The 100,616-nt window shown below is 52.3% G+C and carries 100 protein-coding genes, 2 tRNA genes and 1 riboswitch; of the genes, 79 read left to right on the top strand and 23 right to left on the bottom strand.

Going from position 1 to position 100,616, the window contains the following annotated elements; all coding sequences use genetic code 11:
- Positions 1-279 precede the first annotated feature (279 nt).
- Positions 280-355: transfer RNA gene (locus tag ACO0K9_RS23360), tRNA-Val, on the top strand.
- Positions 356-387: 32 nt separating this feature from the next.
- Positions 388-464: transfer RNA gene (locus ACO0K9_RS23355), tRNA-Asp, on the top strand.
- 306 nt (positions 465-770) lie between these two features.
- Here ACO0K9_RS23355 and ACO0K9_RS23350 read toward each other — a convergent pair.
- Positions 771-1,679, bottom strand: coding sequence for a recombination-associated protein RdgC (locus tag ACO0K9_RS23350; RefSeq protein ID WP_422988943.1), 909 nt, complete (start codon positions 1,677-1,679; stop codon positions 771-773).
- Between the two features lie 196 nt (positions 1,680-1,875).
- Between ACO0K9_RS23350 and ACO0K9_RS23345 the strand changes: the two genes are divergently transcribed.
- The 8 genes from ACO0K9_RS23345 (at position 1,876) to ACO0K9_RS23310 (ending at position 10,847) form a co-directional block, all read left to right on the top strand.
- Positions 1,876-2,406 carry a DUF6622 family protein gene (locus ACO0K9_RS23345; protein ID WP_422988941.1) on the top strand — a complete coding sequence of 177 codons (531 nt, stop codon included), beginning with the start codon at positions 1,876-1,878 and terminating at the stop codon, positions 2,404-2,406.
- A 152-nt stretch (positions 2,407-2,558) separates the two neighbouring features.
- Positions 2,559-4,271: an arginine--tRNA ligase gene (argS, locus tag ACO0K9_RS23340; RefSeq protein WP_422988939.1), complete on the top strand. Its 1,713-nt coding sequence runs from the start codon at positions 2,559-2,561 to the stop codon at positions 4,269-4,271.
- 118 nt (positions 4,272-4,389) lie between these two features.
- Positions 4,390-5,031, top strand: a complete 642-nt coding sequence (locus tag ACO0K9_RS23335) for an SPOR domain-containing protein (protein WP_422988937.1) — start codon at positions 4,390-4,392, stop codon at positions 5,029-5,031.
- A gap of 18 nt (positions 5,032-5,049) precedes the next feature.
- Positions 5,050-5,817, top strand: a complete 768-nt coding sequence (locus ACO0K9_RS23330; protein ID WP_422988935.1) for a thiol:disulfide interchange protein DsbA/DsbL — start codon at positions 5,050-5,052, stop codon at positions 5,815-5,817.
- A 43-nt stretch (positions 5,818-5,860) separates the two neighbouring features.
- Positions 5,861-6,640, top strand: coding sequence for an SDR family oxidoreductase (locus ACO0K9_RS23325; RefSeq protein ID WP_422988933.1), 780 nt, complete (start codon positions 5,861-5,863; stop codon positions 6,638-6,640).
- Between the two features lie 22 nt (positions 6,641-6,662).
- On the top strand, positions 6,663-7,451 hold the full coding sequence (locus ACO0K9_RS23320) for a helical backbone metal receptor (protein ID WP_422988949.1): 789 nt from the start codon (positions 6,663-6,665) through the stop codon (positions 7,449-7,451).
- 225 nt (positions 7,452-7,676) lie between these two features.
- Positions 7,677-10,085, top strand: coding sequence for a TonB-dependent receptor plug domain-containing protein (locus tag ACO0K9_RS23315; protein ID WP_422988931.1), 2,409 nt, complete (start codon positions 7,677-7,679; stop codon positions 10,083-10,085).
- Between the two features lie 222 nt (positions 10,086-10,307).
- Positions 10,308-10,847, top strand: coding sequence for a carboxymuconolactone decarboxylase family protein (locus ACO0K9_RS23310; protein WP_422988929.1), 540 nt, complete (start codon positions 10,308-10,310; stop codon positions 10,845-10,847).
- Position 10,848: 1 nt separating this feature from the next.
- On the opposite strand, the gene ACO0K9_RS23305 is transcribed toward ACO0K9_RS23310, so the two are convergent.
- Together ACO0K9_RS23305 and ACO0K9_RS23300 are read right to left on the bottom strand one after the other, a co-directional pair.
- The gene (locus ACO0K9_RS23305) at positions 10,849-11,742 is read right to left on the bottom strand and encodes a DMT family transporter (RefSeq protein WP_422988927.1); all 894 of its coding nucleotides are present in this window, start codon (positions 11,740-11,742) and stop codon (positions 10,849-10,851) included.
- A gap of 77 nt (positions 11,743-11,819) precedes the next feature.
- Positions 11,820-12,965, bottom strand: a complete 1,146-nt coding sequence (locus tag ACO0K9_RS23300) for an aspartate-semialdehyde dehydrogenase (RefSeq protein WP_422988925.1) — start codon at positions 12,963-12,965, stop codon at positions 11,820-11,822.
- Positions 12,966-13,460: 495 nt separating this feature from the next.
- Between ACO0K9_RS23300 and ACO0K9_RS23295 the strand changes: the two genes are divergently transcribed.
- The 8 genes from ACO0K9_RS23295 (at position 13,461) to ACO0K9_RS23260 (ending at position 19,330) form a co-directional block, all read left to right on the top strand.
- Positions 13,461-14,306 (top strand): hypothetical protein, encoded by an 846-nt coding sequence (locus ACO0K9_RS23295; RefSeq protein WP_422988923.1) that lies wholly within the window; start codon positions 13,461-13,463, stop codon positions 14,304-14,306.
- Between the two features lie 225 nt (positions 14,307-14,531).
- Positions 14,532-15,788, top strand: coding sequence for a diguanylate cyclase domain-containing protein (locus tag ACO0K9_RS23290; protein ID WP_422988920.1), 1,257 nt, complete (start codon positions 14,532-14,534; stop codon positions 15,786-15,788).
- Between the two features lie 170 nt (positions 15,789-15,958).
- Positions 15,959-16,780, top strand: a complete 822-nt coding sequence (locus ACO0K9_RS23285) for a glutaminyl-peptide cyclotransferase (protein WP_422988918.1) — start codon at positions 15,959-15,961, stop codon at positions 16,778-16,780.
- 21 nt (positions 16,781-16,801) lie between these two features.
- Positions 16,802-17,353: a 2OG-Fe(II) oxygenase gene (locus tag ACO0K9_RS23280; protein ID WP_422988916.1), complete on the top strand. Its 552-nt coding sequence runs from the start codon at positions 16,802-16,804 to the stop codon at positions 17,351-17,353.
- Complete coding sequence (locus ACO0K9_RS23275; RefSeq protein ID WP_422988914.1) at positions 17,343-17,867, top strand: hypothetical protein; 525 nt, start codon at positions 17,343-17,345, stop codon at positions 17,865-17,867. Before ACO0K9_RS23280 ends, ACO0K9_RS23275 begins: the two co-directional genes overlap by 11 nt.
- A 134-nt stretch (positions 17,868-18,001) precedes the next feature.
- Positions 18,002-18,424 carry a VOC family protein gene (locus ACO0K9_RS23270; protein WP_422988912.1) on the top strand — a complete coding sequence of 141 codons (423 nt, stop codon included), beginning with the start codon at positions 18,002-18,004 and terminating at the stop codon, positions 18,422-18,424.
- A 71-nt stretch (positions 18,425-18,495) separates the two neighbouring features.
- Positions 18,496-18,843, top strand: coding sequence for a GFA family protein (locus tag ACO0K9_RS23265; protein WP_422988910.1), 348 nt, complete (start codon positions 18,496-18,498; stop codon positions 18,841-18,843).
- A 13-nt stretch (positions 18,844-18,856) separates the two neighbouring features.
- Positions 18,857-19,330, top strand: coding sequence for a nuclear transport factor 2 family protein (locus tag ACO0K9_RS23260; RefSeq protein WP_422988908.1), 474 nt, complete (start codon positions 18,857-18,859; stop codon positions 19,328-19,330).
- A gap of 36 nt (positions 19,331-19,366) precedes the next feature.
- Here the strand turns inward: ACO0K9_RS23260 and ACO0K9_RS23255 are convergent, their stop codons facing one another.
- A complete protein-coding gene (locus ACO0K9_RS23255) occupies positions 19,367-20,440 on the bottom strand; it encodes an MBL fold metallo-hydrolase (protein WP_422988906.1) in 1,074 nt (357 codons plus the stop codon).
- Positions 20,441-20,637: 197 nt separating this feature from the next.
- On the opposite strand from ACO0K9_RS23255, the gene ACO0K9_RS23250 reads away from it, so the two are divergent.
- The 32 genes from ACO0K9_RS23250 to ACO0K9_RS23095 all read left to right on the top strand — a co-directional run bounded on the left by ACO0K9_RS23250 (position 20,638) and on the right by ACO0K9_RS23095 (position 54,691).
- Positions 20,638-21,033 carry a MerR family transcriptional regulator gene (locus ACO0K9_RS23250; protein ID WP_422988904.1) on the top strand — a complete coding sequence of 132 codons (396 nt, stop codon included), beginning with the start codon at positions 20,638-20,640 and terminating at the stop codon, positions 21,031-21,033.
- 79 nt (positions 21,034-21,112) lie between these two features.
- Positions 21,113-21,427 carry a hypothetical protein gene (locus tag ACO0K9_RS23245; protein ID WP_422988902.1) on the top strand — a complete coding sequence of 105 codons (315 nt, stop codon included), beginning with the start codon at positions 21,113-21,115 and terminating at the stop codon, positions 21,425-21,427.
- A 119-nt stretch (positions 21,428-21,546) separates the two neighbouring features.
- The gene (locus ACO0K9_RS23240; protein ID WP_422988900.1) at positions 21,547-22,017 is read left to right on the top strand and encodes a PaaI family thioesterase; all 471 of its coding nucleotides are present in this window, start codon (positions 21,547-21,549) and stop codon (positions 22,015-22,017) included.
- 267 nt (positions 22,018-22,284) lie between these two features.
- On the top strand, positions 22,285-23,469 hold the full coding sequence (locus tag ACO0K9_RS23235; protein WP_422988898.1) for an isovaleryl-CoA dehydrogenase: 1,185 nt from the start codon (positions 22,285-22,287) through the stop codon (positions 23,467-23,469).
- Positions 23,470-23,495: 26 nt separating this feature from the next.
- Positions 23,496-24,431 (top strand): pyridoxal-phosphate dependent enzyme, encoded by a 936-nt coding sequence (locus ACO0K9_RS23230; protein ID WP_422988896.1) that lies wholly within the window; start codon positions 23,496-23,498, stop codon positions 24,429-24,431.
- Between the two features lie 13 nt (positions 24,432-24,444).
- Entirely contained in the window at positions 24,445-26,226 is a 1,782-nt protein-coding gene (aceK, locus tag ACO0K9_RS23225) for a bifunctional isocitrate dehydrogenase kinase/phosphatase (protein ID WP_422988894.1), read from the top strand.
- Between the two features lie 81 nt (positions 26,227-26,307).
- Positions 26,308-27,489, top strand: a complete 1,182-nt coding sequence (locus tag ACO0K9_RS23220) for an acetyl-CoA C-acetyltransferase (RefSeq protein ID WP_422988892.1) — start codon at positions 26,308-26,310, stop codon at positions 27,487-27,489.
- A 154-nt stretch (positions 27,490-27,643) separates the two neighbouring features.
- Complete coding sequence (locus ACO0K9_RS23215) at positions 27,644-28,312, top strand: SDR family oxidoreductase (RefSeq protein ID WP_422988890.1); 669 nt, start codon at positions 27,644-27,646, stop codon at positions 28,310-28,312.
- 73 nt (positions 28,313-28,385) lie between these two features.
- Positions 28,386-29,519 (top strand): acyl-CoA dehydrogenase family protein, encoded by a 1,134-nt coding sequence (locus ACO0K9_RS23210; protein WP_422988888.1) that lies wholly within the window; start codon positions 28,386-28,388, stop codon positions 29,517-29,519.
- An 89-nt stretch (positions 29,520-29,608) separates the two neighbouring features.
- Positions 29,609-30,004, top strand: a complete 396-nt coding sequence (locus tag ACO0K9_RS23205; protein WP_422988886.1) for a rhodanese-like domain-containing protein — start codon at positions 29,609-29,611, stop codon at positions 30,002-30,004.
- A 2-nt stretch (positions 30,005-30,006) separates the two neighbouring features.
- Positions 30,007-30,390: a YchJ family protein gene (locus ACO0K9_RS23200; protein WP_422988884.1), complete on the top strand. Its 384-nt coding sequence runs from the start codon at positions 30,007-30,009 to the stop codon at positions 30,388-30,390.
- 8 nt (positions 30,391-30,398) lie between these two features.
- Entirely contained in the window at positions 30,399-32,021 is a 1,623-nt protein-coding gene (locus ACO0K9_RS23195; RefSeq protein ID WP_422988882.1) for a carboxyl transferase domain-containing protein, read from the top strand.
- Positions 32,022-32,036: 15 nt separating this feature from the next.
- Positions 32,037-32,510: a hypothetical protein gene (locus ACO0K9_RS23190; protein ID WP_422988880.1), complete on the top strand. Its 474-nt coding sequence runs from the start codon at positions 32,037-32,039 to the stop codon at positions 32,508-32,510.
- A gap of 270 nt (positions 32,511-32,780) precedes the next feature.
- Positions 32,781-33,632, top strand: coding sequence for an alpha/beta hydrolase family protein (locus ACO0K9_RS23185; protein WP_422988878.1), 852 nt, complete (start codon positions 32,781-32,783; stop codon positions 33,630-33,632).
- A 40-nt stretch (positions 33,633-33,672) separates the two neighbouring features.
- Positions 33,673-34,176 (top strand): hypothetical protein, encoded by a 504-nt coding sequence (locus ACO0K9_RS23180; RefSeq protein ID WP_422988876.1) that lies wholly within the window; start codon positions 33,673-33,675, stop codon positions 34,174-34,176.
- A gap of 150 nt (positions 34,177-34,326) precedes the next feature.
- Positions 34,327-34,887, top strand: coding sequence for a hypothetical protein (locus ACO0K9_RS23175; protein ID WP_422988874.1), 561 nt, complete (start codon positions 34,327-34,329; stop codon positions 34,885-34,887).
- 4 nt (positions 34,888-34,891) lie between these two features.
- Positions 34,892-36,550 (top strand): S1C family serine protease, encoded by a 1,659-nt coding sequence (locus ACO0K9_RS23170; RefSeq protein WP_422988872.1) that lies wholly within the window; start codon positions 34,892-34,894, stop codon positions 36,548-36,550.
- A gap of 34 nt (positions 36,551-36,584) precedes the next feature.
- Positions 36,585-37,364 carry an enoyl-CoA hydratase/isomerase family protein gene (locus ACO0K9_RS23165; RefSeq protein WP_422988870.1) on the top strand — a complete coding sequence of 260 codons (780 nt, stop codon included), beginning with the start codon at positions 36,585-36,587 and terminating at the stop codon, positions 37,362-37,364.
- A 36-nt stretch (positions 37,365-37,400) separates the two neighbouring features.
- The gene (locus ACO0K9_RS23160; protein ID WP_422988868.1) at positions 37,401-37,928 is read left to right on the top strand and encodes a DUF1569 domain-containing protein; all 528 of its coding nucleotides are present in this window, start codon (positions 37,401-37,403) and stop codon (positions 37,926-37,928) included.
- Positions 37,929-37,978: 50 nt separating this feature from the next.
- Complete coding sequence (bioA, locus tag ACO0K9_RS23155) at positions 37,979-39,316, top strand: adenosylmethionine--8-amino-7-oxononanoate transaminase (RefSeq protein ID WP_422988947.1); 1,338 nt, start codon at positions 37,979-37,981, stop codon at positions 39,314-39,316.
- Positions 39,313-40,599, top strand: a complete 1,287-nt coding sequence (gene bioF, locus ACO0K9_RS23150; RefSeq protein WP_422988866.1) for an 8-amino-7-oxononanoate synthase — start codon at positions 39,313-39,315, stop codon at positions 40,597-40,599. Before bioA ends, bioF begins: the two co-directional genes overlap by 4 nt.
- Complete coding sequence (gene bioD, locus ACO0K9_RS23145) at positions 40,599-41,306, top strand: dethiobiotin synthase (RefSeq protein WP_422988864.1); 708 nt, start codon at positions 40,599-40,601, stop codon at positions 41,304-41,306. The genes bioF and bioD overlap by 1 nt, the downstream gene beginning before the upstream one ends.
- Positions 41,307-41,317: 11 nt before the next feature.
- Positions 41,318-42,346 carry a biotin synthase BioB gene (bioB, locus tag ACO0K9_RS23140; RefSeq protein WP_422988862.1) on the top strand — a complete coding sequence of 343 codons (1,029 nt, stop codon included), beginning with the start codon at positions 41,318-41,320 and terminating at the stop codon, positions 42,344-42,346.
- Between the two features lie 156 nt (positions 42,347-42,502).
- Positions 42,503-44,515 (top strand): acetyl/propionyl/methylcrotonyl-CoA carboxylase subunit alpha, encoded by a 2,013-nt coding sequence (locus ACO0K9_RS23135; protein WP_422988860.1) that lies wholly within the window; start codon positions 42,503-42,505, stop codon positions 44,513-44,515.
- 255 nt (positions 44,516-44,770) lie between these two features.
- Positions 44,771-45,499 carry a pyridoxine 5'-phosphate synthase gene (locus ACO0K9_RS23130; protein WP_422988858.1) on the top strand — a complete coding sequence of 243 codons (729 nt, stop codon included), beginning with the start codon at positions 44,771-44,773 and terminating at the stop codon, positions 45,497-45,499.
- 188 nt (positions 45,500-45,687) lie between these two features.
- Positions 45,688-45,772, top strand: a riboswitch (cyclic di-GMP riboswitch).
- 39 nt (positions 45,773-45,811) lie between these two features.
- On the top strand, positions 45,812-46,750 hold the full coding sequence (locus tag ACO0K9_RS23125; protein WP_422988856.1) for a response regulator: 939 nt from the start codon (positions 45,812-45,814) through the stop codon (positions 46,748-46,750).
- Positions 46,751-46,823: 73 nt separating this feature from the next.
- On the top strand, positions 46,824-47,189 hold the full coding sequence (locus ACO0K9_RS23120; RefSeq protein WP_422988854.1) for a response regulator: 366 nt from the start codon (positions 46,824-46,826) through the stop codon (positions 47,187-47,189).
- Positions 47,190-47,209: 20 nt separating this feature from the next.
- A complete protein-coding gene (locus ACO0K9_RS23115; RefSeq protein WP_422988852.1) occupies positions 47,210-47,755 on the top strand; it encodes a chemotaxis protein CheW in 546 nt (181 codons plus the stop codon).
- Between the two features lie 113 nt (positions 47,756-47,868).
- Entirely contained in the window at positions 47,869-49,674 is a 1,806-nt protein-coding gene (locus ACO0K9_RS23110; protein ID WP_422988850.1) for a methyl-accepting chemotaxis protein, read from the top strand.
- A gap of 84 nt (positions 49,675-49,758) precedes the next feature.
- Positions 49,759-53,769 carry a hybrid sensor histidine kinase/response regulator gene (locus ACO0K9_RS23105; protein WP_422988848.1) on the top strand — a complete coding sequence of 1,337 codons (4,011 nt, stop codon included), beginning with the start codon at positions 49,759-49,761 and terminating at the stop codon, positions 53,767-53,769.
- A gap of 23 nt (positions 53,770-53,792) precedes the next feature.
- The gene (locus ACO0K9_RS23100; RefSeq protein WP_422988846.1) at positions 53,793-54,251 is read left to right on the top strand and encodes a chemotaxis protein CheW; all 459 of its coding nucleotides are present in this window, start codon (positions 53,793-53,795) and stop codon (positions 54,249-54,251) included.
- 2 nt (positions 54,252-54,253) lie between these two features.
- A complete protein-coding gene (locus tag ACO0K9_RS23095) occupies positions 54,254-54,691 on the top strand; it encodes a chemotaxis protein CheW (protein WP_422988845.1) in 438 nt (145 codons plus the stop codon).
- A 6-nt stretch (positions 54,692-54,697) separates the two neighbouring features.
- Here ACO0K9_RS23095 and ACO0K9_RS23090 read toward each other — a convergent pair whose 3' ends face one another.
- Both ACO0K9_RS23090 and ACO0K9_RS23085 read right to left on the bottom strand, forming a co-directional pair.
- Positions 54,698-56,041, bottom strand: coding sequence for a sigma-54-dependent transcriptional regulator (locus ACO0K9_RS23090; RefSeq protein WP_422988843.1), 1,344 nt, complete (start codon positions 56,039-56,041; stop codon positions 54,698-54,700).
- Positions 56,038-57,927, bottom strand: coding sequence for an ATP-binding protein (locus tag ACO0K9_RS23085; RefSeq protein WP_422988841.1), 1,890 nt, complete (start codon positions 57,925-57,927; stop codon positions 56,038-56,040). Before ACO0K9_RS23085 ends, ACO0K9_RS23090 begins: the two co-directional genes overlap by 4 nt.
- A 225-nt stretch (positions 57,928-58,152) precedes the next feature.
- Here ACO0K9_RS23085 and ACO0K9_RS23080 point away from each other — a divergent pair, with 225 nt between their 5' ends.
- The 4 genes from ACO0K9_RS23080 to ACO0K9_RS23065 all read left to right on the top strand — a co-directional run bounded on the left by ACO0K9_RS23080 (position 58,153) and on the right by ACO0K9_RS23065 (position 61,352).
- Positions 58,153-58,686, top strand: coding sequence for a hypothetical protein (locus ACO0K9_RS23080; RefSeq protein WP_422988839.1), 534 nt, complete (start codon positions 58,153-58,155; stop codon positions 58,684-58,686).
- 14 nt (positions 58,687-58,700) lie between these two features.
- On the top strand, positions 58,701-59,615 hold the full coding sequence (locus ACO0K9_RS23075; protein ID WP_422988837.1) for a fatty acid desaturase family protein: 915 nt from the start codon (positions 58,701-58,703) through the stop codon (positions 59,613-59,615).
- A 160-nt stretch (positions 59,616-59,775) separates the two neighbouring features.
- On the top strand, positions 59,776-60,690 hold the full coding sequence (locus ACO0K9_RS23070; protein ID WP_422988835.1) for a hydroxymethylglutaryl-CoA lyase: 915 nt from the start codon (positions 59,776-59,778) through the stop codon (positions 60,688-60,690).
- A gap of 152 nt (positions 60,691-60,842) precedes the next feature.
- Complete coding sequence (locus tag ACO0K9_RS23065) at positions 60,843-61,352, top strand: DUF1269 domain-containing protein (protein WP_422988833.1); 510 nt, start codon at positions 60,843-60,845, stop codon at positions 61,350-61,352.
- 59 nt (positions 61,353-61,411) lie between these two features.
- Here ACO0K9_RS23065 and ACO0K9_RS23060 read toward each other — a convergent pair whose 3' ends face one another.
- The 3 genes from ACO0K9_RS23060 to egtD are packed head-to-tail and all read right to left on the bottom strand — an operon-like array spanning position 61,412 to position 63,907.
- Positions 61,412-61,702 carry a DUF427 domain-containing protein gene (locus ACO0K9_RS23060; protein ID WP_422988831.1) on the bottom strand — a complete coding sequence of 97 codons (291 nt, stop codon included), beginning with the start codon at positions 61,700-61,702 and terminating at the stop codon, positions 61,412-61,414.
- A gap of 5 nt (positions 61,703-61,707) precedes the next feature.
- Complete coding sequence (gene egtB / locus ACO0K9_RS23055; protein ID WP_422988829.1) at positions 61,708-62,919, bottom strand: ergothioneine biosynthesis protein EgtB; 1,212 nt, start codon at positions 62,917-62,919, stop codon at positions 61,708-61,710.
- 19 nt (positions 62,920-62,938) lie between these two features.
- Positions 62,939-63,907, bottom strand: a complete 969-nt coding sequence (gene egtD / locus ACO0K9_RS23050; protein ID WP_422988827.1) for an L-histidine N(alpha)-methyltransferase — start codon at positions 63,905-63,907, stop codon at positions 62,939-62,941.
- Between the two features lie 1,077 nt (positions 63,908-64,984).
- Between egtD and ACO0K9_RS23045 the strand changes: the two genes are divergently transcribed.
- From ACO0K9_RS23045 to ACO0K9_RS23035, 3 genes are all read left to right on the top strand, one after another.
- Entirely contained in the window at positions 64,985-65,284 is a 300-nt protein-coding gene (locus ACO0K9_RS23045) for a hypothetical protein (protein WP_422988825.1), read from the top strand.
- Between the two features lie 81 nt (positions 65,285-65,365).
- Positions 65,366-67,555 (top strand): TonB-dependent receptor plug domain-containing protein, encoded by a 2,190-nt coding sequence (locus tag ACO0K9_RS23040; protein ID WP_422988823.1) that lies wholly within the window; start codon positions 65,366-65,368, stop codon positions 67,553-67,555.
- A gap of 9 nt (positions 67,556-67,564) precedes the next feature.
- Positions 67,565-67,972 (top strand): glutaredoxin family protein, encoded by a 408-nt coding sequence (locus tag ACO0K9_RS23035; protein WP_422988821.1) that lies wholly within the window; start codon positions 67,565-67,567, stop codon positions 67,970-67,972.
- Between the two features lie 41 nt (positions 67,973-68,013).
- On the opposite strand, the gene ACO0K9_RS23030 is transcribed toward ACO0K9_RS23035, so the two are convergent.
- Together ACO0K9_RS23030 and gstA are read right to left on the bottom strand one after the other, a co-directional pair.
- Positions 68,014-68,391 (bottom strand): nuclear transport factor 2 family protein, encoded by a 378-nt coding sequence (locus ACO0K9_RS23030; RefSeq protein ID WP_422988819.1) that lies wholly within the window; start codon positions 68,389-68,391, stop codon positions 68,014-68,016.
- An 80-nt stretch (positions 68,392-68,471) separates the two neighbouring features.
- A complete protein-coding gene (gene gstA, locus ACO0K9_RS23025) occupies positions 68,472-69,077 on the bottom strand; it encodes a glutathione transferase GstA (protein ID WP_422988817.1) in 606 nt (201 codons plus the stop codon).
- Positions 69,078-69,203: 126 nt separating this feature from the next.
- Between gstA and ACO0K9_RS23020 the strand changes: the two genes are divergently transcribed.
- On the top strand, positions 69,204-70,118 hold the full coding sequence (locus ACO0K9_RS23020) for a LysR family transcriptional regulator (RefSeq protein ID WP_422988815.1): 915 nt from the start codon (positions 69,204-69,206) through the stop codon (positions 70,116-70,118).
- A gap of 51 nt (positions 70,119-70,169) precedes the next feature.
- Here the strand turns inward: ACO0K9_RS23020 and ACO0K9_RS23015 are convergent, their stop codons facing one another.
- Positions 70,170-70,913: an alpha/beta fold hydrolase gene (locus ACO0K9_RS23015; RefSeq protein ID WP_422988813.1), complete on the bottom strand. Its 744-nt coding sequence runs from the start codon at positions 70,911-70,913 to the stop codon at positions 70,170-70,172.
- Positions 70,910-71,920, bottom strand: coding sequence for a M14 family zinc carboxypeptidase (locus tag ACO0K9_RS23010; protein WP_422988811.1), 1,011 nt, complete (start codon positions 71,918-71,920; stop codon positions 70,910-70,912). Before ACO0K9_RS23010 ends, ACO0K9_RS23015 begins: the two co-directional genes overlap by 4 nt.
- Before the next feature lie 221 nt (positions 71,921-72,141).
- On the opposite strand from ACO0K9_RS23010, the gene ACO0K9_RS23005 reads away from it, so the two are divergent.
- From ACO0K9_RS23005 to ACO0K9_RS22970, 8 genes are all read left to right on the top strand, one after another.
- Entirely contained in the window at positions 72,142-73,317 is a 1,176-nt protein-coding gene (locus ACO0K9_RS23005; protein WP_422988809.1) for an aminotransferase class V-fold PLP-dependent enzyme, read from the top strand.
- Positions 73,318-73,385: 68 nt separating this feature from the next.
- Positions 73,386-73,946, top strand: coding sequence for a helix-turn-helix domain-containing protein (locus tag ACO0K9_RS23000; RefSeq protein ID WP_422988807.1), 561 nt, complete (start codon positions 73,386-73,388; stop codon positions 73,944-73,946).
- A 3-nt stretch (positions 73,947-73,949) separates the two neighbouring features.
- Positions 73,950-74,477 carry a GNAT family N-acetyltransferase gene (locus ACO0K9_RS22995; RefSeq protein ID WP_422988805.1) on the top strand — a complete coding sequence of 176 codons (528 nt, stop codon included), beginning with the start codon at positions 73,950-73,952 and terminating at the stop codon, positions 74,475-74,477.
- Positions 74,478-74,491: 14 nt separating this feature from the next.
- A complete protein-coding gene (locus ACO0K9_RS22990; RefSeq protein ID WP_422988803.1) occupies positions 74,492-75,220 on the top strand; it encodes a metallophosphoesterase family protein in 729 nt (242 codons plus the stop codon).
- A 1-nt stretch (position 75,221) separates the two neighbouring features.
- The gene (locus ACO0K9_RS22985; protein ID WP_422988801.1) at positions 75,222-75,770 is read left to right on the top strand and encodes a cysteine hydrolase family protein; all 549 of its coding nucleotides are present in this window, start codon (positions 75,222-75,224) and stop codon (positions 75,768-75,770) included.
- Between the two features lie 190 nt (positions 75,771-75,960).
- The gene (locus tag ACO0K9_RS22980) at positions 75,961-76,752 is read left to right on the top strand and encodes a TIGR00266 family protein (protein WP_422988945.1); all 792 of its coding nucleotides are present in this window, start codon (positions 75,961-75,963) and stop codon (positions 76,750-76,752) included.
- A 535-nt stretch (positions 76,753-77,287) separates the two neighbouring features.
- Positions 77,288-77,470: a CsbD family protein gene (locus ACO0K9_RS22975; RefSeq protein WP_422988799.1), complete on the top strand. Its 183-nt coding sequence runs from the start codon at positions 77,288-77,290 to the stop codon at positions 77,468-77,470.
- A 151-nt stretch (positions 77,471-77,621) separates the two neighbouring features.
- Positions 77,622-78,824: an AI-2E family transporter gene (locus ACO0K9_RS22970; RefSeq protein ID WP_422988797.1), complete on the top strand. Its 1,203-nt coding sequence runs from the start codon at positions 77,622-77,624 to the stop codon at positions 78,822-78,824.
- Between the two features lie 110 nt (positions 78,825-78,934).
- Here ACO0K9_RS22970 and ACO0K9_RS22965 read toward each other — a convergent pair whose 3' ends face one another.
- The gene (locus tag ACO0K9_RS22965; protein ID WP_422988795.1) at positions 78,935-79,393 is read right to left on the bottom strand and encodes a glycine zipper 2TM domain-containing protein; all 459 of its coding nucleotides are present in this window, start codon (positions 79,391-79,393) and stop codon (positions 78,935-78,937) included.
- A 345-nt stretch (positions 79,394-79,738) separates the two neighbouring features.
- On the opposite strand from ACO0K9_RS22965, the gene ACO0K9_RS22960 reads away from it, so the two are divergent.
- On the top strand, positions 79,739-80,572 hold the full coding sequence (locus ACO0K9_RS22960; RefSeq protein WP_422988793.1) for a Crp/Fnr family transcriptional regulator: 834 nt from the start codon (positions 79,739-79,741) through the stop codon (positions 80,570-80,572).
- 71 nt (positions 80,573-80,643) lie between these two features.
- Here ACO0K9_RS22960 and ACO0K9_RS22955 read toward each other — a convergent pair whose 3' ends face one another.
- On the bottom strand, positions 80,644-82,008 hold the full coding sequence (locus tag ACO0K9_RS22955) for a CHASE3 domain-containing protein (protein WP_422988791.1): 1,365 nt from the start codon (positions 82,006-82,008) through the stop codon (positions 80,644-80,646).
- A gap of 340 nt (positions 82,009-82,348) precedes the next feature.
- Here ACO0K9_RS22955 and ACO0K9_RS22950 point away from each other — a divergent pair, with 340 nt between their 5' ends.
- Complete coding sequence (locus ACO0K9_RS22950; RefSeq protein WP_422988789.1) at positions 82,349-82,729, top strand: response regulator; 381 nt, start codon at positions 82,349-82,351, stop codon at positions 82,727-82,729.
- 54 nt (positions 82,730-82,783) lie between these two features.
- Here the strand turns inward: ACO0K9_RS22950 and ACO0K9_RS22945 are convergent, their stop codons facing one another.
- The 3 genes from ACO0K9_RS22945 to ACO0K9_RS22935 form a co-directional block, all read right to left on the bottom strand.
- The gene (locus ACO0K9_RS22945) at positions 82,784-83,416 is read right to left on the bottom strand and encodes a response regulator (protein WP_422988787.1); all 633 of its coding nucleotides are present in this window, start codon (positions 83,414-83,416) and stop codon (positions 82,784-82,786) included.
- Between the two features lie 297 nt (positions 83,417-83,713).
- A complete protein-coding gene (locus tag ACO0K9_RS22940) occupies positions 83,714-83,917 on the bottom strand; it encodes a hypothetical protein (RefSeq protein ID WP_422988785.1) in 204 nt (67 codons plus the stop codon).
- A 42-nt stretch (positions 83,918-83,959) separates the two neighbouring features.
- Positions 83,960-84,175 (bottom strand): hypothetical protein, encoded by a 216-nt coding sequence (locus tag ACO0K9_RS22935; protein ID WP_422988783.1) that lies wholly within the window; start codon positions 84,173-84,175, stop codon positions 83,960-83,962.
- A 449-nt stretch (positions 84,176-84,624) separates the two neighbouring features.
- Here ACO0K9_RS22935 and ACO0K9_RS22930 point away from each other — a divergent pair, with 449 nt between their 5' ends.
- Positions 84,625-84,846: a hypothetical protein gene (locus tag ACO0K9_RS22930; protein ID WP_422988781.1), complete on the top strand. Its 222-nt coding sequence runs from the start codon at positions 84,625-84,627 to the stop codon at positions 84,844-84,846.
- A 58-nt stretch (positions 84,847-84,904) separates the two neighbouring features.
- On the opposite strand, the gene ACO0K9_RS22925 is transcribed toward ACO0K9_RS22930, so the two are convergent.
- Both ACO0K9_RS22925 and gshA read right to left on the bottom strand, forming a co-directional pair.
- Positions 84,905-85,513, bottom strand: a complete 609-nt coding sequence (locus tag ACO0K9_RS22925) for a TMEM175 family protein (protein ID WP_422988779.1) — start codon at positions 85,511-85,513, stop codon at positions 84,905-84,907.
- Between the two features lie 108 nt (positions 85,514-85,621).
- The gene (gene gshA, locus ACO0K9_RS22920) at positions 85,622-87,250 is read right to left on the bottom strand and encodes a glutamate--cysteine ligase (RefSeq protein ID WP_422988777.1); all 1,629 of its coding nucleotides are present in this window, start codon (positions 87,248-87,250) and stop codon (positions 85,622-85,624) included.
- A 277-nt stretch (positions 87,251-87,527) separates the two neighbouring features.
- Between gshA and ACO0K9_RS22915 the strand changes: the two genes are divergently transcribed.
- Entirely contained in the window at positions 87,528-89,675 is a 2,148-nt protein-coding gene (locus tag ACO0K9_RS22915; protein WP_422988775.1) for a S9 family peptidase, read from the top strand.
- 61 nt (positions 89,676-89,736) lie between these two features.
- On the top strand, positions 89,737-90,129 hold the full coding sequence (locus ACO0K9_RS22910) for a VOC family protein (RefSeq protein WP_422988773.1): 393 nt from the start codon (positions 89,737-89,739) through the stop codon (positions 90,127-90,129).
- Between the two features lie 127 nt (positions 90,130-90,256).
- On the opposite strand, the gene ACO0K9_RS22905 is transcribed toward ACO0K9_RS22910, so the two are convergent.
- Positions 90,257-91,009 carry a substrate-binding periplasmic protein gene (locus ACO0K9_RS22905; RefSeq protein ID WP_422988771.1) on the bottom strand — a complete coding sequence of 251 codons (753 nt, stop codon included), beginning with the start codon at positions 91,007-91,009 and terminating at the stop codon, positions 90,257-90,259.
- A gap of 360 nt (positions 91,010-91,369) precedes the next feature.
- Between ACO0K9_RS22905 and ACO0K9_RS22900 the strand changes: the two genes are divergently transcribed.
- The 7 genes from ACO0K9_RS22900 to ACO0K9_RS22870 all read left to right on the top strand — a co-directional run bounded on the left by ACO0K9_RS22900 (position 91,370) and on the right by ACO0K9_RS22870 (position 98,028).
- Positions 91,370-91,882, top strand: a complete 513-nt coding sequence (locus ACO0K9_RS22900) for a DUF1269 domain-containing protein (protein WP_422988769.1) — start codon at positions 91,370-91,372, stop codon at positions 91,880-91,882.
- 162 nt (positions 91,883-92,044) lie between these two features.
- Entirely contained in the window at positions 92,045-92,779 is a 735-nt protein-coding gene (locus tag ACO0K9_RS22895; RefSeq protein WP_422988768.1) for an ABC transporter ATP-binding protein, read from the top strand.
- Positions 92,779-94,332 carry a putative ABC transporter permease subunit gene (locus ACO0K9_RS22890; RefSeq protein ID WP_422988766.1) on the top strand — a complete coding sequence of 518 codons (1,554 nt, stop codon included), beginning with the start codon at positions 92,779-92,781 and terminating at the stop codon, positions 94,330-94,332. Before ACO0K9_RS22895 ends, ACO0K9_RS22890 begins: the two co-directional genes overlap by 1 nt.
- Positions 94,333-94,376: 44 nt before the next feature.
- Entirely contained in the window at positions 94,377-95,618 is a 1,242-nt protein-coding gene (locus tag ACO0K9_RS22885; protein WP_422988764.1) for an efflux RND transporter periplasmic adaptor subunit, read from the top strand.
- The gene (locus ACO0K9_RS22880) at positions 95,618-96,373 is read left to right on the top strand and encodes an ABC transporter ATP-binding protein (RefSeq protein ID WP_422988762.1); all 756 of its coding nucleotides are present in this window, start codon (positions 95,618-95,620) and stop codon (positions 96,371-96,373) included. The genes ACO0K9_RS22885 and ACO0K9_RS22880 overlap by 1 nt, the downstream gene beginning before the upstream one ends.
- The gene (locus ACO0K9_RS22875) at positions 96,370-97,593 is read left to right on the top strand and encodes an ABC transporter permease (protein ID WP_422988760.1); all 1,224 of its coding nucleotides are present in this window, start codon (positions 96,370-96,372) and stop codon (positions 97,591-97,593) included. The genes ACO0K9_RS22880 and ACO0K9_RS22875 overlap by 4 nt, the downstream gene beginning before the upstream one ends.
- A gap of 15 nt (positions 97,594-97,608) precedes the next feature.
- Positions 97,609-98,028, top strand: a complete 420-nt coding sequence (locus ACO0K9_RS22870; protein ID WP_422988758.1) for a YccF domain-containing protein — start codon at positions 97,609-97,611, stop codon at positions 98,026-98,028.
- A gap of 68 nt (positions 98,029-98,096) precedes the next feature.
- On the opposite strand, the gene ACO0K9_RS22865 is transcribed toward ACO0K9_RS22870, so the two are convergent.
- Positions 98,097-98,753 carry a thiol:disulfide interchange protein DsbA/DsbL gene (locus ACO0K9_RS22865; RefSeq protein ID WP_422988756.1) on the bottom strand — a complete coding sequence of 219 codons (657 nt, stop codon included), beginning with the start codon at positions 98,751-98,753 and terminating at the stop codon, positions 98,097-98,099.
- 334 nt (positions 98,754-99,087) lie between these two features.
- Here ACO0K9_RS22865 and ACO0K9_RS22860 point away from each other — a divergent pair, with 334 nt between their 5' ends.
- Positions 99,088-99,591: a hypothetical protein gene (locus ACO0K9_RS22860; protein ID WP_422988754.1), complete on the top strand. Its 504-nt coding sequence runs from the start codon at positions 99,088-99,090 to the stop codon at positions 99,589-99,591.
- Positions 99,592-99,702: 111 nt separating this feature from the next.
- Here ACO0K9_RS22860 and ACO0K9_RS22855 read toward each other — a convergent pair.
- On the bottom strand, positions 99,703-100,616 hold a 914-nt coding region (locus tag ACO0K9_RS22855; protein WP_422988752.1), incomplete at its 5' end, for an IS4 family transposase.

Here is a 100,616-nt window from a genome sequence, read left to right as displayed (position 1 = left end):
CCATCCCGAACAGGACCGTGAAACGATTACGCGCCAATGATAGTGCTGCAACCAGTGTGAAAGTAGGTTATCGTCAGGCTTGTATCCAGAAACCCCCGCTAGAGCAATTTAGCGGGGGTTTCGCTTTTAAGTGAGAATAGTCGATTTTGTAGGTGGTTTCGCAGATTTTAGTGAAATAGCCAGGAAAAAGACTAGACAAGAAGCCAGATTCTGCAGTATAATTTCGCTTCTGTTGATGTGGTGACACACATTAATGTTTATCTGACTAGGCAAGAATATGGGTGCTTAGCTCAGTTGGTAGAGCGGCGCCCTTACAAGGCGTAGGTCGGGAGTTCGAGCCTCTCAGCACCCACCACAGATAAACAGCAGCAACGGTTAAGTAGTTTCGGAGTGGTAGTTCAGTTGGTTAGAATACCGGCCTGTCACGCCGGGGGTCGCGGGTTCGAGCCCCGTCCGCTCCGCCAGTTATAAAGAAAAAAGACAAGCGATGCTTGTCTTTTTTTTCGTCCGTATTTTCCTGTGCTTCAAATTCTGTATTTCAAATCTGCCGTCTAAGCATGTAGTGCAATTTTCTCAGTGCTACTCTGTGGTAGCAGGGATGTCGAACGGCATGCCGTTCGCCTGCGTAACGAAGGCTGCTTGCAAGCAGCCCTTTCTTCCTCTGGCCTCGGTGCAGAGAGGTGTTAAGGTGTGTCATTAATCCTGCGCGCAAAGCAAAACCCCCACCCAATTACTTGAGTGGGGGTTTCCAGGATAAAGCTATCAGCACATCAAGCAGCTAGCGCGCCTTCCATTTCTCCATCCAGCGCGAACACTACGTCATCCAGCAAGCGGGCTAGTTCCGCTGTCATCAGCACAAAGTCGGCATCAAAGCGTTCTTCTTCATTGCTGCCCTTATCCTTGCTTTCATCCAGCACATCCAGCGGTTTGATGCGCTTGATAGTCAGGGTATCGGTCAGGACGAAGCTGATCTTGTCATCCCAGGTCAATGCCAGTTTGGTGCACTGTTTACCGGCACTGATATGTTTTTGTATATCGTCCGGTTCCAGTGTGTACCTGACATAGCGTACCGTGGCCTTGTCTTCGGTGGACGACTTCAGTTCGGTGTCCTGGTCTATGGTGAAACCTTTGGGGGCTTCATTGCCGGCCAGCCAGCCGGTCATCGCGGCTTGTGGTGAAGCTTTGGTACGCAAGCCTTCCAAAGGCAGTTTGTCGCAGCACTTCAGCAAGAGTTTGATGACTTCATCGGCCTTGGATGGGCTGGAGGCATCGATCACCAGCCAGCGGTTCACCGGGTCTATCCAAACATTGGTATTGCGCTTGACGCCAAAGGCGCGCGGCAATAATTCTTCGGTAATGCGTTCTTTCAAGTCTTTCATGGCCTTGCGGCCAGGCGCAAAGCCTTGTTCTTCTTCGATTTCCAGCGCACGCGCCTTGGTCACCTGGTTAATCACGCTGGAAGGTAGTAATTTTTTTTCTGTTGCCAGTGAAATCAGGAATTGCTGATTAACACAATGAACCAGCTGATCGTTATTGCGCGGTGACGCCCAGCCCTGGCTTTGCATCTCATTCGATGCACATTGTGAAAAGGCGACGCGTGACAATTGGGTGTGTAACTCCTCGGCAGTGATCTTCCAGGGAGCAGTTAGACGAAAAACTTGTAGATTCTTGAACCACATAGCGTATCCAGACGAAGAAAACCTAGCATTCTACACGCCTGAGTCCACACACTCACGACCAAAAATCCCCCTTTCGCGGCAAGAAGCAACTGTTCGTCGCTTTCTGGCATACAGCCAGAACCAGCTTTGCAATACTTCTTCCATCGCAGCAAAACAAACACCCGAAACGACACTGACCGCACTCAAGGAGATCATCATGTTGAACCAAATCATCAGCAACACACCAATCTATGTATGGGCAATTCTGGGTTTTCTGGCATTTCGTGGCATCAAGTCCAGCGTGGACAGGGAATTGAAAGTCAGGGCTATCGTCATCATCCCTGTCATTATGTTGGCTTTGTCGGTCCAGGGTATCTGGTCCGGTTTCGGCGCCGATCCTGTAGTACTGGCAGCATGGCTGGCTACCATGTTGCTTGGTGCGGCGATTTCCTGGAGTCTGGTCAGTGACAAGAATGTACGTATCCTGGCAGACAAAGGCACCGTATTCTACCGTGGTAGCTGGGCACCGCTGATCATGATGATGGCTATTTTTGTCATGAAATACATCGTTAATGTGGCTTTGCATGTGAATCCGGCTTTGCACACGAATATGCTGTTCGCTGTCATCAGCACTGCCTTGTTTGGTTTGTTTAACGGTTTGTTCCTGGGCAAAATGCTGCGTGTTCTGATCCTGTACAAACAAGCAATGTCGGTCAATTCCCTATTTACCAGCTCTGCCGCAGTATAAAAAGCAATCGGATAGCAGGCGGCGTAGTAGTAATTCGTAACAAGAAGATGCAAGATTAGCCGGTAGCATCTCGGACAGGGGCAGGGGTAGACAGTATAATGTCCCCTGTCCTTATTTTATTTATTGTCAAAATACAATAAAAATTGCGTGCCATGCTAGCCGAACAAAAACAAGAATTACTGAAACTATTCCAGAATGCGGTTGAACCTCTGTTGGTTGGTTCTGAACTTAATCCGACCATCTTGCTGGAACGTCCACGCGATCCTTCCCACGGGGATGCGGCTTGCAATATTGCCATGCAAATTGCCAAGCCCTTGCGCAAGAACCCGCGTGAGCTGGCACAGGCTATCGTCGCCGCAGTAGAGGCACAACATCATCCTCTTGTTGCCAGTGTGGAAATCGCTGGTCCGGGCTTTATTAATGTCCGCATTGCGACGTCGGCCAAACAGGCAGTCGTCAAGACTGTCTTGCAGCAGGCAGCCGATTTTGGCAAAAGCCAGCGCGGTGCCGGTGAAAAAGTAATAGTGGAATTTGTATCCGCCAATCCTACAGGTCCATTGCATGTAGGGCATGGCCGCCAGGGTGCATTGGGCGATGCTCTGGCTGCCCTGCTGCATGCCCAGGGTTATGCCGTCAGCCGCGAGTTTTACTATAACGATGCAGGTGTACAGATAGCTAATCTGGCCTTGTCGGTGCAAGCGCGCGCCAAGGGCTTTGCTCCCGGTGATGCTGGTTGGCCCGAGTCGGCCTATAACGGTGACTATATTGCCGATATCGCAAAAGACTTCCTGGCGAAACAGACCGTTTCTGCCGGTGACTGCGCGCCGGTCACGGCCAGTGGTGATGTGGAAGATGTTGAATCGATACGCCATTTCAGCGTAACTTACCTGCGTCGTGAGCAGGATGCCGATTTGCTGGCCTTTGGCGTCAAATTCGATAATTATTATCTTGAGACTTCGCTCTACAAAGAAAACAAGGTCGAGACGACAGTGGCTGCCCTGACGGCTGCTGGCAAGACCTATGAACTGGATGGTGCCCTGTGGTTGCGCACCACCGATTATGGCGACGATAAAGACCGCGTCATGAAAAAGTCGGACGGTACCTATACCTACTTCGTACCGGACGTGGCTTACCATGTCACCAAATGGGAACGGGGTTACCGCAAGGCCATCAATATCATGGGCAGTGACCATCATGGCACCACCGCCCGCGTGCGTGGCGGCTTGCAGGCTTTGAATGTCGGCATACCGCAAGGCTACCCTGACTACATCCTGCACAAGATGGTCACCGTCATGAAGGACGGTGCCGAAGTCAAGATTTCCAAACGTGCTGGTTCTTATGTCACCGTGCGTGACCTGATCGAATGGTCGGGTGGCGGTGATGAGCAGCGTGGCCGCGATGCCGTACGTTTCTTCCTGATTTCGCGCAAGGCCGATACCGAATTTGTGTTTGACGTTGATGTTGCCCTGGCACGCTCGGATGAAAACCCAGTGTATTACGTACAGTATGCGCATGCGCGTATCTGCTCTGTATTGGCGCAATATGCGACAGAAGAAGCGGCTTTTGCGCCGCTCGCCAATGTCGATCTGTCACCATTGACAGCACCGCGCGAAGCCAGCCTGCTGGCCAAGCTGGCAGAATATCCGGAAGCGCTGGAAAAGGCTCTGGATGAACTTGGTCCGCACCAGATCGCGTTTTACCTGCGCGACCTGGCAGCTGAATTGCATAGCTATTACAATGCTGAGCGGGTTCTGGTGGACGATGAAGCGACCAAACTGGCCAGGTTGGCGTTAATGCTGGCAACACGCCAGGTATTGCGCAACGGGCTGGCCCTGATCGGCGTTTCAGCACCCAACAAGATGTAATCACCCAGCTATACTAAGAGGCTGTTGCAAAATTAAGATGGCTGGGCACCCCCGACTACGCAACAACGCCAGATTAATTTTGCAATAGCCTCTAAGCTAACAAACACGTCGGAGACGCATGAAAGCATATCGTAACGCCTCAGTACTGAAGCATGGCCAGCGCGGCAATACCCTGACTGGCATCATCGTCGGATTGGTCATTGGTCTGGCCATCGCTGTCGGGGTGGCCATGGTGATTACCAAGTCATCTACGCCATTCACCAACAAAGGTGGCAAATCGGACAAGGCTGACCTGCCCCTGGCGCAACTGCAAGATCCGAACAAGCCTTTGTATGGCAACAAGGATGCAGTGAAAGAAGCCGCCAAGGACCTTGTCAAAGACCCCAATGCACCAGCCAAGCCTGCCGATGCCGCCGTGCCACCGCCAGTCAAGCCCGCCGACATCAAGCCAGAAGTGAAAACTGCGGCTGAAAAAGCTGCAGACAAGGCAGCGGATGCAGCCAAAGCCGATGGCAGCGATGAAAAATATATTTACTTTTTGCAGGTTGGTGCGTTTAAGGAACAGGCAGCAGCCGAAAACAGCCGGGCCAAACTGGCTTTGATCGGTTTCGAGGCACGCATAGTAGAAAAAACATCGGATAGCGGCACCATGTATCACGTACGCATAGGACCATTTGCCCAGCAAGAAACAATGAACCGTATGCGCGCTCGCCTGTCTGAGAATAGTGTCGATGTTGCCGTGGTACGTACCGTGAGATAAACCTGTAAAGGAAATATGATGTCAGTGTTGAACCGAGTTTTTCGTTGTGTGTTGCTGCTTGCCGGCATGAGTCTGATGGCGACTGCGGGTGCTTCCCCCACCATGCCACAAGCCAGTGTTGAATATCAGTTGCTCAAGCGCCCACAGCCGACTGAGACGGGCAAGAAAATTGAAGTCATCGAATTTTTCGGTTACTTTTGCCCGCACTGCAATGCGCTGGAACCCCTGATGGCTGAATGGGTAAAAAAGCAAGGTGACAATATTGTCTTCAAACGCGTCCATGTGAATTTCCATGGACTGGTTCCGCAGCAAAAACTGTATTTCACCATGGAAGCCATGGGTAAGGCGGACGAATACCATATGAAGGCTTTCAATGCCTTCCACATTGACCACAACCGCCTGCAAAGCGATGCCGAAGTCATGGAGTTTGTGAACAAATCCGGTCTCGACAAGCAAAAATTTGCCGATATCTATAGTTCCTTTTCCATTCAGAGCAAGTTGAACCGGGCGGCCCAGCTGGCGGACGCTTATCAGGCAGATAGCGTGCCCTTCATTGCGATTGATGGTCGCTATACCACTTCGCCGGTGATGTCGGTAACCAGGATGCCACGGGTGACGGAAGAAGAACAAAACCGTTCAGTCTTGCAGGTGATGGATTTTCTGATTACGAAAATCCAGAAAGAAAGAAATGCTCCGGCCGCCGCCGCGGTTTCGGCACCAACTGCCCCTGCATCAGCATCAGCAGTGGCAGCAGCCCCGGCAAAAGCCCCCGCCAAGAAAAAATAAATAACAGAATCCGCCGTGCTGGCGGATTTTTTCATTGGACGCCATGAAAACTGTCTTTATTACCGGTGCATCATCCGGCATAGGTGCTGCCCTGGCACTTACCTATGCGCAGCAAGGGGCGACCCTGGCTTTGGTCGCCAGGCGCGGCGAAGCGCTGGAAGAATTGCGTCAAAGTTTGCCGGACCCGGGCCGCCACCATATTTATGCTGTGGATGTGACAGACCATGCCGCCCTGGCGAAAGCCGCGACAGATTTCATGCAGGCGGTGGGGCAGGTGAATGTGGTGATTGCCAATGCCGGCATCTCAGTCGGCACCCTCAGTGAATATGCAGAAGACACCCAGGTATTTGACCGTGTCTTGCAAACCAATCTGATGGCGACGGTGGCAACATTTTCTCCATTCATCGGTGCCATGAAAAATTACGCCAGGCAGACCGACTGTCGCCTGGTCGGCATAGGTAGTGTGGCTGGCATACGTGGCTTGCCAGGAGCGGGTGCTTACTCGGCATCCAAGGCTGCCGTCATCAGCTATTGTGAATCCCTGCGGGTAGAACTACGGGACAGCGGCATACGTGTGGTCACCATTGCACCTGGTTATATCGATACCCCAATGACACGCGACAATCCCTATCCCATGCCTTTCCTGATGCCGGTACAGGCATTTTCGCAAGCAGCGGTAGCCGCAATCGATCGTGCTGATTCTTACCGCATCATTCCCTGGCAAATGGGCGTGGTCGCCAAACTATTGCGCATCTTGCCCAACTGGCTGTATGACGCTGTTTTTGCCAAAGCACGCCGCAAGCCGCGTGCAGCCGGTGACTGATAGCGTGCAACAGCCTGCTTTGCTGGTGGATGCCATTGGTACCATCCATACGCCCTGTACGACGCCGCCACGTATCGTCAGCCTGGTGCCATCGATTACCGAATTGCTGTGTGACCTGGGCTTGTCATCCAGCTTGGTCGGACGCACCGGTTTTTGCATCCATCCGAAAGAATTACTGACATCCATTCCCAAGATAGGCGGCACCAAGGATGTGAATATCGACAAGATACGCAAGCTGGCCCCCACACATCTGATCGTCAATATCGATGAAAACGAAAAGCCGACGGTGGATGCCCTGGCCGAATTCGTGCCGCATATTGTCGTCACCCATCCACTGACACCGCGTGACAATCTGGCGTTATATCAGTTGCTGGGCAATATCTTTGCGGCACAGACCCGGGCGCTGCAACTGTGCCAGCGTTTTGAAGAGGCGTATGCGGCACTGCCTGTGTTATCGGCTTGGTCTGAACAGACTGCTAGACGCCGGGTGGTGTATTGTATCTGGCAAGACCCGTGGATGACGGTTGGCCCTGCCACCTATATCTCAGCCATGCTGGCTTTGATAGGCTGGCAAACCTGGACACCACCGCACAGCACCGCGCGTTACCCGGTTTTTCGCTGGAATGATGAGATGCTGCGCGAAATTGACGGCGTGCTGTTGTCCAGCGAACCCTATCGCTTTACCGACGCCCATGTGGATGCGCTGGAAAAACAGCTGGGCCTGCCAGTGCAACTGGTCGATGGCGAAATGCTGTCCTGGTATGGCAGCCGCGCCATAGCCGGCCTGCATTATCTGAAACAACTGGCCTGACAGATCAAATCGACTTGCGTGCGCTGCTACAACAAGGTAATGCAATTCAGCGTATTAGCAGCTTTTTCGCAATACATACATATCATTTAAGCAAAAATGCCACACTGATCAGCACTTTGATTGACACTCCATTGTCATGACAACCATACTTCTGGGCATGCCAGTAAAGGTTTTTAACAATTCTTGGAGAAGTTCGTTATGAGTAAGATGCTTAAGGTGCTTAAGATGAAAAAAGCAGTTTTGCTTGCCCTGTATGGTGCAAGCGCCGCAGCCGTATTTATACCAGGCATGGCCGCAGCACAAACCACCGCTGCACCCGCTGCACCCGCAGCCGCCCCAGCGACTGAGCCTGGCATGCAGACGGCAACCATCATCGGTTCGCGTCGTGTCAATTCCAGCGCCACGGAAACCCCTTTGCCTGTCGATTTTATTTCCATTTCAAAATCGGCCGAGCAGGGTGGTCAATTTGATCTGGCACAGATACTGGCGAATATTTCCCCTTCCTTCAATTCCACCCGCCAGACCGGTGCCGACGGTGCCGATCTGGTGGATTCTGCCGCCCTGCGTGGCCTGGGTTCTGACCAGACACTGGTGCTGGTGAATGGCAAGCGCCGGCATACGGTCGCGCTGGTGAATCTGTTTGGTGCCCGCAATCGCGGCAATACCGGCACCGACCTGAATGCCATCCCGGTGATGGCGATCAGCAATGTCCAGGTCTTGCGTGACGGTGCTGCTGCCCAATATGGTTCCGACGCGATTGCTGGCGTCATGGATATCAGCCTGAAGAAAAGTCTGGGTTGCGAAGCCAGTTTTGGTTACAGCCAGTATTCTGTTGGCGATGGTAAAAACTATCTGCCATCCGCGTATTGCGGTATCGCCCTGGGTGAAAAAGGGGTGTTGGGCATTACGGTTGAATATACTGACCGTGGCCGTTCCAACCGCGCCGATCCGGGCAATCCGCGTACCATAGGTGACACCAAGGTGACCAGTCCTACCGTCTATCTGAACGGTGAAGTACCTAACGGCGGCAGTGACAAACTGTACTTTACCCTGGGTACGCAACAGCGCAAGGCGTCTTCTGCCGCCTTTGCCCGCGGTGGCATAGGTTCTGACGATATCCCTTCCCGCAACTCTGCTGCCATGTATCCAAATGGTTTTGTGCCTTACATCAATGGCGACATCAATGATATCTACGGCACCATAGGCTATAAATGGGATATCGGCGAATGGCGCGCCGACCTGTCGCAGACCTATGGCTTCAATGAACTCAAATACACCACAAGCAATACCCTGAATGCTTCCATCGCCAACAAGGATTTGCTGGCCGGTGGCAAGGGTATCAGCCCGACCCGGTTTGATGCCGGTGGCTTCTCATTTTCACAAGCGACCACCAATCTTGATTTCAGCCGTTTCTTCGACGGTTTCATGAATGGCGTCAACGTCGCATTTGGTGCCGAATACCGCCGTGAAAATTACAAGATTTTTGCCGGTGAAGCAGGTTCTTACAATGATGTCGACGGTGTCGGGTTTGGTGGCAATGCCGGTAGCCAGGGCTTCCCCGGCTTCCAGCCAAGTGATCGTACCGACAAGAACAGAAACAGCATCGCTGCCTATGTTGATGTGGAAACCGATGTGACTAATCGCTTTATAGTGCAGACTGCCATGCGGGGTGAACGTTACAGCGATTTCGGTTCCACCCTGACCGGCAAACTGGCGGCCAGCTACAAGGTATCCGACGCAGTGCTGATGCGCGGTTCCTTGAGTACCGGTTTCCGTGCACCGTCCTTGCAGCAAGTGTATTTTTCATCCACCTTCACCGACTTCATCAGCGGCAAGCCCATGGATGTGGTGCTGGCACCAAATGGTGGTGCGATTGCCAATGCTGCTGGCATACCCAAACTCAAGGACGAAACCTCCAAGAACTACACCTTTGGCCTGACCTACAAACCAAGCAATGCCTTCTCGATGACGGCGGATCTGTACCGCATTGATATTGCGGACCGCATTGTCTTGTCGGGCCGTTTTGATGCCGACAATTACCCGGCACTGGGTGCCACGCTGTCGGCGCTGGGTGTGGGGCAGGCACAGTTTTTCGTGAATTCCGTCAACACCAAGACTCAGGGCCTGGATCTGACGGCATCACATAAAACCAGCTTGGGTAGTGGCAGGCTGTCGACTTATCTGGGTTTGAATTACAGCAAGACAGAAGTCACCAAGGTACAGGCACCACCATCCCTGCGCGGCTATGAAGATGTCTTGCTGTCTGAACGTGAACGTCTGTTCATCGAGCAGGGTGGTCCAAGGATGAAAGCCACACTCGCCTTCAATTATGACCAGGGTCCATGGGCAAGCGAGTTCAAAGTCATCCATTACGGTTCACAAACCCTGGGCACCTTCTCGGGCACGGCTGCTGGTGTTCCAAATGCCTACTATGAACCGAAAACGTCGGCTGACCTGTCCCTGACCTATGCCTTCAATGACACCACCAAACTGACTGTCGGTGGCAATAATGTGTTCAATGTCAAACCTACACGCCAGGACCCGAACGAAACCGACAATGGTTTTTACTATGACAGCGTGCAGTTTGGTCTGGGTGGCGCGTCTTATTTCATCAAGCTGTGGAAGAAGTTTTAATCTGTAGTGCAGCAGGGGCTGCGGCTCCTGCGCTGTAAAAACCGGCCTGGATGCCTATCAGTGCATACCAGGCCTTTTTTAAAATCTATAATTCCAATATATGGAATAATGAATTAATAAAACCGAGTATTCTTTTCTTTATCGGAATAAGGCAAAGTTACACCATTCGCGGCGCAGGAACAAAGCGCGAATCCCTTAAACCCGATTTGAATGGAGTCCCTTATGTCCCGTCTTGCTATCCCTACCGTAGAACAATCACCAGCCGCCTCCCAGCCTTTGTTGGCTGCAGTGAATCAGCAATTGGGTATGGTGCCTAACCTGATGAAGCTGGTAGGCAATAGCCCGGCCGCCCTTGAAGCATATCTGTCACTGAGCGGTGCCTTGACCAAAGGTAGCCTGAATGCACAAATGCGTGAACGTATTGCCCTGACCATTGCTGAATACAATGGCTGCGATTATTGCCTGGCAGCCCACGCTTATCTGTGTAAAAATCTGGCAAAACTCAGCGATGCAGATATCGATGCGGCACGCAGCGCTCATGCGACAGACGCAAAAACCAATGCTGCGCTGCAATTTGCCCGTCAAGTTGCAGAACAGCGCGGTCGTGTCAGCGACGCAGAATTGAGCAGTTTGCGTGCTGCCGGGTTTGATGACGCTGCTGTCATAGAGATCGTCTTGAATGTGGCATTGAATGTCTTGACCAACTATGTCAATAACGTCGCCCGCACTGACGTGGATTTTCCAAAAGTGAATCCGCGTTAATTCAGGTCTTGTTGGTCAGCGTCACCCCGGCGATGACCAGCAGGCCGCCTATGATCATGGATATCAGTATGGGTTCACCCAGGATCAGTGCCCCCAGACTGATACCGAATACGGGCACCAGGTTATTGAAGACTGCAGTACGGGCTGGCCCTATGCTTTTGACGCCTTCGTAATACCAGACGAAGCCGATGACTGTACCAAAAGCACCCAGATATACCAGCGCGGCGATGACTTGCAGGCTCATGTGAGATGGCTCAAAACGTGGAATTTCCAGCACTGCGCCTATGCCCAGCAGCAACAAGCCCCACAGTGAGGCATAGGTGGTGGCAGCAATCGGCGACAGTCCTTTCAGCGCATGCCTGCCTATGATGGTGTAGGCTGCCCAGCCACAAATCGCCGTCAGCATGAAGAGCTCACCCTTACCGACGGATTGCGACAAATCATGTGCGGCCCCCAGCAAATCACCACGGGTGATCACCACAGCCGCACCGGCAAAGGCAATCAGGATACCCAGCCAACGTATCTTGCTCAGTCTTTCCCCAAACAGCAAGGCCAGTGCCAGTGCGGTGACGATAGGGTTCAGGGCTACAAACAGCGCCGTGCGACCAGCTGGCATGCGCTCCAGCGCGGCAAAAAAGCACAGGTTATACAAAAAAATACCGGTAGCGCCAAGGGAAAACGTGGCATGCATCTGTTGCCGCGTCAGTTTCGGCAAGCCACCTTCCAGTCGCCACGCCAGCAGCAGCAACAGGATGCTAGCCACGGCAAACCGGATGAAGGCCGCAATCATGTGCGGAATCTCTTTGGCGACCAGACGCCCGGCAATGAAAGTGCCGCCCCAGAACAGGGCAACACAAACGAGTTTCAGATAAGTGGTGACGGGAGCTTTGTTCACGATAGTGTAACTTGTGCAAAAGCTTGCTAGCCTACACCAAAAGTATGCCTCTGGTTTTTCAACTGCCTTTCAGCGGTCTAATTAAGCTTTACTTTGTGAACACTGTGTACACCTTGTTCATAGAGAATTTCTGCAATCTGGATAGCATTCAGAGCCGCGCCCTTGCGCAGGTTGTCTGCGCTGACGAACAGGGCGAGGCCATGCTTTACCGTGGGGTCGTGCCGTACCCGCCCCACGAATACAGGATCGCGCCCAGTTGCCATCAAAGGATTGGGCACTTCAGTGACGACTACACCAGGAGCGCTGTGCAATAACTCAAGCGCCGAATCTGCAGAGATATCCTTCTCAAATTCGGCATTGATGGAAAGTGAGTGCCCGGTGAATACCGGCACACGCACACAGGTGCAAGACACATTCAATTCTGGAATGCCAAGAATCTTGCGACTTTCATTACGGAGCTTGATCTCTTCTTCGGTGTAACCATCTTCGACAAGCTGATAGTTGTAGGGGACGACATTAAATGCAATCGGAACCAGCCATTTCTTTGGCGCGGGGAAGTCTATGCCAGCACCATCCTTGACCAGCCTGGTGCAGTCATCACTTGCTTTTTGTATTTGGCTAGCCAACTCCTCCACCCCGGCCACACCCCCGCCCGAAACGGCTTGATAAGTGCTGACAATCAAACGCCGCAAGCCGGCCCTATCATGCAGTGGTTTCAGCACAGGCATCGCCGCCATGGTGGTACAGTTTGGATTCGCGATGATGCCCTTGGGGATTTTTTCGAGATCATGGGGATTGACTTCTGCAACCACCAACGGCACCGCAGGGTCCATGCGCCATGCTGACGAATTGTCGATCACGATGGCACCTGCAGCAGCGACCACTGGTGCCAGGCGCAATGCGGTTTCTCCCCCAGCCGAGAAAAACACCACATCCAGGCCGGTGTAGTCAGCCGTCGCCGCATCTTCGACGATGATCCGGGTATCTTTCCAGACCAGAAATTTTCCGGCAGAACGCGCAGACGCAAACAAACGCAGCGAGTTCACCGGAAAATTGCGTTCTTCAAGCAGGCCAAGCATAAATTCACCCACCAGGCCTGTTGCCCCGACTATGCCCACATGTATGCCATTCGCGTAGTGTTGGAAGGACGATGCAGAATCTGTCTGTCGTGGCGGAGCGCCAGCGGAATGTTGATAAGCCTGATTGCCAGAATGGGATGCCATGTAAATCTCCTTAAATTTTGACCAGGAGACAGGCATCAATCAATATGAACCCGCCTCGTAGGCGGGTTGCAGAAAAATGAAAAAGCGCTAACCCACCATAGATGTGATGGTGGTGGTAATGCTCAACGTGGATGTCAATGTCAATGCGCTTTTCATGAATTGATGGTATCAGACCTGATCGCATGGATCAAGCCGCCTGCTTTATCTTTTTTTGTATTTAAACTACATTTTTGATGAATTGCTGGGTTTAAATCAGTATTGAAGCGCCTGTTTTCATTCCTGTTGCGTATCAAACATGTATTAAACGTGCATCAAACATACAAAAATGAAGATGCAGCCCATGCCGGCCCCGTTTAAAAGCGTGAATTGAGGGTGAGATCTGCCTCTTTTATACGCATCCTGTGACAGTTTTCTTTGTTATTTTTAAGCTCGTGGTAATTGGAAGAGAAAAACAGCGAAACCGCTGTGCTCAGACTGGAATCCCAAGGGGGGTATATGAATGATCTTACGAGTTTAAAAGCGTTTTTCGGTGATGTGCAGGAACTGCAAAACAAGTGGAAATCCAAAATCAGTGATGCAGAAAACAGCGTCGACAAATTCAAGGCGGCTTTTCAGGCGGCTGTCAAACCAGAGACCAAAGACACGGTCGTATCGACGCTGAAAGAAGCAGTGTCTGGCGACAGTAATGGCACGGCTTCTGACCTGGCGGGCCAGATACAGGCAACGCTGGCGGCCTTGCAGCAGCAATTGCAAAACAAGATTACGCCGGCACCGGCCGCATCAACGACCAGTGATGCCGTCAGCAGCGTGGCTGCCAGCTCGACCGCTGCGGCCAGCACTACAGCCGCAACTACCACTACCACCGCTGCCACCAGTGCGGCATCGGCGTCGGCCACGGCAACTGCAGCAACGCCGCCAGCGGCGGCACCGGTCGCCACCACCGTCGCCGCCATCAATACCACGCATGCGCCGTACCGCGTGTACGATCCGGCTAATCCTTCCGCCTTTGTGGAAGCAAGCAATCCAGGTGGTGGCCCTAACTTGCTGGCGTCCGACCTGGTATTCAACCCGGACCCACGACCTGATTCACCACTGTCGGTGGCCTTACCTACTGCAGCTTATGGTTCGGCAGCATGGAAAGTGCAGATACAAGCCTACGAGACTACCTACGAAAAACTGGGCGCTGACAATGCTGTCTGGAACCAGAAGAATATGGAAATGCGCAAACAGACTTTGCTGGCTTCACCTTACGCCGCTTTCGCTGGCTACCAGGGGCCAAATGCCGCGGCAGCGACTGACCCGTATACCCTGGCTTCTGCTGCCAGCAAGCTTACTGCCTGATGTGACTGAAGTGACTGAATTGACGAGGTGCTTGTGCAGATGATGGTGCAAGCACCTCTTGCCATCTCATTTGCTATTATCGATATGGGTTTGGCATTTAAAAAACGACAATAAGTTAAAGCGTTTTCTCGTCGACGCAACAGATAATCCTGCCCAACTGCAAGAAACTGCAAACTACCTGTCTTTTCTACTTTTTCCTGATCTATTCTGGGAGAATGAGTCAGTATGGATGGACTGGGTGCGCTGATGAGTTTCCGTGTCAAATTCAATCTGGTGTTGTTGCTCACTTTCGCTTTGGCGTTAGTGACGGCTACCGTGTATTACAAACATGAGGTACAAAAAGCGACGCTGGAAGAAGTAAAGTACGAGGCGACACTTGCTTTGCGTGCCGCATTTGCAGTGCGATCATTTTCTTCCAAGCACATCAGCCCCAATTTTGATCAGTTGCCACCAGACGAATTCAGGGCCGGGGGGATACCCTCTTTCGCCTCAACCGAAACCTTGCGTATCCTGTTTGAATCCTATCCGGGCTATCACTACAAAGAGGCCGTGCTGAATCCCCTCAATTTGGCAAATGTGCCGCAAGAAGCCTGGCTGAAAGAGGTCATAGAGAAATATCGTGATGGCAGTATCCCGTATGCCGATGAGAATGCGGAAGTACATATTCGGGATCAGACGCTGCACCTGCTGCGGCCAATTCAAATCCAGGAGGCATCCTGCATGGCTTGTCATGGTCGTGTGCAAGACGCGCCGGCAGCCATGGTCAAGATCTATGGCAGCAGCCACGGGTATGGCTGGAAGCTCAATGATATCGTTGGTGTGCAGATCGTTACCATTCCTCTCGAACGCTCAAATGAACGTAGTGCTGCTGCGTTCAGGAATTTTTTATGGCCATTGGTGGGCGTCTTCGCCCTTTTATTTATTACGCTCAACATCCTGTTGCAATATTGGGTGCTCAATCCATTGAGTCTGCAAAATGTGACGCTGAACCGGCTGGCAAGTACCGATGCGCTAACAGGTCTGATGAATCGTCGCGCTTTCATGGACAGTTTTCAGATGGAGCTGGACGCAGCACGTTATCACGGAACACCTTTGATACTCCTGGTATTTGACCTTGACCATTTCAAGGCAATCAATGACACCCATGGTCATGCCCAGGGGGACATGGTCTTGCGTACTACAGCTACCACGATCAGCCAGGCACTACGTTCCGTGGATCATCTGGCGCGCATAGGCGGCGAAGAATTTGCTCTGCTGTTACCTGCCACCACGCTTGCCGCTGCAAAATTGCTGGCTGATAATTTACGTCGACGGATGGAACAGCAAGCGACAGAAAACCCTTCTGCAGTGACAGGCAGTTTTGGTCTGGCACAGTGGGATGGCAAGGAAACAAGGGAACATTTGCTCAAGCGCGCCGACGATGCCACCTATGCCGCCAAGGCTGCCGGGCGCAATTGCGTGATGGTGGCAACAGCATCGTAAAAAATTTGATTTAATTCTCGTGCAGCCGGAATAAAACGGCGCTGCCTGACTGACGAGAGACTTATTTGTCACGTTAAGTAAAACTGGGTGACAGGTCCACAAAAAATATCTATTCTTTCCCGTTTGAAGCCGGACAATCTTGTATCCGGTCTTACATCCAGGATAGACGCATGACACATAGCAAGATGCCCCGCCATTCATTCCGCAACCTGCTGGCCGGGTTGGTCGTGTGTTGCATGGCAGTTTGCCAGCCAGCCAGCGCGGCCACCGCGACGTCGGCTATCACATCCGCCTTGCCCACCTATGGTTATCAGGTGGTGAACAGCTATCCGCATGACGCCAATGCCTTCACCCAGGGCCTGTTTTACAAGGATGGCTTTTTGTATGAGAGCACTGGTTTGCAGGGGCATTCATCGGTCCGCAAGGTGAAACTGGAAACCGGTGAAGTGCTGCAAAAGATCGACTTGCCCAAGCAAATTTTTGGTGAAGGCATTACTTACTGGGATAACCGCCTGATCGGCATTACCTGGACATCGCAGGCGGGCTATGTACTGGACCTGAACAGCTTCGCCTTTCAAAAGGAATTTACCTACAAGGGTGAAGGCTGGGGGCTGGCGCGCAATGACAGTGAAATCATCATGAGCGATGGCACGGCAGAATTGCGCTTCCTGAACCCCGAAACCCTGGCCGAGGTGCGCAGGATCAAGGTGACGGCACGCGGCAAACCGGTCGATCAGTTGAATGAGCTGGAATGGGTCAAGGGCGAAGTGTTCGCCAATATCTGGCAAACCGACAAGATTGCCCGCATAGACCCCAAGTCCGGCAATGTGACTGCCTGGATAGACCTCAGCGGCCTGTTACCCATACGTGAACGCATGATGAGCAATCCTGATGTGCTTAACGGCATCGCCTACGACGCCGCACATGACCGGCTGTTTGTGACTGGCAAATTGTGGCCACGGATTTATGAAATTCGTCTGGTCAAACGCTAATCAAGCGCCAATGATTTCGACATGGCAGACATGAATATCGTCAGACATAACGACAGAGTCTTTTCTGTTGATCAATTTCTTGCCCCAGACGAATGTGTGCAATTGATTGCGCTTGCTGAAAAACAAGGCTTTGTTGCCGCTGGTGTCCGTACCAGTGAAGGACAAAAATCCATGCCCATGGTCAGGAATAATGAGCGGGTGATGGTGGCATCTCCGGAATGGGTAGCGTTGCTATGGCAACGTTTGTCACGCATTAGCCTGCCGATGTTGGATGGACAGCAGGCATGTGGCTTACCCAGGGATTTGCGCTTTTATAAATATGCTGCTGGTCAGCGTTTTAAAATGCACAAAGATGGGCCATGGACAGAAGACGGTTTGATCAGCAAGCTGACCATGCTGGTTTATTTAAACGAAGAATTCATCGGCGGTACTACAGATTTTCGTGATGTCTGCATACAGCCAAAAACCGGATCTGCTTTATTCTTTATCCACGATACCTGGCATGAAGGCCGGGCGATTGAGAATGCTTTTAAATACGTGCTTCGTTCAGATGTTTTATATGATGACATTTAAAAAAACGTGGGCGAAACTGGCTCGGGTGCTGCTACTGTCTTTGACTATCGTGCCAGTAGTGGTTTTTGCTACTGGCGAAGCAAGTTTGGAAGTGCGTCTGGTGCAGGCATTGAGCATCAAAAACAATGGCCCGGAAAGACTGGCGAAATCCAGGCCAGTGATTGTCGCTTACAAGCGTGCGGGCATACTGAGTAAACAGGCTGACGCGCGCGCTGATTATGTCGATTTTTATCTCTTGCGCAAACCAGCCAGTTTCTTGGGACATCCACTGGTTTTGCTGGAAGAAGAATACATGGATACCTATGTCGGCTGTTGTGTCAGCCCTGGCCTGGGCCTGGTGGTACAGGTCAATGGCGATACCAGGACCATGCATGATTTTGCGGAAAAGAATGCCTGTACTTTGACCCCACATGCGGATGTGATTGGCACCTTGAAGACCTATGGCATCAGGAATAAATTACCCAAAGTCGATTATGCGGCACTCAGTTGCCGTGAAAGGGATGCGCAAAAGTAATACGGACACATAAGCAGATTGCGTATATGCTTGCAGTAACTTGCTTTTTTGTATATAAAGTGAGTTCTTGTCGCAATCAGTTTTCAGACAAGTCTCAACGCATGTCCCCCAACGCATGTCTTCAGGAGAGCAGGATGTCCCCGTCTTATCGCACCCCCTCCGATATCCATCCCAGCCTGATTTATGATGATGCGCCTGCCGCCATAGACTGGCTGGTGCGGGCTTTTGGCTTTACCTGCCGTTTTGTCGTGCCGGGGGAAGGTAATCGCGTCGAACATTCAGAATTGAGCCTGGGCACAGGCGTGATCATGATCAGTTCTCCCAAGGTAGAAACCCGGCATGTCAGCCCCCGGTCTTTGACCGGTATTTCGCAGGCGCTGAGTGTGTATGTGGCTGACCCGGATGCCCATCATGCGGTGGCTATTGCTGCCGGTGCCAAACTGGTACGTCCCTTGCAAACGGAAGAGTATGGCGCACGCGGTTATATGGTGCTCGACCCGGAAGGCCATCTCTGGTATTTCGGCGATTATCGTCCTGGTGAATACTGGCAAAGCTAAACCAGATGGGCTGAACTGGCCCACTGTTTTCTTGCTATGAACCACTTCTTTTCATTTTTGGGGGCTTGTATATGATGCATAAAGGTAGCTGCCATTGCGGCAAAATCGCATTTGAAGTAGAAGGTGAGATAGGAAGTGCACTCGCCTGCAATTGTTCCATCTGTCAGCGCAAGGGTTCATTGCTGTGGTTTGTGCCGCGTGATCACTTTCACTTGATGACACCTGAAGATGCAGCCAGTACTTACGACTTCAATAAGCATGTGATACATCATAAATTTTGCCCTACCTGCGGTATGCATCCTTATGCTGAAGGCGTAGATCCCAAAGGCAATCGCGTGGCAGCCGTCAATATCCGCTGCCTGGAAGATATAGATCTGGCGGCCATCCCTGTGCATCACTATGATGGCCGTGCATTGTAAGAGTATGGTCGGTATGCTGAAAAAATATCTGGGCCAGCTTTGGATATTGTTGGCCGTCGCCAGTCTGTATGTATTACCTGCCTATGCGGCTGATCCGGCAGATCAAAACCGCGCCGCAGTGGTAGCCGAACTGAAGCGGCTGTCGGATGCCTGGGACCAGGCCATAATACGCAAGGACAGAGCCGCAATTGAATCCAATATGACGGAAGATTTCCGTCAGATCGATGGCAGTGGTGATATCGAAACCAAGGCCAGTTTCGTCGATGGATTAGTGTCAGACAAACTGGTGCTTGATCCCTATACAGTTGAAGATTTTGAAGTGCGCCTGTACGACAATGTCGCCCTGCTCAGTGGCCGTAGCCACATGACAGGGCGTTATGATGGCAAGCCTTTCAAATCACATTACCGCTATATCGACATCTATATCAAGCGCAATGGCAAATGGAAAATAGTCAGCGTGCAAATCAGCAAAATCCCTCAGCCATGAGCATGTAAGCCAGGGGTGTGCAGTACACATCAAGAATTATTTCACCACAAAACGCATGACCCCGTCACTGCCCTGTTGCCGGTGCAAGATACCGTCATACCAGAGCTTGTGCAAATGCGCCAGCGCTTCGCCTATGGCAAAAGTCAGTTGATGGGCATCCAGCGGGCGACGGAACATGATGGGGACAATGTCCATGGCGGATCGTGCTGTCGCACAGGCCGCCTTGACTTCTTCCAGCCGCTCGGCATGATGGTCTTGTAATTGCTGTACGCGTGTGTGCAGGCCCTTGAAGGGCTTACCATGCGACGGCAGGATCAGTACATCTTCTGGCAGCGGCAGGTATTTTTGCAGTGAATCCAGGTATTGCTGTACCGGATTGGCTTCCGGCTCGATCGCAAACACCGAGACATTGGTGGAAATGCGCGGCAGCAACATGTCGCCTGAGATCAGGATATTCAATTCGGCGCAATACAACGAAGCATGTTCGGGTGAATGACCAAAGCCGCAGATGATTTGCCAGGGGCGCTGATGGATGATGACAGCTATGCCTTCCTGCAGGCGGTGATAGGCGGTCGGTACGGTTGGTACCAGCCGGGTGTAATGGTTCTTTCTTTCCTGTATCTGTTCTTGCATGGCGGTATCAACCAGGCCATGTTTGCGAAAATGCGGGAACATCGCCGTACCGTCCGCGCCGGGCAGGCTGGCCGACATCATGCGGGCAAACGCATATTCGCCCGCTGTCATCCACAGTTGTGCATTCCAGCGGCTGCACAGCCAGTCAGCCAGTCCTATATGGTCGGGGTGGCAGTGGGTGGCGATGACGCGAACGATGGGCAGGCCGCGCAGGTGGTTGTTCAGGTCACCAAACAGGATTTCCCAGGCATCCCGCGTGGCATCACTGGCGATGCCGCAATCGATGGCGGTCCAGCCATGTACCGGTCCCTGCCCGGTGTCAATTTCATCTTCCAGCAGCCATAGATTGATATGGTTCAGCGCAAATGGCAGGCCCATGCGTATCCACAGTACCCCCGGGGCAATTTCTATGGTTTTGGCGGTGTCTGGCAGGGTTTCACCAAAAGGATAGTGCAGTTGCTGTTCCAGTAAGTTCATGGCCTGACCTGTCTCTGTTGTTATTGTGAGTGCATGAGCATCTCTGTGGTTGCTCAGTCCTAACATTATGCGCGACTCCAGAAGCGCTGGAATAGCCTACAATGCGATTTAAAAATATTTGACGTTAACGTAAAGTGTAGTTAACAACAATTTGCGATCAGAAAATCTTTTCTGTGTTTTTTCAACAGACTTTGACCATGGCCACTTACACCATTACCGACCTTGCCCGTGAATTTGACATTACGCCACGTGCGATACGATTTTATGAAGACCAGGGTTTGCTTAACCCCAGCCGCGAAGGGCCGGGCGGGCGCAATCGCATCTATACAGCGCGTGAACGCACCCATCTGAAACTGACCCTGCGTGGCAAACGCCTGGGCCTGAGCCTGTCGGACATCAAAAGCCTGGTCGATATGTACCGCTCCCCCAAGGATACCGAGGTACAACTGCAGAGCTTTCTGGTGGTGCTGGCTAGACACAGGGCAGCGCTGGAGCAGCAGCGCGAAGACATCGAAGTCATGCTGGCGGAAATCAGCGCGCATGAAGAAGAAAGCCGCAGCCTGTTGGCGCAGACAGCGACCCGGCCGACATAGAGTTGACGGGCGTGCTGGCTTAAGTGCTGACTTCAGTACGGACCTATGTGCAATCGCCATTTGAAGAAAGCAGGCAAAGATGCTTAAATTATTGCTCAATCTACAATTTTTCTCGGTCGGCTTCGTCTTTTATGCAGCACGCTATCCGGAAAAAGTTACCGTAAAAAATGCCATTCGGCTGATATTGATGGGCGTATGTCTGCTATTGCTGGCCTTGGGTTTTGGCGTTTTTATGTCGCATAAGACCATTGCTGCCACTTTGTTTGAGATCAACAGTGGCAATGACCATCAAATGGGTATCATTTACGGCGTAAGTGCGCTTTACCTGGCATTTTTATGTGGTGTATGGAATGTATCCCGCTATTTTTTCCGTCCTCAGGTCAACGCTAAATAATGGGTGGGAAGGGGAAGTCAAACTGAAAAGCATCAAATTGTCGAATTGACGTTTACGTAAACGTCAATTAGTCGTATTATTTTTGCCTGAGCTGGTTTTCCCGTCGCTATGGAGATTTTATGAGTAATCAGGCAACATATCAGACAGCCGCTGCACTGGATCACAAACTCGCCCTGAGCTTGCTGGAAAGCTTCAATGCGCAAGGCGCATTGAAGGCCTGGAATGCTCGTCTGGCCAGCATTACCCTTGGTGCCTGCGAAATCAGCCTGCCGTTTAGCGCGGTGGTAAGTCAGCAGCATGGCTATTTCCATGGCGGCGTCATTGGCACAATTGCTGATGCAGCCGGTGGTTATGCAGCGAATACACAATTGTTGCCTGTGAGTGAGTGCTTAACTGCAGAATACAAGATCAATATTGTTGCACCTGGCAAGGGCGATACCCTGATTGCCCGTGGCAAGGTATTGAAGGCAGGTAAAACCCTGGTGGTGTCCAGCGCTGAGGTTTTTGTCGTACATGAAGGTAAGGAAAAACTCTGTGCCATCATGCAGCAGACTTTGTTTGTTATACCCAAGGCGGATTCAAAAATCTAAGAACATGTTCACGATCTTACTGCGCGGGCGTGATCGGGGCTCATGCGCTGCTCAAAATGCTCATGTACTATAAGTACATTCCGCTTTTTGCGCGGTGTTTTTGTTACCCTTACCCCGCTGACGCTCGCTCGCTACAGATCGTAAACACGTTCTAAGAGGCTGGTGCCGGTTCTTGTTGGTAGCTGAAAGCAGTACTATGGCTGGCATGCTTAAATATAAGCTCGCATAAGCCAGCGAATTTCAATTTTATAAAAGTGTGAGGACGACATGCTCCATTTACCAGGTTTGACATTTGATCATGGCGAAGATATCGCCGCTTTGCGTGAAGCCGTGCAGCAATTTGCTTCAGCAGAAATCGCCCCTCGCGCCGCCGAGATCGACCGCAGCGACCAGTTCCCCATGGATTTGTGGCGCAAGATGGGTGATCTGGGTATTCTGGGTGTGACCGTCAGTGAAGAATACGGTGGCGCGAATATGGGTTACCTTGCGCATATCATTGCCATGGAAGAAATTTCGCGTGCGTCGGCCTCTGTGGGCCTGTCGTATGGCGCCCATTCAAATTTGTGCGTCAACCAGATCAAGCGCAATGGCACGGAAGAACAAAAAGCCAAATACCTGCAAAAACTGATTACTGGTGAACATATAGGTGCGCTCGCCATGTCTGAGCCGAATGCCGGTTCCGACGTGGTCAGCATGAAGCTGCGCGCTGACTGGAAGGGTGACCGCTGGGTATTGAATGGCACCAAGATGTGGATCACCAACGGTCCGGATGCCGACACCCTGGTGGTGTATGCCAAAAGTGATCTGGAAGCCGGGCCGCGTGGCATGACCGCCTTCCTCATAGAAAAAGGTTTTAAAGGTTTCAGCATTGCGCAAAAGCTCGACAAACTGGGCATGCGCGGCTCGCATACCGGTGAGCTGGTGTTCGAGGATTGCGAAGTACCGGCAGAAAACGTGCTTGGTGGTCTGGGCAAAGGTGTCAATGTCCTGATGTCTGGCCTGGATTTTGAACGCACAGTCCTGTCCGGCGGCCCTTTGGGCATCATGCAAGCCTGTATGGATGCGGTAGTACCTTATGTGCATGACCGCAAGCAATTCGGCCAGCCTATTGGCGAATTCCAGTTAATGCAGGGCAAGCTGGCGGACATGTATTCCACCATGATGGCTTGCAAGGCGTATGTGTATGCCGTTGGCCAGGCTTGTGACCGCGCCACCACGCCAGAAGCAGTACGCGCCCTGCGCAAGGATGCTGCCGGGGCGATTTTGTATTCCGCAGAAAAAGCCACCTGGATGGCGGGGGAAGCAATCCAGACCCTGGGTGGCAATGGCTACATCAATGAATACCCGGTGGGTCGCCTGTGGCGCGATGCCAAGCTGTATGAAATCGGTGCCGGCACCAGCGAGATACGCCGCATGCTGATAGGCCGTGAATTGTTTGCTGAAACCAAATAAGTCAATTACGCTACACTGGTCAATTTATGACGCAATTGCATATTTCTACGCCTCTGCTTGAACATCGGCGGCTGTCCGCCAGCTTGGGCAAGCCAGTCTGGCTGAAGATGGAAAACACCCAGCCTTCCGGCTCGTTCAAATTGCGCGGCATAGGCCTGATGTGCCAGCGTGCTGCTGCCAACGGGGCCAGGCATTTTGTTTGCCCCTCTGGTGGTAATGCCGGTTTTGCGGCTGCCGTGGCAGGTGTTGCGCTGGGCGTACAAACTACCATCCTGGTGCCACAGACTACGCATGAAAGCGTGCGTGCTGCAATTCGTGCGATAGGTGCGACCGTCATCGTTGAAGGTGGTGTCTGGGATGAAACCAATCAAGCCGCGCTGCGCCTGTGTGAACAGCCTGGTGCTGTCTACATCCCACCGTTTGACCATGTCGATATCTGGGATGGCAATGCGACGCTGATCGATGAAGTGGCAGGCAAGCTGGATTTTGATGTAGTCATCTGTTCGGTTGGTGGTGGTGGCTTGTTGAGCGGCATTGCTTTGGGGCTGGAACGCAATGGTCTGGGCCACATCCCCATCATCACCTCTGAAACCGAAGGCGCAGCGTCGTTGCACGCAGCGGTGCAGGCTGGTGAGCTGGTGACTTTGCCGGCGATTACTTCCATCGCCAGCACCCTGGGTGCGCGCAAGGTGGCGCAACAGGCATTTGACTGGACACGCAAGCGCACTATCCACACCGTCACCGTCAGTGATGCCCAGGCCGTGCAGGCTTGCCTGGACTTTGCCGACGATATGCTGGCCCTGGTGGAGCCGGCCTGTGGTGCGGCATTGGCAGTTGCTTACCAAAACCTGCCGGTGCTGGCAGTGTTTAAAAAACCACTGATCGTGGTTTGTGGTGGTATTGCCGTGGATTTGGGTAAACTACAGGCTTGGAAAAACCAGTTCCAACCCGCAGTAAACTGAATGAGCCCAGACCATGCCCAACACCCATTTCCCCAAGTTGCTGTCTTCGCAAATAGCCTTTGACATCGCCAGGTCAATACTCGATGGTTTTGACAAGCATTACCACCTGTTCAGGGCCAGCAGCCAAAGGGCAAAGCAGCAATTTGAAACAGGTGACTGGCGCGGCGCACAAATCGCTGCACGCGAACGTATCGGTTATTACGACACGCGCGTACGCGAATGTGTGCAGGCGCTGGAAGATGAATATGCAGAAGAAGATCTCAGCGATGAAGTCTGGCGTGAAGTCAAACTGCATTACATGGGCATGCTGATCGATCATCTGCGCCCCGAACTGGCAGAGACCTTTTTTAATACCGTTTGTACCAAGCTGCTGCACAGAAATTATTATCACAATGATTTCATCTTTGTGCGCCCGGCAACCTCGACCGAATATCTGGAAAGCGAAGATACACCACCCAGTTATCGCGTGTATTACCCGGCGACAGATGGCCTGAACTTTACCATCAAGCGCATCGTCACCAATTTCCAGCTGAAAGCAAAATTTGAAGACCTGGACCGCGATGTGGCGCTGGTGGAAGCGCGTCTGCGTGAGAATTTCGGTACCGCCAAGCTGGAACCCAACCACCAGATACAGGTATTGGCCAGTCTGTTCTACCGCAACAAATCTGCCTACATCATAGGCAAGGGCATCAACGGTAATCGTGAATACCCGTTTGTCGTGCCTGTCATGCACAAACGCAAGGGGGAATTGGTGCTTGATACCGTGATTTTTGACAGCATGCTGATTACGGTCTTGTTTTCTTTCACGCGTGCTTATTTCATGGTGGACATGGAAGTACCGTCAGCCTATGTACAATTTATACGCAGCATCCTGCCGAAGAAGCCGCGTAGTGAAATCTACACCATGATAGGTCTGCAAAAACATGGCAAGAATCTGTTTTACCGCGATTTCCTGCATCACCTTAAATACTCATCTGACCGCATAGAAGCCGCGCCTGGCATCCGTGGTCTGGTCATGCTGGTGTTTGCACTGCCGTCTTTCCCGTACGTATTCAAACTGATCAAGGACAGTTTTCCGCCTCCCAAGGAAACCACCAAGGCATTAATCAAGGAAAAATACCTGCTGGTGAAAAACCATGACCGCGTGGGCCGCATGGCAGATACACTGGAATATTCGGATGTGGCTTTTCCTCGCGCAAGATTTTCGGAAGATTTGCTGGCCGAGATCAGGCAATATGCCCCATCGCTGCTGGAAGTGAATGATGATGAAGTCGTCATCAAGCATCTGTACATAGAACGCCGCATGACACCGCTGAATATCTGGTTGACCGAAGCCGAACAAAGTGGTGACATGGCTGCCATGGAACATGGCTTGAAAGAATATGGCAGCGCCATCAAGGATCTGGTGGCAGCGAATATCTTTCCCGGTGACATGTTGTACAAGAATTTTGGCGTGACCCGCCATGGCCGTGTCGTGTTTTATGACTATGATGAAATCGAATATATCACCGACTGCAATTTCCGCAAGATACCTTTGCCGCGCAATGAAGAAGACGAGATGTCTGCCGAGCCCTGGTATCCGGTCGCCAAAAACGATGTCTTCCCCGAGCAGTTTGGTACTTTCCTGCTGGGGAACAAGAACGTCAAAGAATATTTTATGAAGCATCACGCGGATTTGCTGACCGCCGAGTACTGGCAGGCCCGCAAGAAGCGCATCGTCGATGGCAAAGTGGATGATGTGTTCCCGTATCCGCAGGAAATCCGCTTTTGCAATCAGGCCAGCAGTACAACTTAGAAAATATGCGCTTGCCCGTTTCATGGCGAGCCACCCCTCATCAGTCAGGCAGTCAATCTGCTTTTATTTTTGGAGAACAAGATGAATGATCCTATCGTAATCGTTGGTGCCGCGCGTACCCCCATGGGCGCTTTTCAGGGCGATTTTTCTTCGCTGACGGCCAGCCAGCTGGGTGCAGTTGCCATCAAGGCTGCGGTTGAGCGTTCTGGCGTCAAGCCGGAACTGGTAGAAGAAGTCTTGTTCGGCAATTGCCTGATGGCAGGCCAGGGTCAGGCGCCGGCACGTCAGGCTTTGCTGGCGGCGGGTTTGCCGGTATCCACCGGTGCCGTCACCCTGTCCAAGATGTGCGGCTCGGCCATGAAGGCGACCATGATGGCATTTGATTCCATCAGCGCCGGTAGCAATGAAGTGGTCGTCACTGGCGGTATGGAATCCATGACCAATGCCCCTTACCTGATCCCCAAGGCGCGTGGCGGTTATCGCATAGGCCATGGCATGATGTATGACCACATGATGCTCGACGGTCTGGAAGATGCTTACGACAAGGGCCGTTCCATGGGCACCTTTGCCGAAGACTGTTCAGCCAAATATAATTTCAGCCGTGAAGACCAGGATGCGTTTGCGATTGCCTCTGTCAAACGCGCACAGGCCGCCACTGCCGATGGTTCTTTCGCATGGGAAATCGCACCAGTGACGGTATCTGGCCGCAATGGCGACGTCGTCATCGACAAGGACGAGGGCCCGCTGAAAGCCAAGCTGGACAAGATCCCTTCACTGAAACCGGCATTCAAAAAAGATGGCACGATTACGGCTGCTTCTTCCTCTTCCATCAATGACGGTGCCGCTGCACTGGTATTGATGCGTGCATCGAAAGCGAAAGAACTGGGCCTGACGCCACTGGCAACAATCCTCGGTCATGCCAGCAATGCACAAGAACCAGGCTGGTTCACCACCGCCCCGGTCGGGGCTATCCAGAAGCTGTACAAGAAACTGGGATGGACGACAGCAGATGTGGATTTGTTTGAAATCAATGAAGCTTTTGCTGCCGTGCCTATGGCTGCCATGAAGGATCTGGGTATTTCGCATGACAAGATCAATGTACATGGCGGTGCCTGTGCGCTGGGTCATCCTATTGGTGCTTCTGGTGCGCGCATCATTATTACCCTGATGGGTGCCTTGAAGAAGCAGGGCAAGAAGCGTGGTGTGGCTTCGCTTTGCATTGGTGGCGGGGAAGGGACCGCGCTCGCAATTGAGATGGTTTAAGCGAAATTAATTTCGAATCCCCTCCCCTTCAAGGGGAGGGTTGGGGTGGGGATGGGGTTTGGTTGATTGGCCGCAAATTAAATTGCGGCAGAAACCCATCCCCATCCCAACCTTCCCCTTGAAGGGGAAGGAGCTAAACTAACCGGGAAACTCTATGCCAGTCGCTTTAATCATCGGTGCGTCACGCGGTATCGGCCATGAACTGGCCCTGCAATACAAGGCAGCAGGCTGGCGTGTTATTGCCACCGCACGTAAGGAAGAAGATCTGGCGGCTTTGCAGTCCGCAGGCTGCGAAGCCCTGCCGCTGGATGTAACTGACCTGAATGATTGCGCCGGTCTGGGCCGGCATCTGGATGATGAAAAGCTGGATGTGGCAATTTTGAACGCAGGTGTGTTTGGACCACGGACAGACGGCCTGACAGCACCCGACCAGCAACAGTTTGATGCTGTCATGCATACGAATGTATGGGCTGCGATGCGCATATTGCCCATCGTGCTGCCGTTGGTGGAACACGCTCGCGGCAGGCTGGCGGTGCTTTCTTCCAGCATGGCATCCATAGGCGAACGCAGCAATCCGGCTGGCTGGTTATACCGTGCCAGCAAGACGGCATTGAATTCTGTGCTCAAGGATGTTTCGTTAAGCACCGAAAAAGCGATTTGTGTCGCCATGGATCCAGGTTGGGTACAAACTGATATGGGTGGCAGTGGCGCAGAAATTACTGTGGATGTCAGCGTTGCTGGCATACGCCAGACACTGGCTGCACTCAAGCCAGCCGACAATGGCAAATATTTGCAATATACAGGCGCTGAACATGGCTGGTAAATCGGTCACAAGTACTGCATCAATAGCGCAGCATCCATAGCACAGCATCCATAGAATAGAAAACAGAACCATCATGCTACTCACACCAGAACACGAAATGATACGCGACACCGTGCGCGCCTTTGCCCAGGAACGTCTGGTGCCCAATGCGGCACGCTGGGACAGAGAACATCATTTTCCCGCAGAAGAATTGAAAGAACTGGCGCAAATGGGTGCCTATGGTGTGGCCGTGCCAGAAGAATTTGGTGGTGCAGGCATGGATTATCTGTCGCTGGCACTGGTGCTGGAAGAAATCGCGGCCGGTGATGGCGGTACTTCTACCGTGGTATCCGTCAACAATTGCCCGGTCTGCAGTATCGCCATGATGTATGCGAATGAGGCGCAAAAGAAGCAATGGCTGACACCGCTGGCGCAAGGCGACATGCTGGGCGCTTTTTGCCTGACCGAACCCCATGCAGGCAGCGATGCATCCGAGTTGCGTACGACAGCAAAGCGCGATGGTGATCATTACGTCATCAACGGTGTCAAGCAATTCATCACCAGCGGTAAATATGCCGATGTCGCCATTGTCATGGCCGTCACGGATAAAGCAGCAGGCAAGAAGGGCATCAGCGCTTTCTGGGTAGCGACCAGCACGCCGGGCTATATCGTCGCCAGCCTGGAGCAAAAGATGGGCCAGCATTCGTCAGACACGGCACAAATCCTGTTCGAGAATTGTCGCATCCCGGCAGAAAACCTGATAGGTGAAGAAGGCATGGGCTACAAGATTGCCCTGTCCGGTCTGGAAGGTGGCCGCATAGGCATCGCCTCGCAATCGGTAGGCATGGCGCGCGCAGCATTTGAAGCAGCACTGGCTTATGCCAAAGACAGGACCAGTTTTGGCAAAGCGATCTTTGAACACCAGTCCGTGCAATTCAAACTGGCCGACATGGCGACCCAACTGGAAGCAGCACGCCAGTTGATCTGGCATGCAGCCAGCATGAAAGATGCCGGCAAGCCCTGTCTGAAAGAAGCCGCGATGGCAAAACTGTTTGCTTCAGAAATGGCTGAAAAGGTCTGCTCGGATGCGATACAAATCCACGGCGGCTATGGCTATGTCAGCGATTTCCCGGTAGAGCGCATTTACCGTGACGTGCGGGTTTGCCAGATTTATGAAGGTACGTCAGATATTCAAAAAATTCTGATTGGACGCGCATTGGCTGGTTAGTCTATAGAAGACACAGAGATTTTCTCTTAAGTTCTCCTCTGTGTCTCTGAGCCTCTGTGGTGAGAGGTCTTAAAAATAACGGAGACAACATGAAAAAAGGTTACAAGCAGTTGGTCGATGAAGCCCACGCCGAGATCAAAACCTATAGCGTGGCGGAAGCCCAGGCCAAGCTGGCAGACGCCAATGTGCAATTCATTGATGTACGCGATATCCGTGAACTGGAACGCGAGGGCATTATCGCCGGTGCTTATCATGCACCACGCGGCATGATAGAGTTTTGGGTTGACCCGGATTCACCGTATTTCAAACCCGTGTTCGGCGAGAAAAAAGAATTTATCCTGTTTTGTGCCGCCGGCTGGCGTAGCGCCCTGACAACCAAGACCGTGCAAGACATGGGACTGGAAAATGTGGCCCATATTGACGGTGGCTTTACCGCCTGGAAGGCAGCCGGTGCCCCAGTCGCCATCAAGGAAAGTAAAAAGTAATAATGAGCAGTAAAGCATGCCCTTGTGGCTCGAATAAAAATCTTGAACAGTGTTGCGGCCCGTACATCAGCGGCGCAACCGTGGCACCGACGGCAGAAGCACTGATGCGTTCACGCTATTGTGCCTACACCCTGAATGATGAAGCTTACTTGCGTGCCACCTGGGATGAAAGAACCTGTCCCAGGGAGCGCATTACGCATGATGAACCAACCAAATGGCTGGGCCTGGAAGTGAAGAAATTCAAGCCTGATGGTGATGCAGCGACAGTCGAATTTGTTGCCCGTTACAAGATAGGTGGCAAGGCACACAGATTGCATGAACTCAGTCGCTTTGTGCGGTATGACGGTAAATGGTTTTACGTGGATGGCAGTTTTCCAGAAAAGTGAAAAAAATAATGACAACTTTAGATTCCAAGCTCAATCCCCGCTCTGAAGAATTCAAGGCCAATGCAGCGACCATGCAAGCGGTGGTGGATGACCTGAAAGAAAAGATCGCCAAAATTGCTTTGGGCGGTGGTGACGATGCGCGTAAAAAACATCTGGCGCGTGGCAAATTGCTGCCGCGTGACCGCGTGCAAATGCTGCTCGACGCCGGTACGCCTTTCCTGGAATTTTCACAACTTGCCGCCTTCGACATGTACAAGGAAAAGAATGATGTCGATGCCGCCCCCTCTGCCGGTGTGATCACCGGCATAGGCCGCGTGGCCGGGCAAGAATGCATCATTGTCTGTAATGATGCTACCGTCAAAGGGGGCACCTATTACCCGATGACCGTCAAGAAGCATTTGCGTGCGCAAGAAATCGCCGAACAGAATAACCTTCCCTGTATTTATCTGGTCGATAGTGGTGGTGCGAATTTACCGAATCAGGATGATGTCTTCCCGGACCGTGATCACTTTGGCCGCATCTTCTTCAACCAGGCAAACATGTCAGCCAGGGGCATACCGCAAATCGCCGTGGTCATGGGTTCGTGTACTGCTGGTGGCGCTTACGTGCCGGCAATGAGTGATGAATCGATTATCGTCAAGAACCAGGGTACGATTTTCCTTGGTGGCCCACCGCTGGTGAAGGCTGCCACCGGTGAAGTCGTCAGTGCTGAAGACCTGGGTGGCGGCGATGTGCATACGCGCCTGTCTGGCGTGGTGGACCACCTGGCGCAAAATGATACACATGCCTTGTCACTGGCACGTACCATCGTCTCGCACCTGAATCGGCAGAAACCACAAACCGTGGTCATGAAAGAAGTCGAAGAACCGAAATTTCCGGCATCAGAATTGTATGGCGTCATCCCGGTCGATACACGCAAGCCATTTGATGTGCGTGAAGTGATCGCCCGCATTGTCGATGGCAGCCATTTCGATGAATTCAAGGCGCGCTATGGCACCACCCTGGTCTGCGGTTTTGCGCATATCCATGGTATGCCGGTTGGCATCATCGCCAATAACGGCATTCTGTTTTCTGAATCGGCATTGAAGGGTGCGCATTTCATAGAACTGTGCTGCCAGCGCAAGATACCTTTGGTGTTCCTGCAAAACATTACCGGCTTCATGGTGGGCCGTAAATATGAGAACGAAGGCATCGCTCGCAATGGCGCCAAGATGGTGACGGCAGTGGCGACCGCGAATGTACCCAAGTTCACCGTCATCATCGGCGGCAGTTTTGGTGCCGGCAACTATGGCATGTGTGGTCGCGCTTATTCGCCGCGCTTCATGTGGATGTGGCCGAACGCGCGTATCAGCGTCATGGGTGGTGAGCAAGCCGCCAGTGTTCTGGCGACCGTCAAGCGCGATGGCATAGAAGGCAAGGGCGGCAACTGGTCAGCCGAAGAAGAAACCGCATTCAAGCAACCTATCAAAGACCAGTACGAGCATCAGGGTCATCCTTATTATGCATCGGCCCGCCTGTGGGATGACGGTGTCATTGATCCGGCTGATACCCGCATGGTGCTGGGCCTGGGCTTGTCGGCAGCACTGAATGCGCCGATACCGGACGTGAAGTTTGGTGTGTTCCGCATGTAAATAGCGAAAGCGATCATGGAAAAAAAATTTAAGCCGAGTCTGTTGATTATTGTTGCTGCCCTGATCCTGGGTGCCTGTACCACTCCACCCTATGTTGAACCGCAAAGTGGAAACACTGCGGAAATGGTAGTGAGAATGCGGCCGGCACGCGGAACGCTGTTTTACTTGAACACCTACGAAAATGCGGAATCATGTTCTGGCGAGCAATCGATAGTCAGTGACAAAAGCAAGATTATTGTCTCGAAAATTAAAGTAGCTGCCGAAAAACTGACGACTTTACGTTATGTGGAGATGAATAACCGCGCCTCGTGTTCTATGAGATTCAGTTTTTTCGGAAAAAACGGTCATGTATATGTACTGGACACCGTAACGACTACGGGTCACTGCAATGTCAAATTATGGGATAGAACGGATACGAAAACACCCTTACCTGTTTCCATCATTCAACGGGATAGCGGGGACAATACCTGTCCGTACCTCAAGCAATAAACGCCGAAGTGCAGGCATAAAATCAGCGCGTGCACCTGTCAACGATGAGAACGAATAGAAAGAGCCGTATGGAAATGGGAAGCCTGGATGTGCTGGAGTTGAAACTGGCGAAACGTGTGGCGAAACGTGTGGTAAAACTCACGCAGAATTGCCCTTATGTACGCAATGCCTTGCATCTGAGCTAAGCCAATGTCCACTATCTTTAAAAAATCCTTTTTTTATACAGCTTGCCTGTTGTGTCTAACGGGCGCAAATGCAATGGCGTTTGCCATGCCGCAAGAAGAGGCTGCGCCGGCAAAGACGCCGATTAAATGGGCAACGGATATCAGTGAAACGGTCAGCACGCTGACGGTCGCCGTGAAAGATATGTATGGGCGTGATATTTCTGGTGAAGTGGTGGTGACGGCGTTCAAACCGGCGGGGCCTGGGCCTTTCCCCGTAGTGATCTTGAACCATGGTCGTAGCGCGACCAATCGTGCCGAGCCACCACGTTTCCGGTATACCCAGCAGGTCAGGTTTTTCGTCAAGCGCGGCTTTGCTGTTTTTGAGCCTACACGTATAGGCTATGGTGAAAAAGGAACTACGCCTGATCCGGAAGAAAGTGGCAGTTGCAATAACAAAAGCTATGGGCCAGCGGCCGAAGCAGCCAGCACCGAGATCCTGGCCGTGCTTGCGTATGCAAAAAAGCAGAGCCATGTTGATGCCAGCAGGGTATTGATCGTCGGCCAGTCTGTTGGTGGATATAGCACGGTGGCGACAGCGGCTAAAAATCCGGCCGGCTTGCTGGCGGCGATCAATTTTGCCGGGGGCGCGGGTGGTATTCCTGCTGAGCGTCCGGGTGAGCCTTGTCAGCCAGGCAAACTGGAAAAAATGTATGGCAGCTTTGGCGCTGGTGCCAGGGCACCCATGCTATGGATTTACACCGAAAATGACCAATATTTCGGCCCCAGGTATAGCCAGGCCTGGCATGCTGCCTTTGTGAGCGCTGGGGGCAAGGCCGAGTATGTCTTGCTGCCAGCCTTTGCCAAGGATGGTCATACCCTGTTTGCATCTGGTATGAAGATATGGGAACCTGTCGTCAGCCGGTTCCTGGATGAAAACGGTTTTCCTGCTGGCAAATAGTATATTTGGCATTTGATTAAAAAATAAACAATACAAGCAGATGATCAATCTTTCCCGCTTCCCCAGTCTTCGTCAGCCTGAAGTAAAAACCATCTTGTCTTTGCTGGCAGCGGCGGTGTTGTCGACTGCTTGCGTAACGACACCTTATGTGGCTCCGCAAAGCGGGCCGGTAGCTGATCTGGCGGTCAGGATTACGGCGGCGCAGGGTCAAAGTTTCAACTTGTACATCTATGATGATGCCGAATCTTGCTCCGGGGCAAAGACCGTTATCGACGACGCTGGAAAAGTGAATATCTCGGCGACCAAGCTGGTAGCAGATAAGTGGACGACTTTTGGTTATTTTGAAGTGATGGGCAAGACCTCATGTAAACTCAATTTCAGCTTTGTACCAAGAGCCGGTCACGCGTATGTGCTGGATGCTGCGACTGGCCGTGGTGGTTGCGGTGCAAACATAGTCGATGCGACGGATGCGAAGGCGATGTTTATCGTGCCTCTGGTTACCCGTTCTGTAAAAAGTGCGATGTGCTTGCCTTTGAAGAAATAAACAGTAAGCAAATTGGAGCAAGACGTCCTAAAACAGCGAAAAATACCTGGACTATGTATGTCAAGCGGAACTTGTCGCTAGCTTGGTTGAATAATGTTTGCTCTTCAATATATAGTGACTGTTTTTTACAGAATTTGAAGGATGTTACCTATGATAAAGCGGAAAAATACCGTCTTTTTGCGCACAGCGCCCCTTTTTGTTGTGTCAATGTTAATTTCTGCATGTGGGACGGCACCCACCTATTTGGCCCCGAGCGGTGCCGCAACTGCAAAACTGCTGTTTAAGGCAGATGCTTTGCAGAGTTTTGCTTATTCGCTCAGTATTTATGATGACGCCGTTAATTGCACAGGCCCACGGGTTGTTGCAGCAGGGCAAGGATCGAACAGCAATTTAACTACTTCGTTAAAAACAGGCGCTTTGCTTACAACACGTTTTATCGGTGGGGGAAATGGCAAGGTTTGCCAGGTCATTGAGTCATTCCAACCTGTATCAGGACATATTTATCAGTTATACGGAAAACTTGATGAGCAAGGTTGCTCTGTCATCGTCTATGACATCAGTAACCCAAATGCACCTCAAATCGAACAAAGCCTGTTGAGACGCCAGCCCAAAAATCAGATGTGCGAGCCTTTGAGTTCAGCTAAGCGAGTTACTGCAGTAGTCAACAAACCGAGCTTGGATGACTTCAAAGATCTTTTGCCAGGTAAGTGACTATATGTTGAAATTTTCGTCGACTATCAAGTTAGCAAGCGGAATATTTTTGCTAAGCTTGTTGACCAGTCAGGCAAGTGCGATGGCTCCAGATAAATTTTATGCCAGTACCGCTCCCAGTGTATGGCGCGTTTCGAGTCAGGATGCGCTGGGTGCAGAATTTGCACTGGGTAGCGCCGTAGTGATTGAACCGGAATCGCTGATTACCAATTGTCACGTTATCGCAAAAGCGAAAAAGATAAGTATCAAACAGGAAAATGTCACCTTAGAAGCAAAGTTGCAATATATCGATGTGGAACGTGATTTATGCCAGATTACAGCACGCAACCTCAAGGCACCCGCTGTTGCTCTTGGCGATAGCAACAAACTTGCTGTGGGGCAGCACATTTACACCATAGGTAATCCCATTGGCCTGGAGAGAACTTTAAGTGATGGCTTGATATCGTCCTTGCGTAAGGACGACAAAGACATACTGCGGTATATACAGATTTCAGCACCGATTTCACCTGGGTCTAGTGGTGGAGGCTTATTTGACGAAGAAGGGAGATTAATTGGTATTACAGCTGCAGTATATACAAAAGGACAAAATCTGAGTTTGGCCATACCTTCAAATTTACTACGTGAATTACCAGCACGTAGTGCTGCGGCATTGGCAAAGTTTGAAAACAGCGCCGCAGCGGGCGGTGGCAACATTAAACCAGAAGCAAGGCAAGCATCTGCCGTAAGAACGCCGATACCACCGGCTTCTGGATTCGCACACATATCAGATGTGGCGAAACTGGATCAATTTGGAGCCCGGAAGGGTTACGAAGAATTTCTCGGAAAAGGTTTACCGCGTGCGTTTGCGCTTGCCGATGGGGGAGGATGGTTTTCTACCAATGGCACAACCCCTAAAGACGCAACATTGTCCCCTGATCCACATGCAAGGGTTGTGACAGAATGCGAGGCATTTCATAAGCGTCATTGCAGCTTGTATGCGGTGGATGACATCGTTGTGTATCAGGAAAAGAAAGTGACTGATTCCAATAATCCGGTCTATTTGAAAAGAACACCTGTGCCCGCACCAAGTTCTTATGCAGATATCAGTGACGTGAAAAAATTAGATGCATTTGGCGCAAGAAAAGGGTATGAAGAATTCTTGAACAAGGCGTTTCCTCGTGCTTTTGCTGTTGGCCCTCAGGGGATTTGGTACTGGGCATCAGGTTTTGATGTTAAAAATCCCGATTCCGCAGAGCCACATGTGCGCGCATTGACGCTGTGCGAACGAAAAGCCAAGCAAACTTGCGCACTCTATGCTGTAGACGGCGATGTGGTATTCAAGTATGTAAAAGGGATAGATGCCTATCTTTTTAATTCGCCGGTGCCGCCAACAACAACTTATGCAGATATCAGCGATGTCGGCAAGTTGGACAAATTTGGTGCACGCAAGTCCTATGAAGATTTTCTACAGCAAAGCTTTCCCAGAGCTTTTGCCGTCACCGAAGCGGGAGGCGGATTTTCTTCGTATGGTGTGAATCCAAAAGATCCCAAAGTCTCACTTGAACCCCATGTGCGCATCTTGCAAGAATGCGAAAATTATTACAAGCGACGCTGCTATTTATATGCCGTAAATGGCGTAGTGGTCTATACCGGCAAAGAAACTGATGATTCCACCAAAAAATAATGTATTTAAATAAGGCAATTCAGGTGAAAAGAATATGAGTAATCTAATCCTCAGAAATGACGCTTTTGTTGTGACAGTCACGCTGAATCGCCCTGACGTACGGAATGCATTTAATGAAACAACGATAGCTGAAATCACTGAGGTTTTCCGTGATTTGGATAAGGATGACAGCATTCGTGCTATTGTGCTGGCCGCGAATGGTCCTGCTTTTTGTGCTGGGGCGGACCTGAACTGGATGAAAAAGATGGCCGATTACACCCATGAGGAAAACCTCGCGGATGCCGGCCAACTGGCGGAAATGTTGCATACCATCTATATCTGCAGCAAACCGGTTGTTGCCAAAGTGCAAGGTGATTGTTATGCCGGTGGCATGGGGCTGGTGGCGGCCTGTGATATTGCTGTCAGCGTGGATACAGCGAATTTCTGTCTCAGCGAAGTCAAACTAGGCCTGATACCAGCGACGATTTCGCCCTATGTCATCAAGGCCATGGGCGAAAATGCGGCGCGCCGTTATTTCATCACTGCCGAGCGGTTTACGGCGGCAGAGGCGCACCGCACAGGCTTTGTGCATGAGCTGGTGACGGCAGAGGCGCTGGATGCCAGAGTGGCCGAGATCGTCAAGGCCCTGGTCAGCAATAGCCCAAATGCGGTCAGACAGGCCAAGCGCCTGGTGCAGGATGTTGCCAGCCGCGAGTTGACCCCGGCACTGATGGCGGCAACGGTGGAAGGCATCGCGCAGATACGCGCTTCTGATGAAGGCCGTGAAGGTGTACGCTCCTTCCTGGAGAAGCGTAAGCCAGCTTGGCTGATTTAATGTTGAAAAAATAGGCGGAAACGAGGCAAAGCAAACATGAAAAAAAGAACAGTACTGTTGACCGGTCTTGCCACGTCCCTGCTTGCTGTTGCCGGTGTGGCCAGTTATCGCAAATCTACGGTGGTAGTCACCACTGTGGCCGGGATGCAGGCGCGTTTGTCTGCCTTGAAAACGGGCAAACTGACCAGCACTAGCGGCTGGTCACCCCATAAGGTGTTCGTACATCTGGCCCAAAGCATCGATTATTCGATGTCGGGTTACCCGGAAATGAAATCGCCAACTTTCCAGAACACCGCCGGTGCGGCGGCGTTTTATGCTTTTTCAGTGGCCGGTGCGATGACGCATAATTTGAGTGAACCGATACCGGGTGCGCCCGCCATCGCCGAGAGTGGTGATGCCAACGCAGCCATCGACATGGTGATCGCTGCATTACAGAAATTTGAACAGTATGCAGGCGAAATCAAGCCGCATTTTGCTTATGGTAGTTTGAGCAAGGCAGAATTTGCCAAAGCTCATGTCATGCATATAGAAAATCATTTGAAGCTTATACAGACTCAGGCTTGAGACCGTATGCAGTAACCAGTAATTAGCTTAGTAAAATAAATGTGTCGGGAATAAATTTGAATCAAAAAAATGACTGGGTAGCACGCAGCCTGCAGCATGTCTGGCATCCGTGTACCCAGATGCAGCATCATGAAACCGTGCCGCTGATCCCCATCAGCCATGGCCGTGGTGCATGGCTGTTTGATATGGAAGGCAAGCCTTACCTGGATGCGATCAGTTCCTGGTGGGTGAATCTGTTTGGCCATGCCAATCCGCGTATCAATGCCGAATTGAAAGACCAGCTCGACAAGCTGGAACACGCGATGCTGGCCGGTTTCACCCATGCGCCTGTCATCGAGTTATCGGAAAAATTATCGGCATTGAGTAATCATGCACTTGGCCATTGTTTCTATGCTTCGGACGGTGCATCGGCAGTCGAGATCGCCCTGAAGATGAGTTTCCATGCCTGGCGCAATGGCGGCCAGACAGACAAGCAGGAATTTATCTGCATACAGGGCAGCTACCATGGTGAAACCGTGGGCGCGCTGGCAGTGACGGATGTCAGCCTGTTCCGTGAGGCTTATGGCCCCATGTTGCAGCGTGCGCATGTGGTGGCTTCACCCGATGCCCGTCTGGCTGAAGCTGGTGAAACCGCGGCTGATGTCGCTTTGCGCGCCGCCGCCGCACTGGAAGCAAAATTGCAGGAAAGAGCAGGCAAGATTGCTGCCGTCATCATAGAACCGCTGGTGCAATGTGCCACCGGCATGGCCATGCATGACCCGGTGTATCTGAAGCGCCTGCGCGAACTGTGCGACCAGTATCAGGTGCATCTGATCGCCGATGAAATAGCCGTTGGCTGTGGCCGTACCGGCACCTTCTTTGCCTGTGAATCTGCGCAGATATGGCCAGACTTTTTGTGTTTGTCCAAAGGCATCAGCGGTGGTTATTTACCTTTGTCGCTGGTGATGACAACGGATACTGTGTATCAGGCATTTTACGATGCCGATGTGCGGCGCGGTTTCTTGCATTCGCATTCCTACACCGGCAATCCGCTGGCATGCCGTGCGGCGCTGGCGACCCTGGCGATTTTTGAAGACGACGATGTCTTGCAAAAGAATCGTGTCAAGGCTGCATTTTTGAATGCAGCTTTCGCTGATTTGAAAACCGATACCCGCGTGCGGCACTTCCGCCAGCAAGGCATGATCATCGCTTTTGATGCGGTAGTGGATGATGCAGAACGCGCAACGACATTTTCACGCCGTTTTTTTGCGGCGGCGTTGAAACATGAATTATTAATGCGACCGATAGGCCGCACGGTGTATATGATGCCGCCCTACATCCTGGAACAGGATGAAATGAGTTTGCTGGCAAACAAGACCAAACAAGTATTTGAAGAGGTAATGGCATGACAGATGTCATCAAGAATGGAACAGGCGTTGGCAATGCTGCCAGCAATCTACGTATCGCCAGTCAGCGCCGGTCGCTGGTACAGGGCTTGCAGCAAGAACTCGATGTGCTGGGTCAAAAGCATTTATTGCGTCAACGTCGCACGGTAGAAACACCGTCTGCCCCCAGCCTGCGCGCCGATGGCCGTGATTTGCTGGCGTTTTGCAGCAATGACTACCTGGGCCTGGCTGCGCACCCCAAACTGGCAGAAGCCTTGCAGGAAGGTGCTGCACTGTATGGCGTAGGTAGTGGTGCTTCGCACCTGATCAGCGGCCATAGCCGCGCCCATGCCGTGCTGGAAGACCGCCTGGCAGAGTTTGTCTCACCGTATATAGAGAATGCCCGCGCCCTGTATTTTTGTACCGGTTATATGGCCAACCTGGCCGTCATCACGGCGCTGGCAATCAACAAGGATACGACGGTATTTTCTGAAGCCCTGAATCATGCGTCCCTGATCGATGGCGCACGCCTGTCGCGGGCGACGGTGCAGGTTTTCCCGCACCGTGATTACGCAGTGCTGGAACGCATGCTGCAACAATGCAAGACCAAGCACAGGGTGGTCATCACCGACAGCGTTTTCAGCATGGATGGCAATATTGCTGAACTGGCTCCGTTGCTGGCAATTTGCGAGCGTTATGATGCCTGGCTCATCGTTGATGATGCGCATGGCTTTGGCGTATTGGGTGAGCATGGTCGTGGCGTGCTCGAACATTTGCAGATCAGTTCCCCCAATCTGGTTTATATGGGTACGCTGGGCAAGGCTGCCGGTGTTGGCGGTGCTTTTGTTGCCGCTGACGCCACCGTCATTGAATGGCTGGTACAGCGGGCGCGTGCGTACATCTACACCACGGCAGCCGCACCAGCGCTGGCGCATGCACTGTTGACCAGCATTGACATCATCGCCGGTGAAGAAGGCCGCCAAAGACGTGCTCATTTGCAAAAACTGATTGCCCTGTTCCGCAATGGCCTGCACCTGCAAGTCTGGCAGGGCATGCCGTCTGATACCGCGATACAACCCGTCGTCATTGGCGACAATGCCGACATGTTAAGAGCGGCCGGCAACCTGATGGACCAGGGGCTGTGGGTAGGCGCCATACGCCCACCAACCGTACCGCCAGGGACAGCGCGTTTGCGCGTGACCCTGTCGGCGGCACATACCGAAGTGCAGGTATTGCAACTGGTACAGGCCATCAATCGGCTAGACCAGATGAGCTATGTTGCCCAATGCTTTGCGGAGGTTGCCTGATGGCGGCCGATCTGCATCATGTGCATCAGCATTTGTTTGTGACTGGTACCGATACCGAAATCGGCAAGACCCTGGTCAGTGCTGCTCTGTTGCATGCGATGCAGACTCAGGGCTGGCGTGCCGTCGGCATGAAGCCGGTTGCTGCTGGTGCCAGCCTGCGTGATGGTGTTTGGCACAATGAAGATGTAGATGCCCTGATGGCAGCAGCCAATGTCGCTGCGTCGCAGGAACTGGTTTGCCCTTACCTGATGCAAGCGCCGGCCGCACCGCATATTGTGGCCGCACTGGAAAAAGTGGATATCACCCTGCCTCACATAATGCAGTGCTATCAGCAATTGCGTACACAGGCAGATGCCGTGGTGGTGGAAGGTGTGGGTGGTTTCTGTGTGCCGCTGAATACGGAAGTAACGACCGCCGACCTGGCACAGGCACTGGATTTGCCGGTCATCATGGTGGTGGGTGTACGCCTGGGCTGCATCAACCATGCCCTGCTGACGGCAGAAGCCATCCGGGCGCGTGGCTTGACGCTATGCGGCTGGGTCGCCAATACCGTCGATCCATCCATGCTGTACATGGATGAAAATATCAATGCCCTGCGTACGCGCCTCGCTGCGCCATTGCTTGGACATATTCCCCGTTTGAACGTTCCGGACCACCAGAAAGCGCTGAACGCTGCCTCGTATCTGGATTTGAGTGTATTGAAGTGAAGGAAACAAAGATGCAAGCTACTGATACGACTTTGCAAGCCGTGCAATTCCAGCCACCGGTCAAGAAAATCGAAGCTGAAACCTGGCCCGTGGATGAAGTGCTGGTCCTGTTTGATTTGCCCTTCAATGACTTGATGTTCAGGGCGCAGACTGCACACCGCGCCAACTTCCCGGATGGCGATGTCGAACTGGCGACACTCTTGTCCATCAAGACTGGCGGCTGCGAAGAAGATTGCAGTTATTGTCCGCAAGCGGCACGTTATGACACCGGTGTCGAAGCCAAGAAAATGCTGGATGTGCGTGAAGTGCTGGACGCTGCCAAAGCCGCGCGTGAAAACGGCGCGACCCGCTTTTGCATGGGGGCCGCCTGGCGTTCACCCAAAGACCGCGACATGGAAAAAGTTGAAACCATGGTGCGCGAAGTCAAGGCCATGGGCCTGGAAACCTGCGCTACCCTGGGCATGCTGAAAGAAGAGCAGGCACAGCGTTTGAAAGATGCTGGCCTGGATTACTACAACCACAATCTCGATACTGCGCCCGAGTTTTATAGCAATGTCATTTCTACCCGTGATTACCAGGACAGGCTCGATACCCTGGGTCATGTACGCAGTGCCGGTTTGAAGGTCTGTTGCGGTGGCATCGTCGGCATGGGTGAATCACGCCGTCAGCGCGCCGGTTTGATCGCGCAATTGGCGAACCTGAATCCCTACCCTGAATCGGTACCTGTCAATCACCTGGTACAGGTGGAAGGTACACCTTTGTATGGTTTGGACCCACTCGATCCGCTGGAATTTGTACGCACGATTGCTGTCGCACGCATCACCATGCCGAAGGCGCGGGTGCGTCTGTCTGCCGGTCGGCGCCAGATGGGGGAAGCCGTGCAGGCCATGTGTTTCCTGGCGGGTGCGAATTCGATTTTCTATGGTGACAAATTACTGACCACGGCCAATCCGGAAGCACAGGATGACCGTGTCTTGCTGGACAAGCTGGGCTTGAAAACACGTGGCAAGGTTGAGGCGAAGACTGGTAGTTGTTCTTGAGGAAGACCTTACTTCTTCAGCACAGAGATCATAGAGAAAAGATGGAGACACAGAGGAGGGCAAGTACTTGTTTAATTCTTTTACTTGCATTTCTTTTATGGCTACATATCGTAAAAAATTATCGTAACCAATACATCCGCCCAAAAGGTTAGAGACATGTTTACCAAAATCCTTATCGCCAACCGTGGTGAAATTGCTTGCCGTGTTGCTGCTACCGCACGCCGTATGGGTATCAAGACTGTCGCGGTGTATTCCGAGGCGGATGCCAACGCCAAACATGTTGCTGTCTGTGATGAAGCCGTGCTGATCGGCCCGGCGGCTGCCAAGGAAAGTTATCTGCGGGCTGACAAGATCATCGCAGTCGCCCTGGCGACTGGTGCACAGGCGATACATCCCGGCTATGGTTTTCTGTCAGAAAACAGTGAATTTGCCAAAGCCTGCGCAAAAAATGGTATCGCCTTCATCGGCCCGCCCGCATCGGCCATCGAAGCCATGGGCAGCAAATCTGCCGCTAAATCCTTGATGGAAAAAGCCAATGTACCACTGGTGCCTGGCTATCATGGTGACAACCAGGATGCTGATTTCTTGCATACCGAAGCAGACCGTATCGGTTACCCAGTCTTGCTGAAAGCCAGCGCGGGCGGTGGTGGCAAGGGCATGCGTGTGATTGAAAAGTCGGCTGATTTCAAGGATGCGTTGGCTTCCTGCAAACGCGAAGCCATCAATTCTTTCGGTGACGATAAAGTGCTGGCAGAAAAATATCTGCAAAGGCCGCGTCATATAGAAATCCAGGTGTTTGCCGATACCCATGGCAATTGTGTCTACCTGTTTGAGCGTGATTGTTCGGTGCAGCGCCGCCATCAAAAAGTACTGGAAGAAGCACCGGCACCCGGCATGACGGCAGAGCGCCGTGCCGCCATGGGTGATGCTGCCGTGGCTGCCGCAAAAGCGGTGGGTTATGTGGGTGCCGGTACGGTGGAATTCATTGCCAACCAGGATGGTTCTTTCTATTTCATGGAAATGAATACCCGCCTGCAAGTCGAGCATCCTGTGACGGAAATGATCACTGGCACGGATCTGGTCGAATGGCAATTGCGTGTTGCTGCCGGTGAAAAACTGCCACAGCAACAGCATGAATTGAAGATCCATGGCCACGCCATAGAAGCACGTGTCTATGCAGAAAATCCGGAAAAAGGGTTCTTGCCGTCGATAGGTACATTACGCCATGCCCGCACCCCCGTTGCCGTGAATTTTGAACTCGGCGGCGCTGCTGATCCGGCAGCTTTCCGTATCGATAGCGGTGTGCGTGAAGGCGATACGATTTCACCTTTCTATGACCCCATGATCGCCAAGATGATAGTCTGGGGCAAGGACAGGAAAGAAGCACTGGCACGTATGGCGCAGGCGCTGGCGCAATACCAGATCGTTGGCCTGCATAGTAATATCGCGTTCCTTTCGCGCCTGGTCACCAGCACCGCTTTTTCTGGCGCTGATCTCGATACAGGTTTGATAGAACGCAATCAGGCAGAATTATTCCCGGCACCGGCAGCAGCCAGCCTGACGACGCTGGCGCTGGCGGTCGTATCCTTGCTGAATTCAGAAAAATCCTCAAGTAACAACAGCAGTGACCCCTGGCAATCCAGCCATGGCTGGCGCATGAATAGCCTGATGCAAAGAAACTTGCAGTTCATGGAAGAAGAACAGACGCACCTGGTGCAAGTGACTTACCTGGCCGATGGCTGGCAAGTACAGACTGGTGACGCTGCTGATGCTGTTGTGAAGGTCAGACTGGCACTGGCGGATGAGAACGATATCGTCATCAAGATCGCAGACCAGACTGTGGCTGCCACCGTGGTGCGTGATGGTGAACACTTCCATATCTTCAGCCAGGGCCGGCACACAGACTTGCATTACATCGATGCACTGGCACATGCCGGCGAAGCCGAGGCTGAAACTGGCCGCCTGACTGCACCCATGCCAGGCAAGATCGTTGCCGTGCTGGTCAACAAGGCACAGGAAGTGAAGAAGGGCGATGCCCTGCTGATCATGGAAGCCATGAAGATGGAACATACCATCTCGGCACCGCATGATGGCGTGATTGATGAAGTCTTGTATGCGATAGGTGATCAGGTCACCGAAGGGGCGCAGTTGCTGGCGTTCCAGCAGTAAATTTTCCAGCAGTAAGCTTGCCTGAAGTTTGTACTGTAAAGCCAGCACTGTGGTGCTGGCTTTTTTGCGATGAAATCTTCAAAATCTTAAATACTCCCTTCCTTTCAAGGGGAAGGAGTAAAAAAACAGATACGCCAACAAATCACCTCGCTGTGTGACTTGTACAAACCCTCAAGCAAGTCCATGATAAATACCTGAACCAGAAAAATCTTTCACCACGATTTTTCATTACTTTGGCCCGACTTTGGAATTACCATGACCGTTCTCTCCATCAACATCAACAAAATCGCCCTGCTGCGCAATTCGCGTGGCCGTAACTACCCGGATGTACGGGCCTTTGCCGCCCGCTGCCTGGACCTGGGGGCGCAGGGCATTACCCTGCATCCGCGTCAGGACCAGCGACATGCGCGTTATTCGGATGTGGAAACCCTGGGGGCGCTTTGTCAGGCACGTGGTGTGGAATTGAATGTAGAAGGTTATCCTGCGCCGGAATTTCTGGATGTGGTGAAACGCAACAAACCCGCGCAATGCACGCTGGTGCCAGACGCGCCGGATCAACTGACTTCAGACCATGGCTGGGATTTGCGCAAGGACGCGGATTTTTTACGTCCGGTGCTGGCTGAACTCAAGGCCATGGGTACACGCAGCAGCCTGTTTGTTGATTATGACAACATGGATCTGCATCTGGCCAAGGAACTGGGTGCGGACCGTGTCGAGTTATATACCGAACCGTATGCCGAACATTTTGGTAGCGCACACGCTGAGGTGATTTTCCAGGGCTTTGTCGCTGCAGCAAAACGCGCTCAGGAGGCTGGCCTGGGCGTGAATGCCGGGCATGACCTGAATCTGGATAATCTTGCCAAATTCCTCAGCATACCTGGCATTCTTGAAGTATCCATAGGCCATGCCGTCATCGTTGAATGCATAGAATCAGGTATGCAGGATGTATTGACAAAATATTCAAAAATCTGCCGTGCGTGCTAAATTTTATGTATTTTGCAAGGAAAAATGAAAAGTAAATAAATGTAAAATTTTCCCTTGAATGCTGCAACTAATTGAACTACATTGAATTCGCAGCGGCCACAAAGTGGCTGTTGGTGCCGTGTCCCTGGTGTTTTTGTTTATCCGCCCACAGGTCGTCAGGCAGTAGTGACTGGTACAGGACTGCAATGCCTGTACAAGGGCAAACCATTCGAAAGAGTGGGACGCAAAACTAGAGGGCCCTCGCAAACGATCGCAGGGCAGCCAGATGTCGTAATCCGCGCAAGCGGTTTTTCGTTAAGGGGCAGGTTGCTCATGAACAGTCATTCTATGGCGCTTTCCGGCGCTTCCAAAAAAGTCCTTATTGGTGTTTTTGGATTGTCAGATTACGAACTTCGCCTGGTTCGCAGCGTACTCAGTTTAACCATGGCAAGCGGACGCAGGCATTCATATGCCTTGTTTGATGCAGCTCAGGTTGCCGATCCCGATATCGTCATTCTTGATCCTGAGAATATGCAGGCGCGTGCTGCATTGCAGGCCTTGATTGTGACACGGAATATCCCTGAGCCGGCCACCGTATTCATTTCCAATGCCGGACAAGCGACACCGGGCAAATATCATTTATTGCATCCTCTGGTTCCGACCAAAATGTTGGCCCTGCTGGACCAGGTCGCTGATGAACTGGATCGCGTCATGCCTTCCATGTCACCGGTGGTGGCACCTGCCGTAGTACCTGCAGTTCAAACAATTGCTGCCTCTGCGCCAACAGTACAGACGACCCCAACTGCCGTACAAACTTTGGTTCAGAAACCCGCAGCGGCCTCTGTATTGCAAACAGGTCATCGTGCTTTGATTGTCGACGATAGTCCGACCGCAAGAATCAAAATTGATCTTGAACTGCGTTCCATGAAAATCGCTTCTGATTGCGCAGAAACAGGTGAACAGGCTTTGCAAATGTTGGAGAAAAAGACATACGACATCATCTTTCTTGATATCGTCATGCCGGGTGCAGACGGGTATGAGATTTGTAAAATCATACGCCGCCATCCTCAAACCAAACGTACGCCGGTCATTATGCTGACCAGCAAATCTTCTCCTTTCGACCGCATACGCGGGTCGTTATCAGGTTGCAGCAGCTACCTGACCAAACCGGTAGAACATGTCAAGTTCCGTGCCGTGGTGGAGAAGAGTTTAACTGCTGGCGACGCTCCTTTTGCAATGGAAAAACCCTCTGGCCTGGCCATGGGAACCTGAAGCAATCCCTGTTTCAAAATTCCGTTCGTCCGAACGGTTCTGGCAATGTGTCTACCTATCTCAGGAGCAGATCATGAGTATGAAAAAAGCCCTCGTCGTCGACGATTCCATGGCTGAATTGGCCAATATAAAAACCATACTGACCGATGCCGGTTATGTGGTCGTGACCGCGTCCAGCGGCAAGGAAACACTGGAAAAAGCCAAGGCAGAAAAACCATCCATCATTTTTCTCGACATCGTCATGCCAGAAATGGATGGCTATGAAGCCTGTCGCAGCCTGAGCCAGGACCCGGCAACCAAAGGCATTCCCATCGTTTTTGTCAGCAGTAAATCGCAAAAAGCTGACCGCATCTGGGGTCAGTTGCAAGGCGCTAAAGGTTATGTTTCCAAACCCTATACGGCTGACCAGATCATTGATCAGCTCAAGATTGCTGCCTGAATTTTTTGAAGAGACGCATCATGAGCGCACTTTCCACCAGCAGCAATGGGCCAGCCAAAGAATGGCTGCCGCCCAGTACGGCCTTGCAGCGCTTTACCCCACCGGGTGATTTGCTGTGGAACGATGCTGCACCGGTGGTGGAAAGGAAGCGCTATGGTTATCGCCTGGCGTCCCTGAACCTGCTGGTCAGGGCCGAGGTCGGCAGTGAAGTCATACGGGCGCAGGCATTGGCCCCCTTGCCCGGTACAGCGGCATTTTTGCTGGGCCTGATCAATTTGCGCGGCAATCTGGTACCCATCTTTGATCTGGGTCTGGTATTGGGTGGCCGCAGGTCAGACATAACCCCGAATAAATTGTTCCTGATACTGGACAAAGGCGACAACGCCGTTGGCATGGTGATCGATAGCTATCCGCAACCCCTGGTGGGTTTGCGCAGCATATCGCAGTTGCCGCAATTGCCAGCCACGCTGGAAGCACATGTGCCAGCTGCGTACATGCTGGATGAACGGGTCTGGCTGGATTTTAATCACGAAAGTTTTTTCGACAAACTCAGTCGCAACAGATAGATGCAGATCAGGACAGCCATGCTGGCCATACGAATAGGCCCGCCTGTCCTTTGCTAACAAAGCCGGAACAATTGATCGATGTTCATTGTTGATGTTTTCTCGTGGAGAGCAAAATGAAATTACGTACTCCGAATATCGGTATCCGGCTTGGCCTGGGTTTTACCGCCGTGTTGTTGCTGCTGGCAGTCACCGCCTGGCTGGGGATGTCCAATCTGAAAACCATCAATGATGGTACCCACCGTATTGTGGAAGGCAGCTACCCAAAAGTGGTATTGGCTTACAAGATGCTGGGTAACGTCAACGCCAATGCGCGTTCCATGCGTAACATGCTGCTGTTGAATGAACAGACTGCAGTCGAGAAAGAACAACAATTGATTTTGTCACGCAGGCAAAATCAGGATGCAAATATTGCCGGCTTTGAAAAACTGATCGCCAGCGATGAAGAAAAAGGCATCTTCCAGATAGCGACAGATGCACGTAACAAATACGGCGCGTCACAAAGGGAATTCCTGCGCCTGGCGACAGAAGGCAAGAAGGCCGAGGCCACTAACTGGTTGCTGGGTAATCTGCAGGCCGATCAGGAAAAATGGTTTTCTTCCATGGATAACCTGATCGAATATCAAACCAAGCTGGTGAACACCGATGGTGCGGCGGCTGACACGACTTACCTGAACGCCAAGAACGTGTTGTTCCTGGTGGCTGCCTTGTCCATCTTGCTGGCTGCCGGCGTGGCTTACTGGATGACGCGTAGTATTACCCGTCCGGTATCACATCTGGTGTCAGTCATGCAGAAACTGACACAGGGTGATGCCAATGTCAGGGCCCGCAGCAATCATCCGGACGAAATTGGCAAACTCTCGCGCCAGTTTGACAAGATGGTGGATGAACGTGAAGCCAGCCGCAAGACGATCGAAGAAGAAAATGAAAAACTCAATGAATCCGTACTGGTGCTGTTGCAGGCGGTGGCGCAACTGGCCAGTAAAGACTTGACCGTCAAAGTGCCGGTATCCGCCGATGTGACCGGTGCGGTATCCGATGCCTTGAACATGCTGACCAGTGAAACGGCGAAAGTGTTGCGCGATGTTAGCAACATTTCAGCCGACGTGACGGAAGCCACGATGAAAGTGAAAGCCCAGTCCGATAACGTGATGGCGGCAGCGGCAGAAGAAAGGCTGGAAGTGGAACACACCACCCTGTCCTTGTCGACTGCCTCTGAAGAAATGCGCAGTATTGCTGACCTGGCACAGACCTGCAACCGTGCAGCGGATAATGCGATACGTTCCACCCAACTGGCGATGGATACGGTAACTAGCACCGTGGGTGGTATTAACAGTACCCGCGAAATCATACGCGAAACAGAAAAACGGATTAAACGCCTGGGTGAACGTTCGCAAGAAATTTCCGGCGTGGTCGGCCTGATTAATGCGATTGCCGAACGTACCCACATCCTGGCTTTGAATGCGAGTATGCATGCGGCGTCTGCTGGTGAAGCTGGTCGCGGTTTTGCGGTGGTTGCGGATGAAGTGCAAAGGCTGGCTGAAAATGCGCGGCAAGCGACACTGCAAATCTCTGGCCTGGTGAACAATATTCAACTGGAAACATCCGATACGGTCAACACCATGAACTCGGCCATCGCCCAGGTGGTGGAAGGTAGTCGTCTGGCAGAACAGGCCGGTCTTCAAATGCAGGCTACCCAAAACGCCACCACGGAACTGGTGGAATCGGTACAGAAGATTGCCATCAAATCCCATGGCCAGGCCAAGGCCAGCCAAGAGCTGCTTGATCGTGCGATACAGATCAAGAAAACCAATCAGGAAACCAGTCTGCAACTGGACGAACAATCCGCCCAAACCACCAATCTGGTGGAATACGCAAGGATGTTGTTGTCCACCGTGCGCGTGTTCAAACTGGCGGCTTGATGACGGTTTTATAGACCAGGCTGCCGGGTTTTCTCACCCTTTCTACCCGCTCCACCCTTTCCACCATCACTCGTCTGAGGCATCATGGAACAGCTAGAAACCCATTCGACAGATTTCAGTCATGTCGTCCTCGGTGCGCTGGACGAGGTATTCAAGGTCATGGAGACCGAGGCCACCCATTCGGCCAATGTGGCAGATGTCACCAAAGCACTGTCCTGTTATATCGAACAGTTGCGGCGCATACGTGTCGCCGCCAGTGCTGCTGATATGCCAGGTTTGCACTGGGTGTGCGCCCTGATAGAGCGCAATCTGATCAATCTGCACAACCAGAACCGCCTGCTTAGTGACGAAGAATATTTTCTGCTGAGTGAATGGCCAGACCTGTTGGCCAGCCATGCATTGAATCATGGCGACCGCAATATAGAAACCCTGATTGCCCATCTGTCCACCGCTAGCTGGCCCTTGCCCTTGAACCAGGTGGATTCCTGCGAATTGCGGCAGTTGTTGTGCAGCGATCCGCTCACCTCTGATGAGGAAATTGATGAACCGCCACCCCTGTTCCTGGTTGCTTCGGATGAGCTGCTGATGGATGCCAGCCTGGAGGGCGCCTCCTACACGACAGCAAGCTACAGCATACCGCTAGCTGTGATAGACAATGAGCAGGGCTTCAGCCTGGCGGAAGCCGCCCAGCATTCAGCACAGACCGATGCGCCATCTGACTCGTTATCTGGTCTGGCGTCCGGCCTGCACGATGCACTGGATGCCCTCATCATGAGCCTGGCTGCCGATGAACACTTCGGCCAGGGTGGTGAACATGATGCCCTTACCCTGCAATCCTATGCGGCACAACTGCAGGTGTTCTCCAGTTGTGCGTCCGCTCAGACAATGGAAGCGATTGCAGATGCCTGCCATGCATTTGCCGCTGTGGTGACGCAAAGATCAACTGTAGCACGCCCTGTGAACGAAACCGAACTAGGATTGTTGAATCGTTTCCCGCTGATGCTGATGGATGGTATTGCCGACCCGTCCAATCCCGATCTGACAGCGCGCCTGCTGGATGTCATCTATGATGCCGCCTGGATGGCGGAGCCGGAGTCAGCAGAACCTGTTGCTGACGGACCCCAGGCACCTGTAGAAATACAGGTGCAAGCGGCTGCAGCGACGGCCGTGGATATACCAGCGTCTGCTACGGTACAGCTTACTGCCCCGGTGCAGGAAATCAGCAGTGACATGCTGGCGCTGTTTGCCAAAGAATTCAGTCTCATGGCCGCCATGCTGGCGGACGATCTGAATGCCGTGCATGCATTCGATGCCTCCAGCGCAGAAACGGTGCAGGCTTTGCAAAATTACAGTGATGCTCTGTTGCGCATAGGTGCCACCGCAGAATCGGTAGGCCTGACTGCACTGCAACAGGTATTGGCCATCCTCGCACAGCAGTTATCTGCCCTGAATGAAAAAACCAGCGCGCACCAGCATGCGCTGCTGGCTACTTTACCGGCAAGGCTGCTCGCCTATCTCGACCATCCGGTAGAAGAAGTATCTGCACTGGAATTGATGGAACTGGTCATGGACCCATCCTGGCCGGTCGATGCCGCACAATGGGACGAAGGTTTGTTCGCCCGCCTCGTCGACGTCAAAGTGCTTGCAGAAAGTATGCAGGAAGACCGTACACCAAGTGTCATCAGTGCTGCGGATGTATCGATACAATTGCCGAATGATCTGAACACGGAATTATTCGATGGCCTGTTGCAGGAGCTGCCGATACAGGTCAACAGTTTTACCTCGGCTATAGAAAAACTGGCCAGTGGCGAAGGCAAAATGCAGGACGTGGAACAGGCCAAGCGGGCCGCCCATACGCTGAAAGGTGCGGCCAATACCGTGGGTATTGCCGGTATCGCCAATCTCACCCATCACCTGGAAGATTTGCTCATCGTATTAAGCAATCAGCACAGTTTGCCCGACCGTGCCTTGTCTGAAGTCTTGACTGAAGCCGGTGATTGTCTGGAAGCCATGGGTGAAGCCGTCATGGATGCTGGCCCGGCACCGGCCCAGGCACAGGAAGTCTTGCAGCAAGTCTGTGATTACGTGCGCATGATGCATAGTGGTGAGCATGTTGCCCAGCGTATTGCCGAAGATGTCGTGCCGGAAGAAAGCCAGGGCCTGTCTGCCGTCATGTCCGTTGCCCAGTCCGAAGGCGTGGTACTGGATCTGGTCGAACCGGGCTCGCACGCTGCCGAGCCTATGCTGCGTGTACCTGCCAAGGTGGTCGATGAATTGCTGCGCCTGGCTGGTGAAAACGTGATTTCCAATGCGCAAATCCAGGAGCAGTTAAAGCAGACACAAAAACAATCCAAAGCCATACAGAAGCATGACATCATGTTCCAGAAACTGATCGCTGATCTGGAAAACCTGGTTGATGTGCGTGGCATGAGCAGCCCCCAGAAAATCGTCAGCAGTAGCAATAGCAGCAACAGCAGCATAAGCGATGGTGATTTTGACCCGTTGGAATTCGAGCGCTATAGCGAACTGCATACCATCACTGCCCAACTGGTGGAAGCACGCACTGATGCTTTCGAAATGTCGAATCATATCGATGAACAACTGCACTCACTGGCCGAATTGCTGGAAGTGCAGCGCCGCCTGCAAATGGAAAACCAGCATGCCGTGATACGCACACGCCTGGTACCAGTGACAACCGTGGTATCGCGCCTGCAACGCAGCGTACGTCAGACCTGCCGCTTGCTGGACAAACAGGTGAACCTGACCATTCTCGGCGCGAATACCAATATCGACAGCAATATGCTGAATGACCTGACCGATCCCTTGATGCATATCTTGCGCAATGCAGTGGATCATGGCATAGAAGCCCTTGCCAGCCGGCTGGCGCAACAGAAGCCGGTTGCCGGTCTGATAGAACTGAGTTTTGCCCGGGAAGGCAATTCCATCGTCGTGCGTTGCCGGGACGATGGTGCCGGGCTGGATTATGCCGCCATACGTCGTACCGCCCTGAAGAGGAAGCTCATCAGTGCTGACCGTATTTTGTCCGATGAAGAACTGGCAAGGCTGATCCTGATGCCCGGTTTTTCAACCAGGGATGCCAGCACCCAGACTTCTGGTCGTGGTATAGGCATGGACATGGTGCATTCCCGCATACTGGAAATGAAGGGTTCCCTGAACTTGCGTTCTGTCGCCGGTCAGGGGCTGGTGGTGGAGTTGCGCCTGCCAGCCAGTCTGTTGTCGGAACATACCTTGATGGCCAGGGTAGGCGGCAACATGATGGCAATTTCCAGCCGTCGCATTCTCGACATTCATTACATCACGGATGCGCAAATTGATATGATTGCGAACCAGCCCGTGTATCGGGTTGGCGACGCGGTACATCAACTGTTGAAGCTCGAAGATTTGCTTGGCGTGCAGAGCCGGAACCGGGATACCCAGGCACATGGATATCCGGTCTTGCTGATTAGTACCGATACCGGTGCCACCTGTGCCATACAGGTACAGGAACTGGTCGATGGCCGTGAAGTCGTGGTCAAGAAATTTGGCCGCTATGTACCCAAAATGCAGGGGACTATCGGTGCCGTCATTCTGGGTGATGGTAGTGTCGCCCCGGTGATTGACTTGCCCGAATTACTGCGTGCCACCATCCAGCAGGACATGCGCGCAGAGGATGAAGAGACTGGTTTGCCGGAACACGGCCAGACCCAGACTCAGGCCCAGGCCATGCATGTGCGGACAGCATTGGTGGTTGATGATTCCCTGTCAGCCCGTCGTGCCAGCGCACAGATCATGCGTGATGCCGGTTATGAAGTACGCACCGCGATTGATGGCCTGGAAGCAGTTGCCCTTATCGATGAAGCCCTGCCGGACGTGATACTGGTGGATATGGAAATGCCACGCATGAATGGATTGGAACTGACCAGCCATGTGCGTGCCCGCAAATTGAAAAAACACATCGCCATCATCATGATCACTTCACGTTCCACCCAAAAACACCGCCAGCAGGGTGATGCCGCCGGTGTCGATGCCTATCTGGTCAAGCCTTTCAGCGAAGATGCCTTGCTCCAGCATATTAATCGTCTGACGGGGGTATGAGTATGGGCGCGATGATGCCGGGCATGAGACAGGAAACCAGAAATCGTATCCTGTTGCGTATTGAGGGCTTGAAGCTGATGCTGCCACAAGGTGATATCTGTGCGGTGGAATCAGTGGTCGACATGAACATGCAAGAGCCGCCACCCCATGCGCTGGGCCGTATTGCCTACCTCGGGCAACGCTGGCCCGTGGTGTGTATCGATGCAGAATTCCGCGTGCTGGAAAGCTTGCCGCCGGCACGCCGTGCCTGTGTCATGCTGGCCACCGGCAGCGGTTTTCTTGGTTTGCTGTGTGATGACGTGCGGGTCTTGACCCAGCTTGATATCGTCGATTATTCACTGCCCATGGCCATGCGTTGCAATGACACGCCGGTACAGGCACTGATGCCATTTGAATCTGGCCTGGCCTGCGTCACTGATGCCGGACGTTTATTGCAGTTCAGTGCCCTGGCTTTGGCACTGACACCGCAGCCGGAGGTGTAGTCATGTCGAATGCTAGCGCCTGGCTGCTGGATGTGGGGGATGGACAACGGGTTGCCATCGGTCAGCGCGAGCTGATCCAGATTATTGACGCCGCCGACAGTTTCGACGTGCCGCTTGCACCCAGCCATATGCGCGAGGTGATTTTCTGGCAAAAACGGGTAGTGCCGGTCATGCAGTTGCCCCTGCGTCTGGGCGGGCAGGCTTGTAGCGGCAACATCCTTGCCCTGGTGGCTTTTCATGATCAGCTCAGCAATACCGCCGGTCTGGGTGCCATCCATTTATCGGCACCGCCGGTGCGCGTGACGGTGGATGATAACCAGGCCAGCGAACTGGAAGACCAACATCCAGCCTGGCAGGAAATGGCGATTTCCTGCTTTGAGCAACAGGGTAGTCGCATACCGGTATTAGACCTGAGCCGCATATTCGCCGGAACGGCTTAGGGTTATTCAACGCAAGCCATACCTGCGCATTTTATTCAGCAAGCCTACGCGTGAAATACCCAGCTGCCGGGCGGCATGTGTGTGATTGTGTTTGCTGTCTTCCAGCGCCGTTACGATCAGGCGTTTTTCCAGGTTGGCCACTTGCTCTTCCAGCAAACCTGCGGCTTCATCTTGTGCTGGTGGCGACACTTCACCACGAGCCAGTGCCAGATCGTCTACTGCAATCTCAGGCTGATCACCAGCCAGCGCCGCTGCGGTTTGCAGGCAGTGTTGCAATTCTCTGACATTGCCAGGCCACTGACGTGAGCTCAGCCATTCCAGCGCGGTGGCGGTAAGGCGTTTCGGTGGTGAGTATCTGGCACAGATGGCTTGCGCGATGAGCGCAATATCCTCAGCCCGGTCGGCCAATGCTGAGGTGCGCATTTGTATGCCTTTGAGGCGATAGTACAGATCGTCACGAAAGCTTTTTTCTTCTACCATGCTCGCAAGATCACGGTTGGTTGCTGCGACTATGCGCACATCGACATGCTGTTCTTCGCGCGCACCGACGGCAAAGAAGCTGCCGGACTGCAAAAACCGTAGTAATTTGACTTGCATGACCAGTGGCATTTCGCCGACTTCATCCAGAAACAGGGTACCACCATCGGCGGCGGCAATCAGACCTATGCGGTCACGGTCTGCACCAGTAAAGCTGCCTTTGCGATGGCCGAACAATTCACTCTCGAATAATTCAGCAGGGATGGCACCGCAGTGTACGGCGATAAATGATTTGGCCGCCCGTTTGCCATGCGCATGCAGGGCACGTGCCACCAGTTCCTTGCCGGTACCGCTAGGGCCGGTCACCATCACAGGCACATCGGTAGGCGCAATCCGCCTGACCAGCGAACGCAATTCGGCCAGTTCCTTGCTGATACCGATGAGCCCCATGGTATTGTCGTCCGGCAGGGCTTTGCCACGCCATTCTGCCAGCTCACGTTCCAGCCGGCGCTTGGTCATGGCCCTTTCCACCACCACGCGCAAGATGTCGGGGTCGAGTGGCTTGGGTAAAAAATCCCAGGCCCCCAGGCTGATGGCGCGCAAGGCCAGCTCGCGGTCAGCATGACCGGTCATTACCACCACCGGTACCGGGGCCAGCAGCGGCAGCAAGTTCAGACCTTCATCCGGCGTGAATGTCGGCGGCAGTGCCAGGTCCAGCAAGACCAGGTCAAAGCTGTTGCAGGCCAGCAGTGCGTGTACCTGCTCAGCCGTCGCGGCAAGTTTGACGGTGTAGCCCAAACCAGCCAGCCAGTTACCGCACAGACGTTGAAAGGCTGGTTCATCATCCACCAGCAAGATACTTTGTATGCTCATGATGCAAGAGGTAAGCTGAGTTCAAAACAGCAGTTCCAGCCAGGATAAGCGACCAGGCTCACCGTGCCGCCATGTGCTTCTGTCAGGCGGCGCACTATCGCCAGCCCCAGGCCGGTACCGCCTGGTCTGCGTGTCTTGAAGGGTTGAAATAAATCGGCCACCAGGTCGGGTGCCACACCCGGCCCGTTATCACACACACGCAAGCATGCCATACCGCTCGCAGGAATGGCATCTGCTTCTATGCGTATGCGTGGGTCGGGACGTCCGCGCAACATGGCCAGGGCATTATTCAGCAGATTTCCCAGGATTTGTTCAGTCCGGTTGCGGTCTATGCTGACCAGCAGGCTGGGGTCTACCGCCAGCTCTATCTGTACCTCAGCCGCCAGGGTGGTTTTTGCTTGTACAGCCAGCAGGCTGTTGAGCAATTCTGCGATGCTCACATCCTGGCAGTGCAGGCGTACTTCGCCCGAATAACTGAGCAGATCCTGAATCAGGTGATCAGCCCTTTCTATTTGTGTGCGAATTTCTGCGCGGGTGTCAGATGGGCAGGATACTGCCGCCATGCCGATGATATTCAGGGGATTGCGTAATTCGTGCGCCACCGTCGCTGCCAGCCCGCCCAGTTCCAGCAGGTGGGCTTGTTGCAGGCGTTGTTTTTCCTGTTCCGCATAACGCAACAACTGATCCAGCCGGCCTGCCGCCGCCACCAGCAGTTCGGCAAATACCGCACCCACTTTTTGCACGCTGGGCGTGGCGCCTTCCCAGCCAGACAAGGTGTAATTCCAGGCAGGCTGGTCTGGGGTATTGGCTGGGTCACGGTAACAATGTACGCAGGGCTGTCCAGGCAAGACGTTTGCTATTTGATTGCCGCTTGTGATCAGGACAGGCATGGGCTGTTGCAAATGGGTTTCCAGCAGCCTGGTGGCGATGCTGGTGAGTTGTTCCCAACTACCTGCGGCTTCCAGTTGCTGACGCCACTGTACGAGCACTTCAGCTTCCAGATGGGCACCCGGAAAGATCAGTTTTTCCATGATGCGGCGCGTCGGTCTTTCCATCGTCACCATGCTTAACAGCATGACCGTACCCAGCAACCACAGTTGCCACAGCGGGATAGCTGCCAGTGCTGTAATGCCGGTACGGGCGACCACACTCAGCAACAGGCTGACGATGGCAACCGTGATGACGCCCAGCGCCAGCCAGGCGAGCAGGCGATTGGCCCACAGATTGACTGCCATCAAGTCGTAACGCAGTATGCCAAACACCAGCAATACGGCGTAAAACGGCAGCAGGATCACACTGTAAGGAAAAATCGGAATATGGAATGAGGCATTCAGAAACATCAGTGTCGATGCCGACCCCCACACACCAGACAGGCACAGCGCCATGATTTGCCGGCGCTTTTTAGGTGCTGCCCCCGGCCAGGCCAGTAACAGCACGACATATGCCCAGATACTCAAACCACTGACGAACAGCCCAGGTATCCAGCCCCAGGCAGGAAAAACATAATAGCGTTTGAATTCCAGCCAGGGTAATAACTGCCCCATGTCAAATGCCGCGACGGCAAGCACTATCGTGGCTGCGATGGCATACCAGATCAGCAACTGCCGCGTCCGCAGGTAGCCCAGAAAGCTATACACAAAATGCAGGAAAAAGACGGCATTCAGCGGGCCGGTATTCACCAGCATTTTGCCAAACTGGCTCAGGCTGTCATCACCAAGATTGATCGCCAGCTGTCCGCAGGCCCAAATACCTATCCAGATGCAGAACAGGGCAAGCGCCTTCATGCCCGGTTGCCGGCCTGCTTTTACCCACAGCCAGATAGCCAGCAAAGGGCTGATGCAGCCTTGCAGCGCAAGTGAGAAAAAATAAAGTCTATAGGCATCCATGGCTGTTAGCTGTCAACAATCTTGATAGTCATTGGGGGCCAACTATATAGCAAACTTACAGCTGGTGTTGGGTCTTTGTATTAATTTCTTTAAGAAACAAGGGCTTACGAAAAATCTTCAGATGGCATGTCGCTTGCGAATACGGTATCAGGCAGCTCCTGCATTTCACATACCAGGTCTGCCGCATATATGAACCGTTTTTATCTATTGCGCCAGAAAGTCATCATGAACACACATACCAATTCCATTGTTCACTTTCCTATCCTGTCGCGTGCCAATCTGGTCAGGCTGAACCGCGTGCTGGCCTGGGCCATGCTGGTGACACCCCTTATACAATTTTTTGTTCACGCAAAAATCACCCATTGCCTGTTGCTGGATTTCGGCCTGCTGATCGCCCATGGAATATTGTCGCTGTATCTGTTTGGTATCCCCAAAGTCAAAAGAGAAAAATTTACTTTCAGCATGCATGTAATGGGCTGGCGCATGGCAGGTTTGAGCCCGCGCAATCTATTTTTGCTGACAGGCTATCGCATAGTCCTGGGGCTGACTGCATTGTTGTCGTTTTTTGTTCCTGGGGCCTGGGTGCTGGCGCTGTTGCTCATTTACCCGCTGATCCGCATGCCGGCTACGGTTGTCCAACATCTGCATGCAGCGATTGAGTATGCATTTCAGCGTTGGGGTATCAGCAAATTTGATGTGGAATGGGTAGTAGTCGTCATCTACTTCTATTTCTTCATCGCCAATTTGTTGCGTGCTTAAGCGGGAGAGCACGCATGACTACCTTCAGCCTGCATCACCCCGCGACTGGCGCCAGCGTTCGCGCTGTTAGTCCACATCCAGTCACCCCGATAGCGCGCGCAGAATATGGCAACGGTCATCTCAATCGTCGTGAAGCTGGTTTACCCAGCCTGAGCAATCTGGGTGGCAATTTGTTGGCAGCAAGCAGAATACAAAGGCTGATATGGCCATTGTTACCCTGGTTGACACTGGCAGGTTTTGTGGTGATCTGTATCCAGCATCTGTATGTGCTTTTACCCTTGATTTTTCTGGTGCATTTTCTGGTATCCGTCACCTTCACCCATGATGTATTGCATGGCGCCGCCGGATTCAAGCCACGCACCACAGAATGGGTATTGTTTGGCATGAGCCTGTTATTGCTGGAAAGCGGCCATGCCTTCCGCCAGGCACATCTGCATCATCACAGTCACTGCCTGGAAGAGGATGATTTTGAAGGTAGCCCCGCCCACATGAGTTTTCTGCAAGCCCTGGCGATTGGTCCGGTATACCTGGCAAAACACTGGCAGCATGCGTATGGGCTGGCCAAGAGCAGGCAGCAAAGACGCTGGATGCTGGTTGAACTGTGTATTCCTGTCCTGTTCCTGATCATGGCTATCGCACTGTCTTCAAGGACGATGGCACCGTTGATTTATTTTGTGTTCATGTGGCTGGGTAGCTGCCTGTATCCCATCACCACCGCGTGGTTGCCTCACTTCAGCCCCAGCAATGCGGTCCTGGGTCAGGCCAGGAGCTTGCGTGGCAAGCTTATTCCCGCCCTGCTATGCAACCTGTCTTATCATCTTGAACACCATCTGTATCCGCAGGTACCCAGCTACAATTTGCCACGCCTGGCAGAAAAGCTGGATCCTTACTTTGAGAAAATGGGTGTGTCGCTGTTGCATGTCGTGTAATTATTTTTTCGTTGCGGGCAAATTACTGGTCTGCGGGTAAAATGCAGTTACAGAACTCGTTTCAACCGATTTCGGCTCAATTTGAGCAAACGGAGTGAGACGCGCAAGCTGGATAGCAGGAGTTGCTGCCAGCACTGCCAGCACTTAAAGGAAAAAGCAGATGAATGCATCATTGCCGCAGCAAGTCAAAATCGTTGAAGTCGGTCCGCGTGATGGCTTGCAAAATGAAAAAGAAAGCATACCTGCCGACGTCAAGATAGCGCTGGTCAATCGCCTGACTGCAGCCGGTTTTGTGAATATAGAAGCCGCCTCTTTTGTGTCGCCAAAGTGGGTGCCGCAAATGGCGACATCGACAGAAGTCATGGCTGGCATCACGCGCAAACCTGGTGTCATCTATTCTGTGCTGACACCGAATATGAAAGGCTTTGAAGCTGCGCTGGCCGCTGGTGCTGATGAAGTGGTGATTTTCAGTTCAGCCTCGGAAGCTTTTGCACAAAAAAATATCAATTGCTCGATTGCCGAATCGATAGAACGTTTCCGTGATGTGGCGCAGGCAGCAAAACAGCACAAGCTGCGTCTGCGTGGCAGCATCAGTTGTTCTTTCGGCTGCCCTTATCAGGGTGAGGTGGCGGTGGATAGCGTGTCTGACGTGGTCAAACGCATGCGTGACCTGGGTTGCGATGAAATCGATATTGCCGACACCATTGGCGTCGGCACGGCCTGGCAGGTGCAGACTGTCATGCAGCGCGTAGCGGAAGATTTTCCTATCGCAGCCTTGTCCGGTCATTTTCATGACACCTATGGTCAGGCACTGGCAAATATCTATGCCAGTCTGGAAGTCGGGATTTCTATCTTTCATTCATCCGTCGCCGGCCTTGGTGGCTGCCCGTATGCCAAAGGGGCCACCGGTAACGTGTCTACCGAAGACGTGTTGTTCCTGATGCAGGGCCTGGGCATACAAACCGGGATAGATTTGAATGCCGTGGTTGACGCCGGGCAATTCATTTCTGCACACCTGGGGCGCAAGGCAGTCAGCCGGACTGGCAATGCACTGGCAGCGAAACGGCTAGCGTAGTCAATCCATGGGAAGTGGCTAAAGAGGGAAGCGATATGTTTTGATCTTTCCCCCATTTTTGCTATAACTAAGCAGGAGGCCCAGCATCCTGCTTTTGCCTTGTCGCAACAATCCTTCCATTGCTGCCTCCTTTGAAATTACAGGAGGCCATCATGCGCCGTCGTCTTTATTTCATGCTTCCCACTATCCCTGCTGCCAGAGCCATACTCGATGAGTTATTACTGGCACGTATAGAGGAAAAATATATCCATTTCATGGCAAAAGAGAGTTTGCCCCATGACATGCCGGAAGCCAATTTTTTGCAAAAAACCGATCTCATCCATGGCATGGAATTGGGCATGGTGATTGGTGCGGCTACCGGCTTGCTGGCGGGTGGTCTGCTATTGATTTTCCCGCCTGAAGGGCTGGAGATGCGCACCATCGCCTTATTGGTTGCAGGTTTGGGTGGTGCCGTATTTGGGTCCTGGGTGTCGGGCATGGCTGCCGCTGCCATACCCAATTCACGCCTGAAAGCTTTTACCGAAGAAATTGAAGCAGGGAAAGTCTTGCTGATCGTCGATGTGCCACTGAGCAAAGTGGTGCAGACCGAAGAAATGATGGCCACCAGGCATCCAGGTTTTCGTTATGGCGGGGTCGAACCACATATTCCGGCTTTTCCCTGAAATGGATGTGCTGGAAGCTAGTGCAGCGCCACACTAGTCCTGCACTAGCGTTTAACTGGTCAGGGTAGAACTACGACACCGCGCCAAAAGGCTATAAAACCGGCTATTTCTTTAGCTGCGTCCTTGGGTGCGGGATAAGTCCAGGCGGCGTCGGTATTGGTATGGCCGTCGACTATCACATCATAGTAACTGGCCGTGCCTTTCCAGCCGCAGACCGTGTGTTTTTCACTTTCGCGCAAATATTCCTGATGCACACGGTGCATGGGGAAATAGATATTGCCTTCGACCTTCACGATCTCGGTATCACTGGCCTCGGCGATGACGGTGTCTTTCCATTTTGCGGTGGGCATGACGATTACTCCTCTTGGTCTTGCAGTGAACGGGCCAGGCGCAGGCCAGTCAGTTGCCAGCGCGCCGTTGCCGGGAAAAAATTGCGATAACTGTTACGACTATGTCCCGCAGGGGTAAAGGCAGAAGCGCCGCGCAAGACATATTGGTTGACCATGAACTTGCCATTGTATTCACCGACCGCGCCAGCCGCCGGCATAAAGCCGGGGTAGGGGCTGTAACTGCTGCAGGTCCATTGCCAGCAAGAGTCAAATAACTGGCTCAACTGGCCTTCTGCTTCATGTTGGCTGGCGGCGTATTCCCATTCGGCTTCGGTCGGCAAACGTGCGTCGGCCCAGACCGCATAGGCACTGGCTTCAAAATACGACAGGTGACCGACAGGCTGTTGCAGTTGCAGGGGCTGCAGGCCATGCAGGTTAAATTCTTGCCAGCCTTGCGGATTTGCATGCCAGTACAGTGGATGCTGCAAGTTGTGCTGGCGTACCCAGTCCCAGCCTTCGGCCAGCCACAGCGCAGCTTGACGGTAAGCGCCATCTTCAATGAAGGCCAGGTATTCTGCATTTCTGATCAGGCGTGTAGCGAGCTGGAAGGGTTCCAGAAATTGACGGTGACGCGGGCTTTCATTATCAAAGCAAAAGCCTTTGCCCTGGTGGCCTATTTCGCACAGGCAGGCATCATAATTCTGCCAGGTCAGCATTGCACATGTCGCCGCAGAAGGCTGCAGGTCGGCGGGGCTGGCATACAAGGCAGGGTAAAGCGGATTACAGGACAGCAAGTGCTTGATATCTGTCAGCATTAATTCCTGGTGTTGCTGTTCATGTTGCAGCCCCAGTTCCAGTAATTGAAAAAAATGCGGGTCTGTGAGGCTGTCGCAACATCGGCGTATGCGTGCATCGACCTGCTGGCGGTAAGCCAGCACCATATCCAGCGCTGGCCGCGTCAGCAAGCCGCGCTGCGGGCGCGGATGTTTGTCGCCTATGCCGTTGTAATAAGAATTGAACAGGACGCGAAAGTCCTGGTGAAAGGGCTGGAAGTGCGCTTCAAACCGTTCCAGGATGAAGGTTTCAAAAAACCAGGTGGTATGTGCCAGATGCCATTTGATGGGGCTGGCATCAGGCATGGATTGGGCCGTGCAATCTTCTGCCGACAAGGGGGCCGCAATGCTGACCGAACGTTGACGTACCTGCTGCCAGCGATCAATGAGGTTTGCGTACTGCATGAGATGGTTCTCCTGGTGTTCAGGCAGCTTTGGCATAAATCACGGCAAACCACGCATTGGTATCGGTCCAGTGGCTGACATATGAAAAGCCTGCTTCCGTCAGCAAGTTCACAAAACTGTCTATGCTGTATTTATAACTGTTTTCGGTATGAATGTGTTCATCCTTGATGAAATTCCGGTATCCGCCTGGCCAACTGACGTGGATATTTTCCCTCGCCCGCAAATGCATTTCTATGCGTGATTTGGCGGTATTAAAAAATGCCTCATGTTGCCATTGGCGTACATCAAAATCGCTGTGCAGCAAATGATTGATATGGCGCAGCAAATTGAGATTGAAGGCTGCCGTTACACCCAAGGTATCGGCATAGGCATCATCCAGCAAGGCCTTGTCCTTGATCAGGTCTACCCCAATCAAAATGCCGCCATTGTCATCACAGGCTGCGCGCAAATGACGCAGGAAAGCCAGGGCCTGGCGTGGTTCAAAATTGCCTATGGATGAGCCAGGGTAGAAAAACAGCCGCTTGTCATTGCGTACTTCTACCGGCAGTTGCCAGTCTTGCGACAAATCCAGCCCTAGCGCTGTCATTTCTATGTGCGGGAAGCGCTGTTGCAGACGCCGCACGGCATCCTGCAAATGATGGACGGAAATATCGATAGGCACGTACTGGTCGGGATGCAAGACCGGGAACAGGCGTGCCGCCTTGGCACAGTTGCCGGCACCCAGGTCTATCAGGCTGCCGCCAGAACCGATGACATGGGCCATGTCCGCCATATGTGTGGTAAAAATTTCTGCTTCTGTGCGGGTTGGATAATATTCTGGCAGTACGCAAATGGCTTCAAACAATACCGAACCGACCGCATCATAAAAATACTTGGGCGATGTGTGGGCCGCATCGGCCAGCAGGCCGGTTTCCAGTTCGTGAATGATGTGTGCCGGTGTCGTGCGTTCTGCGCTTGCAGCGCTGTTCAAGCGATTCGATTCGGGCATGGTCGTCGGGGCAATAAATTCAATCGGCAGACCGGATGGGCCTGTTCTTGATGCTTGGCAATGCCTTTTTCAATTCAGCGCCATTTAGGCGGGGCTTGCCATAGAGTATGGTTGCGGACTAAAGGTGGTGCTTAGTGTACAACTAATCGGATAAAAAATCCTGGAGGGGGTATCGGGCTGAATATACGATAAATTCACAATAACAATATTGACGTTATTCCAGCGAGGTTTTGTCTGGAATCCAGGGGCGTTTGTTGCGTGCCACGACTTGTTTTAAGCCTGATTTATCAATCAATTCAAAATGCGACGTTCTACTGGCAATCTATCACTGGTCGATGAATTTGATGCTGTCAGAAGATCGATGGCGTATCTGTTCGCTATCGTACATTCCAAGCGACCGAGTCAGACTGCATTGTCGGACAAAATGTACGACGGCCCTAGACTTCTCCGTAAATCTGACGATTGCCTGCCCGATTTAAAAGTCGACATTAAGGAGGGGAGGATAAGGTTTGAGTGCATGCTTTTTTGAAAGCTATAACGTGGAATTCTGATTAGCGTTGCTGACTGTGCAGATTTAATGCAGATACGCCGCCAAGCGCTTTGACGAGATTGCAGCTTGGCTGGAGGTCTATTATTGCAATGACAAATATTAAAAAGTTGCAATTAAACATAGTCATAAAGCGTTGTATTAATGAAACTTATTTGCAAATATATTTTTGATATGTAAAGATACTTTATGTTAGCCTCAAAGCCCTTAAAACTTACTCAGAGGATAACTATGTTCCGTAAATCAATTTTCACATTTGTCTTTTTGGCATGTGCTTCTGCTGCGTTTGCTACTGATACTCCACCTGTATCCCCGGAAATGCAATGTATCGCTGCGTGCGTCGCTCTCTTGGGATGGGAAGACGCTACTAACTGCATTATGATTTGTACAGACTAATTTCCCCATAAGATGAGTATTTGTTGATGTAATGCAATGTAAGTGTCTTGTTATCTCATCATGGGGAAAGTTTCCTGTGATGAGATTATTTTTTTGGGTAAACTAATAACGAATTATTAAGAAAAAATTTAATCGTGCAAATTAAAAAAATACAATTACTGATTCTGACTACAGTTTTGCTAGCTACTACAACTAGCTGGGCGCAAAAACTGGTTCCATCTACGCGAAGTGAATGTACAAGAAAATGTAATTCCGCTTTATTAAAGACTCAAAAATTTGGTGGCGAACTGACTAAAATCCGAGATGCTATTGCAAAAGAAATAGATCCAGAGAAACTCAAAGAACTGCGTCAAAAAGAAAAAGAAGAACTTGAACGTGCAACAGAAAAGGTAGCTGATGCCTGCGAAGAGATTTGTCAACATAATCCGGAGTAACAGTATTCCGCTTTATAAACTTAACTACATCTTGTGGAGACAAATTGGTCAGGCTCTGTGCAAGAGAAGACTGTATTTTTTATGAATAAAAGAATTAATGCAGCTTGTAGTCTTTTACTGGCCTGCGGATCAGTATGGGCGCAGGATGGCAAGCAGTCTGCACCTCCAGCTCAACAACCACAACAGGTTATCGTTAACGGCGCTCAAACCGACATTGAAGCTGCACGGGATTTTGTCGCAGGCAAGCTGATTATTGGCCGCAAACAGATTGAGCAGAGCGGCTTGCAAAATGTGTCAGAAATCCTCAAGCGCGAACCTGCCGTTACGGTAGGCAAGGATGGTCGTCTCAGTTTGCTGGGCTTGCCTGGCTATACACAGATTTTGCTTGACGGACTCCCACCTGCGGGTAAGTCACCTTTAGAACTGGATTTGATACAGGTAGATAAAATCGAGATTATCAAATCTGCGACGGCGGAAACCGGCCCTTTCGGTATTGCAGGAACGATTAATGTGATCAGCCGCAAGATCGAACGTAAAAGCGTACAGCAAGTTCGTCTTGGTGTGACCGAGGTGGCTGGTGAGTACGGCGGCAATGTATCGTGGATGATGAACCAGTTCAGTCCGGACAGTCCCTGGAGCTTGAATCTGAGTGTCAGCGCCAGGAACAGTCGCAGTCCCCGCTCAGGTAGTGATCAACAAACACTGCTTAGCCAGACAGGGTCACAGCCGCAATTTAATGCCCAGCGCACAGCGATAAGAACGGATGAATTTTTAACGCTGACCAGTGAACTCGCGTATAAATTCAGCAGCGGAAATAATCTCAGCTTCAAACCGGATTATGGTCAGATCAAACAGGATCAGACCAGGAATGAACAAAGAAGTTGGAGTGATGGGCGATTGCAACAGGCCGATCAACGTGGGACAACCACCCTGAGCGGATACGGTTTGCCGATTAGCTGGACTTACGATGCAGGGGAGTCAGGTCAACTGGACGCGAGTTTGCGTTACAACCAGATGCAACTCAGCGGCGATACCTTGCGTAGTGATCAGGGCACAGGAATTAGCCACGCCATTCGGCGGCAGCAACAAATTGACGATCAATCCAGTTATATCCTGTTATTGAATTACCGGAACAGTTTTAGTGGCGGGCATACAGTCAAATCTGGCTTGCAATGGACACATGGTAGCCACGATATCAATCGCGCTTATTGGCTCAACAACCAGCCTGATACCAGTCTGTCCGCATTGAGCAAGCAAAGTCTGGCCCGGGACGACAAATTGCGCATCTTTGTCCAGGACGACTGGCGTTTGAATAAAACACTTGCACTGAATGGTGGGGTTTCAGTCGAAGACCAGGTATTGAATTTTAATGAAGTGGGCATTCAGAGCCAATCCCGTTTCCGGGTCTGGTCACCTTCTTTTCATCTGGCGAAAAAGCTGGAGGGTGATCAAAAGCATCAGTTCCGCCTCTCTTTGGCACGTAGTTTCAAGGCCCCGAGCTATGACCAATTGTTGTTGCAACCGGTCATAGATCCTTTCGCCCCTTGTGTTACTCCTGCGGGTTGTGGCGGCAACACCATTGACACAGCAGATAGCATGGGTAATCCGCATCTGCTGCCAGAAAGGGCATTGGCTTTCAATCTGAGTTATGAACATGGTCTCAGTAGTGATAGCCAAATCAGTATTGAGGCATATTCACGCCAGATTGAAAAGAAAATTGGCAACGAAATATTGTTGACCACGGTGCCGTGGGCGACCGTGCCGCGCTATGTACAAAGACCGGCGAACCTTGGTAGTGCATCCATTTACGGCATAAGTCTCGACTGGCGTGTCGCCTTGATCGATATATCGAAAGCAGCGCCCAAAGTGGATCTGCGCGGCAGCTTTGGATTCGCACATTCAGTGCTGAGCGATGTACCAGGGCCAGATAATCATCTGGATGGCCAGTTGCCGTGGCGAGCCAAAATAGGCATGTCGTACAAGCTTGAAAACTTGCCGGTCAAAGTTGATGTGGATGCCAACTGGCTTCCCGCAGATTGGACACGGAATAATCTGACGCAGAGAACCTATGAGTCACGACAAAGAACGCTGACAGCGAACGCAGTCTGGACTGTGAACAATGATTTGCGGGTGATTATGAATCTTGACAATATGTTTGCGCCGCAGTCGGAAACTATACGTGAATACATACTACCTGGTGCCAGCGTACAGACACGTTCGCAGAATTCTTCATATACACGTGTAGGTCTGCGTTTGGAATTAAAACTTTAAGGAAGATCCATGCAAGCTCCATATCGCAAATATCTCAAAGACGGACTTATACTGATTGCGGTTGCCGCTCTGGCGATTGTTTTAGGTACTAATATTCCGCGCTGGTACCGGTTATTGAATGGTCCGTTCAAAAATGGGGATTACTCGGCACATATAAAATCTTCACCTTATAAATTGACACTATACGGCACCTCAACCTGTCCACATTGCCAAAGTGCGCGTATTTATCTCAAGCAGGCGGGTATCGAATTTAATGATGTTATGATTGATAAATCAGGTGATGCAGCGAAGTTGTATCAACAACTCGGTGAAAAAGCTGTACCTATACTGGTCAGCGAAAAGAAAATGCTGATAGGATTTAGTCCGGCACGCTACGAGGAAATGCTGAAGCTTGCCAACGTCAAACAGGGATTTTGACTAAAATTCGCTGGGCTCAGGCTTCAATGCCATTCTTTTTTTCAAGCATCCATCAGCTCAAAATGAAACACCTTACTGACAATCTGCCACTTGCCATCGAGTTTGATCAGCGTTAAAAAATCAGTGAAGAATTTGTTCGCTATCGCACATTCGACACGGGCGAAAGCTGTTACCGGGCCAGCCAGTTCTATGGAGACTATGCGGTCGCGGCGTGTTTCATTGCGGCTGGCGGGGGAAGGGCGTTGGTCGACGATAGGGAAGTAGTGTTGCATGTCCAGGTGCAGTAAATGACCTTCGGTGGCGCAGAAGTAATGGGCCTCGGGGTGGAATACCTGGGCCAGGATGCGAGTGTCGCTTTGATACAGGCCATCAAAATACTGGTGCAGGATGGCGATGATGTCGGGGTAGCTGGTGTCCATTTTTATGCCTTAAATGTAACGACAAAAACCGGCTGTTGGCAGCCGGTTTTTTATTGCTGGCGATGTGCCGGTATCAGGTGTCAGGTGGGCAGACCCTCTGCTTTCAACGCTGCTTGCACGTGTGGCCTGGCTTTGACGGTGGCGATGAAGTTTTGCAGATGTGCAAAGTCGCTGATATCCAGATTCACGTGTTGGGCCCAGCCGCTGACTGTGAACAGATAGGCATCAGCCACGGTGAAGGTATTGCCTGTCAGGTAAGTGCTGGCTTCCAGGCGGCTATTGACCCAGGCGAATTTCTTGCGCAGCAATCCTGCGATCAGGGTTTTGCCTTCGGTATTCATGGCCGGGTTAAACAGCGGGGCGAAGGATTTGTGCAATTCCGAAGTGATGTAGTTTTGCCACTCCAGTACACGGTAACGTGCCATGCCAGAGGCTGGCAGCAAGTCGCGGTTTTCTGCGCGTTCGGCGACGTATTGGGCAATGATGGACCCTTCGGTGAGTATCTGGCCATCATCCAGTTCCATGGTTGGTACCTGGCCTTTGGGATTGATGCTGTAAAAATCCCCACCATCCGCAGTTTTATGGGTAGAGGTATCGACCTTTTGCAGTTTGAAATCGAGGCCGGCTTCACGCAGGATGATGTGCGGGGACAGGGAACAGGCACCGGGGGAGAAATAAAGTTTCATGGTTTTGGTCTTTCTGTAAGTGGTAAAGGCTGCTCTGCCATGGTGACAGGGCATAGGCGCATACTATGCCAAACCAAATAGTTGATAAACTAGCTGAAAGTTACTTTATAAATTACATGGTGTAATGTGAATCGACATTTTGCAGATGTGTTACTTGGCAGCATAGAGTTGTTTTGCCTGGCGGCAGAGCTGGAAAGCTTCAAGGATGCGGCGACTGCAGCCGGGCTGACGCCGGCAGCAGTCAGTCGTTCGATCGCCCGGCTGGAAGAGCGCATAGGCGTGCGCCTGTTTGTCCGCACCACACGGCAATTGCGCCTGACCGAAGCCGGGCGTGCCTATTTTGTACAATGTCGCCAGGCCCTGAATCAACTGGTGGAAGCTGAACGGGAAGTATCTGGCCAGCAAATACAACCTGCCGGTCTGGTACGTATCAGCATGCCGACACCGTACGGGCATTACCGGGTATTGCCCCTGCTGGCAAAGTTTCGTCAGTTATATCCGCTGGTCAGGCTGGATTTGCAACTGAGCAACCGCAATATTGACTTCACTGCGGATGGCTTTGACCTGGTGATACGTGGCCGCATTCCGCCCGATTCAGGCATGATTGCACGCAGGCTGGAAGACACAGAAATCGTGGTCTGTGCCACGCCAGAATATCTGCAGCGTGTTGGCGTACCGAAAAAACTCGAAGATCTGGATCAGCATGAATGCCTGCAATTTGTCTTGCCCAGTGCCGGACAAAACATCGTCTGGATTTTCAGGCGCAATGGTGAAGAGCTAGACTGGCCTACCAAGGGTAGCCTCACCTGTTCAGAAGACTTGCTGGGCATCATTACCCTGGCAAGACATGGCGCAGGTTTGTTGCAGGCATCGCGTTTCATGGTGGAACAGGATTTGCGTGCTGGGAAACTGGTGGAGGTATTACAGGAATTCGGCGGGCGTACCCGGCCATTTTCTCTCATGTATCCGCGTGACCGGCATCTGCCTTTGCGGGTCAGGGTATTTATTGATTTTCTGATTGCGGAGTTGGCGCAGAATTAATATCAAAAATTAAGCTCAAGAATTAACCGCAAGAATTAACCGCACCTCACCTCACCATGCCAGCACCTGCTGTATCACCCAGGCTGCATCGTCCAGCGGCAAATCATGGCCTGCCGTGGGGTGCAGGTGCAGGGGGCAATGCCATTGCTGTGCCAGCCTGTGTGAACAGGCGACATTCACCAGGTGGTCATGCTCACCCGCCAGCAAAAGCAGCGGCACTTTGCCAGTGTATGGTGGCGCACGAAAACCCATGGCGGCCAGTAGTTGTCGCAGGATATTGCCAACGCGGATGGGATTTTCTTGCGCATAGGCAATCCAGCGCGCCACGATCTCTTTGCCCTGTTGTTTGGTATGCAGATTGCTGGTGATACGCAAGATCAATTGCTCGCGCTGCTTGCGCGAGCCGAATAACATGGTGGCGATCAGTGCCGGGTAATTTGCCGGTCTCAGTCGATGGTAAAAGGGATTGTGCGGTGCCACACTGGTATTGATCAGCACCATGCGCTGCAAGTCATCCGGATATTGGTTTGCCCAGGCCAGTGCCACCATGGCACCTAATGAAACTGCCAGTATTTGCACCGGTTTTGATACCCCTTGTGTCTGTAATTGCTGGTGACAGTAGTCAGCCATCGCTTCTACGCTGCTGAAGCTAGGCTCTGCATACAATTGCCCGTTACCAGGAAAGTCCAGGCATAACACGCGTTTAGCACCCGTTGCTTGCTGGAAGCGTGCAGGAAAGTCGCCCCAGTGCCTGCTTTCCCGCATCAGCCCACGCAATAACACCCAGGTCGTCATGGCCGGTACCAGCGCGCCACGGCACGCTCTTGCAGGCGCAGGCGGGTTGGGCCTGTGGCCAGCCATTGCGCGTGGCTGGAAGTTGCCCGCATCAGGAAATCCAGCCAGGAACTATGCCGCCGCAAGACGCGGCTCAGCCGGTGTTGTGCCACCGGGTTGAACATGCCATGCCGTGAAAATAGCTGGCGCGGGTTTTTCTTCACCCACAACCATGATCCCATTTCCAGCGTCAGCGGCAAAAAGGTCTTGTTGCTGTCTTGCTGCGCCTGCAGGTATAGATAATCCCAGACATCGCCATGGGTGCGGTATTGCAGGCTCTGTGGCTCGAACAGGTAAGAATGATTGGGATGGGTTTGCTCAAATAATTCTTCCAGCGCCAGGATGTCGGCCAGATGCTCTATGGGGTGCACGCTATGCGCATGCGGGAACCAGACACGGTCACGCAGGCCAAAGCCGGAATGGCAATCAATCGCCATGCTGAAAGGGCGCGACAGCAATTCTTGTTGTACCGTGTGGCACAAGGCCAGGTTTTCTGCTTCCATCTCTGCACCGGCCGCGCCGCGATACCAGGGCAGGCGTGGGCTATAGCGATGGCCACCCAGCAGGAAGGGTACCTTGTCTTGCGCTTCCACCGGCGCGTTGCGCATCAGGTCGACGCCGCTGGGGTTGCAGCGGGTAGATTGCCACATGCCACCGGGATTAATCAGTGGCATGAACACCAGGCGCACATCCTGCAACATATGTTGCAGGCTCTTGTCCCAGGACAGGCGTGTCAGCAGAGCCCGCAAAAAAGACAGCAAGACTTGCGTACCTATACGTTCCAAGCCATGGATGCCACCAAAAAAACCAATCGCGGGCAGACTGGTATCGGGATTGCCAAGCGCCAGTTTATACACAGGGAATTGCTTGTGCCTGACCGCCACCTCGCACAAGACCTCTACCTCCAGCTGTCCGCGGCCAAGGGTGATAATGCGTTCCAGTTCATTCAATTCAGGCAGGGCAGGCATGAGCAAGTGCTTAAAGTTAACCACGCCATGCTAGAGGAGCTATACGCAGAATGCAAGAAGGACGCGGTGTTGGCACGCATTTGAGCAATTATGACCAACACTTCGGCATATGCCGGGCTTTGACGGAACTTTTCATGCGCCCTGGCCTCTGCATATAGAATGATCTGTTGAAACCAGGCTTTTACTGGTGCAGAAGGTTTACACAAATTAAGGAGTTGCTTTTGTCCAGTCAATTGAAGAATGTCGCCGCCGACGATGAGGCCTATTGGGCAGATATCCGCTCACAATACACCGTCTCACCAGATTTCATCAATCTGGAAAACGGCTACTTTGGTGTGCAGGCGCAGCCTGTGTTTGAGGCTTTCCAGCGCTATCAGGCGCAGGTGAATGCCGAGACTTCGTATTTCTTGCGGGTGCGTTACGCGCCCCTGTTTGTGCAAGTCATGCAGGCGCTCAAGGATTTTTGCGGTGTAGATGAAGGGGAACTGGTACTGACGCGTAACCTGATCGAGGGCATGAATATCCTGCTGCAGGGTTATCCTTTGCAGGCTGGTGATGAAGTCATACTCGCCACGCATGATTACGACCACGTCATTGATACCTTAATGATGCTGGAGAAACGCAAGCAGATACAACTACGGCATTTGCAATTGCCATTCGACCCTGCCAGTGATGAAGACATTGTGGCCCGCTACGAGCAGGCGATTACGTCCAAAACCAAACTGATACTGGTCACCCACATGGTGCACAGGACAGGGCAGATCATGCCGGTGGCCAAGATTACTGCCATGGCCAGACGGCATGGGGTGGATGTCATGGTCGACGCAGCGCATTCTTTTGCCCATCTGAACTACCGCATGACAGAGCTGGGTGCTGACTTTGTCGCGGTGAATTTGCATAAATGGCTGGGCGTGCCACTGGGGGTAGGCATGCTATACATACGCAAACACAGGGTGGCGGATATTGCGCCGCTGTTCGGTAATGTCAAGTTTGCCGACAATGAAATCTTTAAATTCACGCAAGTGGGTACGGTGCCGCCAGCGAATGTGTTGACGGTGCTCGATGCGTTGAAGTTTCATGAATCCATAGGTTCAGCCAACAAGGAAGGACGCTTGCGCTACCTGACCCAATACTGGGTGAACCAGGTGCGTGGCTTGCCTGATGTGCGCATCATGACGCCGACCGACCCGCAACGTTCGTGTGCCATTGCCGGTTTTGGCATCGTCGGTAATTCTGGTCATGCCATCGTCGATTACCTGATGCGCGAGCACAAGATATTCACCGTCACGCGTGATCTGGATGGGCATGACATCGTCAGGGTGACGCCGCATCTGTACACCAGTCTGGACGACCTGGATAAACTGGTAGTGGCCATAAAGCAATTGACACAAGCTTGAGGTATCCGCAGATACGGCAGAAATAATTTCCAGTTTACGGGATTTATTTATCCTATATAATGGAAGTTATGGATATCAATACGATTATTGCCCGCAGGGTGCGTGAGTTACGCGATCAACAAAAGCTGTCGCTGGATGTGCTGGCGAAGCGCAGTGGCGTCAGCCGGTCGAACATTTCCCTGATAGAACGCGCAGAAAGCAGCCCGACGGCGGCAGCGCTGGACAAGCTGGCCGTGGGGCTGGGGGTATCGCTGGCTTCACTGTTTGAAGACAGCACACCAGCAGCCGTGGCATCACCCGTCTCACGCCTGGCTGAGCAGGTTTGCTGGACTGATCCTGCATCCGGCTATATGCGTCGTAATCTCTCACCTGGCCTGCCTTCGCCCCTACAACTGGTGGAAGTTGCATTCCCGGCAGGCCAAACCGTGCGCTATGACAGTTTTCATCGCGAGGTGGATATCCAGCAGCAGGTCTGGATACTGGCAGGTGAAATGCGTATTCATGTGGGTGAACAAGCCTGGGATTTACAGACCGGCGATTGCCTGTCCATGAAACTGGATCAACCCATTACTTTTCATAATCCCGGCGTTGCCCTGGCACGCTATCTGGTGGCGCTTTGCAAGGAGTAAATGATGACTGAGCAAGTACACATACACATTCTTGATGCCGGGCAGGCCTTAGTCAGTGTGCCGGCCCTGGCGGATGTATTGACAGACTGCGTTGCCGGCGGTGCATCCGTCAGCTTCATGTGGCCTTTGCCACGCGAACGTGCGCTGCAATTCTGGCAGGGCGTTGCAGATGGCGTTGCCCGCAAGGAGCGTGTCTTGCTGGTCGCCAGGGATGATAACGGCGACATCATAGGCACGGTACAATTGATCACCGCCATGCCAGACAACCAGCCGCACCGGGCCGATGTGGCCAAGATGCTGGTGCACAGGAAGGCGCGTCGCAGAGGTGTTGCGCAAGCATTGATGGCTGCAGTTGAAAAAACCGCCAGAGCCGAAGGCAAGACCGTGCTGGTGCTGGATACGGTCACGGGTGGCGATGCCGAACGCCTGTATGAACGTGCAGGCTGGCAGAAAGTGGGTGTGGTACCCAACTATGCCCTGATGCCTGATGGCGAATTTTGTGGAACGAGCTTCTTTCATAAACAAATTTAGCGGAGTAAGCCAGTATGCGTATTGCAGTGATTTCAGATATACACGGCAATCTGGCGGCGTTGGAAGCGGTGACTGCCGATCTGCGTCTGCGTGGGGTTGATCAGGTAGTCAATCTGGGTGACAGCCTGTCTGGCCCCTTGCTGCCAAAAGAAACGGCAGACTTCCTGATGGCACAAGCTGGCTGGATGCATCTGGCTGGCAATCATGAAAGACAAATTCTGGAATTGCATGAACGCTCAGGTGCCGGCGATGTGTATGCACATCAGCAAATCACGACAGCGCAAAGGGACTGGATAACAAGTCTGAAACCGGTGCTGCGCCTGACTGAAGAAGTGTTGCTCTGCCACGGTACACCGGACAGCGATAACACGACCTTGCTGCAAGTGGCAGATAGGAATGCCACGGCACAGGAAGTGAAAGACCGGCTGGGGCAACAAACTGCAGCCGTGATAGCCTGTGGCCATAGCCATGTTGCCCGCAGTGTGCGCACTGTTGCAGGCCAACTGATCGTCAATCCCGGCAGCGTTGGTCATCCCGCCTATGAATATGATTACCCTTACCCGCATGTGATTGAATCCGGCTCACCAGATGCACGTTATGCCATCGTCGAAAAGATGTCGCACGGCTGGACCGCCAGTTTGATCAATGTTCCTTATGCGTATCAGCAAATGGTCGATCTTGCGGCCTCGCGTGGACGTGAAGATTGGGTCAGGGCTTTGCGTAGTGGCTACATGAATGGATAATATGAAAAAACAAGACGCTGCTCTGATCATCGTCGACATGCAGCGTGGCATGGCGGATCCTAAAGCCGGGCGTAGGAATAATCCAGATGCAGAAGACAAGATACGCCAGTTGCTGGCGGCATGGCGTGCAGCCGGCAAACCGATAGTGCATGTACGGCACATGTCGCGCTCACCCGCTTCGCTATTCTGGCCGGGGCAGCCTGGCAATGAATTTCAGGATAGTTTCGTACCATTGGCCAGCGAACACGTGGTCGAGAAAAACGTTACCGATGCCTTCGTCCATACAGGTCTGGAACGCTGGCTGCACGTGCGTGGCATCAAAGATCTGGTGATAGTCGGTGTCAGCACCAATAATTCAGTTGAGGCCACTGCCCGCAGTGCGGGTAACCTGGGCTTTACCACTACGGTAGTCGCTGATGCCTGCTTCAGTTTTGACAGACTGGATTTGCATGGTAAGCCACAGACTGCAGAAGAAGTACATGTACATGCACTCAGCAATCTTCAGGGCGAATATGCGACTGTGCTTGATGCCGTGACGTTGCTGGGCTAAAGGCATCTTCCTCGACATAGTCAGCGACATATTCAGTGAAATATTCGGTGGCATATTCACAGATTAGCAGCGGTAATTTCCTTAAGAGATTACCGCTTCCGTCATCTATCCTAAAACCAAAAAATTTCATAGAATGCCCATCACTGCCGCACGGGTTTGCGGTTTATTTTTACTCAATGGGAAAATCATCATGGCCATGGATGTCATAGACTACGAAATTTTTGGCGACGACATGCAATTCGTCGAAGTTGAACTTGACCCCGGCGAAGCGGCCATAGGTGAAGCCGGTACCATGTTTTACATGGAAGACGACATTGAGATGGAAACCATCTTTGGCGACGGTTCTGCTGGCCAGACAGGCATCTTCGGCAAATTGCTGGGTGCTGGCAAGCGCCTGGTGACCGGCGAATCCCTGTTTACGACGGTCTTTATGAATGCTGGCAGGGCCAAGAGGAAAGTTGCCTTTGGTGCTGCGTATCCCGGCAAAATCATTCCCATGCATCTGGATCAGATGGGCGGCACCCTGTTGTGCCAGAAAGACGCCTTCCTGTGTGCTGCCAAAGGGGTGTCGCTGGGTATTGCTTTTCAAAAGCGGCTGGGTGCGGGCTTTTTTGGTGGTGAAGGCTTCATCCTGCAAAAACTGGAAGGGGATGGCCTGGCCTTTATCCATGCTGGTGGTGCCATCATAGAAAAGACCTTGCATCCTGGCCAGACCCTGCGTGTGGACACAGGCTGCGTGGTGGCCTTTACCCAGGAAGTGGACTTCGATATCAAGTATGTCGGCGGCGTCAAGACCGCCCTGTTCGGTGGTGAGGGGATATTCTTTGCCCATTTGCGCGGCCCCGGCAAGGTCTGGCTGCAATCGCTGCCGCTGGCTCGCCTGGCAAACCGCATAGTCGGTGCATCGAAAGTGGGTGGCAGCAAAGGAGGCGAACAAGGTTCGGTACTTGGTGGGCTGAGTAATATTTTTGAAGATGAATAAGGAAGATAAATAAGTAAGCGGTCGTGCTGGCATGATTATTTATCAGTGCCGCTCTTAGCTCTCTGTACGGTGTTGACATCGCTCTGTTTTTTGTCCCTTCCGCCAGGGCAAGCTTGGATGTCAACACATTTGTGCCATCATCTCTGCATCAATATCCCGACACATCGGCCGGGATGGCGTTTCTTTGCTGACTTCGTCGCCTTATATCGCTACCTCATTCAAGCTAATTTCAATCAAGCTTATTCCAGAAAACATGCTGGCTAATTTTTGCAGCAAGGGGCCACGGTGATTGGCTTCGTTTTTCCACGCTCCCTTCGATCACTGTCGCACAGCCGGACATGACACCCATCCTTTGCAAGGGCGGGTTCCGGTTTTATCCCCTGTGTTAGTCAGCGTACAGAAGAAATTTCAAGCCTTGTATAAATTACGTCTACTTTAATCAATTGCCCTATGTCATTTGAAGTGGCATACATGGCCTCATTGAAAGAAGCGCAACAGTCTTTTTCGACAGAAACAATTAAACAGGAGTTTCATGATGAATTCAGATCAGATCAAAGGCGCGGCAAAAAAAGTGGCAGGTAAAGTTCAACAGGAAGGTGGCAAGCTTGTCGGAAGCAAAAAACAGCAAGCCAAGGGCGCTGCCAAGCAAGTAGAGGGTAGCATGCAAGAAGCCCTGGGCAATATCAAGGAAGTATTCAAAAACGACCAGCAGCATTGAGCAACTGACGCTTTCCGGGCTTGTGCAACCAGCTTGATGCAAAGCCCTGCAATTCCTTGTGATTCCTTGCGATTCTTTGTAATCCCCGGCAGTACTACTAAAGTCGCCTATTCAACAACATCCCAATAATTCAGACAGGTGGACCACAGCGATGGACGTGCCCATACCAACTATTCCCCCTGAAACGGACGACAGCGACGCTGGTGCCGTGATGAATGATGTGAAAGCAGTGGCCCCTGCTGACACCCAGGCGCAGGTATTCCCCGGTGTACATGTCAACGCCCGCGGTGTGGCCTTGACCATACTGGCAACTGTCGCCTTCTTCTTTGCCCTGAGCGCAGCGCAGCGGTTTTTCATTCCTCTGGTCTTCGGTATTCTGGTGGCCTACACGCTGTCTCCTCTGGTCGATACCTTGCAAGGTTGGCGTATACCACGCGTGATCGCTACCACTGTGGTCATGATCAGTATGTTGACTATCATTGGCACGCAGATCAATTCATTGCATACGGAATTTGACGCCATTCTTGATCAGTTGCCGATAGCGACCCGCAAGTTTTCCAGTGAAATGAGCAAACTGCAAATCGGTCAGAGCGGTCTGATGCAGAAAATGCAGACGGCAGCTACTGAAATAGAAAAGGCTACCAGCCAGGCGACAACCGGTGTGCAGCCCAACGTGAAGAAAGCGGTGGTCACTGAAACACCTGTGCTGAAATTGCGCGAATTGCTGCTGGCAGGGTCACTGGGCATCATGGATTTGCTGGGCCAGGCAATCATGACGCTGTTTCTTATTTTTTTCCTGCTGTTATCCGGTGACAAGTTCAAGCGAAAGCTGGTCAAAATTACCGGTCCCTCGCTGACACAGAAGCGCATTACCGTACAAATCCTGAGCAAGATCAATACCTCGGTACAGCAATACATGTTCATGTTATTGATCACCAACGGTTTGCTGGCATTACTCAGCTGGATCGCATTTCATTTCATGGGACTGGAAAATGCAGGTGCCTGGGCGCTGACTAGCGGCCTGTTGCATATCATTCCCTATTTTGGTTCGCTATTGATGGCCCTGGCAGTCTGTCTGATTGCCTATGTGCAGTTTGGTACTATCTCCATGGCCTTGCTGGTGGCGGGTATCTCGATCGCGATTGCGGCGCTGGTGGGCACAGTGGTCACCACCTGGATGACAGGGCGCATTACCCGGATGAATGCTGCAGCCGTCTTTATCTCACTCTTGTTCTGGGGTTGGTTATGGGGTGCTTGGGGTTTGTTGCTGGGTGTGCCGATTATCGTGATCGTGAAAGTCATCTCCGAACATATCGATGGCATGCAAACCGTGGCCGAACTGTTGAGCGAATAAGCGGGCAGGGGCCCGGCAAATAAAGTCATTCCCCGAAGGGAATGACTTTATTTGCCGGCCTGAATTACATCACATCCGCATCACGTTCATGCAACGCGCATTGACACAGCTTAGCTGCGGTACACGTAATTGTTTTTTACATAGACACGATTGCCGACACGCAGGTCGGCGATATTGTCCTGTAACACGGTTTGATAGACACCGTTATCCAGGCGCACGCTGATCTGATAGGCCTCGCGTACCTGCTGGTTGCGGTTATTCTTTTCTATGTTATTGCCGACGACGGCACCGCCAACGACACCGGCTGCAGTGGCGATGGTATTACCCGTACCACCCCCAACCTGATTACCCAAAATCCCGCCAACGATACCGCCAACGATGGCACCGGCACCAGGCCCCTTGCTTTCATTCGACACTTGCACGACCTGTATCGATTCAATGACACCATAGCTACTGTAAGCCTCTGAGGTTGGATAGGCACTTGCCGTTGTGGGGGAACTGCTGCATGCACCCAGCAGGGCAGATGCGGCAATAGTTACGGCGATGGTAGTTTGTTTGCAGATATTCATGATCTTTCTCCATTGTTGTTGACGTGAAAAATCATAGCTTCCGGTGATGCAGCAATCGGTGCGATAACGCACTTTGGCATTGACGAATGTTTGATGCGGATCAAGTGCGGTTTCCCTCTTGTAGGACTACTCCCACATAGCACAGCGTGCTCAGCGTACAAGCGCTTGCCGGACTGTCCGATGCCTGTTTCAAGGATAAAGAACTACAGTGTAATCAGTCGGAAAGATATCGGGCCAAGTTCAAAAAAATAGCTGATGTCTATATCGAAAAAAAGTAATGCTGTGTATTTGACGACTATGACAGGCAAGGCGTGACATAGGATGTCTTTGAAAAGAGGAGCAACAATGAATAGCACGCAAACACGGGTTTCAATCACCGCGCATCCAGCGCTGACTTCTGGCGGGACGCTGCATCGCAGATATTCAGTTGACTACACACCTGCAGTAACAGCAAGAGCAGGTTTGGGCCTGCTTGATGATACGGTGCAAAATGATATCCTGGCGGCCCTGCCTGAAGATGAAATTGCATTTCTCATGCCACATCTGGAGCTGGTCGAGCTAGCTTTTGACAAAGAACTTTACGAGTATGGTGACAAATTATCCCATGTGTATTTCCCGGCCACTGCTGTGGTTGCCCTGCTGTACGTGCTGGCAGATGGAGATGTCACTGAAATTGGCGTGACCGGGCATGAAGGTATGCTTGGTATCTCTGTGCTGATGGGCGAGCGCGCACTGGGTAACGCCATGGTGCAGTGTGCTGGCAGTGCCTATAAATTGAAGGCCTCGGTATTGAAGGAAGCGTATGCCAGGGGCGGGAAGTTGCAGCAAATACTGATGCGCTACACCCAGGCCCTGTTTGCGCAAATGGCACAAAATTCGGTATGTGGACGTCACTATTCCATCGACCAGCAATTGTCGCGCTGGTTGCTCGACAGACTGGATCGCCTGTACAGCAATGAATTGAAAGTGACCCAGGAAATGATTGCCAACATGCTGGGTGTGCGTCGTGAAAGCGTTACCGAGGCTGCAGGGAAATTGCAGCTTGAAGGCCTGATCCAGTACAAGCGCGGCAATATCACCGTGCTGGATCGTGAAGGACTGGAAATGCATGCGGGCGAGTGTTACCGCGTGTCCAGGCAGGAATTTGACCAGATACTGTCCACCGGCATGCTACGTTAATCATGTAAGCAGGCCGATGGGCCGCGACAAGTCAAAGCCAGGAAACCCCCACTGATGACAGCGGGGGTTTTTTAAGTTTTAAAAGGGATGAAGGTTTCCGTTACCGTGCCCCGGTTGTTCGGGCCGGATTTAACAGAAAAGCTGCCGCCCAACAGCAAGGCACGTTCACGCATGCCCAATATGCCATGGGTCTTGGGTTTGCTGATGGCATCTGTCGGTATGCCTATGCCATTGTCAAGAACCTGCAGCCACAAGCCTTGTTCTGTGCGTTTCAGGCTGATCTTGACTTCGGTGGCCTGTGCATACTTGATGACATTGTTCAGCGATTCCTGGGTGATGCGGAACAGGGCAATTGACCAGGCGGGATCGATGGTGTCGAAATCTTCCGTAATGTCAGCCACATACGATAAACCGGCAATTGCCGTGACCTCTTCACAATAGTGTTGTATCGAGGCAGACAGGCCAAGATTATCCAGCAGGCTGGGGCGTAAGTCTTCTATGATGCGTCGCTTCAGATCGACGGTATCCAGCAAGGCGCGCTTGGTTCTTTGCAATTGCTTTGCCAGCTCAGGTTCTTTATCCTTGAGTTTTTCAGTGACGACAGAGATATCCATGCTGATCGCGGTTAAATTCGATCCCATTTCATCATGCAGCTCACGGGCCAGTTTGGCTTTCTCTTTTTCCGAGACATTTAACAAGTGATGCGACAAGACTGATAATTGCTCGGTGCGTTTTAATACCGTGCTTTCCAGGTTATCGTTGGCGATCTTCAATGCGTTTTCTATGCCGCGTTGTTTGTAGAAACTGCGATAGATCAGACGGTAAAACAAAATCAGGACCAGTAGCGCAATAGAATTGGTTGCAGTACCAAAGAACAGGGCATCCTTGTATTCTGCGTACGACACCTGGCGCCTGGCTGCCAGTACCTCGTTTTCTTCCTTTTCCATGATGATATCAAGCAGCCGGATTTCATCCATGACTTCCCGGCCATCACCGACCTTTGCCAGCTCCATGATACCGGTCAGGCCAAACTCTCTATAGGTTGAAATACCATGTTCAAACACCCTGGCTTTGCTGTCATAGAGCCTGCGTAATTCAGCCAGATTTTTGACCTGGGCAGGATTGTCTTGCAATAATTTGTCCAGTTCCCTGAAGTCACTTTCCAGCTTGCTACGGGCTATTTCCCAGGGGCGAATATAGACTTCATTGCCGGACATGAAATAGCCACGCAGGCTGCTTTCAGAATCCATGATCAGCAGGTTGATATTCTTGAGTTTGTCTTTGACACTCCAGTTATGTTCCACCCAGTCATTGTTGGCCTTGAGTTTTTCCAGATTCTGGTAAGCAGAATAGGCATTGCCAATCAAAATGAAGAGGCAGATCATGAACAGAAACGTGATGTACAGAGGTATCGACGTGGATGTGGTTTTTTTCAAGAAAATTTCCTCACTAGGCGGCTGAAATACGTAGGCAATTACTGCTGGAATTTAAATCAGCCATACAGTTTTTCATTTGTTTTTTTCCCGCCTGGCAAATGTGGCTTGTGTTCCGACTACGAAAACAATACCTCAATTGATAAACAATGTGTCGATAATTTTGGAGAGATGGTCTCTGGCCCGGGAAAACGCGAGAAGTAGGTTTTCTCCTACAAACTATTCCGCGAAAGCTTATTGCTAATCAACAGCAGTCTACTTAAAATGAATTGCATTGACATCTCATGACCGATACCGATGGTCTTATTACAGCGAATTTCAGTTTCCAATCGTTTGGAACAAAATGGAAGACAAGAAAAAATTGAAAGTATTTTTAATCGAAGATGCGCAAAGAATTCGTTCAGTGCTGATTGAGGTTTTGCAGCAGACTGACAATGTAGAAGTCATCGGTTTCGCAGAAAGTGAAGAAGATGCTTTGAGTCAGCTGCGCTCTATCGAATGGGACGTCGCCATTGTTGACATCGGTTTGCGTGAAGGCAGTGGCCTGGCTGTGCTGTCTGGCCTGAAAAATGATGGCCGCCTATATGGATCACGCCTGGTATTTACCAGCAACCCCAGCAATGCCTTAAAAATCCGCACCATGTCACTGGGAGCAGAGGGCTTTTTTGACAAATCCCGCGAAATGGATAATCTGGTTGATCATATCCAGGCCCTGGCTCACTAAATTCTGCTGCCTTAACTTTTATTTTATCTACCCGACAACATATCCTTGATTTGCTTATTCAAGCAAATTATTCTTCATCGCGTAATACGTCAGATCGCTGTTTGATTGCAGATTCATTTTTTCCATCACGCGGGTACGATAGGTGCTGATGGTTTTCACGCTGAGCGACAGGGTCACGGCAATATCGGAAACGCATTCACCTTTGGCCAGTCTTAAAAATACCTGGAATTCACGATCAGAGAGTTCGGTATGCATGGCAGTGTCTGCGTGCAGGTCAAAGCCCTGAGCCAGGATCTCTCCCACGTCTGCACTCACATAACGACGGCCGGTCGATACCGTGCGGACGGCCTTGATGAGCTCCTCTGCATCACATTCCTTGTTCAGATAGCCATTCGCACCCATACGCAAGAGATTTACCGCATATTGCTGCGCAGGATAACCACTTAGTATCAGGATCGGTAACTCTGGCTGCCCCTGTTTGATGGTACGCAAGGTGTCGATACCGCTTTGATCAGGCATGCTGATATCCAGCAGCATGACATCGCAAGCCTGTCTCCTGGCGATTTCAAGGGCTTCACGCCCGTTGGTGGCCTCGGCAACTACTTCGAAATCACTGACTCCTGAAAATATCTGCTTGAAACCGGCCCGCACAATTTGATGGTCGTCACAGACTGCAATACGGATCATTTTCTTCCTTCAAATGGGGGGAGTGCACAAAATCATGCCAGCTAATTCCTGTACGGCATCAGACAAAGCGGCATAAGTCATGCGTATACGCTGACAGCATAGCACTTTGATAAACTATGTGGGGAAGTGAGCATAGCAACGCTATATCGCTCATGGAAACTGGCTGGATATGTCATAGGCCTCCTTGCGCTGCACGCCCCTTTGCTACCAGGGGATACAGCGGCATGCGAGAGACGGGTGAAGAACGAATACACAGTCAAACGTGGGTCAACACGCCCTGGTGTTCTCGCGTAAAGTTTATTTGGGTTCTATGTCTTTATTCACAGCCTGAGTGCTGGTTTTTGGTGGCAGGTTGCCGCCTTCCCCTTCCCAGGTGCTTAACTCGGTTTTATGTAATTTCTTGGCGACGTGTTTTTCGCGATGCAGCGTCTTGCTGACGGCAGTCAGCAGCGCCAAACTGGCAAGACCGGCTGCAAGGAAGAGGTGTTTGGTAGCTATCATGTATTTCTCCAAAAAGTTTAAATTGTTCAAAATGATCGGGGATCAGGACCCTGAAACCGAAGTAAGATTATTTTGCTGGCGTTTGATGCACTGTCTGATCACCTTTTGCGCATCACTGATAACGAGCTGGCATCTGGCATTGGTCAGCATCTGGTAGCCACTGGCACGAAGTTGCGGCTTGCCAAGCAGGCGGCCCAGGCTTACGCGCAATGCGCCATATAGAAAAAATACTCCACCTTTGAATAGACATGTATTCATTGCGATTTCTCCAGAAGATCGATGCATCCTGCTATGCGCGGTAAGCCCGCAGTAAGTCAGAGTCCCTAGCCCATAAGCCGCCAGCGTGCGGCTGTAACTGTTATTGACTTGCAATTCATACTACATCGGCCCGAGGCGCTGCCATATAGGACACGGGCGTCCCCATTTGTAGGATTAGATGAAGTCAGCAGACGCCACCGTGCGCTAAATCACGCTAAGCAAGCGAATGAGGGAGTGAAATCATTGATAAGGCGCTCATCAAAGGCTGGTAAAGCAGCACTTTGCCTGAGCACATAGGGGTGCATGGATACCCGCGCCGGGATATCGTATGGGATGGCGTATGGGATGGCGCATGGGAACTAAATTCGCTTAACAGGGGTCTATCGTGTAGCGTATGTTCTTCTATTGGTCGTATTTCATAATTTCCACTATTTTTCAAAATGAATGACATGTTAAAAAAATTACTGCTGCTGGCCTTGGTACTTTGTAGCCCACTGGGTTTGAGTGGCTGCGCTTTCTTCTATGATATGCAGCAAGATACTGCCCAGCGTCAGTGTGAAAAACGCATGGACTGGAATGAGCGCAAGACTTGTCTGCAACAAAACAAGACGACTTACGAGCAATATGAAAAACAGCGTGAAGATTTACGGACCAGACCTGGTAACCCCTAAATTGGCACTCCCAGCTTAGTGCTTACCAGGTCTTAAGGCACGGAAAAGAAATAAGCCCTCAGGCTTTGATGGCGCGCCAGATAAGCAAGCTAGCGGCGACGGCGCAGCCGGCAGCGACGCTGATGCCTGCAATCAATGCTGACGGTATGGCCGTCAAACAGAAAATGCCACAGGCGTATAGATTGTGCTTGTGCGCGGAGCGTACTGCTTCTGCACTGACATCTTCATGAATGAGTTTGCGTTTGATGGCGACGAAGAAATATAAAGCCTGTGACAGCAAAATCAGGCCGACCACGGGCAGATACACGAGCAAGGCAGCCGGTGTATAAAACATGTAACGCCCAAACAAGGCAGCGGCAAAAGGGAAAAAACAGATCAGCGACAAAAACCCCAGGCTGCACAGCATCAGGGCACCATCAATTTCCTTTACCTTGCTTGCCAGTCTGTGGTGCCAGACCCAAAACAAGCCCAGCATGGCAAAACTGATGAAATAGGCGATGATGATATACAGATGATGTTGCAGCGCATGCAGCAAGGCCGCACCATCACGTGGATTCTCCAGTTCTGGCACTTTGACTTCCAGTACCAGTATCGTCATGGCGATGGCAAATACACCGTCGATCAGGGCTTCCATCCTGTGTTTGTGGATACCGAATTGCATGCTCATCGCTGGTTTTCCTTATCAGTGGGAAAGTGTCAACGCAGAGTATCCACTTTCCTGATGATTTCTGGAATAGCCATGGAAGGATTTGTTGCTAAGATCGTAAACAGGTTCTTACAGCGTCACACGATGTATCAGGGACGCTTCGTTAAAGGTATCGCAGCAAATTTCACTCGACGTGCGTGAGCGGTAATCATGGATGAACTGGTCAAAACTGCCGGTTTGTGCGCTTTCCATTGTGGCTTGTTCTGCCAGCGATTGCTCGGCCATCCGGGTGTACAGGGCGAGTTGATCGGCAGCAGGGGGATGCGCGCGGAATTCGTCTGCCAACATCTTGCTTTGTTGCAAGGCAAACTCGGTGAAAGAATTATTCGCGGCACGTATGGCGGCCAGCACTTTGGCGGATGGTGTCAGTTCAGGGTTTTGCAATTTTTCGCGCTGGACTTGCAGGGTCCTGGCGTGGCTGTCGTCACCACGCTGGGCATCCAGCAGGGCGGCTACCGGTGTAATTTTCTCCAGCAATTCCCTGCTCCAGTCTTGCAGCGAGATGGCCTGGCCCTGGCGCGCCAACATCAGGCCGGGGCGACGGCCTTGCTTGACGGTGAGCGCGAAATTGTCGACATTTTCCTGGCCTTCGACCCGGTTCGTCAGCGGGCTGTCGTCCAGCGCGCAGAACAGCAGGAAGGCGTCCAGGAAACGCGAGGTTTCCAGACTAATGCCTAGCGGGTCAAAGGGGTTAACATCCATGCAGCGCACTTCTATATACTGCACACCGCGTGCGCACAGGGCTTCGACCGGACGTTCGCCGGTTTTGATGACGCGTTTTGGACGTATGGTGGCGTAAAACTCGTTTTCAATCTGCAGCACATTGGTATTGATCTGTACCCATTCGCCATCTTGGCGCGTTCCCATTTTTTCATACTCGGGGTAAGGCTGGCGTACCGCCAGCGACAGGCTGCGCATGTAATCCAGCAGGGTGTTGTAAGGGGGGACCAAGCCAGCCTGGGCGTTGTTCTGGTAACCCAGGTCGCTCATGCGCAGGCTGGTCGCATAGGGCAGGTACAGCGTGTCGTCCGACAGGGTTTCCAATTGGTGCGGGCGGCCGCGCAGGAAAGGCGTGGACAATGCCGGCGACGCACCAAACAGATACATCAGCAGCCAGCTATAGCGGTGGAAATTGCGGATCAGCGCAATGTAGTTTTCCGACTGCACATATTTGGATGTGCCAGGCGTCTGTTCTGCCTGCTGCAAGACCTTCCACAGATCTTCCGACAGCGAATAGTTGTAATGGATACCGGCGATGCATTGCATGCTTTTTCCATAGCGCAATGCCAGTCCGCGTCGGTATACATGCTTGATCATACCTATGTGTGAATTGCCATACCAGGCAATCGGGATATCTTTTTCTTCCGGCAAGGTGCAGGGCATGGACTGGTGCCATAGCATTTCATTGCCCATCACGGTGTAGGCAAAGCGGTGGATATTGTCCAGTTCTTCCAGCGCCGTGGCGATGTCAGGTTCTGCGGGGGTAATGAATTCCAGCAGGGATTCTGAATAATCGGTAGTAATTTGCGGATTGGTCAGCGCCGAACCCAGTGCCGGCGGATGCGGCGTCAACGCCAGCTTGCCATCGGCATGCACACGCAGGGTTTCCCGCTCTATACCGCGCAATCCCCTGGCAAGCAGAGGACGGTTTGCTTCACTGTCGAGTAGTGCCAGACGTCGGTTTAACAGAGTGCTCACGGTGTGTTCCTTCAAGATTCAGTTGTCTTTGCAATCACATTTGCAAAAAATATCGAGCAAGCATATCCGAAAAATGAAAATGGCATACGAGGCAGCTCAAATTTCAGATAGAAACTTTCTGAAGGGTAAAACAGTCTTATGACGGGCATGATTTCATGCCAGGGAAATCCCGCGTTGCAACCCATTGCAGTCCATATTCAGCAATATGCAAAAAGATTTCTTGTTTTGTTTGCATCGCTTTAGAATATCCTATTCAGTCGTCCTTACAGGAGTTGCTGTGTCCTTCAAAAAAATCTCTGTGCTCATGTCTGCCAGCGTACTTGGTCTTGCTACATCCGGGTCGGCGCAGGCTGCTGATCTGGCCCCTGCTGCTGCTGCAGTTCCGCCCGTTGCCGCCAAAGTAGCGTGGCAGGAAACCCGTCATGGTGAAGTGGTGACCGATGACTACCGCTGGCTGCAGAAAAAAGAAAACCCGGACGTGATTTCCTATCTGAATGCAGAGAATGCCTATACCGAGGCCATGAGTGCGGATATCAAGCCATTGGCGGAAAAACTGCATGGCGAAATCAAGGGCCGCATGAAGGAAGTCGATTTGTCCGTGCCCGTACGTCGCGGTAATTATTATTACTATTCACGGACAGAGGCTGGCAAGCAATATCCCCTGTCTTGTCGCCGTCATGCCGATGCGGCCATGGCCTATGACGACAAGGCAGCCGAAGAAATCTTGCTGGACCAGAACGAGATGGCCCAGGGACTCAAGTTCTTTGCCGTTGGTGGCAGCCTGGTCAGCCCGGACGAGCAATTGCTGGCCTATGTGACAGACACCGTAGGCTATCGCCAATACCAGTTGCACATCAAGGATTTGAAAACCGGCCAGTTGCTGGCTGATACGGTGGAGCGTGTGACCTCATTGGCCTGGGCTGCCGACAACAAGACCCTGTTCTTTGTGCAGGAAGACCCGGTCACCAAACGTTCCGACCGCCTGTTCCGTATGGAGTTGGGCCAGGCACCGGTAGAAATCATGCATGAAGCGGTGGAGCAGTTCTCACTGGCAGTGGGAACTACCCGTGACCGCCAATTCATTGTATTGACCAGCCATGCCACCGATACTGCAGACGTCAGGTTGCTGCCAGCCGGTACACCGGGCGGCATATTCCATTCAGTGCTGGGGCGCGAAAAAGGCCATCGTTACAGTGTGGAACACCGCAACGGCGAGCTGTATATCACCACCAACAAGGATGCCAAGAATTTCCGCGTGGTGCGCGCGCCGCTGGCAACGCCGGACAGCAAGCACTGGCAGGAAGTGGTCAGGCATGATCCCGATGTGCTGGTATCTGGTGCCGATGTCTTCAAGGATTTCATGGTCGTCACTGAAAAGACCCAGGCCCTGAATCGTGCCCGCATCTATGATTTCAATAGCAAGCAATGGAAGACAGTCAAGTTTGATGACCCGGTGTATCTGGCAACAGGCGCAGGGACACCGGAATTTTCTTCTACCCGCTTCCGCATGTCTTACCAGTCACCAGTGACCCCACCGACCGTGCTGGATGTCGATATGGCGACGGGGCAGCGGTATGTACTCAAGCAGCAGGAAATTGTCGGCGGTTACGATGCCGGCAAATATGAAAGCCGTCGCTTGTGGATGACAGCCAGGGACGGCGTCAAGGTGCCGCTGTGGGCCGTGTATAAAAAAGGCGTGAAACTGGATGGCAGCGCGCCTTTGCTGTTGTATTCGTATGGCAGCTACGGTTATTCTACCGAGGCGACTTTTGCCATCAGCCGCCTGAGTCTGCTGGATCGTGGCGTCATCTATGTGCAGGCGCATATCCGTGGCGGCCGTGACATGGGCGAACACTGGCATGAAGACGGCATGCTGATGAAAAAGAAAAATACCTTTTATGATTTCATCGACAGTGCCGATTACCTGGTCAAGCAAAAATGGACCAGCCCGGACCGGCTCATCATCCAGGGTGGCAGTGCCGGCGGCTTGTTGATGGGGGCGGTGGTGAACATGCGTCCGGATCTGTTCCACGCCGTACATGCCGCCGTGCCCTTTGTCGATGTGATGAACACCATGATGGATGCCAGCCTGCCTTTGACCACGGGTGAATACCTGGAATGGGGCAATCCGAATGAAAAGCCGGCCTACGACTATATGCGCAGCTATTCGCCCTATGACAATATCGCCCGCAAGGCTTACCCGGCCATGCTGGTGACCACCAGCCTGAACGATAGCCAGGTCATGTACTGGGAACCGGCCAAGTATGTCGCCAAGCTGCGTGACTACAAGACCGATAAAAATCCTTTGCTGTTGAAAATCAATATGGCAGCCGGCCATGGCGGTGCCTCGGGTCGTTATGATGCGATACGCGAAGGCGCTTTCAATTCAGCCTGGATGCTGTCGCAGTGGGGTATCAAAGAGTAAAAACCGGATGTCCCCAGGCTGCATGCCGGGGGACTTTACTAAAAAATCAGGAGTTGATTCCATGAACTTTGCTTACACCATTATCTATGTGCCCGATGTTGCAGCATCGTTGACTTTCTTTGAAAAAGCCTTTGGTTTTGCCACCCGCTTTTTGCATGAATCCGGCATGTATGGCGAGTTGGACACCGGTGCCACGACACTGGCATTTGCTGCGCATGCCATGGGTGAAATGAATTATTCATGCGGTCATGTAGAAGCCCACAGCTCTGACCGGCCGCTGGGGATGGAAATCGCTTTTACCACGGCTGATGTGGCACAGGCCCATGCGCAGGCCATTGCTGCCGGTGCCAATGAACTTGCTGCACCTGTGCAAAAACCCTGGGGCCAGGTGGTGTCTTACTTGCGTTGCCCGGATGGCAGCCTGGTCGAACTGTGTACGCCTATGGGGGGATGATGATTGGGAATGTTGCGGCCTGTTTTTGAGCAGGTGCAGGCGGTTTGCTGGTACGAACAAATTCGCTAACGAGCCCGTGTTACAGGCTCGTGTTACAGGTCTCCGGGTCCGAATCACAGACCCACATTTATTCCCACGAAAAATACTTGTTTTTCAGCTTTATGACCGTACCGTCTTTTAGCAGGGTTTCGTAGGCAGTTTTCCAGGCTTTTTCTTCTTGTTCATGTAAGCCCAGGGAACTGGCCAGATATAGCTCAGCAGAGCCAAGCGTGACACCGGTATGGAAATCCTCCAGCCGAAATCCATATTCTTCTATCGCCGAGATCAGCATGGGGTAACCGGCATAGATAGCATCTATGCCACCCAGCGACAGCATTTTCAGCAAATCCTGATAATTTTTTTCGTACTGGATATGCCGGAAATTTCTTGCCTGCAGATCTTTTTCCAGCGACGAACCGCGCAGGATACCGATACGCATGCCACGCAATTGTTCGAGGCTGGCTTTTTCTATACTGATTTTCCCGGTGTGGTGGCCAAAAAAGCTGTAGTTGACTTTGCTCAGTGGCACCAGCCATTTGAAGCTGGTTTCGCGATCCGGGGTCCTGGCCAGCGGGAACAGACCATAGGATTTGCCTTCCTTGCTCATCTTGACCACCCGTGACCAGGGATAAAACGTCAGAGCGGGCTGGCGACCCAGTTGGTTGGACATGGCGGTGATCAGCTCATAGGCATAACCCTGTGGGACATTTTGCTGTAGCCAGATGAACGGCGGGAATTCGGCAGTGACCCATCTGATGGGTTCAACCGCAGCTGACTGGGCCTGGCCAGTTGGACTGAACAGGCCAAGAAATACCGCGAACAGGCAGATGATTTTTTTCATTTCAGTTTGATGAAAGAGATGATCATGCTCAAAGGTCTTTATCGTATCCGCTAAAGCTGGCATACCTGCAGCCATGCCGGTACAGAGTAGCCCCAGTATTGAGCCTGACGGCAGGCAGGTCAAGTGAATTTTTTGTCAGTTTGACCAGCATCAGTGTGGACACAAATGTTTATCCATCCTGTCTGATTTGTCATTTGAATTTTGTCTGGAATTGACTATAAAGGAAGATAAGGCAGTTGCGCATCCTGTCGTTTTTCCTGGTATGGAATGACGATGCTTGCTGTCTTATCCCCTGACCAATTCCGGTCACCGTGTAGCTATCGCAACTGCCTCTTTGGATATTTACTCCAGGAGGTTGTCATGAGACGCAGACTGTACTTCATGTTACCTGACGTGGGCGGTGCCAGGGCTATGCTGGATGAACTGTTGCTGGCCCGTGTGGATGAGCGACATATGCATTTTTATGCCAGCGAAGGCATGCTGCCAGCCGATATGCCAGAGGCGAATTCTTTCCAGAAGACGGATTTGATACATGGCGCAGAAGTTGGCATGCTGATAGGTGGTATCGCGGGCTTGCTGGCGGGCGGCCTGTGGCTGATTTTTCCGCCTGAGGGAATGGAAATGCGCATCGTCGCGGTGGTGATTTCCGCCCTGGGTGGTGCGATGTTTGGTTCTTGGGCATCGGCCAAGGCGGCCACCGCCATTCCCAGCTCGCGTCTGAAACCTTTCCTGGCTGAGATAGAAAATGGCCGCGTCTTGCTGATGGTGGACGTACCTTTCAAGCGGGTGGCAGAAATCAAGGAGCTGGTCAGCAAACGGCATCCTGAAATTCGCTTTGGCGGGGTTGATCCGCATGTGCCGGTTTTTAGCTGATTTCATACGCTGACCCTGGGACTGTGTTTTTTTGCACAACATGCAGGCAATAACATGCCTGCGTGTTGTTTGTGTTTGGTTTGTGTGAGGTTTGTGTGTGCAGTACTTATTTTTGTTCATTTAGGAATACAATGGCTAAATTTTTAGACAACATTTCCCAAAATGACAGATATAGCCCTGGAGTTGCGCGACCTGAACAAGCGCTTCGGTCGTCCCGCCGTAGAAAATCTGAATCTGCAGGTACGTCGCGGTGAACTGTATGCCTTGCTAGGCCCGAATGGTGCCGGCAAGACCACTACCCTGCGCATGGTGGCGGGCCTGATATTGCCCGACAGTGGCAGCATCCATATCCTTGGCAATGATCTGGCAGGCAATGCGGCGCTGGCCAAGAGCAAGCTGGCCTATCTGCCAGATGACCCCATGTTGTACAACAAGCTCAAGCCCTTTGAATACCTGGCGTTTGTGGCTGGCCTGTGGGGCGTGTCGGCTGACGTCGCAGAAACCCGGGCGCGTGAATTGCTGGAATGGCTGGATCTGTTGCAGCATACCGACGAACTGACCGAAGGTTTTTCGCGCGGCATGAAGCAAAAACTGGCACTGGCAGGTGCCCTGATCCATCAACCGGAACTGATCATACTGGATGAACCACTGACCGGCCTGGATGCGGCAGCGGCGCGTCAGGTCAAGGATGTCTTGCTGGCGCACGTGAAACAGGGTGGCACCGTGATATTGACCACGCACATCCTCGATGTGGCTGAGCGGCTGGCCGAACGCATAGGCATCATCCAGAATGGCAAACTGATCGCCGAAGGCACGCTGGACGAATTGCGCATCCAGACCAGCCACAGTGCCGGCACCCTAGAAGAAGTCTTCCTGCAATTGACGGAGCCGGCATAATGGCTCGCGGCTTGAATTTCCAGCCAGGCACTGTTGCCTGGCTGTTATGGCATGAAATCCGTCTGGCGTTTTATGACATGGGCGAGAGCCGTCCGGGCCGCGCCGCCGCCAGAGGCATGTCGGTGTTTGGTATATGCCTGATCGCCTTGGTGGCCGTGCTGGCACATGTCGGGGCCTGGTTTTTGTTGCGCAAAATGCCGCCGTTGGGCCAGGACATACCGCCGCAGATCCTGATCGCTGCCGGTCTATTGATGATAGTGATCTTCAGCATGATGTTGTCGCTGGGCTTGACGCGCAGTGTCAGGGCCCTGTTTGAACGCGGTGACCTGGATTTATTGCTGTCGTCGCCCTTATCGTCGCTGACCATCTTCGGCGTCAGGCTGGCAGGTGTGACGTTTGGTGTGGTGGTCTGGTTTCTGGTATTGCTGGCACCGGTGGCGAACGTGGGTGCGGTGCTCGGTCAGTGGGCCTGGCTGGGGATTTACCCGAGCATATTGGGCATGGCCATGATTACCGCTTCGTTGTCGATGCTGCTGACCCTGGGACTGGTGAAAACCATAGGCGTGCGCCGTACCCGTACCGTCGGGCAAATATTGGGCGCGCTCACTGGTGCTTCCATCTTCATTTTGTCGCAACTGTTGGGCAATGTGCGTAAAGAAATACGTCAGGATGTAGAGGCTTATCTGACCCCTCTGTTTCAGCCCGGTGGTCTGCTGGATGCGCAAAGCCCGTTATGGACACCGGCGCGTGCCATGCTGGGTTCGCTACCCGCTATCCTGGTATTCAGCCTGATCGGCCTGGCCAGTTTTTGGCTGACTGCCCGGTTTACCCATCAATTCTTTGTGCGTGGCGTGCAGCAATCGGTGGGTAACCAGCGCAAGTCGCTACGTGCCGGGACTGCCAGCAAGGCAGGGCAGGCCGGTTTTGGACGCAGCCTGCGCATGACCATCATCCAGAAAGAATGGCGCCTGATCGCCCGTGATCCGCAACTGATTTCCCAGGTATTGCTGCAATTGTTGTACATCACACCGCTGTTTTTAGTGGTTTTCAAGGGTAAGTCGATTTTGCCGGGTGCGGCGTCCGGCATGGTTTTTCTGGCGGCTTCGCTGGCCGGTTCATTGATCTGGGTGATCGTTTCGGCAGAAGATGCGCCAGACCTGCTGCGCGCAGCGCCGGTCAAACCACTGACTATTGTCAGCAGCAAGTTGATTGCGGCACTGTTGCCGATCATGCTCCTGATGTCACCTGCCCTGATCTGGCTCAGTGTGCAAAAGGTGTTGCTGGGGCTGGGGGTGACGCTGTGTGTGATGCTGGCCATGCTCAGCTCTGCTCTGGTCAATCTGTGGCAATCCAAACCTGCGCCACGGGCCCAGTTTAACCGGCGTGGCCATGCCCAGTGGATAGCCGGCTTGCTGGAAGCCCTGAGTTCTTTCGGTTGGGCTGGCTGCGTGTATGTCGGCATGCAATTCCCCAACTGGTTGTGGGTGCCGCTGTGTGCCGCGTTGCTGGCACCGGCGCTGGCCTGGTTTTTCCGAATTGAACGAAATCTTTGATAGCTGGTCTATTGCTTACCTGATAACCTAGGATTGATCTTACTATGCCTGTCTTCACAAAAAAACGCGTTTTTGTGGTTATTGCTTTGTTGGTCGTCGGTGGTGCTGCCGCCATGTATTACCAAAAGGAAAAAGGCACTCCCAAGGAAGAAGAACCCAAATACAGGACAGCCGTCGTCGATAAAGGCAATATCAGCCAGACTGTGACCGCCAGCGGCACGCTCAATCCAGTGGCGCTGATCAGTGTCGGTTCTCAGGTATCGGGTACGGTGGTGGAATTGAAGGCAGATTTCAATGACAGAGTGAAGCAGGGCCAAATACTGCTGAAACTTGACCCCACCATTTTCAATGCCCAGATCAAGCAGAGCGAAGCCAGCCTGGCATCTGCCGAAGCATCAAAACGCCTGGCCCAGGCCACGCTGGAACGCAACCAGAAACTGGTCACGCAAAACTATATCTCAGGCACCGCCATGGACCAGGCCAGGCGCGAAGTCGAAGTGGCGGATGCCAATATCAAACTGGCCAGGGCGCAACTCGACAGGGTTAACGCTGACCTGAACAACAGCGTCATTCGCTCACCCATCGATGGCGTCATCATCAAGCGCACGATCGACATGGGGCAAACCGTGGCGGCCTCGTTCCAGACGCCGAACCTGTTCCAGATTGCACGCGACCTGACCAAGATGCAGATTGATACCAGCGTATCGGAAGCGGATGTAGGCTCACTGAAAGATGGCTTGCCTGCGCGGTTTGTGGTCGATGCGTATCCTGATCGCGAATTTGAAGCCAAGCTGCGTCAGTTCCGCCTGGCGGCGAATGTGCAGCAAAACGTGGTGACATATAACGTTGTGCTGGACGTGGATAACAAGGATGAATTGCTGAAACCCGGCATGACCGCGCAAGTGCGCCTGGTCGTTGGCAGCCGCGAAAATGTCATACGCATCCCGACCGCCGCCCTGCGTTATAAGCCAAGCGAGGAAGAGCAGGCGAAGGAAGCCAAGGCACTCAAGGATAAAGAAAAGAATGGCAGTGCTGCAGCCCCAGCTTCGGCATCTACCAGTAGTAATCTGCCTGCACCTGACGTCGACGATGACGTGGCTTTCCGAACCAAGAAAGACCTGACCCGCACTTTCAAGTTGTATAAACTGGATGATAAAAACCAGGCCAGGACAGTTGATGTCAAAATCGGTTTATCCAACTTCAAGTATACCGAAGTCATTTCAGGTGATTTGAAACCCGGTGATAAAGTCATTACCCGTGCACTGGACAAGGCCGGAGCACGCTGATGAGCGATACCCTGATAGCCATACGCCAGGTCAGCAAGAGTTATTTCTCCGGTGGGGTAGAGACCAAGGTCTTGCATGGTATTGACGTACAGGTACCGCGTGGCGATTTTCTGGCCGTCATGGGACAGTCTGGTTCCGGCAAATCGACGTTGATGAATATTCTCGGTTGCCTGGACCAGGCCACCAGCGGCTCTTATCTGCTGAACGGTGTCAATACCCTGAGTCTCTCGCGTTCTGAACTTGCCACCATACGCAATCGCACTATCGGTTTTGTGTTCCAGAGCTTTAACCTGATCAAGCGCATGAGCGTGGCCGAAAACGTTGCCCTGCCTTTGATTTATGCCGGTGTCGGACGCGACAAGGCACACAAGAAGGCACTGGTTGAGCTGGAAAGAGTGGGCCTGAAAGATTACGCCAAACGCCTGCCGAATCAATTGTCCGGCGGGCAGCAACAGCGCGTGGCGATTGCCCGCGCCCTGGTGGCTGATCCGCCACTGATACTGGCAGATGAACCCACTGGTAACCTGGATACCCAGACCAGCGAAGACATCATGCGCTCGTTGCAACAATTGAATGCCGAACGCGGTATCACCATCCTGCTGGTCACGCATGAACCGGATATTGCTGCCTACAGCAAGCGCCTGGTCAGGCTCAAGGATGGCCATGTTTTGTATGACGGCCCGGCGGCAGAAGGCTTGCGCCAACTGGCTGCTTCACATGCTGAATATTCAGAAGCACAGGGGGAGACAAAATGAACTTCCTCCAGGTTTTTATAGAAGCATTCCGTTCCATGAATGCCAACAGGCTGCGCACGGCGCTGACCATGCTGGGCATTATCATCGGCATTACTTCGGTAGTGATGATGCTGGCCGTCGGTGAAAGCGCCAAGAAATTCATCGCCAAGGAGCTGGAAGTGCTGGGCAGTAATTTGATGATCATCTCGCCCGGTGCCAACCGTACCCAGGGGGTGCGGGCGCGGACAGGTACAGCACCTTCCTTGTCAGTAGAAGATGCGCTGGCGCTGAATGAATTAAGCAGTTTGAATGGCGCTGCACCTGCCTTGCAGGGTTTTTTCCAACTGACCGTGGGGAATGACAATTCGAATAATGCCGTGCTTGGTGTGACGCCAGAAATGTTCAAGGTGCGCAACTGGAAAGTGGACCAGGGCAATGAGTTCAGTGATTCCGACATCCGTGGTGCAGCGCGCATGGTCATCATAGGCAAGAAACTGGCAGACCAGTTTTTTTACAAAGACAATCCCATCGGCCAGTTTGTGCGTATAGACAATGTACCCTTCCAGGTGGTTGGTGTGTTGCAGGGCGAAGGACGTATGTTTGATGGCGGGGACCTGGGTGAGATGGTGCTGATCCCGATTACCTCGGCCCGTGCCACGCTGATGCGCAGCCCTTTCCCGCGTAACGTACATTACGTGGTGGTGCAGGGCAAGACTGAAAAACAGTTGAAGGATGCCGAGGAGGATATCAAGGACATGCTGCGCGACCGCCACCATATCAAGGCCGGGCAGGAAGATGATTTTCGTATCGATAACCTGGCCTCTATCGCAGAGACCGGGGCCAAGATCAGTGCCGGCCTGGCTGCCATGCTGGGTGCCATCGGTGCTATCTCACTCATCGTGGGTGGCATAGGCATCATGAATATCATGCTGGTATCGGTGACTGAGCGCACCCGCGAGATAGGCATACGCATGGCGATCGGGGCCAAGCCACGCGACGTGTTGTTGCAGTTTCTGACCGAGGCCGTGGTGATCTGCCTGGTCGGCGGTATCATAGGCATCATGCTGGCCATGGCGGGGGCGGCGGCGATTACTTCTACCGGCAAACTGGAAGTCATCGTTGGCCTGCAAGCCATGGTGGTGGCCTGCGGTTTCGCCAGCTTTGTGGGGATCTTCTTTGGCTTTTATCCGGCCCGCCGCGCCTCGCGCTTATTGCCGGTGGATTGTTTGCGTTATGAATAAACCGGAGGGCAAGTGATGAGTCTGATTGGAAATATTCTTTGGTTGGTATTTGGCGGCTTCATCACCGGCTTGGCCTGGTGGCTGGTGGGTACCGTGGCCTTTATCAGCATCGTAGGCATACCCTGGGGCCGGGCCTGCTTCGTCATCGGGCAACTGACTTTTATGCCGTTTGGTAAGCAAGTGGTCGATCGTCAAGCTGTCACGGGGCAGCAAGATATAGGCACTGGTGTGCTGGGGACTATCGGCAATATCATCTGGTTCATTTTCGCCGGTGTCTGGCTGGCGATAGCACACCTGTTTTCAGCTTTGTTTTGTTTCGTCACTATCATCGGTATTCCATTCGGCATCCAGCATCTGAAACTGGCTGCGATTGCACTGGCACCGATAGGTAAAACCGTGATTGACAAGGAGCAGGCGGCCAGGCTGCATCGTTGATCGCTGCTGACTCGTTGGCGGAAGACAGGGTGGTCACCATCTTGATGGCGACCCGCTGCTTCAGTGACCTACTTCTTTGATTTTGCTATCAGTGCTTCAAGCACCTGCATGGTGGCCTGATACAACTGTTCGCTTGGCAAATTGCTGTTGGCACCAGCTATCATGGATGGATTCGTCAGGTAACGGCCATCGACGACAAAGGTCGGTGTACTGTCCACTTTATAGGTAGCGACCAGCTTCGACAGGTTGCTCAATTTGGTGACGACAGCGAAAGAGTTATAGAAACTCAGGAACTTGGCTTTGTCGATACCATTCTTGACGGCCCAGTCAATATTTTCTGCGTCATTGGTCAGGCGGCTGCGATCAACATGCCAGGCAATCAGTACCTTGGCATGCATGGCAGTTTCCAGATTCATCGCTTCCAGCGTCAAAAACAGATGCGCTTCAGGATCTTTTTCACCGGTCAGTGGTAAATGCATGCGGCGGAACAGGATATTGTCGCCCTGTTTCTTGACCCATTCATTCAGGCTGGGTTCCAGCGCATTACAGGCCGGGCAGTGATACATGAAAAATTCGATGACTTCGATTTTCTTCCCGCTGGACAGCGCCGGCTGGGGGGCCGACAGGGTAATGAATTCTGCGCCATTCTTGGGCGCGACAGGTGTGGCCTGGGCTGTGCTGGCGATGAAACCTAGAGTAATAAGCAAAAGGCGTAAGAGTCGCATGGATTTCCTTTAACATGAAGCGAAACAAGCCCTTGAGCTTACCAGTATTTGCCTGATTTGGCATGCGCCTTGCAAATAAGGCAGCGAGGGCAGCCCGACTGTCCGCAATTTGCCGCTGATTCGTCAAACATCTTTAAAAATCCCCGGTTTTCTCAGCAAAGCCTTGCACCCTGAATTGATTCGTAGAAAAATGAAATGAGGGTGATGCAAAAGCTGAACCCGCTGGCTGGTTCCAGTGTGGTCAGACTTTGTCCAGCGCCCCTGGATATTGCGCGTGTCCTGTTTTGCAAGTATCGAACCTGCATCAACTTTCCCAGACTGTGGAGCACCCGCAATGATAAGCGTGCCTATCGTGATTGATTTTGAAGCATCTGGCTTCGGTAAAGGCAGCTACCCTATCGAGGTCGGCTTTTCGCGCCGTCAAGGCGAAGGCTGGTGCAGCCTGATACGTCCAGAATCGGACTGGCAGCATTGGGATGTGCATGCCGCAGTCGTACACCGTATCTCGCGCGAAATGCTCATCGCAAGAGGCAGGTCACCCAGCCAGGTGACAGAACAATTGAATCTGCAACTGGCAGGACAAACCGTGTACACCGATGGCTGGACCCATGATTATATTTGGATGGCGCGCCTGTATGACGCTGCTGACCGGGTACCGAGTTTTCGCCTGGCGGATTTGCGTGAAATCATCTCTCCCCAGCAGGAAGGTCTGTGGCATGTCACCAAAAATCAGGTACAGGAAGAACTGGATATTTCCCGCCATCGCGCCAGCAATGATGCCCGTGTTTTGCAAATGACCTGGTTGCGTACTTACGACGCCACACGCTGCCTGAACTGATACACGCGCTGGTCGATAGCGTTGTTTTACTTCAGTATTTCCTGCTTTTCTCACGCATTGCGTTGGCATTTGCAAAAAATAAATGTTAAATCACTAGTGTCCCAACGTTTCTCATAGTAGAGACATCTGTTTTGGTTGATTTTCGTCATCGAAATTTCCCGATGGCGGCGTAAGTAATTGATTTATTGGTGTTGTTTCAAACATGGTGAGACTCAGGATTTGTAGAATTTCGTAAAGGCTGTGAGGCAAATGCAGACGTTTTTTGACGATAGCGATGAGTACGTAAGTACAAACCGCAATCCATATTTGCGTCTTCACGGCATTCTCGCTGGTTCCCAGGAAGGTTTTGATACGCAAATGTTGCTTGATCCACTTGAAGAACAATTCGACCTGCCAACGCTGCTTGTAAAGCGCTGCGATCATCTCCGGTTTGAGAGAGAAATTGTTGGTCAGAAAAATGATGCGTTCCCCAGCGTCGTCCTTGACGACGATACGACGCAAAGTCGCCGGGTAGTCCTTGCTTGCGTAGAAGAGCGGGAGTACGCCCGTTTGATCGCAGATAACGTTGCTCGTCGTTCGATCGACTGGCTGCGAGTACCGACGCTTGAACTTGGTATTGCTTTTTGCTCTGGTGACAAAGAAGGCGCTCGTCGCATGCAGCCTGTGCAATCGGGCGAAATCCAGATAGCCGCGATCCATCAGGTAATACGCTCCTGGCTCGATGATCAGATCGTCGAGAATATTGACCTCGTGGGTCTTGCCGTCGGTGATGTGGATGAAACTGGGAATAGAGCCGCGCAGATCGAGCAGCGTATGCAATTTGATGGCCGCCTTGGCGGACCGGAAAGGTGCCCACGGATACACCGACAAACACAGGTCGATAGTAGTGGCATCGAACGCATAGACCGTCGCATCGAGGTCCACGCCAAACGGCTCGCTGGCGTACAACGGACGCGCCATCGCAATCAGGTGTTGCGCCAGATCGGCGTAGATTTGCCAGGGGCGCGTGGCATTTGCATTGGCCA

The sequence above is a fragment of the Undibacterium sp. Ji50W genome, assembly GCF_049340445.1.
Lineage (GTDB): Bacteria > Pseudomonadota > Gammaproteobacteria > Burkholderiales > Burkholderiaceae_D > Undibacterium.
This window is presented reverse-complemented; position numbering and strand designations above follow the sequence as displayed.

What these genes read in the sequence shown, in the direction of transcription:
- ACO0K9_RS23060 (WP_422988831.1), bottom strand. Translation starts at nt 61,702, where the DNA reads ATGCCCACCGCAAAATGGAAAGACACCGTCATCGCCGAGGCCAGTGAT.
- ACO0K9_RS23015 (WP_422988813.1), bottom strand. Translation starts at nt 70,913, where the DNA reads ATGACGACCTGGGTGTTATTGCGTGGGCTGATGCGGGAAAGCAGGCAC.
- ACO0K9_RS23165 (WP_422988870.1), top strand. Translation starts at nt 36,585, where the DNA reads ATGAGTAATCTAATCCTCAGAAATGACGCTTTTGTTGTGACAGTCACG.
- ACO0K9_RS23120 (WP_422988854.1), top strand. Translation starts at nt 46,824, where the DNA reads ATGAGTATGAAAAAAGCCCTCGTCGTCGACGATTCCATGGCTGAATTG.
- ACO0K9_RS22985 (WP_422988801.1), top strand. Translation starts at nt 75,222, where the DNA reads ATGAAAAAACAAGACGCTGCTCTGATCATCGTCGACATGCAGCGTGGC.
- ACO0K9_RS22990 (WP_422988803.1), top strand. Translation starts at nt 74,492, where the DNA reads ATGCGTATTGCAGTGATTTCAGATATACACGGCAATCTGGCGGCGTTG.
- ACO0K9_RS23245 (WP_422988902.1), top strand. Translation starts at nt 21,113, where the DNA reads ATGCTTAAATTATTGCTCAATCTACAATTTTTCTCGGTCGGCTTCGTC.
- ACO0K9_RS23275 (WP_422988914.1), top strand. Translation starts at nt 17,343, where the DNA reads ATGACATTTAAAAAAACGTGGGCGAAACTGGCTCGGGTGCTGCTACTG.
- ACO0K9_RS23335 (WP_422988937.1), top strand. Translation starts at nt 4,390, where the DNA reads ATGAAAGCATATCGTAACGCCTCAGTACTGAAGCATGGCCAGCGCGGC.
- ACO0K9_RS22865 (WP_422988756.1), bottom strand. Translation starts at nt 98,753, where the DNA reads ATGCGACTCTTACGCCTTTTGCTTATTACTCTAGGTTTCATCGCCAGC.
- ACO0K9_RS23065 (WP_422988833.1), top strand. Translation starts at nt 60,843, where the DNA reads ATGCGCCGTCGTCTTTATTTCATGCTTCCCACTATCCCTGCTGCCAGA.
- ACO0K9_RS22935 (WP_422988783.1), bottom strand. Translation starts at nt 84,175, where the DNA reads ATGAATACATGTCTATTCAAAGGTGGAGTATTTTTTCTATATGGCGCA.
- ACO0K9_RS22950 (WP_422988789.1), top strand. Translation starts at nt 82,349, where the DNA reads ATGGAAGACAAGAAAAAATTGAAAGTATTTTTAATCGAAGATGCGCAA.
- ACO0K9_RS22930 (WP_422988781.1), top strand. Translation starts at nt 84,625, where the DNA reads ATGTTAAAAAAATTACTGCTGCTGGCCTTGGTACTTTGTAGCCCACTG.
- ACO0K9_RS23265 (WP_422988910.1), top strand. Translation starts at nt 18,496, where the DNA reads ATGATGCATAAAGGTAGCTGCCATTGCGGCAAAATCGCATTTGAAGTA.
- ACO0K9_RS23235 (WP_422988898.1), top strand. Translation starts at nt 22,285, where the DNA reads ATGCTCCATTTACCAGGTTTGACATTTGATCATGGCGAAGATATCGCC.
- ACO0K9_RS23180 (WP_422988876.1), top strand. Translation starts at nt 33,673, where the DNA reads ATGATCAATCTTTCCCGCTTCCCCAGTCTTCGTCAGCCTGAAGTAAAA.
- ACO0K9_RS23085 (WP_422988841.1), bottom strand. Translation starts at nt 57,927, where the DNA reads ATGGATGCCTATAGACTTTATTTTTTCTCACTTGCGCTGCAAGGCTGC.
- ACO0K9_RS23000 (WP_422988807.1), top strand. Translation starts at nt 73,386, where the DNA reads ATGGATATCAATACGATTATTGCCCGCAGGGTGCGTGAGTTACGCGAT.
- ACO0K9_RS23330 (WP_422988935.1), top strand. Translation starts at nt 5,050, where the DNA reads ATGTCAGTGTTGAACCGAGTTTTTCGTTGTGTGTTGCTGCTTGCCGGC.
- ACO0K9_RS22925 (WP_422988779.1), bottom strand. Translation starts at nt 85,513, where the DNA reads ATGAGCATGCAATTCGGTATCCACAAACACAGGATGGAAGCCCTGATC.
- ACO0K9_RS23310 (WP_422988929.1), top strand. Translation starts at nt 10,308, where the DNA reads ATGTCCCGTCTTGCTATCCCTACCGTAGAACAATCACCAGCCGCCTCC.
- ACO0K9_RS23215 (WP_422988890.1), top strand. Translation starts at nt 27,644, where the DNA reads ATGCCAGTCGCTTTAATCATCGGTGCGTCACGCGGTATCGGCCATGAA.
- ACO0K9_RS23095 (WP_422988845.1), top strand. Translation starts at nt 54,254, where the DNA reads ATGTCGAATGCTAGCGCCTGGCTGCTGGATGTGGGGGATGGACAACGG.
- ACO0K9_RS23345 (WP_422988941.1), top strand. Translation starts at nt 1,876, where the DNA reads ATGTTGAACCAAATCATCAGCAACACACCAATCTATGTATGGGCAATT.
- ACO0K9_RS22940 (WP_422988785.1), bottom strand. Translation starts at nt 83,917, where the DNA reads ATGATAGCTACCAAACACCTCTTCCTTGCAGCCGGTCTTGCCAGTTTG.
- ACO0K9_RS23175 (WP_422988874.1), top strand. Translation starts at nt 34,327, where the DNA reads ATGATAAAGCGGAAAAATACCGTCTTTTTGCGCACAGCGCCCCTTTTT.
- ACO0K9_RS23170 (WP_422988872.1), top strand. Translation starts at nt 34,892, where the DNA reads ATGTTGAAATTTTCGTCGACTATCAAGTTAGCAAGCGGAATATTTTTG.
- ACO0K9_RS22895 (WP_422988768.1), top strand. Translation starts at nt 92,045, where the DNA reads ATGACAGATATAGCCCTGGAGTTGCGCGACCTGAACAAGCGCTTCGGT.
- gstA (WP_422988817.1), bottom strand. Translation starts at nt 69,077, where the DNA reads ATGAAACTTTATTTCTCCCCCGGTGCCTGTTCCCTGTCCCCGCACATC.
- ACO0K9_RS23135 (WP_422988860.1), top strand. Translation starts at nt 42,503, where the DNA reads ATGTTTACCAAAATCCTTATCGCCAACCGTGGTGAAATTGCTTGCCGT.
- egtD (WP_422988827.1), bottom strand. Translation starts at nt 63,907, where the DNA reads ATGCCCGAATCGAATCGCTTGAACAGCGCTGCAAGCGCAGAACGCACG.
- ACO0K9_RS23125 (WP_422988856.1), top strand. Translation starts at nt 45,812, where the DNA reads ATGAACAGTCATTCTATGGCGCTTTCCGGCGCTTCCAAAAAAGTCCTT.
- ACO0K9_RS23255 (WP_422988906.1), bottom strand. Translation starts at nt 20,440, where the DNA reads ATGAACTTACTGGAACAGCAACTGCACTATCCTTTTGGTGAAACCCTG.
- ACO0K9_RS23115 (WP_422988852.1), top strand. Translation starts at nt 47,210, where the DNA reads ATGAGCGCACTTTCCACCAGCAGCAATGGGCCAGCCAAAGAATGGCTG.
- ACO0K9_RS23070 (WP_422988835.1), top strand. Translation starts at nt 59,776, where the DNA reads ATGAATGCATCATTGCCGCAGCAAGTCAAAATCGTTGAAGTCGGTCCG.
- ACO0K9_RS22960 (WP_422988793.1), top strand. Translation starts at nt 79,739, where the DNA reads ATGAATAGCACGCAAACACGGGTTTCAATCACCGCGCATCCAGCGCTG.
- ACO0K9_RS23130 (WP_422988858.1), top strand. Translation starts at nt 44,771, where the DNA reads ATGACCGTTCTCTCCATCAACATCAACAAAATCGCCCTGCTGCGCAAT.
- ACO0K9_RS22995 (WP_422988805.1), top strand. Translation starts at nt 73,950, where the DNA reads ATGACTGAGCAAGTACACATACACATTCTTGATGCCGGGCAGGCCTTA.
- ACO0K9_RS23110 (WP_422988850.1), top strand. Translation starts at nt 47,869, where the DNA reads ATGAAATTACGTACTCCGAATATCGGTATCCGGCTTGGCCTGGGTTTT.
- ACO0K9_RS22965 (WP_422988795.1), bottom strand. Translation starts at nt 79,393, where the DNA reads ATGAATATCTGCAAACAAACTACCATCGCCGTAACTATTGCCGCATCT.
- ACO0K9_RS23315 (WP_422988931.1), top strand. Translation starts at nt 7,677, where the DNA reads ATGAAAAAAGCAGTTTTGCTTGCCCTGTATGGTGCAAGCGCCGCAGCC.
- ACO0K9_RS22980 (WP_422988945.1), top strand. Translation starts at nt 75,961, where the DNA reads ATGGCCATGGATGTCATAGACTACGAAATTTTTGGCGACGACATGCAA.
- argS (WP_422988939.1), top strand. Translation starts at nt 2,559, where the DNA reads ATGCTAGCCGAACAAAAACAAGAATTACTGAAACTATTCCAGAATGCG.
- ACO0K9_RS23285 (WP_422988918.1), top strand. Translation starts at nt 15,959, where the DNA reads ATGACACATAGCAAGATGCCCCGCCATTCATTCCGCAACCTGCTGGCC.
- ACO0K9_RS23250 (WP_422988904.1), top strand. Translation starts at nt 20,638, where the DNA reads ATGGCCACTTACACCATTACCGACCTTGCCCGTGAATTTGACATTACG.
- ACO0K9_RS23010 (WP_422988811.1), bottom strand. Translation starts at nt 71,920, where the DNA reads ATGCCTGCCCTGCCTGAATTGAATGAACTGGAACGCATTATCACCCTT.
- ACO0K9_RS23280 (WP_422988916.1), top strand. Translation starts at nt 16,802, where the DNA reads ATGGCAGACATGAATATCGTCAGACATAACGACAGAGTCTTTTCTGTT.
- ACO0K9_RS23290 (WP_422988920.1), top strand. Translation starts at nt 14,532, where the DNA reads ATGGATGGACTGGGTGCGCTGATGAGTTTCCGTGTCAAATTCAATCTG.
- egtB (WP_422988829.1), bottom strand. Translation starts at nt 62,919, where the DNA reads ATGCAGTACGCAAACCTCATTGATCGCTGGCAGCAGGTACGTCAACGT.
- ACO0K9_RS22900 (WP_422988769.1), top strand. Translation starts at nt 91,370, where the DNA reads ATGAGACGCAGACTGTACTTCATGTTACCTGACGTGGGCGGTGCCAGG.
- ACO0K9_RS22970 (WP_422988797.1), top strand. Translation starts at nt 77,622, where the DNA reads ATGGACGTGCCCATACCAACTATTCCCCCTGAAACGGACGACAGCGAC.
- ACO0K9_RS23080 (WP_422988839.1), top strand. Translation starts at nt 58,153, where the DNA reads ATGAACACACATACCAATTCCATTGTTCACTTTCCTATCCTGTCGCGT.
- ACO0K9_RS22910 (WP_422988773.1), top strand. Translation starts at nt 89,737, where the DNA reads ATGAACTTTGCTTACACCATTATCTATGTGCCCGATGTTGCAGCATCG.
- ACO0K9_RS22975 (WP_422988799.1), top strand. Translation starts at nt 77,288, where the DNA reads ATGAATTCAGATCAGATCAAAGGCGCGGCAAAAAAAGTGGCAGGTAAA.
- ACO0K9_RS23105 (WP_422988848.1), top strand. Translation starts at nt 49,759, where the DNA reads ATGGAACAGCTAGAAACCCATTCGACAGATTTCAGTCATGTCGTCCTC.
- ACO0K9_RS23100 (WP_422988846.1), top strand. Translation starts at nt 53,793, where the DNA reads ATGAGACAGGAAACCAGAAATCGTATCCTGTTGCGTATTGAGGGCTTG.
- ACO0K9_RS22945 (WP_422988787.1), bottom strand. Translation starts at nt 83,416, where the DNA reads ATGATCCGTATTGCAGTCTGTGACGACCATCAAATTGTGCGGGCCGGT.
- ACO0K9_RS23270 (WP_422988912.1), top strand. Translation starts at nt 18,002, where the DNA reads ATGTCCCCGTCTTATCGCACCCCCTCCGATATCCATCCCAGCCTGATT.
- aceK (WP_422988894.1), top strand. Translation starts at nt 24,445, where the DNA reads ATGCCCAACACCCATTTCCCCAAGTTGCTGTCTTCGCAAATAGCCTTT.
- ACO0K9_RS23240 (WP_422988900.1), top strand. Translation starts at nt 21,547, where the DNA reads ATGAGTAATCAGGCAACATATCAGACAGCCGCTGCACTGGATCACAAA.
- ACO0K9_RS23160 (WP_422988868.1), top strand. Translation starts at nt 37,401, where the DNA reads ATGAAAAAAAGAACAGTACTGTTGACCGGTCTTGCCACGTCCCTGCTT.
- bioB (WP_422988862.1), top strand. Translation starts at nt 41,318, where the DNA reads ATGCAAGCTACTGATACGACTTTGCAAGCCGTGCAATTCCAGCCACCG.
- bioD (WP_422988864.1), top strand. Translation starts at nt 40,599, where the DNA reads ATGGCGGCCGATCTGCATCATGTGCATCAGCATTTGTTTGTGACTGGT.
- ACO0K9_RS23075 (WP_422988837.1), top strand. Translation starts at nt 58,701, where the DNA reads ATGACTACCTTCAGCCTGCATCACCCCGCGACTGGCGCCAGCGTTCGC.
- ACO0K9_RS23090 (WP_422988843.1), bottom strand. Translation starts at nt 56,041, where the DNA reads ATGAGCATACAAAGTATCTTGCTGGTGGATGATGAACCAGCCTTTCAA.
- ACO0K9_RS22880 (WP_422988762.1), top strand. Translation starts at nt 95,618, where the DNA reads ATGAGCGATACCCTGATAGCCATACGCCAGGTCAGCAAGAGTTATTTC.
- ACO0K9_RS22885 (WP_422988764.1), top strand. Translation starts at nt 94,377, where the DNA reads ATGCCTGTCTTCACAAAAAAACGCGTTTTTGTGGTTATTGCTTTGTTG.
- ACO0K9_RS22905 (WP_422988771.1), bottom strand. Translation starts at nt 91,009, where the DNA reads ATGAAAAAAATCATCTGCCTGTTCGCGGTATTTCTTGGCCTGTTCAGT.
- ACO0K9_RS22890 (WP_422988766.1), top strand. Translation starts at nt 92,779, where the DNA reads ATGGCTCGCGGCTTGAATTTCCAGCCAGGCACTGTTGCCTGGCTGTTA.
- ACO0K9_RS23260 (WP_422988908.1), top strand. Translation starts at nt 18,857, where the DNA reads ATGCTGAAAAAATATCTGGGCCAGCTTTGGATATTGTTGGCCGTCGCC.
- ACO0K9_RS23190 (WP_422988880.1), top strand. Translation starts at nt 32,037, where the DNA reads ATGGAAAAAAAATTTAAGCCGAGTCTGTTGATTATTGTTGCTGCCCTG.
- ACO0K9_RS23325 (WP_422988933.1), top strand. Translation starts at nt 5,861, where the DNA reads ATGAAAACTGTCTTTATTACCGGTGCATCATCCGGCATAGGTGCTGCC.
- ACO0K9_RS23210 (WP_422988888.1), top strand. Translation starts at nt 28,386, where the DNA reads ATGCTACTCACACCAGAACACGAAATGATACGCGACACCGTGCGCGCC.
- ACO0K9_RS23200 (WP_422988884.1), top strand. Translation starts at nt 30,007, where the DNA reads ATGAGCAGTAAAGCATGCCCTTGTGGCTCGAATAAAAATCTTGAACAG.
- ACO0K9_RS23230 (WP_422988896.1), top strand. Translation starts at nt 23,496, where the DNA reads ATGACGCAATTGCATATTTCTACGCCTCTGCTTGAACATCGGCGGCTG.
- ACO0K9_RS23185 (WP_422988878.1), top strand. Translation starts at nt 32,781, where the DNA reads ATGCCGCAAGAAGAGGCTGCGCCGGCAAAGACGCCGATTAAATGGGCA.
- ACO0K9_RS23040 (WP_422988823.1), top strand. Translation starts at nt 65,366, where the DNA reads ATGAATAAAAGAATTAATGCAGCTTGTAGTCTTTTACTGGCCTGCGGA.
- ACO0K9_RS23295 (WP_422988923.1), top strand. Translation starts at nt 13,461, where the DNA reads ATGAATGATCTTACGAGTTTAAAAGCGTTTTTCGGTGATGTGCAGGAA.
- ACO0K9_RS23030 (WP_422988819.1), bottom strand. Translation starts at nt 68,391, where the DNA reads ATGGACACCAGCTACCCCGACATCATCGCCATCCTGCACCAGTATTTT.
- ACO0K9_RS23300 (WP_422988925.1), bottom strand. Translation starts at nt 12,965, where the DNA reads ATGGCATCCCATTCTGGCAATCAGGCTTATCAACATTCCGCTGGCGCT.
- ACO0K9_RS23220 (WP_422988892.1), top strand. Translation starts at nt 26,308, where the DNA reads ATGAATGATCCTATCGTAATCGTTGGTGCCGCGCGTACCCCCATGGGC.
- ACO0K9_RS22875 (WP_422988760.1), top strand. Translation starts at nt 96,370, where the DNA reads ATGAACTTCCTCCAGGTTTTTATAGAAGCATTCCGTTCCATGAATGCC.
- bioF (WP_422988866.1), top strand. Translation starts at nt 39,313, where the DNA reads ATGACAGATGTCATCAAGAATGGAACAGGCGTTGGCAATGCTGCCAGC.
- ACO0K9_RS23205 (WP_422988886.1), top strand. Translation starts at nt 29,609, where the DNA reads ATGAAAAAAGGTTACAAGCAGTTGGTCGATGAAGCCCACGCCGAGATC.
- ACO0K9_RS23195 (WP_422988882.1), top strand. Translation starts at nt 30,399, where the DNA reads ATGACAACTTTAGATTCCAAGCTCAATCCCCGCTCTGAAGAATTCAAG.
- ACO0K9_RS22870 (WP_422988758.1), top strand. Translation starts at nt 97,609, where the DNA reads ATGAGTCTGATTGGAAATATTCTTTGGTTGGTATTTGGCGGCTTCATC.
- ACO0K9_RS22860 (WP_422988754.1), top strand. Translation starts at nt 99,088, where the DNA reads ATGATAAGCGTGCCTATCGTGATTGATTTTGAAGCATCTGGCTTCGGT.
- ACO0K9_RS23350 (WP_422988943.1), bottom strand. Translation starts at nt 1,679, where the DNA reads ATGTGGTTCAAGAATCTACAAGTTTTTCGTCTAACTGCTCCCTGGAAG.
- ACO0K9_RS23035 (WP_422988821.1), top strand. Translation starts at nt 67,565, where the DNA reads ATGCAAGCTCCATATCGCAAATATCTCAAAGACGGACTTATACTGATT.